This window comes from Janthinobacterium sp. GW821-FHT03C10, from assembly GCF_059420865.1.
On record NZ_JBWKUN010000006.1, the window covers coordinates 315,478 to 430,820 of the forward strand.

Annotated in this window: 101 protein-coding genes and 2 tRNA genes (1 of these 103 running past the window's edge); 43 read left to right on the forward strand and 60 right to left on the reverse strand. The window is 63.2% G+C overall.

Annotated elements, in window-relative coordinates; translation table 11 throughout:
- The first annotated feature begins 236 nt into the window (after positions 1–236).
- From AC07VH_RS21180 to AC07VH_RS21220, 9 genes are all read left to right on the forward strand, one after another.
- Positions 237–313: transfer RNA gene (locus AC07VH_RS21180), tRNA-Met, on the forward strand.
- Positions 314–372: 59 nt separating this feature from the next.
- Positions 373–449 (forward strand) — tRNA-Met (locus AC07VH_RS21185).
- Positions 450–630: 181 nt separating this feature from the next.
- Complete coding sequence (locus tag AC07VH_RS21190) at positions 631–1,158, forward strand: sigma-70 family RNA polymerase sigma factor (RefSeq protein WP_494787897.1); 528 nt, start codon at positions 631–633, stop codon at positions 1,156–1,158.
- Positions 1,155–2,159 (forward strand): FecR family protein, encoded by a 1,005-nt coding sequence (locus tag AC07VH_RS21195; RefSeq protein ID WP_494787898.1) that lies wholly within the window; start codon positions 1,155–1,157, stop codon positions 2,157–2,159. The genes AC07VH_RS21190 and AC07VH_RS21195 overlap by 4 nt, the downstream gene beginning before the upstream one ends.
- Positions 2,160–2,232: 73 nt before the next feature.
- A complete protein-coding gene (locus tag AC07VH_RS21200) occupies positions 2,233–4,707 on the forward strand; it encodes a TonB-dependent siderophore receptor (RefSeq protein WP_494787899.1) in 2,475 nt (824 codons plus the stop codon).
- A gap of 161 nt (positions 4,708–4,868) precedes the next feature.
- Positions 4,869–5,888 carry a LacI family DNA-binding transcriptional regulator gene (locus AC07VH_RS21205; protein ID WP_070310452.1) on the forward strand — a complete coding sequence of 340 codons (1,020 nt, stop codon included), beginning with the start codon at positions 4,869–4,871 and terminating at the stop codon, positions 5,886–5,888.
- Positions 5,889–6,128: 240 nt separating this feature from the next.
- Positions 6,129–7,529 (forward strand): alkaline phosphatase family protein, encoded by a 1,401-nt coding sequence (locus AC07VH_RS21210; protein WP_494787900.1) that lies wholly within the window; start codon positions 6,129–6,131, stop codon positions 7,527–7,529.
- Between the two features lie 78 nt (positions 7,530–7,607).
- Positions 7,608–9,218, forward strand: coding sequence for a histidine-type phosphatase (locus AC07VH_RS21215; RefSeq protein WP_494787901.1), 1,611 nt, complete (start codon positions 7,608–7,610; stop codon positions 9,216–9,218).
- Between the two features lie 96 nt (positions 9,219–9,314).
- Positions 9,315–10,901 carry a histidine-type phosphatase gene (locus AC07VH_RS21220; protein WP_494787902.1) on the forward strand — a complete coding sequence of 529 codons (1,587 nt, stop codon included), beginning with the start codon at positions 9,315–9,317 and terminating at the stop codon, positions 10,899–10,901.
- Positions 10,902–10,931: 30 nt separating this feature from the next.
- Here the strand turns inward: AC07VH_RS21220 and AC07VH_RS21225 are convergent, their stop codons facing one another.
- The 18 genes from AC07VH_RS21225 to AC07VH_RS21310 form a co-directional block, all read right to left on the reverse strand.
- Entirely contained in the window at positions 10,932–12,431 is a 1,500-nt protein-coding gene (locus AC07VH_RS21225) for a CoA-acylating methylmalonate-semialdehyde dehydrogenase (RefSeq protein ID WP_494787903.1), read from the reverse strand.
- Positions 12,432–12,443: 12 nt separating this feature from the next.
- The gene (iolB, locus tag AC07VH_RS21230) at positions 12,444–13,241 is read right to left on the reverse strand and encodes a 5-deoxy-glucuronate isomerase (RefSeq protein ID WP_494787904.1); all 798 of its coding nucleotides are present in this window, start codon (positions 13,239–13,241) and stop codon (positions 12,444–12,446) included.
- Positions 13,238–14,152, reverse strand: coding sequence for a myo-inosose-2 dehydratase (iolE, locus tag AC07VH_RS21235; RefSeq protein WP_494787905.1), 915 nt, complete (start codon positions 14,150–14,152; stop codon positions 13,238–13,240). Before iolE ends, iolB begins: the two co-directional genes overlap by 4 nt.
- Before the next feature lies 1 nt (position 14,153).
- A complete protein-coding gene (gene iolD / locus AC07VH_RS21240; RefSeq protein WP_494803974.1) occupies positions 14,154–15,986 on the reverse strand; it encodes a 3D-(3,5/4)-trihydroxycyclohexane-1,2-dione acylhydrolase (decyclizing) in 1,833 nt (610 codons plus the stop codon).
- Entirely contained in the window at positions 15,983–17,929 is a 1,947-nt protein-coding gene (locus tag AC07VH_RS21245; protein ID WP_494789145.1) for a bifunctional 5-dehydro-2-deoxygluconokinase/5-dehydro-2-deoxyphosphogluconate aldolase, read from the reverse strand. Before AC07VH_RS21245 ends, iolD begins: the two co-directional genes overlap by 4 nt.
- Positions 17,930–17,941: 12 nt before the next feature.
- Complete coding sequence (gene iolG, locus AC07VH_RS21250) at positions 17,942–18,931, reverse strand: inositol 2-dehydrogenase (RefSeq protein WP_494789146.1); 990 nt, start codon at positions 18,929–18,931, stop codon at positions 17,942–17,944.
- Positions 18,932–19,001: 70 nt separating this feature from the next.
- The gene (locus tag AC07VH_RS21255) at positions 19,002–20,096 is read right to left on the reverse strand and encodes a porin (RefSeq protein WP_494789147.1); all 1,095 of its coding nucleotides are present in this window, start codon (positions 20,094–20,096) and stop codon (positions 19,002–19,004) included.
- 113 nt (positions 20,097–20,209) lie between these two features.
- Entirely contained in the window at positions 20,210–21,043 is an 834-nt protein-coding gene (locus AC07VH_RS21260) for an inositol monophosphatase family protein (RefSeq protein WP_489629835.1), read from the reverse strand.
- Complete coding sequence (locus tag AC07VH_RS21265) at positions 21,040–22,125, reverse strand: ABC transporter ATP-binding protein (protein ID WP_494789148.1); 1,086 nt, start codon at positions 22,123–22,125, stop codon at positions 21,040–21,042. The genes AC07VH_RS21260 and AC07VH_RS21265 overlap by 4 nt, the downstream gene beginning before the upstream one ends.
- Positions 22,122–24,296, reverse strand: a complete 2,175-nt coding sequence (locus AC07VH_RS21270; protein WP_494789149.1) for an ABC transporter permease — start codon at positions 24,294–24,296, stop codon at positions 22,122–22,124. The genes AC07VH_RS21265 and AC07VH_RS21270 overlap by 4 nt, the downstream gene beginning before the upstream one ends.
- A 202-nt stretch (positions 24,297–24,498) precedes the next feature.
- Complete coding sequence (locus AC07VH_RS21275) at positions 24,499–25,518, reverse strand: ABC transporter substrate-binding protein (RefSeq protein WP_099410802.1); 1,020 nt, start codon at positions 25,516–25,518, stop codon at positions 24,499–24,501.
- Between the two features lie 247 nt (positions 25,519–25,765).
- Entirely contained in the window at positions 25,766–27,064 is a 1,299-nt protein-coding gene (locus tag AC07VH_RS21280) for an MFS transporter (RefSeq protein WP_230538835.1), read from the reverse strand.
- A 572-nt stretch (positions 27,065–27,636) separates the two neighbouring features.
- Complete coding sequence (locus AC07VH_RS21285; protein ID WP_494789150.1) at positions 27,637–27,957, reverse strand: thioredoxin family protein; 321 nt, start codon at positions 27,955–27,957, stop codon at positions 27,637–27,639.
- 21 nt (positions 27,958–27,978) lie between these two features.
- Positions 27,979–28,674, reverse strand: a complete 696-nt coding sequence (locus AC07VH_RS21290) for a fumarylacetoacetate hydrolase family protein (protein ID WP_494789151.1) — start codon at positions 28,672–28,674, stop codon at positions 27,979–27,981.
- Between the two features lie 90 nt (positions 28,675–28,764).
- Entirely contained in the window at positions 28,765–30,060 is a 1,296-nt protein-coding gene (locus AC07VH_RS21295) for an MFS family transporter (RefSeq protein ID WP_101484721.1), read from the reverse strand.
- Between the two features lie 252 nt (positions 30,061–30,312).
- A complete protein-coding gene (pcaF, locus tag AC07VH_RS21300; protein ID WP_494789152.1) occupies positions 30,313–31,515 on the reverse strand; it encodes a 3-oxoadipyl-CoA thiolase in 1,203 nt (400 codons plus the stop codon).
- 72 nt (positions 31,516–31,587) lie between these two features.
- Positions 31,588–32,229, reverse strand: coding sequence for a 3-oxoacid CoA-transferase subunit B (locus AC07VH_RS21305; protein WP_494789153.1), 642 nt, complete (start codon positions 32,227–32,229; stop codon positions 31,588–31,590).
- A gap of 11 nt (positions 32,230–32,240) precedes the next feature.
- Positions 32,241–32,939 carry a 3-oxoacid CoA-transferase subunit A gene (locus AC07VH_RS21310; RefSeq protein ID WP_494789154.1) on the reverse strand — a complete coding sequence of 233 codons (699 nt, stop codon included), beginning with the start codon at positions 32,937–32,939 and terminating at the stop codon, positions 32,241–32,243.
- A 165-nt stretch (positions 32,940–33,104) separates the two neighbouring features.
- Between AC07VH_RS21310 and AC07VH_RS21315 the strand changes: the two genes are divergently transcribed.
- Complete coding sequence (locus AC07VH_RS21315) at positions 33,105–33,932, forward strand: IclR family transcriptional regulator domain-containing protein (RefSeq protein WP_475416147.1); 828 nt, start codon at positions 33,105–33,107, stop codon at positions 33,930–33,932.
- On the opposite strand, the gene AC07VH_RS21320 is transcribed toward AC07VH_RS21315, so the two are convergent.
- The 4 genes from AC07VH_RS21320 to AC07VH_RS21335 are packed head-to-tail and all read right to left on the reverse strand — an operon-like array spanning position 33,933 to position 36,059.
- A complete protein-coding gene (locus AC07VH_RS21320; protein ID WP_475416146.1) occupies positions 33,933–34,790 on the reverse strand; it encodes a ChaN family lipoprotein in 858 nt (285 codons plus the stop codon).
- A gap of 42 nt (positions 34,791–34,832) precedes the next feature.
- The gene (locus AC07VH_RS21325) at positions 34,833–35,264 is read right to left on the reverse strand and encodes a DUF6691 family protein (RefSeq protein ID WP_494789155.1); all 432 of its coding nucleotides are present in this window, start codon (positions 35,262–35,264) and stop codon (positions 34,833–34,835) included.
- Between the two features lie 8 nt (positions 35,265–35,272).
- Entirely contained in the window at positions 35,273–35,698 is a 426-nt protein-coding gene (locus AC07VH_RS21330) for a YeeE/YedE family protein (RefSeq protein ID WP_475416144.1), read from the reverse strand.
- A gap of 7 nt (positions 35,699–35,705) precedes the next feature.
- Positions 35,706–36,059, reverse strand: coding sequence for an ArsR/SmtB family transcription factor (locus tag AC07VH_RS21335; RefSeq protein ID WP_070310209.1), 354 nt, complete (start codon positions 36,057–36,059; stop codon positions 35,706–35,708).
- 333 nt (positions 36,060–36,392) lie between these two features.
- Between AC07VH_RS21335 and AC07VH_RS21340 the strand changes: the two genes are divergently transcribed.
- Positions 36,393–36,791: a hypothetical protein gene (locus AC07VH_RS21340; protein ID WP_475416143.1), complete on the forward strand. Its 399-nt coding sequence runs from the start codon at positions 36,393–36,395 to the stop codon at positions 36,789–36,791.
- Positions 36,792–36,861: 70 nt separating this feature from the next.
- Here AC07VH_RS21340 and AC07VH_RS21345 read toward each other — a convergent pair whose 3' ends face one another.
- Genes AC07VH_RS21345 through AC07VH_RS21355 form a run of 3 tightly spaced genes read right to left on the reverse strand, consistent with a single transcriptional unit; the run spans position 36,862 to position 39,221 of the window.
- Positions 36,862–37,041, reverse strand: coding sequence for a hypothetical protein (locus tag AC07VH_RS21345; protein WP_494789156.1), 180 nt, complete (start codon positions 37,039–37,041; stop codon positions 36,862–36,864).
- Between the two features lie 22 nt (positions 37,042–37,063).
- A complete protein-coding gene (locus AC07VH_RS21350) occupies positions 37,064–37,642 on the reverse strand; it encodes a DUF1697 domain-containing protein (RefSeq protein ID WP_494789157.1) in 579 nt (192 codons plus the stop codon).
- 13 nt (positions 37,643–37,655) lie between these two features.
- Positions 37,656–39,221, reverse strand: a complete 1,566-nt coding sequence (locus AC07VH_RS21355) for a sensor histidine kinase (RefSeq protein WP_489630767.1) — start codon at positions 39,219–39,221, stop codon at positions 37,656–37,658.
- Positions 39,222–39,428: 207 nt separating this feature from the next.
- On the opposite strand from AC07VH_RS21355, the gene AC07VH_RS21360 reads away from it, so the two are divergent.
- Both AC07VH_RS21360 and AC07VH_RS21365 read left to right on the forward strand, forming a co-directional pair.
- Positions 39,429–39,767 carry a hypothetical protein gene (locus AC07VH_RS21360; RefSeq protein ID WP_475416141.1) on the forward strand — a complete coding sequence of 113 codons (339 nt, stop codon included), beginning with the start codon at positions 39,429–39,431 and terminating at the stop codon, positions 39,765–39,767.
- Entirely contained in the window at positions 39,764–40,609 is an 846-nt protein-coding gene (locus AC07VH_RS21365; protein ID WP_494789158.1) for an HDOD domain-containing protein, read from the forward strand. The genes AC07VH_RS21360 and AC07VH_RS21365 overlap by 4 nt, the downstream gene beginning before the upstream one ends.
- Before the next feature lie 155 nt (positions 40,610–40,764).
- Here the strand turns inward: AC07VH_RS21365 and AC07VH_RS21370 are convergent, their stop codons facing one another.
- A complete protein-coding gene (locus AC07VH_RS21370; RefSeq protein ID WP_034746769.1) occupies positions 40,765–41,091 on the reverse strand; it encodes a hypothetical protein in 327 nt (108 codons plus the stop codon).
- Between the two features lie 689 nt (positions 41,092–41,780).
- On the opposite strand from AC07VH_RS21370, the gene miaB reads away from it, so the two are divergent.
- From miaB to AC07VH_RS21425, 11 genes are all read left to right on the forward strand, one after another.
- A complete protein-coding gene (gene miaB / locus AC07VH_RS21375) occupies positions 41,781–43,148 on the forward strand; it encodes a tRNA (N6-isopentenyl adenosine(37)-C2)-methylthiotransferase MiaB (RefSeq protein WP_494789159.1) in 1,368 nt (455 codons plus the stop codon).
- Complete coding sequence (locus AC07VH_RS21380) at positions 43,145–44,209, forward strand: PhoH family protein (protein ID WP_475416138.1); 1,065 nt, start codon at positions 43,145–43,147, stop codon at positions 44,207–44,209. The genes miaB and AC07VH_RS21380 overlap by 4 nt, the downstream gene beginning before the upstream one ends.
- Positions 44,193–44,663 carry an rRNA maturation RNase YbeY gene (gene ybeY, locus AC07VH_RS21385; RefSeq protein ID WP_475416137.1) on the forward strand — a complete coding sequence of 157 codons (471 nt, stop codon included), beginning with the start codon at positions 44,193–44,195 and terminating at the stop codon, positions 44,661–44,663. The genes AC07VH_RS21380 and ybeY overlap by 17 nt, the downstream gene beginning before the upstream one ends.
- Positions 44,664–44,823: 160 nt before the next feature.
- Positions 44,824–45,249, forward strand: a complete 426-nt coding sequence (locus AC07VH_RS21390; RefSeq protein WP_494789160.1) for a DUF4259 domain-containing protein — start codon at positions 44,824–44,826, stop codon at positions 45,247–45,249.
- A 117-nt stretch (positions 45,250–45,366) separates the two neighbouring features.
- A complete protein-coding gene (locus tag AC07VH_RS21395) occupies positions 45,367–46,245 on the forward strand; it encodes a CorC family transporter (protein ID WP_034746750.1) in 879 nt (292 codons plus the stop codon).
- A gap of 16 nt (positions 46,246–46,261) precedes the next feature.
- On the forward strand, positions 46,262–47,851 hold the full coding sequence (gene lnt, locus AC07VH_RS21400) for an apolipoprotein N-acyltransferase (RefSeq protein WP_494789161.1): 1,590 nt from the start codon (positions 46,262–46,264) through the stop codon (positions 47,849–47,851).
- 146 nt (positions 47,852–47,997) lie between these two features.
- Entirely contained in the window at positions 47,998–48,915 is a 918-nt protein-coding gene (gene glyQ, locus AC07VH_RS21405) for a glycine--tRNA ligase subunit alpha (RefSeq protein ID WP_099376578.1), read from the forward strand.
- 39 nt (positions 48,916–48,954) lie between these two features.
- Positions 48,955–51,057, forward strand: coding sequence for a glycine--tRNA ligase subunit beta (gene glyS / locus AC07VH_RS21410; protein ID WP_494789162.1), 2,103 nt, complete (start codon positions 48,955–48,957; stop codon positions 51,055–51,057).
- The gene (gene gmhB, locus AC07VH_RS21415) at positions 51,057–51,644 is read left to right on the forward strand and encodes a D-glycero-beta-D-manno-heptose 1,7-bisphosphate 7-phosphatase (RefSeq protein WP_494789163.1); all 588 of its coding nucleotides are present in this window, start codon (positions 51,057–51,059) and stop codon (positions 51,642–51,644) included. Before glyS ends, gmhB begins: the two co-directional genes overlap by 1 nt.
- Before the next feature lie 16 nt (positions 51,645–51,660).
- Complete coding sequence (locus tag AC07VH_RS21420) at positions 51,661–52,401, forward strand: lysophospholipid acyltransferase family protein (RefSeq protein WP_034746739.1); 741 nt, start codon at positions 51,661–51,663, stop codon at positions 52,399–52,401.
- Positions 52,402–52,445: 44 nt separating this feature from the next.
- Positions 52,446–53,369: a M48 family metallopeptidase gene (locus AC07VH_RS21425; RefSeq protein WP_489629820.1), complete on the forward strand. Its 924-nt coding sequence runs from the start codon at positions 52,446–52,448 to the stop codon at positions 53,367–53,369.
- A gap of 133 nt (positions 53,370–53,502) precedes the next feature.
- On the opposite strand, the gene waaA is transcribed toward AC07VH_RS21425, so the two are convergent.
- From waaA to AC07VH_RS21445, 4 genes are all read right to left on the reverse strand, one after another.
- A complete protein-coding gene (gene waaA / locus AC07VH_RS21430; RefSeq protein ID WP_494789164.1) occupies positions 53,503–54,777 on the reverse strand; it encodes a lipid IV(A) 3-deoxy-D-manno-octulosonic acid transferase in 1,275 nt (424 codons plus the stop codon).
- Between the two features lie 18 nt (positions 54,778–54,795).
- Complete coding sequence (gene waaC / locus AC07VH_RS21435) at positions 54,796–55,818, reverse strand: lipopolysaccharide heptosyltransferase I (RefSeq protein ID WP_489629819.1); 1,023 nt, start codon at positions 55,816–55,818, stop codon at positions 54,796–54,798.
- 4 nt (positions 55,819–55,822) lie between these two features.
- On the reverse strand, positions 55,823–57,205 hold the full coding sequence (locus AC07VH_RS21440; RefSeq protein WP_475416128.1) for a phosphomannomutase/phosphoglucomutase: 1,383 nt from the start codon (positions 57,203–57,205) through the stop codon (positions 55,823–55,825).
- 115 nt (positions 57,206–57,320) lie between these two features.
- On the reverse strand, positions 57,321–57,629 hold the full coding sequence (locus tag AC07VH_RS21445; protein WP_475416127.1) for an H-NS histone family protein: 309 nt from the start codon (positions 57,627–57,629) through the stop codon (positions 57,321–57,323).
- 409 nt (positions 57,630–58,038) lie between these two features.
- Between AC07VH_RS21445 and AC07VH_RS21450 the strand changes: the two genes are divergently transcribed.
- The 7 genes from AC07VH_RS21450 (at position 58,039) to AC07VH_RS21480 (ending at position 64,463) form a co-directional block, all read left to right on the forward strand.
- The gene (locus AC07VH_RS21450) at positions 58,039–58,878 is read left to right on the forward strand and encodes a symmetrical bis(5'-nucleosyl)-tetraphosphatase (RefSeq protein ID WP_494789165.1); all 840 of its coding nucleotides are present in this window, start codon (positions 58,039–58,041) and stop codon (positions 58,876–58,878) included.
- 87 nt (positions 58,879–58,965) lie between these two features.
- Positions 58,966–59,886 (forward strand): AraC family transcriptional regulator, encoded by a 921-nt coding sequence (locus AC07VH_RS21455; protein ID WP_494789166.1) that lies wholly within the window; start codon positions 58,966–58,968, stop codon positions 59,884–59,886.
- Positions 59,887–60,004: 118 nt separating this feature from the next.
- Complete coding sequence (locus tag AC07VH_RS21460; RefSeq protein ID WP_494789167.1) at positions 60,005–60,559, forward strand: carboxymuconolactone decarboxylase family protein; 555 nt, start codon at positions 60,005–60,007, stop codon at positions 60,557–60,559.
- 1 nt (position 60,560) lies between these two features.
- Positions 60,561–61,643, forward strand: coding sequence for an acyl-CoA dehydrogenase family protein (locus AC07VH_RS21465; protein WP_494789168.1), 1,083 nt, complete (start codon positions 60,561–60,563; stop codon positions 61,641–61,643).
- Complete coding sequence (locus AC07VH_RS21470; RefSeq protein ID WP_494789169.1) at positions 61,640–62,434, forward strand: ABC transporter ATP-binding protein; 795 nt, start codon at positions 61,640–61,642, stop codon at positions 62,432–62,434. Before AC07VH_RS21465 ends, AC07VH_RS21470 begins: the two co-directional genes overlap by 4 nt.
- 17 nt (positions 62,435–62,451) lie before the next feature.
- A complete protein-coding gene (locus AC07VH_RS21475) occupies positions 62,452–63,696 on the forward strand; it encodes an ABC transporter substrate-binding protein (RefSeq protein WP_475416121.1) in 1,245 nt (414 codons plus the stop codon).
- A 2-nt stretch (positions 63,697–63,698) separates the two neighbouring features.
- The gene (locus tag AC07VH_RS21480; protein ID WP_489629814.1) at positions 63,699–64,463 is read left to right on the forward strand and encodes an ABC transporter permease; all 765 of its coding nucleotides are present in this window, start codon (positions 63,699–63,701) and stop codon (positions 64,461–64,463) included.
- On the opposite strand, the gene AC07VH_RS21485 is transcribed toward AC07VH_RS21480, so the two are convergent.
- The 6 genes from AC07VH_RS21485 to AC07VH_RS21510 all read right to left on the reverse strand — a co-directional run bounded on the left by AC07VH_RS21485 (position 64,460) and on the right by AC07VH_RS21510 (position 69,200).
- Positions 64,460–65,206 (reverse strand): lysophospholipid acyltransferase family protein, encoded by a 747-nt coding sequence (locus AC07VH_RS21485; protein ID WP_489629813.1) that lies wholly within the window; start codon positions 65,204–65,206, stop codon positions 64,460–64,462. The two genes, AC07VH_RS21480 and AC07VH_RS21485, sit on opposite strands and share 4 nt — an antisense overlap.
- 148 nt (positions 65,207–65,354) lie before the next feature.
- Positions 65,355–66,656 carry a dihydroorotase gene (locus AC07VH_RS21490; RefSeq protein ID WP_494789170.1) on the reverse strand — a complete coding sequence of 434 codons (1,302 nt, stop codon included), beginning with the start codon at positions 66,654–66,656 and terminating at the stop codon, positions 65,355–65,357.
- A gap of 24 nt (positions 66,657–66,680) precedes the next feature.
- Entirely contained in the window at positions 66,681–67,646 is a 966-nt protein-coding gene (locus AC07VH_RS21495; RefSeq protein ID WP_034746695.1) for an aspartate carbamoyltransferase catalytic subunit, read from the reverse strand.
- Positions 67,639–68,163: a bifunctional pyr operon transcriptional regulator/uracil phosphoribosyltransferase PyrR gene (pyrR, locus tag AC07VH_RS21500; RefSeq protein ID WP_034746692.1), complete on the reverse strand. Its 525-nt coding sequence runs from the start codon at positions 68,161–68,163 to the stop codon at positions 67,639–67,641. Before pyrR ends, AC07VH_RS21495 begins: the two co-directional genes overlap by 8 nt.
- Positions 68,164–68,202: 39 nt before the next feature.
- On the reverse strand, positions 68,203–68,601 hold the full coding sequence (gene ruvX / locus AC07VH_RS21505; protein WP_230492103.1) for a Holliday junction resolvase RuvX: 399 nt from the start codon (positions 68,599–68,601) through the stop codon (positions 68,203–68,205).
- A complete protein-coding gene (locus AC07VH_RS21510) occupies positions 68,598–69,200 on the reverse strand; it encodes a YqgE/AlgH family protein (RefSeq protein ID WP_034746689.1) in 603 nt (200 codons plus the stop codon). The genes ruvX and AC07VH_RS21510 overlap by 4 nt, the downstream gene beginning before the upstream one ends.
- A 386-nt stretch (positions 69,201–69,586) precedes the next feature.
- Between AC07VH_RS21510 and AC07VH_RS21515 the strand changes: the two genes are divergently transcribed.
- Complete coding sequence (locus tag AC07VH_RS21515; RefSeq protein WP_494789171.1) at positions 69,587–71,053, forward strand: cryptochrome/photolyase family protein; 1,467 nt, start codon at positions 69,587–69,589, stop codon at positions 71,051–71,053.
- Between the two features lie 157 nt (positions 71,054–71,210).
- On the opposite strand, the gene AC07VH_RS21520 is transcribed toward AC07VH_RS21515, so the two are convergent.
- From AC07VH_RS21520 to AC07VH_RS21545, 6 genes are all read right to left on the reverse strand, one after another.
- A complete protein-coding gene (locus AC07VH_RS21520; protein ID WP_494789172.1) occupies positions 71,211–76,499 on the reverse strand; it encodes a hybrid sensor histidine kinase/response regulator in 5,289 nt (1,762 codons plus the stop codon).
- 41 nt (positions 76,500–76,540) lie between these two features.
- The gene (locus AC07VH_RS21525; RefSeq protein ID WP_494789173.1) at positions 76,541–78,778 is read right to left on the reverse strand and encodes a methyl-accepting chemotaxis protein; all 2,238 of its coding nucleotides are present in this window, start codon (positions 78,776–78,778) and stop codon (positions 76,541–76,543) included.
- Complete coding sequence (locus AC07VH_RS21530) at positions 78,778–79,383, reverse strand: chemotaxis protein CheW (protein WP_475416114.1); 606 nt, start codon at positions 79,381–79,383, stop codon at positions 78,778–78,780. Before AC07VH_RS21530 ends, AC07VH_RS21525 begins: the two co-directional genes overlap by 1 nt.
- Before the next feature lie 26 nt (positions 79,384–79,409).
- Positions 79,410–79,775, reverse strand: a complete 366-nt coding sequence (locus AC07VH_RS21535; RefSeq protein ID WP_070222135.1) for a response regulator transcription factor — start codon at positions 79,773–79,775, stop codon at positions 79,410–79,412.
- Positions 79,776–79,811: 36 nt separating this feature from the next.
- A complete protein-coding gene (locus AC07VH_RS21540; RefSeq protein ID WP_475416113.1) occupies positions 79,812–80,234 on the reverse strand; it encodes a response regulator in 423 nt (140 codons plus the stop codon).
- Between the two features lie 84 nt (positions 80,235–80,318).
- Positions 80,319–80,471 carry a rubredoxin gene (locus AC07VH_RS21545; protein ID WP_010401308.1) on the reverse strand — a complete coding sequence of 51 codons (153 nt, stop codon included), beginning with the start codon at positions 80,469–80,471 and terminating at the stop codon, positions 80,319–80,321.
- A 96-nt stretch (positions 80,472–80,567) separates the two neighbouring features.
- Here AC07VH_RS21545 and thiD point away from each other — a divergent pair, with 96 nt between their 5' ends.
- Together thiD and hemL are read left to right on the forward strand one after the other, a co-directional pair.
- Positions 80,568–81,425 carry a bifunctional hydroxymethylpyrimidine kinase/phosphomethylpyrimidine kinase gene (gene thiD, locus AC07VH_RS21550; RefSeq protein WP_494789174.1) on the forward strand — a complete coding sequence of 286 codons (858 nt, stop codon included), beginning with the start codon at positions 80,568–80,570 and terminating at the stop codon, positions 81,423–81,425.
- 59 nt (positions 81,426–81,484) lie between these two features.
- The gene (hemL, locus tag AC07VH_RS21555) at positions 81,485–82,774 is read left to right on the forward strand and encodes a glutamate-1-semialdehyde 2,1-aminomutase (protein WP_475416111.1); all 1,290 of its coding nucleotides are present in this window, start codon (positions 81,485–81,487) and stop codon (positions 82,772–82,774) included.
- Between the two features lie 5 nt (positions 82,775–82,779).
- Here the strand turns inward: hemL and AC07VH_RS21560 are convergent, their stop codons facing one another.
- The 9 genes from AC07VH_RS21560 to mpl all read right to left on the reverse strand — a co-directional run bounded on the left by AC07VH_RS21560 (position 82,780) and on the right by mpl (position 92,164).
- Entirely contained in the window at positions 82,780–83,496 is a 717-nt protein-coding gene (locus tag AC07VH_RS21560; protein WP_475416110.1) for an HAD family hydrolase, read from the reverse strand.
- Positions 83,497–83,774: 278 nt separating this feature from the next.
- Positions 83,775–84,740 (reverse strand): magnesium/cobalt transporter CorA, encoded by a 966-nt coding sequence (corA, locus tag AC07VH_RS21565; RefSeq protein WP_034746658.1) that lies wholly within the window; start codon positions 84,738–84,740, stop codon positions 83,775–83,777.
- Positions 84,741–84,961: 221 nt separating this feature from the next.
- Positions 84,962–85,708, reverse strand: coding sequence for a monofunctional biosynthetic peptidoglycan transglycosylase (mtgA, locus tag AC07VH_RS21570; protein ID WP_494789226.1), 747 nt, complete (start codon positions 85,706–85,708; stop codon positions 84,962–84,964).
- Positions 85,690–86,517: a shikimate dehydrogenase gene (gene aroE, locus AC07VH_RS21575; protein ID WP_494789175.1), complete on the reverse strand. Its 828-nt coding sequence runs from the start codon at positions 86,515–86,517 to the stop codon at positions 85,690–85,692. Before aroE ends, mtgA begins: the two co-directional genes overlap by 19 nt.
- 11 nt (positions 86,518–86,528) lie before the next feature.
- The gene (locus AC07VH_RS21580) at positions 86,529–87,386 is read right to left on the reverse strand and encodes an energy transducer TonB family protein (RefSeq protein WP_475416163.1); all 858 of its coding nucleotides are present in this window, start codon (positions 87,384–87,386) and stop codon (positions 86,529–86,531) included.
- A 137-nt stretch (positions 87,387–87,523) separates the two neighbouring features.
- A complete protein-coding gene (locus tag AC07VH_RS21585; RefSeq protein ID WP_494789176.1) occupies positions 87,524–89,593 on the reverse strand; it encodes a ribonuclease catalytic domain-containing protein in 2,070 nt (689 codons plus the stop codon).
- A gap of 2 nt (positions 89,594–89,595) precedes the next feature.
- A complete protein-coding gene (locus AC07VH_RS21590; protein ID WP_489629798.1) occupies positions 89,596–90,210 on the reverse strand; it encodes a chorismate--pyruvate lyase family protein in 615 nt (204 codons plus the stop codon).
- The gene (locus AC07VH_RS21595; protein WP_475416106.1) at positions 90,207–90,791 is read right to left on the reverse strand and encodes a YqiA/YcfP family alpha/beta fold hydrolase; all 585 of its coding nucleotides are present in this window, start codon (positions 90,789–90,791) and stop codon (positions 90,207–90,209) included. Before AC07VH_RS21595 ends, AC07VH_RS21590 begins: the two co-directional genes overlap by 4 nt.
- Positions 90,788–92,164, reverse strand: a complete 1,377-nt coding sequence (gene mpl / locus AC07VH_RS21600) for a UDP-N-acetylmuramate:L-alanyl-gamma-D-glutamyl-meso-diaminopimelate ligase (RefSeq protein ID WP_494789177.1) — start codon at positions 92,162–92,164, stop codon at positions 90,788–90,790. Before mpl ends, AC07VH_RS21595 begins: the two co-directional genes overlap by 4 nt.
- 115 nt (positions 92,165–92,279) lie before the next feature.
- Here mpl and AC07VH_RS21605 point away from each other — a divergent pair, with 115 nt between their 5' ends.
- From AC07VH_RS21605 to AC07VH_RS21640, 8 genes are all read left to right on the forward strand, one after another.
- A complete protein-coding gene (locus AC07VH_RS21605; protein WP_070290494.1) occupies positions 92,280–92,930 on the forward strand; it encodes a hypothetical protein in 651 nt (216 codons plus the stop codon).
- Positions 92,931–92,949: 19 nt separating this feature from the next.
- Positions 92,950–93,504 (forward strand): TlpA family protein disulfide reductase, encoded by a 555-nt coding sequence (locus tag AC07VH_RS21610; RefSeq protein WP_076566358.1) that lies wholly within the window; start codon positions 92,950–92,952, stop codon positions 93,502–93,504.
- Positions 93,505–93,586: 82 nt separating this feature from the next.
- Positions 93,587–94,024: a type II 3-dehydroquinate dehydratase gene (aroQ, locus tag AC07VH_RS21615; RefSeq protein WP_475416103.1), complete on the forward strand. Its 438-nt coding sequence runs from the start codon at positions 93,587–93,589 to the stop codon at positions 94,022–94,024.
- 91 nt (positions 94,025–94,115) lie between these two features.
- Entirely contained in the window at positions 94,116–94,580 is a 465-nt protein-coding gene (gene accB, locus AC07VH_RS21620; RefSeq protein ID WP_046684231.1) for an acetyl-CoA carboxylase biotin carboxyl carrier protein, read from the forward strand.
- Positions 94,581–94,681: 101 nt separating this feature from the next.
- Positions 94,682–96,097 carry an acetyl-CoA carboxylase biotin carboxylase subunit gene (gene accC / locus AC07VH_RS21625; protein WP_131373626.1) on the forward strand — a complete coding sequence of 472 codons (1,416 nt, stop codon included), beginning with the start codon at positions 94,682–94,684 and terminating at the stop codon, positions 96,095–96,097.
- Positions 96,094–97,038: a 50S ribosomal protein L11 methyltransferase gene (prmA, locus tag AC07VH_RS21630; RefSeq protein ID WP_494789178.1), complete on the forward strand. Its 945-nt coding sequence runs from the start codon at positions 96,094–96,096 to the stop codon at positions 97,036–97,038. Before accC ends, prmA begins: the two co-directional genes overlap by 4 nt.
- An 8-nt stretch (positions 97,039–97,046) precedes the next feature.
- Positions 97,047–98,279 (forward strand): DUF3426 domain-containing protein, encoded by a 1,233-nt coding sequence (locus tag AC07VH_RS21635; RefSeq protein WP_475416101.1) that lies wholly within the window; start codon positions 97,047–97,049, stop codon positions 98,277–98,279.
- Positions 98,280–98,290: 11 nt separating this feature from the next.
- Entirely contained in the window at positions 98,291–99,229 is a 939-nt protein-coding gene (locus tag AC07VH_RS21640; RefSeq protein WP_305049310.1) for a carbohydrate kinase family protein, read from the forward strand.
- Between the two features lie 122 nt (positions 99,230–99,351).
- Here AC07VH_RS21640 and AC07VH_RS21645 read toward each other — a convergent pair whose 3' ends face one another.
- Positions 99,352–99,885, reverse strand: coding sequence for a YggT family protein (locus AC07VH_RS21645; protein WP_227742044.1), 534 nt, complete (start codon positions 99,883–99,885; stop codon positions 99,352–99,354).
- Positions 99,886–100,138: 253 nt separating this feature from the next.
- On the opposite strand from AC07VH_RS21645, the gene AC07VH_RS21650 reads away from it, so the two are divergent.
- A complete protein-coding gene (locus AC07VH_RS21650; RefSeq protein WP_494789179.1) occupies positions 100,139–101,146 on the forward strand; it encodes a hypothetical protein in 1,008 nt (335 codons plus the stop codon).
- A 1,124-nt stretch (positions 101,147–102,270) separates the two neighbouring features.
- On the opposite strand, the gene AC07VH_RS21655 is transcribed toward AC07VH_RS21650, so the two are convergent.
- From AC07VH_RS21655 to AC07VH_RS21690, 8 genes are all read right to left on the reverse strand, one after another.
- Entirely contained in the window at positions 102,271–103,125 is an 855-nt protein-coding gene (locus tag AC07VH_RS21655) for an HNH endonuclease (RefSeq protein WP_494789180.1), read from the reverse strand.
- Entirely contained in the window at positions 103,125–104,717 is a 1,593-nt protein-coding gene (locus AC07VH_RS21660; RefSeq protein ID WP_494789181.1) for an AAA family ATPase, read from the reverse strand. Before AC07VH_RS21660 ends, AC07VH_RS21655 begins: the two co-directional genes overlap by 1 nt.
- Positions 104,707–106,308, reverse strand: coding sequence for a restriction endonuclease subunit S (locus AC07VH_RS21665; RefSeq protein WP_494789182.1), 1,602 nt, complete (start codon positions 106,306–106,308; stop codon positions 104,707–104,709). Before AC07VH_RS21665 ends, AC07VH_RS21660 begins: the two co-directional genes overlap by 11 nt.
- Complete coding sequence (locus AC07VH_RS21670) at positions 106,301–107,353, reverse strand: PDDEXK nuclease domain-containing protein (protein ID WP_494789183.1); 1,053 nt, start codon at positions 107,351–107,353, stop codon at positions 106,301–106,303. The genes AC07VH_RS21665 and AC07VH_RS21670 overlap by 8 nt, the downstream gene beginning before the upstream one ends.
- Complete coding sequence (locus tag AC07VH_RS21675; RefSeq protein ID WP_494789184.1) at positions 107,350–108,933, reverse strand: class I SAM-dependent DNA methyltransferase; 1,584 nt, start codon at positions 108,931–108,933, stop codon at positions 107,350–107,352. Before AC07VH_RS21675 ends, AC07VH_RS21670 begins: the two co-directional genes overlap by 4 nt.
- Positions 108,934–108,938: 5 nt before the next feature.
- On the reverse strand, positions 108,939–112,349 hold the full coding sequence (gene hsdR / locus AC07VH_RS21680; RefSeq protein WP_494789185.1) for a type I restriction-modification system endonuclease: 3,411 nt from the start codon (positions 112,347–112,349) through the stop codon (positions 108,939–108,941).
- A 214-nt stretch (positions 112,350–112,563) separates the two neighbouring features.
- The gene (locus tag AC07VH_RS21685) at positions 112,564–113,715 is read right to left on the reverse strand and encodes a ribonucleotide-diphosphate reductase subunit beta (RefSeq protein WP_070218582.1); all 1,152 of its coding nucleotides are present in this window, start codon (positions 113,713–113,715) and stop codon (positions 112,564–112,566) included.
- Between the two features lie 118 nt (positions 113,716–113,833).
- Positions 113,834–115,343 carry the 3' portion of a ribonucleoside-diphosphate reductase subunit alpha gene (locus tag AC07VH_RS21690; protein WP_494789186.1) on the reverse strand. 1,442 nt of this gene lie beyond the right edge of the window, so only the last 1,510 of its 2,952 coding nucleotides appear in the window; the start codon falls outside the window, past its right edge — the gene reads right to left on this strand; its stop codon occupies positions 113,834–113,836.

The window sequence follows — 115,343 nt, forward strand, 5'->3', positions numbered from 1 at the left end:
GACATAAGCGTCGCCACACAACAACTGGCCAAGCGCTAGGCTCGACTTAGGCTGCGCTCGATGCCGGAACGCATCGTCATCGATTGCCTGGGAACTGATCCGGCCTCGGTCATGCTGGCGCAGATCCAGCCCTTGATAAAGTAACCATGTCCGCTGCCCAGGCCAAAAAATCCGCACATTTTTTTGTGCCGGCATTGACAAGGAAATCGGAAGACTGGATAATGCTCGGCTGTTGGGGTGATATAGCTCAGTTGGTTAGAGCACAGCATTCATAATGCTGGGGTCGGTGGTTCAAGTCCACCTATCACCACCAAAGAACATCGATCAGGTTTTCCCTGGTCAAAACCAGCATCCGGTCTGACCGGTCTGTTTGGTGATATAGCTCAGTTGGTTAGAGCACAGCATTCATAATGCTGGGGTCGGTGGTTCAAGTCCACCTATCACCACCAAGAATTTGCAGCATTGATGAACCCGCCCTGCCCCGTGCAGCGGCGGGTTTTTTCATTTCCGGTTACCGCGCATGCGGCCTGCGCGCAACACCCGCCCCCCTCCGCATGCAATCGGGGATTGTGGCGAGACGCCTCTGCCGCTTACAATGAGAATAATTCTCATTTATATTATTCATTCCCCATGTCCGCCATCCAGTCCAGCCTGCAACAGCAAGTGCAGTCGCTCTACAGCGAGCATCATGGCTGGCTGGTGGGCTGGCTGCGCAAGAAACTCAGCTGCCCGCATGGCGCGGCCGACGTGGCGCAAGACACGTTCGTGCGCATCATCGCTTCGCGGGATGCCCTGTTCGCCATGCGCGAACCGCGCGCCTATCTATCCACCACGGCGAAGCGCTTGCTGCTCGACCGCGCGCGCCGGCAGGTACTCGAGCGCAGCTACCTGGCGGAACTGGCCCTGCTGGCCGACAGCCTGCCCGGCGCGCCCTCGCCGGACGAGATCCTGATGGCCGTGCAGGCGCTCGGGCAGATCGCCACGGCGCTGGACGGATTGTCCGCCAGGGCGCGCGACGCCTTCTTGCTGCATTATCTGGAAGAACTGCCGCAGGCCGCCGTCGCCGCGCAGCTGAACGTCTCCACGCGCATGGTGCAAAAATACCTGGTGCAAGCCTTGCTGGCCTGCCGCCACGCCTGCCCGGCCATGGCGGCATGAAGGGCGCGCGCACCGACGCGGCAGCCGAACAGGCCGCGCAGTGGATCGTGCGCCTGAGCGCCGACGACCCGGCCGAGCGCGAACAGGCGCGCTCCGGCTTCGCCGCATGGAAGGCGGCCGATCCGCTGCACGCGAACGCAGCGGCCGGCATGGAAAACCTGCTGCGCCAGTTGCACGCCGTGCGCGAGCCCGCCGGCGGCGACCACCGCCCCGCGCGCGCCGCCCTGGCCGCCATCGCCCCCGATCGTCCCCGCCAGCGCCTGCGCCAGCTGGCCGCCGCCGGCACCGTCGCCATGCTGGCCATCGGCACCGCCATGCTGGCCAGCGAGCGCCCCGCCTACCTGCTGGCCGACCTGCGCAGCCCATCGGGACAATGGCAGTCGCATACCCTGGCCGACGGCAGCCGGATCACCCTGGCCGGCGACAGCGCCGTCAACGTGCGCTTTACTGCGGGCGAGCGGCACCTGGAGCTGGTGCGTGGCGACATCCTCGTCGACGTGGCCAAGGATGCGCAGCGCCCCTTCATCGTCGACAGCAGGCAGGCGGCGATCCGCGCGCTGGGTACGCGCTTTAGCGTGCGCAGGGAGGACGGCGCCACCATCCTGAACATGCTGGAATCGACAGTATCGGCGCAGGTGCCGCAACATCCGGCCGTCGTGGTGCGGGCGGGCCAGCGCGCGCGCATCACGGACGATGGCGTGGGACCGCTAACAACCATCGATGCGGCCAGCGTGCAGCAGGCGTGGCGCGCGCGCCAGCTGGTGGTCGACGACCAGCCATTGGCCGAGGTGCTCGACGAGCTGGCGCGCCACCGTCCCGGCCAGCTGCATTACGACCGCGCGCAGATCGCTGGCATCCGCGTGGCGGCCGTGCTGCCGCTGGACGACACGGACAAGGCGCTGCAGCTGTTGATTGACAATTTCCCGCAACTGCGCATCCGCATGCTGACGCGCTACCTGGTGATGGTCGACGCGCCAAGCACTGGCACCGCAAAAAAATAATTTGCCACGCAGGTTCGTGTTGGCGCATCTCGTGCGTCAAGGCAGCTGAGATCAATCAAAAAAGGCTGTCACCATGTCCGCTCAAGTCGTTGCCGTTTCATCCCCGAACACCCTGCGCACGCATCTGCGCCCCCTGGCCCTGGCGGCCATGCTGCTCGCTGGCGCCGGCATGCACGTCCAGGCCACCGCCCAGGCCGCGCCGGCGGTCGCCAGCTACGCCATCCCCGCCGGTCCGCTGGCGGGCGCCCTGAACCGCTATGCGCAGCAGGCGGGCGTATCCATCGTCATCGACGCCGCCAAGGTGCAGGGGCTGCAGACGGCGGGCCTGCAAGGCAGCTACGCCATCGACGACGGTTTCGCCGTGCTGCTGCGCGGCAGCGGCTACGCCATCGGCAAGACGTCCACCGGCTATGTGCTGGTGGCCGCGCCGGCGTCCGCACCCACGGCGGCGGCCAATGCCGCCTCGGCGGCCGAGCGCACCATGCCCTCGATTACCATCGTCGGCCAGGCCGAACAAGGCGCCACCACGGAAGGCAGCGGCTCCTATACGGCGCGCAGAATCACCCTCGGCAAGGGCGAGCAATCGATGAAGGACATGCCGCAATCGGTCAGCGTGCTGACGCGCCAGCGCCTGGACGACCAGGGCATCACGGACTTGCGCGAAGCCGTCAACAACGTCACCGGCGTGGTCGGCGTGCATGGCGTGGGCCCGGGCGTGGTCATCACGGCGCGCGGCTTCCAGATCGACCAGTGGCAATACGACGGCGTGCCGATCGACCGCAACACCTATGCGCTGGGTAACTGGGGCCAGGAAAACATGGTGATCTACGACCGCATGGAAGTGCTGCGCGGCGCTTCCAGCATGCTCGTTGGCACGGGCAGCCCCGGCGGTTCCGTCAACCTGGTGCGCAAGCGCCCGCTGGCCACACGCGCGATCACGCTGACGGGGCGCGCCGGTTCCTGGGACCACTATGGCGCCCAGGTCGACATCAGCACGCCCCTGAACGCGGCAGGCACCCTGCGTGGACGCGCCATCGTCGATGAAGACGACAGCCACTCCTTCATCGATCAGGTGTGGAGCAAGAACCGCACCCTGTATGCAACGCTCGACTACGACCTGGCGCCCGCCACCACCGTGGGCCTGGCCGCCAGCCACGTCAAGGCCCACGGCCGCCCCACGTTCATCGGCCTGCCCCGCTACGTTGACGGCAGCGCACTGCCGCTGCCGCGCTCCACCTTCACGGGTGCCGACTGGAACCGCAGCCTGGTGGAACAGAGCACCGTCTACCTGGACCTGGAACACCACTTCAATACGCAATGGAGCCTGAAGGCCTCGGCGCTGGGCATGAATGAAAGCACCAGCTCCACGCACCAGCGCACGGCCTTCGCCATCAAACCCGACGGCAGCGGCGCGCGCTATGGCGACTTTTCCACCGATTTCGACAACCGCAAGCGCGGCATCGACGCTTTCGTGCGCGGCAAGTTCGACGGCCTGGGCATCGCGCAGGAAGTCGTCGTCGGCGCCAGCTATGTCAGCATGACGTCGAACGACCGCTATGCGCGCGCGTGGGAAACGGGCGCGGATATCTTCAACATCAAGCACCATCGCCCGTGGCAGGACTTCGACAGCATCGCCGCGCGCGGCGTGAGCAGCTACAGCACCTACGACATGCGCCAGAAAGGGCTGTACGCCACCTGGAACGGCCAGCTGACGGGCAAGCTGAAAGCCCTGCTGGGCGGGCGCTTCAGCTGGTACGACTTCTTGTATGCCACGCCGGACGGCTACCGCGACGCCACCCGCGCCACGGCCAAGTTCACGCCATCGGTAGGGCTGATCTATGCTTTGACGCCGCAATGGTCGGCCTATGCCAGCTATGCGGACGTGTTCCAGCCGCAGACGAACCACGACGTGGCGGGCCGCACCCTCAAGCCGATCACGGGCAGCAGCTACGAGGGCGGCATCAAGGGGGAACTGGTGGATGGCAAGGTCAACACTTCGCTGGCCGTGTTCCGCTATGACCACAAGGACCGCGCCGTCACCGACTACGCTGCCGGTTTCGCCTGCGACGGCTGGTACTGCTCGCGCGCCTCGGGCAAGGTGCGCAGCCAAGGCCTGGAAGCGGAAGTGTCGGGCGAAGTGGCGCGCGGCCTGCAGCTGTCGGCCGGCTATGCCTACACGACGACGACCTACCTCAATGATCCGGACAACAAGGGCCAGGTCTTTTCCACGTGGACGCCGAAGCACATGCTGCGCCTTTGGTCGAGCTATACCCTGCCCGGTGCGTGGGACAAGTTCAGCGTGGGCGCCGGCACCAGCCTGCAAAGCCATACGGTCGATACCGAACGCACGTTCAAGGTTGCCGGTTTCTCGATCTGGAATGCACGCCTGGGCTGGCAAGCCACGCCGCAAGTGGCCCTGTCGGTCAACGTCAACAATCTGTTCGACAAGCGCTACATCATCCCGGCCTACAACACCACCGGGTCGAACAACTATTATGGCGACCCGCGCAACGTGCAGTTCACCCTGAAGTACACGCCGAAGTGGTAGGACGATTGAAAAGCTGAGGGCCGGCACGCCGGCCGCGCCGCGTGACTGATAGTGCCACCGGCATTCAGTTCGCGCCGCGGCCGGGATTTTCGGCTAAGATGATGGCGCGGCGTTGCGCCGCACCGCATCGTGCATCGGCCTCTCAATCATCTACACCGTCAATGGAACAAAAAGACAAGTCCTGGGTCACTTCGGTGGACGTCGCCAAACGGGCCGGCGTCTCGCGCTCCGCCGTCTCGCGCACATTCACGCCCGGCGCCAGCGTGGCGCCCGAAACGCGGGCCCGCGTGATGGAAGCGGCGCAGTCGCTGGGCTACCAGGTCAACATCCTGGCGCGCAGCATGAACCAGGGCCAGAGCAACCTGGTGGGCGTCGTCATCACGGGCTTCACGGACCCATTCCGCGTGGCCCTGCTGGGCGAAGTCACGCGCAGCCTGAGCGAACATGCGCTGGTGCCGCTGCTGATGAATGCGGAAGATCCCGAACGCCTCAGCGAATTGCTGCGCATCCTCCTCAGCTACAAGATTTCCGGCGTCATCATGACGTCCGGCTCGCCGCCGTCCGCCGTGGCGACGGAATACCTGCAGCGGCAAGTGCCGGTGGCCATGATCAACCGCGCGCGCGACCTGAAGGGCGTGGACGTGGTCAACAGCGACAATCGCCATGGCGGCGAACTGGCGGCCAGCACCCTGCTCGACAGCGGCGCCAAACGGCTGGCCTTCGTCAATACGCGCGCCAGCAGTTTCAGCGGCATCGCGCGCGGCAAGGCCTTCCTCGACCACCTGGCGCCGGCCGTGGCGAAGAAGCGCTGCACGGCCGGCGAATACCTGGCCGACGCCATCGGCTACCAGGCGGGCCAGGAAGCGGCCGACGCCCTGCTCGCCTCGGGCAAGCTGCCCGACGGCGTCTTTTGCGCCACCGACCTGATCGCCTGCGGCTTCATCGACGCGGCGCGCAGCAAGTACGGCATCGACGTGCCGGCGCAATTGCAGGTGATCGGCTTCGACGACATTCCCATGGCGGCGCTCGACGCCTACCAGCTGACCACCATCCGCCAGGATGCGGGCGAACTGGCGCGCCGCGCCGTCAAGAGCCTGGTCGAGCGCATGGAAAAATTCGCCATGCCGGGCCGCCTGAAGGAAGTCCCCGTCACCCTGGTGCGGCGCGGCACGACGCGCTAAGCGATTCAATACGGCAGATGGCGCAACGCCGTCTGCCCGCCCCCACCGCCCCGCAGCGCCCGCCGTTCCCCGTTTCCCACACTTTTTCATCCTCCGCCTGTACTTGTTGACATCGAAAAAAATCCGGGTTACTGTTTGCACACGTGTACTGCACACGTGTGCAATTTCTTCAAAAAGCCTGTTCTGGCCACACCACTAAAAAAAGCGCCCCGTCCACGGAGGCGTATCAAGGAGACCGTTATGTTGAACCACGTTCTAAGAATCGCCCTGTTCGGCGCCGGGGCCATCGGCCTGGCGGCCTGCACCACCCCCGCCGGCATGCAGCACAATACGGCTGCCAGTGCCGCCGCCGATCCGAAGCTGGCGAAGATCGGCCAGATCGTCGTCGTGTACATGGAAAACCGCAGCTTCGACCACCTGTTCGGCACCTTCCCCGGCGCCGACGGCATCGCCAATGGCCGCTCGCCGGACACCACCACGCAGACCGGTCCCGACGGCAAGCCGTATGCGATGCTGCCCGCCGTGGCGCTCGACAAGGGCGGCCTGGACCAGCGCTTCAAGGGCGACATCGCCAACGCGCCCTTCCACATGGAGCCGAGCGTGTCGCTGGGCGACAAGACGGCCAGTCCCGTGCACGCGTTCTGGACGCACAAGCGCCAGATCAACGACGGCAAGAATGACCGCTTCGTCGTCGAGGGCAATACGGGCGCCCTGCCGATGGGCTATTTCGACGGCAGCAAGCTCAAACTGTGGGCCCTGGCGCAGCGCTACACCCTGGCCGACCGCTTCTTCCAGTCCGCCTATGGCGGCTCCTTCCTCAACCACATGTGGCTGACCTGCGCCTGCACGCCCGTGTTCCCGAACGCGCCCAAGTCCATCGTCGCCCAGGATGAGCGCGGCACGGGCCACAAGAAGGGCGAGGAAGCGGAAGTGACGCAGGACGGCTACGCCGTCAACACCATGCAGGGTCCGCTGCTGTTCGACCCGACCAAGAAGCAGACCTTTTTACCGCCGCAAACCATGCCCACCATCGGCGACCGCCTGACGGACAAGGGCATCTCGTGGGTCTATTATGCGGACGGCTACGACATCGCCGTCGCCTCGACCAAGTCGGGCAAGAAGGCCGACGACTTCTCGTATCACCACCAGCCGTTCACCTACTTCAAGCGCTTCATCGACAGCCCGCAGCAGCGCGCCACGCACCTGAAGGACCGCTCCGACTTGATCGCCGACGTCCAGGCGGGCAAGCTGCCGCCCGTCTCGTTCTACAAACCCATGGGCAAGAAGAACATGCATCCGGGGATGGATAAATCGAGCGTGGCAGCCGGCGATGACGAGGGCGTGGCCATCATCAGCGCCATCATGGAAGGGCCGCAATGGAAGGACACCGTCATCATCGTCACCACCGATGAAAACGGCGGATTCTGGGACCACGTGGCGCCGCCCAAAGGCGACCGCTTCGGCCCGGCCACGCGCATCCCTGCCCTCGTCATCTCGCCGTTCAGCGAAGGCGGGCATATCGACCATACCGAATATGAAACCGTGTCGATCCTGAAGTTCATCGAGGAGCGCCATGGGCTGGCGCCATTGAGCGAGCGCGATGCGCACGCCAACAGCCTGGCCAAAGCCCTCAAGCTGTAACGCCCCCTCCTGCCTGTCTACCCTGGGTGCGCCGTCCTGCGCGGCGCGCCCGGGCAACTCACATCCAAAGGAAACGCCATGCTGCACGCACGCCATCTTCCCCTGTCCATCCTGATGCTCTCCCTGGCCGCCTGTGGCGGCGGCGAGACAACGCCGCCGGTAACGCCGCCGGTGACGCCCCCTGTGACGCCGCCGCCCGCCACCTACTACCAGACCAAGACGCCGTACACGCCGCAGCAGGACGCGGCCACGTATGAAGCGGCGCCGGCCGGCTACGCGCCCGTGTTCACCGAACTGGTGGCGCGCCACGGCTCGCGCGGCCTGTCGAGCATGAAGTACGACGCCGCCTTCTACAACGTCTGGCAAAGGGCCGCCGCCGACGATGCGCTCACGCCGCTGGGGCAAAAGCTGGGCGCCGACATCCTGAAACTGATGAAGGCCAACGCGCTGCTCGGCTACGGCGTGGACGGCATCACGGCGCCCGGCTACGGCAACCTGTCGCAGACGGGCATCAATGAGCACAAGCAGCTGGCCGTGCGCATGCTGGCGCGCCTGCCCGCCCTGTTCACGCAACTGGGCGCGAACGCCGCCAGCGCGCCGCGCCAGATCGTCACCGTCAGTTCCGGCGTGGACCGCGCCAAGGACAGCGCCGCGTATTTTGCGCAGTCGCTGGCCGCCACGGCACCCAACGTCGCGCCGCTGATTACCCTGCCGCCCGCGCCCGCCGGCTACCCGGCCGGCAAGCCCGTGGCGCAGCCAGCTGGCACCAACCGCTTCCTGCTGTATGCGCACAAGCTGGTGCCCAAGACGGACCTGGTCACCGATGCCCTCGACGGCTACTACCAGACCTACCAGGACAGCCAGGCTTACCAGGCCTACCTGGAAAGCCCGGCTTTCCTGGCCAAGTACTCGGCCATCGACACGGATGCCACGGCGCGCACCCTGGGACGCGAAGTGCTGGAGCGGCTGTTCACCAAGGCCTTCGTCGACAAGATCGACAACGGCACCTACCGCTTCGCCAATACGGGCACCTACAGTTTCACCAGCGACGACGGCAAATTCACCAACACCGTCACGGGCGACGGCGGCACCACCATCAAGGGCCTGGCCGATGCAGCTTCCGTGCTGTACAACCTGTACGCCATCATGGCCGGCATGACGAATGAGGTCAAAGCCGACTTCGTGCAGTACATGCCGTCGGACGCGGCCAAGTACCAGGCCTTCGTGCAGGATTACCAAGATTTCTACAACAAGGGTCCCGGCACCACGGAAAGCGCCGGCGTCACCTGGAACTACGTGCGCGCGCTGCGCGACGACTTCTTCACGGAAGTGGACGCCATCGCGCGCGGCGACCTGTCGCACGGCGCCAAGCTGCGCTTCACGCATGCGGAAGCCATCATCCCGCTGGCCACGGCCATGGGCCTGAAGACCGTCGTCGGCGCGCTGCCGGCGGCGCAGACCTACAGCTATGACAACAGCAGCTGGCGCGGCCTGTACGTGGCACCGATGGCGGCCAACATGCAGTGGGACGTGTACCGCGACGCCAGCGGCAATGTGCTGGTAAAAATGCTGTACAACGAAAAGGAAACGGATTTCCAGGCCGCCTGCGATGGCGCCCGCCATGCGGCCGGCAGCCATTTCTATGTGTATGCAAAGCTGAAGACCTGCTACGGCCACGTGGCGCAGTAAGCGGGAAGCGTGGGCGGGCCGGCTCCCAGCCGTGCCCGCCTGTTTGGCGTTTGATGCTAGGCTTGCGCCCAGGAACTCATCACGTCACGGACCCCCATGCCTCCATCGCCTCCCCTGGCCAGCATCCCGCTGGCCCTGGCCCTCGCCATGTGCGCCGGTCCCACGCTGGCCGCCGAAGGCCATTACCAGACCAAGACGCCGTATGCGCCGCAGCAGGACCCGGCCACCTATGCCGCGCCGCCGGCCGGCTTCCGGCCCATCTTCACGCAGCTGGCGGCGCGCCACGGTTCGCGCGGGCTCACCAGCATGAAGAACGACGCGGCCCTGTATGCGATGTGGCAGCAGGCCGCCGCGCAGGATGCGCTCACGCCCCTGGGCCGCGAACTCGGTCCCGACATCCTGTCCCTGATGCGGGCCAATGCCTTGCTCGGCCATGGCGTGGCCGGCATCGAGCGGCCCGGCTACGGCAATCTGTCGCAGACGGGTATCGACGAGCATCGGCAGCTGGCCGTGCGCATGCTGGCGCGCCTGCCCACCCTGTTCGCGCAGGTGGGCCAGGACGCGGCGACGGCGCCGCGCCAGCTCGTCACCATCCATTCCGGCGTGGACCGCGCGCGCGACAGCGCACGCTTTTTCACGCAGTCGCTGCTCGAGCACGCGCCCGCGCTGACGCCCCTGTTGTACCTGCCGCCCGCGCCGGCGCCGTATCCGCAGGGACGCAAGCCCAGGGTGCAGCCGGTACTGCAGCCCGATGGGGTCAACCGCTTCCTGCTGTACGCGCACAAGCTGGCGCCGCAGACGGACCGCGTCACCGATCCGGCCAACCCGTATTACGCCACCTATGCCGCCAGCCAGGCCTACCAGTATTATGAAAGAACCAAACAGCTGGATGCGCTGATGGGCACTCCGGCCAGGCTGCCTGCGGCGACCGCACATGCGCGCCACGTGCTCGAACGGCTGTTTTCTCCCGCCTTCCTCGACCAGTTTGAAGGCGGCCGCGCCAGCTATGCGGACACGGGCAGCTACACCTTCACCAGCGACGACGGCAAGCTCACGCGCACCATGACGGGCAGCGGCAAGACCGTCATCCGCAGCCTGAATGCGGCCGCGACAAAACTGTATGAGCTGTATGCGATCGCCGCCGGCATGCGGCATGAAGTGCCGGCCGATTTCAGCCGCTACATGCCCGCCGAGGACGCGCGCTACTACGCCTATGTCGCCGACCACGAGGATTTTTACCAGAAGGGACCGGCCACCACGGAAAGCAGCGGCGTGACCTGGCGCTTCGCGCTGGCCTTGCGCGACGATTTTTTCAATGAGGTCGATGCGCTGGCCAGGGGAGATGTGCGCCACGCGGCCAAGCTGCGCTTCACGCACGCCGAGATGATCATTCCGCTCGCTTCGGCCATGGGCTTGCAGCAGGCGCTGGCCCCCTTGCCTGCATCGCTCAGCTACAGTTATGCAGACAATCCATGGCGCGGCCAGAGCGTCTCGCCGCTGGCGGCCAATATGCAATGGGATGTGTACCGCAACGACGCAGGGCAGCTCATCGTGCGCCTGCTGTACAACGAAAAGGAAACGGACTTCCAGGCCGCTTGCGACGGCGCCCGCATCGCGCCGGGCAGCGTCTTCTACGACTATGCCAAACTGAAAACCTGCTACGGACACGTGGCGGCGCGCTGACGCGCTGATACTGCGCGCCGCCAGCGCGCTTTACTTCAAGGTCGGCATGGCAAACTCGGCCCCGGCAGCCGTCGAGGCCGGCCAGCGCTGCGTCACGGCCTTCTGCTTGGTGTAGAAACGCACCGATTCCGGCCCGTGCGCATGGTGGTCGCCGAACAGGCTGCGCTTCCAGCCGCCGAAGCTGTGGAAGGCCATCGGCACGGGGATCGGCACGTTCACGCCGACCATGCCGACCTGCACCCGGTGCGTGTATTCGCGCGCCGTGTTGCCGTCGCGCGTGTAGATGGCCGTGCCGTTGCCGTATTCATGCGCATTGACGAGGTCCAGCGCGGTGGCAAAATCGGGCACGCGCACGATGCACAGCACGGGACCAAAGATTTCTTCCTTGTAGATCGTCATCTCGGGCGTGACGTGGTCGAACAGGCTGCCGCCGAGGAAAAAGCCGCGCTCATGGCCGGGCAGGACGAAGCCGCGCCCATCGGCCACCAGCTTCGCGCCTTCCTTGACGCCCGTGGCGATATAGCCGGCGATCTTGTCCTTGTGCACCTGCGTCACCACGGGGCCCATCTCGGCCGCTAGGTCCATGCCCTGCGTGATCTTTAACGCCGCGATGCGCGGCACCAGCGCTTCCACCAATTGATCCGCCACATTGCCGACCGCCACGACGACGGAAATGGCCATGCAGCGCTCGCCGGCCGAGCCAAACGCGGCGCCCATCAGGGCGTCCACCGTCTGCGGGATATCCGCGTCGGGCATGACGACCATGTGGTTTTTCGCGCCACCCAGCGCCTGCACGCGCTTGCCCTGCGCGCAGCCCGTCGCATAGATATATTCGGCAATCGGCGTGGAACCGACGAAGCTGACGGCGCGCACGTCCGGGTGGTGCAGCAAGCCGTCGACGGCTTCCTTGTCGCCTTGCAGCACATTGAAGACGCCGTCGGGCAAGCCCGCGTCGGTCAGCAGCTGCGCCAAGAGCAGGCTGGCCGACGGGTCGCGTTCCGACGGTTTTAATACGAAGGTATTGCCGCAGGCAATGGCCATCGGGAACATCCACATCGGCACCATCACGGGAAAGTTGAACGGCGTGATGCCGACACACACGCCGAGCGCCTGGCGGATCGACCAGGCATCGATGCCGCCGGCCACCTGCTCCGAATACTCTCCCTTCATCATCTGCGGGATGCCGCAGGCAAACTCCACCACTTCGATGCCGCGCGTCACTTCCCCTTTCGCATCCGTGAAGACCTTGCCGTGCTCGGCCGTGATCAGGGCCGCCAGCTGGTCGGAATGTTCTTCCAGCAACTCTTTAAATTTGAACATGACGCGGGCGCGGCGCAGCGGCGAGGTTTGCGACCAGGCGGGAAACGCCGCATGGGCGGCGGCCACGGCCGCGTTCAGCTCGGCAGGCGTGGCCAGCGCCACCTTGGCCGTCACGGCGCCCGTGGCAGGATTAAACACGTCGCTCGTGCGCTCGGTGCGCGAAGCCATCGGGTTGCCACCAATAAAGTGGCCGATCTGTTGCGTTGTCATCTTGAATCCTTGTTATTTGGTAGGCATCAGCCAGTCGTGGGCCGGGTCGTTTTTAAAGTGCCAGACCCGCTTGGGGCCGGCCATCACGTTCAGGTAATAGCCGTCATAGCCATACGGCACGGTGACGGGGTGATAGCCCCTGGGCACCATCACCACGTCGTGGTTTTCCACGGCCATGGCTTCGTCGATGGAACGGTCATCCGTATAGACGCGCTGGTAGGCAAAGCCCTGCTCCGGATTCAGGCGGTGGTAATAGGTTTCTTCCAGCGAACTTTCGGTTGGAATATTGTCGCTGTCGTGCTTGTGCGGCGGATAGCTCGATGAATGGCCGGACGGCGTGACGACTTCCACCACCAGCAAGCCGTCCGCGGCTTCCGTCTGCGGCAGGATGTCGCACACATAACGCGTGTTGGCGCCCTGGCCGCGCACGGAGCGCGTCATGCTGGCCGGCTCGATCAGGCGCGCCGGACGGTGGGTCGTGGCCGGCGCGCTGCACAGGGCGACCTCGGCGGCGCTCACGGCCGTGATGCTGACCGTGGTTTCCAGCGGCACGTACACGGCATAGGGTGAGACGTCCTCGAAGACGCTGGCGCGCTTGCCGATGGCTTCCCAAGTTTGATCGCCCGCCCGCACCGTGACCGTGCCCGTCAGCACGACGAGGCACAGTTCGCGGCGGCCCGTCTCCAGCGTCAAGACCTCGCCGGCCGCCAGGCGGTGGGCAGCAAAGCCCACGTGCGTCCAGCCGGCGGATGCGGGCGTGACCTCGACGATGGTCTGTCCCTGCCCCGCTTTCACCAGCAGCGGGCTCATGCCGCCTCCCGGCCCAGTCGGGGGATGGCATCGACCAGGCGCGCCAGGTAATCGTGGCCCATCTTCGCGTATGCGTAGCTGGGTGCGACGGCCGGGTCTTGCTCCGCTTCCACCACCAGCCAGCCCTCGTAGCCGTGCAGATACAAGCGCGTCAGGATGGCCGGAAAGTCGATGCAGCCGTCGCCCGGCACGCTGAAAGCGCCATTGATGACGGCCTGCAAAAAACTCCAGTGGCCGTTGCGGGCAAGTTTCACCACATTCGGGCGCACGTCCTTGCAATGCACGTGGCAAATGCGATCGATATGTTTGTTGAGCACCGCCAGCGCATCGCCGCCGGCAAAGGTGATGTGACCCGTGTCGAACAGCAAGCCGACCTCGGGTCCCGTCAGGGCCATCAATTGGTCCACGTCGGCCGGCGTTTCCACATAGGCGCCCATGTGATGGTGATAGGCCAGGCGCACGCCGTGGGCCAGCAAATGGGCGGCAAAGGCCGTCAACTTGTCGGCGTAGTCCTGCCATTGCTGCTGCGACTGGAAACGCGGGCGTTTATACAAGGGACGCGCTTCGCCCTGGATGGCGTCGGCCACTTCGCCGTACACCATGACGGTGGCGCCGCTGTCGGCAAGCAAGCGCAAATGCGATGCGACGGAGGCGATCTCTTCTTCCACAGACCGATGGGCCAGCCGGCCCGAATACCAGCCGGAGACGCAGGCGAGATTGTATTTGCCCAGTACGGCGTTCAGGGCCGGGGCATCTTTCGGAAACTTGTTGCCCAGTTCAAAACCCACGTAGCCGATCTCGGCGCCTTCCTTCAGGGCCGTCGCCAAAGGCGTCTCGCCGCCCAGGCTCGGCAAATCGTCGTTCATCCACGAGATCGGATTGATGCCGATGCGTACATTCCATGTAGTCATTTCAATTCCTTTGTTTCAGGCGATCGTTTTCATAACGGGTACGCGCAGCTTGCACGCCGGGCTGGGTGGAGACCTCGGGCACGGCCACTTCCCACCAGCAGCCGCCCTCCTGCGTCGTGCGCGTGTCGTCCGTGTCGATGCAGATCAGATACGTGCGCGAAGCTGCCCGGGCACGCAGCATGGCCTGTTCCAGTTCGGCAATCGAGCCCACATGTTCGGACAGCGCGCCCAAGGATTGCGCATGCAGGGCGAAGTCGATGCGGGGGGCGCTGTCGGGCAGCATATTGTTGAACGAAGCATTGCCGCAGGCCTGCTGCAGGCGGTTGATGCAACCATAGCCCCGGTTGTCGAGCACGACGATGATGAGTTTTTTGTCCAGCATGACGGAGGTGGCGATTTCCGAATTCATCATCAGATAGCTGCCGTCGCCCACCATGACGATGACTTCCGAGTCAGGCTTGGCCATCTTGACGCCGAGGCCGCCGGCGATTTCATAGCCCATGCACGAATAGCCGTATTCCATGTGATAGCCGCCCGGCGTGCTTGTCCGCCACAGCTTGTGCAGCTCGGCCGGCAGAGTCCCTGCCGCGCAGACGACGATGTCGCGGGTGGTGGAGTCAAGTGAAGAGCGCTGCACGGCGCCGATGACTTCGCCGTCGTACGGTAAGCCGGCCACTTCCCGCTTGCCGGTGATCGCCAGCAAGGTGGCGCGCCAGGCATGCGCTTCCTGCTGCGCCCGCTCCTGCCACTGGCCCGCGCTGTGCCAGCCATCCAGCCGCCGCGACAGTCCCTGCAAGCCAAGCGTCGCGTCCGCCTGTACACCCAGGCCCCGGCGTTTCAGCGCGTCAAAACTGTTGACGTTCAGGCTGAGCAGCTGCGCCTGCGCAAACAGGGAGTTCGATCCTGTCGTGAAATCCTGCAGGCGCGTGCCGACGGCCAGCACCACGTCCGCGTCCGCCGCCAGCGCATTCGCGGCGGGCGAACCGGTGACGCCGATGGCGCCCAGCTGCAAGGGATGGTCCCAGGGCAAGCTGCTCTTGCCGGCCTGGGTTTCCGCCACGGGAATGCCATGCCGTTCGGCAAACGCCTGCAGGGCGGCGCCGGCCTGGCCGTACAGCACGCCGCCGCCGGCGACGATCAGTGGCTGTTTCGCGTTTTTCAATAGCAACGCGGCCTCTTCCAGCTCCTGCTCGACGGGCGGCACGGCGCGGAAACGCACGGTCCTCGGCGCAAAGAATGCTTCCGGGTAGTCATACGCCATCGTCTGCACGTCTTGCGGCAGAGACAAGGTCACGGGGCCGCAAGCGGCCGGGTCCGTCAAGGCGGCAATGGCGCGCGGCAAGGCCGTGAGCAATTGCTCCGGATAGACGATGCGGTCGAAATAGCGTGATAAAGGTTTAAAAGCGTCATTCACCGAAACGCTGCCGTCAGAAGCATCTTCCAGCTGCTGCAATACGGGGTCCGGCGCGCGCGAGACGAACACGTCGCCGGGCAGCAAGAGCACGGGCAAACGGTTGACGTGCGCCAGCGCGGCGGCCGTCAGCAGGTTGGTGGCGCCGGGGCCGATGGAAGTGGTGACGGCCATCATGCGCCGGCGCATGTGCGCTTTCGCGTAGGCGATGGCCGAGTGCGCCATCGCCTGTTCATTGTGGGCGCGGTAGGTGGGGAACACATCCTGGTACTGGTACAGCGCTTCGCCCAGGCCCGCCACGTTGCCGTGGCCAAAGATGGCGAAGGCGCCGCCAAACAAAGGTTCGCCCTGTTCCGTGCGCAGTGCCGACAAGTAGCGCACCAGCGCCTGCGCCATGGTCAGGCGGATCGTGGTGGTCTTCATGCTGCACGCTCCAGGCGATTGCGCGTGCGCTGCCACAGACCAATCAGCTGCTCGAAGTTGGCGCGCACGGCGGCGATCAGGCCCGTATCGTCGAGTTCGCCGGCCAGCCAGCGGCGGCTCGGTTCCTGAAAGATGGTGCGGCCCACCATGAAACCCTTGCAGGTGGTGCTGGCACTGGCTTGTTCGAAACTGGCGGCCAGGGCGGCGATGGGCGCGTTCAGGCCCAGCAAGACGACGCCACGGCAATACGGATCGCGTTCATGCACGAGGGCATCGATGGCTTGCCATTGCTGGGCCGACATGCTTTCCAGCTTCCACCATTCGGGGTAGATGCCGAGGTTGTACAGGCGTTTCACCGCGCGATACACGGTATCGTCGTGCTGGGGCAAGGACTTGGCAGGAATAATTTCCAGCAGCAATTCATGGCCCGTGATTTGCGCGGCATCGTACAAGCCCTTGATTTGCGCTTCCTGTTCCAGCCGGTTTTCCGGCGTATCGTCGGGATGCAGCTGCACCAGGCACTTGATCACGTGTTCCTTCGGCCACTGCGTCAAGCGCGATGCCAGCGAACGGCCCCAGTCGAATTGCAAGGGATTCGAGCCCGGCATCTCGACCGGACGGCCTATCCACCAGCCGCGCCCCGTCGCATCGTTGAGCGCGTCGACGCCATAGCGGTCATCGATCAGCACGCCCGTGCCGCCCTGCAAGCCGCGTGCCGCTTCCGTCTGGCCCACGGCTTGCACGAACAGTTGCTTGAGCTGTGAAATCCGCGCTTCGTCGCTCACGCCCTGCTGGGCCAGCTCAAAGAATTGCGTGCGGTGATCGAACGCGAACACGCACAACTCATTCCATTGTTTGCGCGCCACCGTCGTGCGGTGCAGACGCGCCAGGGTGGCGTCCTGGTCCGGCTGCGTCAGTTTGGCCGCATTGGTCAGGAAATAGTCGAGCTCGACGGGCGACGGCATGGCCGGCGCGCAGCCGTGGCGCGACACGACGAGGGCGCCGCAGCCGTTCGCGTAGCGGCAGCACGCCTCGTAATCCTCGCCGCGCAGCCAGCCCTTCAGGAAGCCCGACAGGAAGGCGTCACCCGCGCCGAGCACGTTCAAGACTTCCACGCGCACGCCCTGATAGTTGAACGCCTCATCGAGACCGGCAGGAATGGCCACCTCGATGACGGCGCAGCCCAGCGGTCCGCGCTTGACCACCAGGGTTGCACCGCTCACCTTGCGCACGGCGCGCAAGCTGGCCATGATGTCGGTGCCGCCGCCGGCGATCATGAATTCCTCTTCCGTGCCGACGATCAGGTCGAACTGCGGCAGGATCGCCTGCAGGTGGCGGGTCACGCCTTCGTTCGAGACGAAACGCGTTTCGCCGTCCGCCTTGCCGGACAAGCCCCACAGCACGGGCCGGTAATCGATGTCGAGCACGGTGCGCACCTTGTTGGCGCGGGCCAGCTGCAATGCCTGCGTGCTGACGGCGTGCATGGCGCTGGTCGAGAAATGCGTGCCGGTGATTAATAAGGCTTTGCTCGATGCAATGAAGGCCGCATCCACCGACGCCAAGTCGATAGCCATGTCGGCGCAATTTTCACGGTAAAAAATCAGCGGAAAGGTGTGCTTGTCCTTGATACCCAGCATCACCAGGGCCGTGAGACGCTCGCGGTCGATGCCGATGTGGCTGACGTCGCAGCCCTCCTTCGCCAAGGTCTCCGTCAAGAAGCGGCCCATGTGGTCGTCGCCCACCTTCGACAGCATGGCCGATTTCAAGCCCAGGCGGGCCGTGCCGAAGGCGATATTCGCCGACGAGCCGCCCAGGTACTTGGCAAAGCTCGTCGCGTCTTCCAGGGTGCTGCCGATCTGCTGCGCGTACAGGTCCACCGCCAGGCGGCCCAGGCAGATCACGTCGAGCGCGCGGCCCTGGGCAAATTCAGTCGTATTCTTCATGGCATTGTTTCCTTATGACAGTTGCACGATGCGCTGCTCGCGCCACGACACGGTGGCCGCTTCGGCCAGTTCCAGGGCTTTCAAGCCATCGTGGACGGTGGTGCGCAGCGCTGCGCCATGGGCAAAGGCGTCGAAAAAGTGCGCCATTTCGCTGGCGTAGGCGGCGCGGTAGCGTTCCAGGAAAAAGTCTTCCGGCTTGTCCACGCTGACGTTCACGGCGCCATAGGCCGTCACTTCCGTCGGCTTGTGGTTGCCCGCCTGCAGCATGCCGGCGCTGCCCAGCACTTCGAAACGCTGGTCGTAGCCGTAGGCGGCGCGGCGCGTCGTGTTGATCTGGCACAAACGTCCCTTCGCCGTGCGGAGGGTGACGGCCGTGCAGTCGAGATCGCCCGCCGCGCCGATGGCCGGATCGACGAGGCAGCTGCCCGTGGCGTGCACGCTGACGGCTTCATCGTCGAGTATCCAGCGGAAGATGTCGAAATCGTGGATCAGCATATCCTTGAAGATGCCGCCCGACACCTGGATGTAGCTGACGGGCGGCGGGCCCGGATCGCGGCTGGTGACGATGAGCATCTCCGGCGTGCCGATCTCGCCCGCTGCGATGCGCTGCTTGACGGCGGCAAACGTGGGGTCGTAGCGGCGCTGGAAGCCGATCATGCACAGCACGCCCGCGTCCTTGACGGCGGCGGCGGCGGCGCGCGCGCGCTCCAAGGTCAGGTCGACGGGCTTTTCGCAAAAGATGGCCTTGCCGGCGGCGGCCGCGCGCACGATCAGGTCCGCATGCGTATCCGTGCTCGACGCGATCAGCACAGCCTTGACTTCCGGGTCGGCCAGCACAGTGTCCACGCTGGCGACGCTGGCGCCATGCAGGGCCGCCACTTCCGCCGCCGCGCCCGCATGCACGTCGACCACGTATTTCAGGCGCACGCCGGGCTGGCGTACCAGATTGCCGGCGTGAATGCGGCCGATGCGCCCGGCGCCGAACAATGCCACTTGAATCATTTCCATCTCCTTGATAGTCGGTATCGCTTGACCCGGAAATGCACACGTGTGCAAATCCGGGCTAAAAAAGTTAAAACAGGTGGATGACGCCCAGCATTACACCGCTGAGCTTGGCACCCTTCTTGGTGGCGGCGAAGGCATTGCCGCCAAACGTGTAGTTGGCGTTCTTGTCGTTATTCGTTTGCGTGTAATAGGCATACACGGTACTGCGCTTGGACAAGTAATACTCGTAGCCCAGGGTCGCCTGCTTGGCGCCGCTGTCGTCGCCGCGTACCAGGGTGGTGGCCTTGATGGTCACGCTGCTGCCGTTGGGCGCGCTGCCCGACACGTCGCCTGCCACGCCGAAACGGCCGATGAAGGCACCGCCGCCCGCCTTGTAGGCGCCCGTGATGGTGAAGTAGTCGCGCTGCAAGTCGCCGCCCGCCACGTCATACACCATGCGGTTCCAGGCCACGCCCACGTCGCCGCCGCCGAAGTTGTAATTGCCCACGGCGCGGTACATCTTTTCGCTGAAGCCGGGACGCAAGTCCTTGTGCTTTTCATAGCCGACGGCGCCTTTGACAGGGCCGTTTGCGTATTGCACGATGCCCGAATAGATGCGGTCGCCGTTCGATGCCTCGTTTTCGCTGGCGCGGTAAATCGTGGCGCTGAATCCCTGTACCACGGGCGTGCGATAGCTGACGGCATTCGCACTGCGGCGGTTGAAGCCTTCGCCGCCCAGCTGCGAAATGTTGGCGTCATCCTGGATGCCTTCGCCCACGAAACGGTTGGTGTAGCCGTTGATCTGGCGGATCGGCGTGGCGAAGCGGCCCAGCGCGATGCGGCCATAGGCGGGGTTTTCCAGCCCGACAAAGGTATCCTTGCTATTGATGGCGCCCGTGCCATCGTCGAGCTTGGCATTGCCTTCGATCTGGAAGAAGGCCGTGTTGCCATTGCCCAAGTCTTCACGTCCACGGAAACCGATCTTCGAGGAATTGTCCGATACGCGCGACACCGACTCGCCATTCGGCGCCGTGGCCGAGCTCGACGTTTCGATGCGGTCGAAGCCCGCGTGGATGCGGCCGTACACGACGACGCTCGATTCGGCCAGCACGCAGCCTGGTGCGACCAGCAACAATACGGCGGCGATCTTGTTCAACTGCATGGTGTTCATCCCGTTTTTCATTTTGTCTCCTGCTTGTTTTTATGGTGGTGGATTACTCATGATGCTCGACAGCGTGTTGCCACTACATGCGTCCCTCGCCGGACGCCTGCCCTCCCTTTCCAATACCTGCTGATTTACTGACAGCGCGGCAAGGCCAGCGCCGCCAGTTGCGGATACAAGCGGGGGCCGCCCACCAGGATGGGGTTGCCCTTTTCCAGGCCGTTATCGGCCAGGAAATCATTGCAGCGCCCGCCTGCCTCGTTGACGAGCACGATGCCCGCCAGGCAATCCCAGGAATTGATGTGCGGCTCGAAATAGCCGATCAGACGCCCGGCCGCCACGTAGGCGATCATCAGCGCGCCGGAACCGTTGCGGATGAACATGCCGCCCTCTTCCAGCACGTCGAGCAGGAAGGGCAAAAAGGTATCGGTGCCCACGCGGTGCGAAAAACCCACACCCAGCACGCCGCCCTGCAGGCTGGCCACGTCGTTGATGCGCAGCCGCGTTTCACCCGCCTTCGCCGTCACATGCGCGCCCTGCCCCAGGCAGGCGTGGAACAGCTCGTCCGCATTCGGGTCGTACACGGCGCCGATGGCGGGCTGGCCGTCGACCAGCACGCCGATCGACACGCACCAGGCCAGCATGCCGTTGACGAAGCAGGCCGTGCCGTCGATGGGATCGATGACCCACACGCAGCGCGCGTCCGACGCCCCGCCGCCCCGCTCCTCGCCCACCACGGCGTCTTCCGGGAAGCGCTCGGCGATCTGCGCGCGCAGGAAATCCTCCACCATGCGGTCGGCGATGCTGACCATGTCCTGCAAGCCCTTTTCCTCGATCACCAGTTCCGTGCGGCGCTGGAACATGCCCAGCGCGATCTCGCCCGCCTGGCCGATGATGTGCCGGGCGTAGGCATAGCGTTCCAGGGTCGCCGCGTCGGCCAGTACCGCTGCCTGTGTCATATCTGTCATGCTTGTCCTCCAATGATGGCTGCGCCATGTTCGTGTACGGTCATGGCGACCGATGTGCCTTGCGTGAAAACCTGGCTCAAGTCGTGCGAGACGGCAAACAGTTCGCCGACGGGCGTCTCGAGCGTGTATTGCATTTCGCGTCCCAGGTAAGTGGCGCGCGCCACGCGCGCCACCATGGCGCTGTCCGGCTGCGCGGGCGACAGCAGGATCGCTTCCGGACGCACGGCGAAACTCGCTTCGCCGCTGCGCTGGCTGCGGCATGGCAGGCGCAGCCGCAGCTTGCCCATGACGCAGACGGCCTTGCCGTCGGCCACCGATTCGATCACGCCATCGACGATGTTCGCGTTGCAGATGAAGTCGGCGACGAACTTGTCGGCCGGCGACTCGAACAGCTCGTGCGGCGTGCCCTTTTGCGCGATCACCTGGCGGTTCATGACGATGATCTGGTCGGAAATGGCCAGCGCCTCTTCCTGGTCATGCGTGACGTACACGGCCGTCAAGCCCAGCTTGACCTGGATGTCGCGGATCTCGTCGCGCACGCGGCGGCGCAGTTTCGTGTCCAGGTTCGACAGCGGCTCGTCCAGCAGCAAGACCTTGGGCTGCAGCACCAGCGAGCGGGCCACGGCCACGCGCTGCTGCTGGCCGCCCGACAACTCGTTCGGGAAGCGCGCGGCAAAATCGGCCAGGCCCACCAGCCGCAGGCTTTCCTGCGCCCGTTCCACGGCGCGCGGCTTGGTCTCGCCCGAGACGGTCAAGCCGTAGCACACGTTGTCGAGCACCGTCATGTGCGGGAACAGCGCATACGACTGGAACACCATGCTGACGTCGCGCTCGGCGGCGGAGGTCAGGGTGACATCCTCGCCGGCCAGCAGGATGCGCCCGGCGCTGACGCGCTCCAGGCCCGCGATCAGGCGCAGGGTGGACGTCTTGCCGCAGCCGCTGGGACCCAGCAGGGTGACCATGGTGCGCGGGGCGATCATGAACGACACATCGTTCACGGCCAGGGCCTTGCCGTAGCGCTTGGTAACACCATCGAATTCCAGCGCGGCAAGCTCTGTTGCTTGGGTAGTAAAGTGGTTCATGCGTAGCTCTTTTCCAGGTTGGGAACGGCGGCCGGCAGCGTTTTTTCGGCGCTGACGCGGCGAAGGCGGCGCTTGCCGACCAGCAAATGGATCAATTGGATGCACAGCAGGATGATGACGATCAGCACCGTGGCATAGGCGATGGCCGTGCCGTAGTTACCGTTCGACACCAGGCCGATGATGTAGGACGTGGCCATGTCGTAATCGGCGCTGACGAGGAAGACAACGGCCGAGATCGACGTGATCGAGCGCACGAAGCCATACACGAGGGCCGAGGCGATGGCCGGGCGCAGCAGCGGCAGGATGACCTTGCGCATGGTGGTCCAGCTGCTGGCGCCCAGGGTGATCGACGCCTCGTCCAGGCTGCCGTCGAGCTGGCGCATGGCGGCGATGCCCGTGCGCAATCCCATCGGCATGTTGCGGAAGACAAAGCACAGGATCAGAATCGTCGCCGTGCCCGTCAACTCGATCGGCGCCGAGTTGAACGCCAGGATGTAGCTGATGCCGATGACGGTGCCGGGAATGGCAAAGCTGAGCATGGTGCCGAACTCGAACGCGCTCTTCAGGGCGAATTGCTGGCGCACCAGCAGCCAGGCCGACAGGATGCCGACAAAGGCCGTCAAGGGCGCGGCGATGGCCGAAATCGTCAGCGTGGTGAACAGCGACGGCCAGGCCTGGCCCGTCCAGTGCCAGCCGGCAGCGCCCGCCGTGATGCCGAAGGCGTCGATGTAATGGCGCAAGGTGAAGGCATTGTCCTGGCCCCAGTTGTTCACGAAGCCGCCCGCCACCACGGTGCCGTAGATCAGGGCCGTGAAGGCGAACCATGGCAGGGCGATGGTCCACAGGGTCGTTTTCAGGCGCGGATTGAGCGAGGCGTGGCCGCCGTGGTCGGCCTTGCCCGTCACCGTCACATACGATTTCTTGCCCAGCCACAGGTTCTGGATGAAGAAGGCGCCCACGGCAAACGTCAGCAGCACGATGGCCAACGTCGCCGCGCGGCCCTGGTCGTTCGAGGCGCCCACCACGGAAAAGAAGATTTCCGTCGACAGCACGTGGAAGTTGCCGCCCAAGACCATAGGGTTGCCGAAGTCGGCCATGCTTTCGATAAAGCACAGCAAAAAGGCATTGGCGATGCCGGGGCGCATCAAGGGCAGCGAGACCTTGACGAAGGTTTGCCAGCTGCTGGCGCCCAGGGTGCCCGACGCTTCTTCCAGCGAGGGGCTGACGCCTTCGACCACACCGATCAATGTCATGAAGGCGATCGGCGCAAAGGCCAGCATCTGCGACAGCCACACGCCCGTCATGCCGTACAGCCAGCGGCTTTGTTCGATGCCAAACAGGTCGCCGACGAGGCCCGTGATGGCGCCGTTGCGGCCGAACAGCAGGATCAGCGCCAGGCCCAGCACGAACGGCGGCGTGACGATCGGCAAGATGGTGATGGCGCGCATCGGGCGTACCCAGCGGCCATTCGTGCGCGTCACCAGCAGGGCAAACACGAGACCGAGGAAGGTGGCCGATACGCCCGTCAGCAGGGCCAGCGCCAGCGTGTTCCAGGCCACGCCGCAGCGGCCGGGACCGGCCACGCAATTGAGGCTCCAGATGCCGGGGTCGGCCAGGCGGCGCGCCAGGGCGGCGGCGCCCGTGCCGCCATCGTCCATGGGCTGGCCGGCGCTGACGAGGATCAGCGCGACGGGGAACAGCACGAACAGGGAAATGAGGCAGATGATGAGGCCGATGGCGCCGGCCACGAAGGCGTCGCCGCGGCACACGCCGCAGGCGGCGGCGCCCGAGGTCAGCAGGAACAGCAGGCACAGCGCCAGCAGCAGCGCGCCGAAACCGAGGCCGGTGCCGGCGGCCAGCGGCCCCCAGCCCAGCCATGCCAGCCACAGCAGGCCCGCGCCGCCGAGGGCGATCTGGCCCAGGCCCAGGGTCTTGCGGTGGGGATTGGCGGCCACCAGCGCGGCGCTGGCGGCGATCAGGGCAAAAAACACGCCCAGCGGCCAGGCGCCGAACGACAGCACGTGCAGCACGGCCGGTGCGCCACGTTCACTGAAGAACTGGCCGTCGCGCAGCCATTCGCCGGCGAACAGTCCCGCTTCCTGCTGCTGCCAGGGCAACAGGCACAACGCTGCCAAAGCGGCCAGCAGCCAGCCGTAAAATATCTTTTTCATGAGTTTCATCCAACTATGAACGTCTGAAATTCTGTTGCGCGATGCGCTCTGTTTCCAGACGTTTTGAACAATTGATATAGGTTTAACGCCTGCCAAAACTGTAGCGAGCGGCAGTGAGTTGCGGCCGAGACGCGCAGCTGTGCGCTAGCACAGTGAGCATCGCAGGCTGCAAATCGCGACGCGCAGTAAGTTTTGGCGCGCGTTAATTGCCGGCAGAATAAATCTGCGTGGTCCAGCGTTGTAATAAGCGCTTGCGCGTGTCCGACGCGCCGTACTTGGCGAAGTCGTAGTTGATGGTCTTGATGTTTTCCAGGCGCGGCGAGGCGGCGGGAATGGTGGCGGCCGCGTTGGACGGGATCTGGAAAGCCAGCGCCTTGACGGCTTCGCTCTGCACGTCGGGACGCAGGGCGAATTCATAGAATTTCTTTGCCTGTTCCATGTTTTTCGCGCCCTTGACGATGCTCATCGAGCCGATCTCGTAGCCCGTGCCTTCGCAGGGCGGCAAGACCTTCACGGGAAAGCCGGCCACGGTGAGTTTCATCAGGTCATGCATGAAGCCGATGGCCACGCCCGCTTCGCCGCGGCCCACGTCCTCGCCCGGCGCCACGCCCGCGTTCGGGTATTTGCTGACGTTCTGGCCCATTTTCGCCAGGAAATCGAAGGCTTCCTCTTCGCCGAACAGCTGCACCACGGTGGCCAGCGCGTTGTAGGCGGCGCCCGAGGAATTCGGGTTGGCCATCTCGATCTCGCCCTTGTAGGCGGGCTTGACGAGGTCTTTCCAGCATTGAGGCGGCGGCAGGTTTTTCTTCTTCAGCACGTTTTCGTTGTAGGCCAGGCCCAGGATGCCGATGTAGATGCCGACGGTGCGGTACTTGGCCGTCTCGGCCTGCTTGAGCGCCCACGGCTGCAGCTTGGGCAAGGTGGGCGACTTGTATTCTTCCGTATAGCCTTCGGCGGCGGCCTGCAGGTGGGGGTCGCCCGTGCCGCCCCACCAGATGTCCGATTTCGGGTTCGACGCTTCGGCGCGGATCTTCGCGTAGGCTTCCCCGGCGCTCTTCCTGATCATCGATACCTTGATCTTGCTTTCCGCCTCGAAGCGGTTCTTCATCAGCTGGCACCATTCCATGTCGGCCGAGCACAGCACGGACAGGCGTTCCTCGGCGGCCATGGCCGTCATCGGCAGGGCCAGGCTTATAGCAATCGCAACATTGCGCATCTTCATCGTCTCACTCCAAGTTCGTTGTCGTTGTGGTACTTCAGACCGCACCGCTATCTTGCGGTGTCACTGTCCCGGGATGTGCTTTGTAAGGCCTTGCACTGCATTGCACACGTGTGCACACCTTAACACCAGCCGATTTTGACTGTCAACAAGAATCTCGGCAGGCGTGCGGCGTGGCGTTTTACCGACAAAAAAAGCCGCCAGCTGGTTGCAGCTGGCGGCTTTCGGGACCGGTGGGGTCAGAGGGGTATTACTGCCAGGCTTCCTTGCCCGCGCGCGGCTTGCCCACCATCAGCAAGGCGCCCAGGGTCAGCACGGCCGCCAGCGACAGGTAATAGCCCACGTATTGCAGACCATAGTTGGTGGCCAGCCAGGTGGCGATGTACGGCGCCAGCGAGGCACCGAGGATGCCCGCCAGGTTGAACGTCAGCGAAGCGCCCGTGTAGCGCACTTCGGGCGGGAACAGCTCGGACAACATCGTGCCCAGCGGTCCGTAGGTCATGCCCATCAGGCCCAGGCCGACAGCCATGAAGACGGTCACTTCCCACGTCACGCCCGAGCCGAACATGGGCGCGAGCACCAGGCCGAAGATGGCGATGGCGACGGAGACCCAGATCAGGGTGGCGCGGCGGCCGCGGCGGTCGGCCAGCACGGCCGAAAACGGAATCGTCAGGGCGAAGAACAGCACGGCAAACAGTTGCACGACGAGGAATTCCTTGCGCGTGAAGCCCAGCTTGGTCGTGCCCCAGCTCAATGCAAACACCGTCATCAGGTAGAACAGCACGAAGGTGGCCAGGGCGATGATGGTGCCCAGGAACAACATGCGGCCATGCTGGCGGAACACGGTGGCCACGGGCAGCTTGACGACTTCGTTCTTGTCGATGACTTTCTGGAAGTCCGGCGTTTCCGTGATCTTCAGGCGCACGTACAGGCCGACGATGACCAGCAGCGCGCTGGCCAGGAACGGGATGCGCCAGCCGTAGCTGAAGAACTGCTCATCGGTCATGGTTTCGCTCAGCAGCAGGAAGATGCCGCCCGACAGGAAGAAGCCGATCGGCGCGCCCAGCTGCGGGAACATGCCGTACCAGGCGCGTTTGCCCGGTGGCGCGTTCTCGGTTGCCAGCAGCACCGCGCCGCCCCACTCGCCGCCCAGGCCCAGGCCCTGGCCGAAACGGCACAGCGCCAGCAGCAGCGGCGCCAGGGTGCCGATGGCCGCATACGTCGGCAGCAAGCCGATGATGACGGTGGAGATACCCATGGTCAGCAAGGCCGCCACGAGAGTGGCCTTGCGGCCGATGCGGTCGCCGAAGTGGCCGAACACGGCCGAACCGATGGGGCGGGCGAAGAAGGCGATGGCGAACGTGGCCAGCGATTGCAGCACGGCGGCCGACGGGTCGCCGGCGGGGAAGAACAATTTCGGGAACACCAGCACGGCGGCGGTGGCGTAGATATAAAAGTCAAAGAACTCGATGGTGGTGCCGATCAGGCTGGCGAACAGCACCGTGCCGGGGGAATTTTTCTTGGGGGGGGTGCTCCGGGGCTTACTCATTTACTGCGCTCCTTGGGGAGGGTGTCTAAAGGCCATTCTCTGGATGTTTTTTCAGGCAGCAGCACAGCACGTTGTCTCCGTGTCGTTCGCATATCATAGCCTTGCGCGCGGGCATTTGCCGCGCATTTGCTATTAAATTTGCAAACAAAAACAACGGTTTTTGTTGCCGTAGCGAACTGCCGGCAACGCGCGCTAACGCGCCGTGATCAGTGCTGATTTAGAGAAACAACGGTCGTGCGCCATCCGGTTACCCGGGGCACGGCAGGAAAGGCGTCAGGGGATGGGCGACGTGTATCAGGCCCGGCGTATCGCCAGGCATTCCGTACCAGACCCGCGCGTCGGCATCGCGGCATCGGTCATTTGTGGTGAGTCCTTGCCTGCGGCCCCTCCGGGTGGAGCGGGCCGGCGATGATCGCGCTGCATCACGCAGGATGCGGTTGATCTTGCTGTAAGCGGCTTATCATACGCGCAGTGCTGCGGTGCGGCAAGAAGTTGTGATGGAGCATGTACGGTGGTGTCGGCTTACGCTGCGCTAAGCCGACCTACGCCGACCTACGCCCACCTATGCTGACCTACGCATCGATCAATGCAAAAGTCTGCTCGATCTCGCGGCTGTCGAGCGGGCGCACGAGGCGCGCCACTTCCTGGCCATCTTTCAGGAAAATCAGGGTCGGCCACAGTTTCACCTTGAATGAGCGCCCCAGCGCGCGGCCGGGGCCGTCTTCCACGCGAATATGCGCTACCCCGGGGTGCTGCGCCAACGCGGCGGCCAGCGGCGCGTCTGTGGCGCGGCAGTGGCCGCACCAGCCCGTGCCGAATTCCAGCAGGGCCGGCCCCGCCAGGGCGTCGATCTCGGCGCGCGTCGGTTGTGCTACGGAATATGTGTCGTGCATTATGCCGCCTTCCTTGTCCGCTCAGACCACTTTCACGCGCAATTCGCCCAGGCCATCGATGGCGCCCACCAACTCGTCGCCGCGCTGCACGGCCGCCACGCCGGCCGGCGTGCCCGTGTAGATCAGGTCGCCCGGCTGCAAGGTGAAATAGGTCGACAGGTCGGCGATGGTTTCGGCCACGTTCCAGATCAGCATATCGATGCTGCTGCTTTGGCGCAGCTCGCCATTCACGTGCAGGGTGATGGCGGCATGCTGGACGTCACCCGCCTGCGCGGCCGGCGTGATGGGGCTGATGGGCGCCGAGTGCTCGAAGGCCTTGCCCGTCTCCCACGGACGGCCCAGTTTTTTCGCTGCGCCCTGCACGTCACGGCGCGTCATGTCCAGGCCGATCGCATAACCCCACACGTGGCTCAGCGCATCGGCCGCGCCGATATCGCTGCCGCCCTTGCCGACGGCCACCACCAGCTCCATCTCGTGCTGGAAATCCTGCGTCTGCGCCGGATACGGCAGCTCGCCCGTCGTGCCGGCTGGCACGGGCAGCACGGCGTCGGCTGGCTTCATGAAGAAAAACGGCGCCTCGCGGCCCGTGTGGCCCATTTCCTTGGCGTGCTCGACATAGTTGCGGCCTACGCAATAGATGCGGTGGACAGGGAAGGTATCGACGCTGCCGCTGACGGGAACGCTGGACTGGATGGCTGCGGGAATGACATACGACATGAAAACTCCTGATCGGCACGATAAAAAGGCGGCGATGAAAAAGGGACACCGCAGTGTCCCCCACGCAGTGCCACCCATTTTACGACAACGTTACTTCAGCAGTCCCGAGCGGCTCGGGTCCGGCATGCGGATGGCAACGATGAAGGAAATCAGGCACATGATGGTGACGTACCAATAGAAATACTCTTCCACGTGCCAGGCCTTGAACTGCAGCGCCACGTATTCGGCCGAGCCGCCGAACATGGCGTTGGCGACCGCGTACGACAGGCCCACGCCCAGTGCGCGCACTTCGACGGGGAACATTTCCGCCTTGATCAGGCCGCTGATCGACGTGTAGAAGCTGATGATGGCCAGCGCGATGATGATCAGGCCGAACGCCGCGTACGGGCTGGAAATATCCTTCAAGGCATGCATGATGGGCAGCACGCACAGGGTGGCCAGGCCGCCGAAGAACAGCATCGAGGTGCGGCGGCCGATACGGTCGGACAAGGCGCCGAACACCGGTTGCAGAATCATGTAGACGAGCAAGGCGCAGGTCATGACGGCGCTGGCCGTCTTGGTATCCATGCCGGCCGTGTTGACCAGGTATTTCTGCATGTAGGTGGTAAAGGTGTAGAACACGAGCGAGCCGCCGGCCGTAAAGCCGAGTACCGTGATGAAGGCGCGCTTATGCTTGAGCAAGCCGCGCAGGCTGCCCGCATCTTTGTCCTTGCGCTCGCTGGCGGTGGTCGTTTCCGTCAGGGATTTACGCAGGTTCAGCGAGACGAGGGCCGCCAGGGCGCCAAAGACGAACGGGATGCGCCAGCCCCAGGCGCGCAGCTCTTCCAAGGTCAGCAGTTGCTGCAAGACCACCAGTACCAGCAAGGCCAGCAGCTGGCCGCCGATCAGGGTCACGTACTGGAACGAGGCGAAGAAGCCGCGCTTGCCCGACTCCGACACTTCACTCATGTAGGTGGCGCTGGTGCCGTATTCGCCGCCCACGGACAGGCCCTGGAACAGGCGCGCCACCAGCAGCAGGAACGGCGCGAAGGCGCCGATGGTGTCATACGTGGGCATGACGGCGATCATCAAGGAGCCGCCGCACATCATCAGCACGGAAATCATCATCGACTGGCGGCGGCCATATTTGTCGGCGATGCGGCCGAACAGCCAGCCGCCCACCGGGCGCATGAGGAAGCCGGCGGCAAAGATGCCGGCCGTCTGCAGCAGCTGCGTGGTGGGGTTACCGGAAGGGAAGAAGGCGTGCGAGAAATACAGCGCGCAGAACGAGTAAATGTAGAAGTCGAACCATTCGACCAGGTTACCGGAAGAAGCGCCAATGATGGCCTTGATGCGCTGCTGGGAAGTCAGCTGCGCAACGTCATGCGGAGTATCGTGGGATGTCATATCAATCTTCTTGTTCGTGTGAAAAAGCCAACGCCTGCCAGGTTGCCCGGGCTGGTTTTGCATCATACGCCCTTGATCAAGGTCAAAAAGCCGCCCGGCATACGGGTTAATACGTATCACCGGCAACTTTTTTTCGCCTGTGGAGGCGTGGAATCAGACCCGTTCCAGCACCAGCGCGATGCCCTGGCCGATGCCGATGCCGCATCTTGTGTGAGTGCACAGTGCATGGTGCTTGCCCGGACGCGCTGCAGGTCAGACCCGTTCCAGTACCAGCGCGATACCCTGGCCTACGCCGATGCACATCGTGCAAAGCGCATAGCGCCCGCCCGTGCGGTGCAGCTGGTTGACGGCCGTCATGGCCAGGCGCGCACCGGACGCGCCCAGCGGGTGACCGAGGGCGATGGCGCCGCCGTTCGGGTTCACGCGCGGATCGTCGTCGCGCAAGCCCAGCTGGCGCAGCACGGCCAGGCCCTGGGCGGCAAACGCTTCGTTCAATTCGATGACGTCGAAATCGGCCAGGGTCAAGCCCGTCATGGCCAGCACTTTCAGGGTGGCGGGCGCGGGGCCGATGCCCATGATGCGCGGCGCCACGCCGGCCGTCGCCATTGCCACCACGCGGGCGCGCGGTGTCAGGCCAAAGCGGGCCGCGTTCGCCTCGTCGGCCAGCAGCAGGGCCGCCGCGCCATCGTTGACGCCGGACGCGTTGCCGGCCGTGATCGTGCCGTCCGCGCGCACGACGGGTTTCAGTTTGGCCAGGGTGTCCAGCGTGGTGGCGCGCGGATGCTCGTCGCGGCTGACAACGACGGGCTCACCCTTCTTCTGCGCAATGCTGACGGGACAGATTTCGCTGTCGAACACGCCCGCCTGCTGCGCCGCCAGGGCTTTTACCTGGCTGGCCAGGGCAAACGCATCCTGGTCCGCGCGGCTGATGCCGAAGTCGCTGGCCACGTTTTCCGCCGTTTCCGGCATCGAATCGACGCCGTACTGCGCCTTCATCAGCGGATTGATGAAGCGCCAGCCGATGGTCGTGTCTTCCATTTTCATGCCGCGCGAAAAGGCGCTGTCGGCCTTGCCCATTACGAAGGGCGCGCGGCTCATGCTTTCCACGCCGCCGGCGATCAGCAAGCCCGCTTCGCCGCTCTTGATGAAGCGCGCGGCGCTGCCGATGGCGTCCAGGCCCGAGCCGCACAATCGGTTCAGGGTGGCGCCCGGCACGCTGTCGGGCAATCCCGCCAGCAAGGCGGCCATGCGCGCCACGTTGCGGTTGTCCTCGCCCGCCTGGTTGGCGCAGCCGTACAGCACGTCCGTGACGGCCGTCCAGTCCACGTTCGGGTTGCGCGCCATCAAGGCGCGGATGGGCACGGCGCCCAAGTCGTCGGCGCGCACGCCGGACAGGCCGCCGCCATAGCGGCCGAAGGGGGTGCGCTGGGCATCGCAGATAAACGCTGCAGTCATATTTTTTTCCTCCAAGAAATATTTATGTAGGTCGGGTTAGTGCGCAAGCACGTAAGCCGACATTGCTGGCTGCTAACGTCCGTCCAGCAGTGAAACCGGCGTCAACGCTTGCAACTGTTCAAAACGCAAGCCATCGGCCAGTTCGATGACCGTGGCACCGTTTGGTCCCAGGTCGAACACGGCCAGGTCGCTGTAGATGCGGCTGACGCACCCGATGCCCGTCAGCGGATAGGTGCAGGCCTGCACCAGCTTGCTTTCACCGCCCTTGGTCAGCAATTCCATCATGACCCAGGTTTTTTTCGCGCCGATGGCCAGGTCCATGGCCCCGCCCACGGCGGGTATGGCGTCGGGTGCGCCCGTGTGCCAGTTGGCCAGGTCGCCCGTGGCGGACACTTGAAACGCGCCCAGCACGCAGATGTCCAGGTGGCCGCCGCGCATCATGGCAAAGCTGTCGGCATGATGGAAATAGCTGCCGCCCGCCAGCAGGGTGACGGGCTGCTTGCCCGCATTGATCAGGTCGTAATCTTCCTCGCCCGGCGCGGGCGCGGGGCCCATGCCGATCACGCCGTTTTCGCTGTGCAGGATGATCTCCGCGCCGGCCGGCAAGTGATTCGCCACCAGGGTCGGCAAGCCGATGCCCAGGTTCACGACGGCACCTTCATGGATGTCGGCCGCCACGCGGGCCGCCATCTGGTCTCGATTCCATTTGTTCATATTGATTTTCCTCAGGCTGCTTTGAAGCCGGCGGGGCCGGTGGCCGTGCGCGGCACTTGCACGAGGCGCTGCACGAACAGGCCCGGCGTGATGACGTGTTCGGGGTCGATGCTGCCCAGCTCAGCAACTTCATGCACGGAAGCAATGCTGACCTTGGCGGCCATGGCCATGATGGGGCCGAAGTTGCGCGCCGTCTTGCGGTAGGTGAGGTTGCCCCAGCGGTCGCCCTGCTCCGCCTTGATCAGCGCGAAGTCGGCGTGGATGGGCGACTCGAACACATACATGCGCCCGTCGATCTCGCGCGTTTCCTTGCTCTTGGCCAAGTCCGTGCCGTAGCCCGTGGGCGTGAAAAAGCCGCCGACGCCGGCGCCAGCGGCGCGGATGCGCTCGGCCAGGTTGCCCTGCGGCACCAGTTCCAGCTCCAGCTTGCCCGCGCGGTACAGGGCGTCGAAGACGTGGGAATCGGCCTGACGGGGGAACGAGCAGATGATCTTGCGCACCTGCCCGTTTTTCAGCAGGGCGGCCAGGCCCGTGTCGCCGTTGCCCGCATTGTTGTTGACGATGACGAGGTCGCGCGCGCCCTGGGCGATCAGGCCGTCGATCAGCTCGGCCGGCTGGCCCGCGCCGCCGAAGCCGCCAATCATGACGGTGGCGCCATCGTGGATATCGGCCAGCGCATCAAGCACGCTGGAACGCAGTTTGTCGATCATTGCGGTCTCCTCCCAATCAAACTCATTAGCCATTTGTTCGCATAACGAACAAATATTCGTATTTAGAACTTATTCGTGAGAATATGCCTGATCGGGGCGCTTGTCAATTTGCCGTTTTCGCCACCGCCATGGCTATAATTGCCACCTTGCCCCATTGGAAATGCCATGACCGCACGCAGCCGCACCTCCCTTGCCACCGAAGAAAGCGTTGATGCCGAGGGCGCGCCGCGTCCCGGCGACAGCTATGTGCAATCGTTCGCGCGGGGCCTGGCCGTGCTGCGCAGCTTTGGCGCGGACGCGCCGCAGCAGACCCTGAGCGAAGTGGCGGAACGGGCGCAGCTGACGCGCGCGGGCGCGCGGCGCATCCTGCACACCCTGCTGCATCTCGGTTACGTGGAAGCGGATGGGCGGCTGTTCCGTTTGACGCCCAAGGTGCTCGACCTCGGTTACGCCTATCTGTCATCCCTGCCCGTATGGACGCAGGCGCAGCCGCTGCTGGAAGAATTGATGCAGACCTTGCGCCAGTCGTGCTCGGCCACCGTGCTCGACGGGGACGACATCGTCTACGTCGTGCGCCTGTCCGCGCACCGCACCATGTCGATCAACCTGGGTATCGGCAGCCGCCTGCCCGCCTACTGCACCTCGATGGGCAGGGTGTTGCTGTCGGGCCTGGCGCCCGAGGTGCTGCGCGAACGGCTGTCGAAGATGGCGCTGCTGAAGATCACGCCGGCGACCAAGGTCGATATCGATGTCTTGATGGAAGAGATTGCGCAAGTGCGGCGCCAGGGCTGGTGCCTGGTGCAGGAAGAGCTGGAACAGGGCTTGATCGCCCTGGCCGCGCCCGTGTTCGACCGGGCCGGCAAGGTGGTGGCGGCGATCAACGTCAGCGGCCAGACGGCGGGGCCATCCGTGGCGCATCTGCTGGAGCACAGCCTGCCGAAACTGCTCGAGACGGCAAACCGGGTCAGCGCCCTGGTGCGGGTGCAGCAGTAGTTACTTGTTAAACTTCGCGCACAGGTCCGCGCGCGGCTGGGCCGGCATCGTTTGCGTCAGGTCGAACGTGCCCTGGTAGCCGGCGGCGCCCTGCTCCAGGTAGCCGATGCTGCGCACATTCAGTTGCGGGTCGGCCAGCTTCAGCCAGCGGGGCACGCCGATATCCTTGCGCACATGCACATTGCCGGCGATCAGCACCACGTCGCGCGGCGCCTGGTCGCGGATCAGCTTGGCCATCCAGATATCGCGCGCCACCTGGGCGTTGACGACACCGGTCATCATCATGTCGGGCAGCATATTGCAGCGGGCCGCCTGCACTTCCCTCTTTTGCCCTTCCAGGATATCGGCCGGCACGGGCGCGGCCAGGTACGTGGCCGCCATGGCGGGCGGCATGGCCCACTGGATGCCGTCGCGCACGATACGCGAGGCATCGGCCGGCGACAGGTTGCCGGCGACCAGGGTCAGCTGGTAACTGATGACGAGGTCCAGCACGGGCCGGTACATGCTCCAGTCCCAGCGCGGCTGTTCCATCACGCGGATGATGCAATCGGGGTCGGCGCATTCACGCGCGGCGCGCGTCAGCAGGGCCTGGTTTTCGCGGTCGAACTGCTCCATGACGATCACGGGACGCCAGCCGGCCGCCAGGCGGCGCTGCAATTCCGCGACGCGCAGGCGCTGACCTTGCGCATTGTCATGCACTTCACCGAGCAGCAGCACTTGCGGATTGGGCAAGGTATCGGCCACAGGCGCGGGAGCGGGCGGCGCTTCCTTCTTCAGCAAGCTGCCGCAGGCGGCCAGCGCCAGCACGCTGCACAGCAGGGCGGCGCGCGCGCCGGCACGGAAAATCATGGTCTTCATGTAAGCGGTATCCAAAGTGGCGATGCGCCAGATTGTACCGTCTCAGGCTGGCGCGGGTGCCTTGCGGCGCTCCAGCACTTCAAAGAGCAGCATGCCGGCCAGCATCGCGATCACAAACAACCACGCCTTCGGCTGGCCCGCCAGCAGCGACACGAGGGCGGGACCGGGACAGAAACCGGCGATGCCCCAGCCCGCGCCAAAGGCCAGGCTGCCCAGCAGCAAGCGCCGGTCGATGCGGCGCGACGCGGGCAATTGCATGGGGTCGCCCAGCAGCGCCGTGCTGCGCCGGCGCGCCAGCCAGAAGGCGGGCAGAGCCACGCCGATGGCGCCGCCCATCACCAGCGCCAGCGACGGGTCCCAGGCACCGGCCAGGTCGAGGAAACCGAGCACCTTGGCCGGGTTGCTCATGCCGGAGACGATCAGGCCCAATCCAAAGATGAGGCCGCTCAACAGGGAAAGGATCAGCTTGCTCATAAGCTTGCTCACAGATGGCGCAACAGATACACGGTGAGGAAACCGGCCGCCATGAAGGCACACGTGGCCGCCAGCGAACGCGGGGACAGGCGCGACAGGCCGCACACGCCGTGGCCGCTGGTGCAGCCGGCGCCATAGCGCACACCCACGCCCACCAGCAAGCCGGCCGCGATCAGGGCCGGCGTACCGGCGTCGATCTGCACGGGCGGCAAGGCTTGCCACAACCGCCACAGCAGGGGCGTGCCGGTCAGGCCGGCAAGAAAGGCGATGCGCCAGCCCAGGTCGCCACTGCGCGGGCGCAGCAAGCCGCCGAGGATGCCGCTGATGCCGGCGATGCGGCCATTGAACAGGATCAATAGCGCCGCCGCCAAGCCGATCAGCATGCCGCCTGCCAGCGAGGCCCATGGCGTGAAGTGTTGCCAGGCTATCGTCATGGCAATCTCAGTCGGCTTCGTCGTTGAACGGGGGGCGCGGCGCGCAAAATTGCGCGTACAGCACTTGCAGCACGGCCAGCACGGGCGCGCTGGCGACGCGGTAATAAATCTGCTTGCCGTCGCGCCGCGTGGCCACCAGCATCTCTTCGCGCAGCACGCCCAGCTGCTGCGACAGGGTCGGCTGGCCGATGCCCACTTTTTGCTCGAGGTCGCTGACGCAATGCTCGCCCTGCGATAGCTGGCACAGCAGCATCAAACGGTCGGCATTGCCCATGGCCTTGAGCAGCGAGCTGGCCTTGTAGGCCGAACCCCGCATGGCGTCGAGGTTGTATTCGGCGTGTTGTGTTGCGACTGTCTCCATCGTGCCCTCCCACAGGCGGTCATATTGAATAGCGTGCGATAAACAATATACTAATCAATATATTGTTTTCCTGCTGGCGATTCGCACAAAAAAACAACAGTGTTTTTGGCGATAGCATACTCATGCAAAGTGTGCGGCAACGATCATGTTTACGCTATCAAAATGACAAATATTCGTAATAAACAGGAAATAAACGTATCAAAATTGTCACGATCTATGCTGTAATGGGAAAACAGCAGAAAAATCAGGATACGCCCCCGTACAGGCGAATCGTCCGTCCATGCGCAAGCCGGTTTCGGCTGCGCCAGGCGGTGAACAACAAGGGAGAGCAAGATGAAAATCTATCAGCCGCTCTGCGTGGCCTTGCTGGCGCTGTCGGCCAGCACAGGGAGCCTGGCGGCAGTCAGCGACACGACGGCCGCCAAGCTGCACGAAGCCGGCGAACGCGTGACGATCGATGAAAGCATCAGCTTGAATAATAATCCCGGCTGGGAAACGCCGGACTTGCCGTATGCACGCCTGCTGGCCAGCAGCAGCGCGACGGCACCGCACTGGAGCAGCGCGCGCCATGTGGCCCTGGCGCCGTCCAGGCCCATGACGGCCGCCCCCGCACAGCAAGCCAGCGTGCCGGCCCCGGTGCCGGAAGCGAGCATGTACTCGATGCTGCTGGTGGGATTGGGCCTGGTGGCCTTGAGCCTGCACGGCGAAAAACAGGAAAAATTCGATAACTGACGGCGCCAGCACTGGCAAGGCGCTGCCGCAAAACATTCCGCCTGGTGCGGAATGTTTTTTGATGGCGCCCTCATTTGTCCAGCAGACGGCAGACCCGTTCGATATTGCCCACCGGAATACCCGACTTCAGGGCGCGCGCGATGCAGCCCGCCTTGTCCGGGCCCGAGGCGGACATGAGCACGAAGGCCGTCACCACCACGCTGATGGCGACGAACACGATCAAGACACCCTTGACGATATCCCAGTTCATGGCGTCTCCATGGAAGGCATCATTACTCCTTGGCCGATATGGCTGCCGCATCCGCTCCATTCAGCAGCGCATGCAATTTCTGCATGGTGGCCCAGTTGCGCGAGGTGACGCCGTCGCCCAGCAGCACGCCCAGCGCCGCCACCACCTTGCTGGCCAGCACGCCATCGGGACACCAGGCATACGCGGCCCAGCGGCCCAGCGCCAGCGCTTCCGGCTGCCACGGCTGCCGCAGGAGGGGCGTCAGGCGCTGGACATCGGCCGGATTGTTCAGCACCAAGGTCAGCAAGCGGGCCGCATCGGCCGCCGGCGCCAGGGTGTTTTGCTCCACCAGCTCGGCGAACTGGCCGGCCGACAGCACCGTCACCCTGGCCGCCACGCCCAGTTTCAGCACCAGCGCTTCCTCGATGCGGGCAGCGGCCTCGGCAGGCGCCACCACGCCGCCGTCATACACGACGTTGCCGCTGTTGAGTACCGTGCGCACCTGCGCAAAACCGAGGTCGCCCAGCAGCTTGCGCAGGTCGGCCATGGCCACGCGCTTGGCGCGGCCCACATTGATCCCGCGCAAAAGCGCCACTTGCTGACTGTTTTCTATCGATGCCATATTGTCTCCTTGCCTATGCCTGGCTGCTGGTGCTTTCCGGCAACGGCGTCACCGTAGGCAGGCGCAGCAGGAACGTCGCGCCCTGCCCCAGGGTGCTGCTGACCGTGATGGTGCCGCCAAACTGCTTGGCAATCAAGTTGAACACGATATTCAAGCCCAGTCCGGTGCCGCCCTGCCCGCGGCGCGTGGTGACAAACGGATCGAACACGCGGTCGAGCATGTCGGGCGCGATGCCGCGGCCGTTGTCGCGCACCTGCATGGCGATCGCGTCGCCGTCGCGGCGCACGCCGATATGGATATTGCCGGCCGTGTCCGCATCGAAGGCGTGCTCGACGCAGTTCAATACCAGGTTGGTCAGCACCTGCGCCAGCGCGCCCGGATAACTGTCGAGCATGATGCCGGGCGGGCAATCGATATCGATGCTGATGCGCGTCTTTTTCAGGGTCGGCTGCAGGCTCGAGATCACTTCGCCGATATAGTCGCGCAATTCGAACAAACGGCGCGCCTCGCTGACCTGGTCGACGGCGATCTGCTTGAAGCTGTGGATCAGATGCGCGGCCCGATAGGCATTGTTCATGATCAGCCGCGCGCTTTCGCCGGCCGTTTCCAGGTAGCGCACGATATCGGTCTTTTTCACGCTGCCGCCAGCCACCGCCGCGCTGATGTCATCGGTGGCTTCCTTCAGCACCGAGGCGCTGGTCAGGGCGATGCCGACCGGCGTATTGATTTCATGCGCCACGCCGGCCACCAGGCTGCCCAGCGAAGCCAGGCGTTCCGATTGCAGCAGGGACTCTTGCGCGCGGCGCAGCTCGTCCATGGCCTGCGCCGTTGCCTGCTGCGAGCGGCGCGCCATGTCTTCCGCCTCGCGGCTGCCTTCGATGATGGACTTGAGCTTGCGCTGCACGGCATTGAAGCCGCGGATCACGTCGCCCAGTTCGTCGCGCCGGTTTTCCGGCAGCTCTTCGACGTCATCGCTGCCGCGCGTGGCCAGGTCGAACAAGCCGTCGCGCAACTGTTTCAGGGGGCCGAAGACGATGCGCAGGCTCAGCGCCAGGGCGCCCACGAGAATGATGTCAAGCAGCAACACTTCCACCACCTTGCGCCGCACTTCACTGCGCAGGGCCGCATCGATCTGCTCGCGGCTGAAATTGACGATGACCTTGCCCACGATCACGGGCTTGCCGCCTGTGGCGGCCGCCACGGCGTCGCGGAACACGAGCGGCGCCTCGACGGGCGTGCCGCCCATGGCCACGTCCGCCTCAAGCGGCACCAGGGTGCCGGAGGCATCGCGCACTTCGCCCGCGAACAGGCCGACCGAGGCGTCATAGACGCGGATGCCGACCAGCTCCGGCGGCAGCATTTCGGCCGCGACAATGCTGTCGACCTTGGATTTATCGAGATCCCACAGGGCGGACGGCAAGCTGGTCTGCAAGCGCGTGAGCACGCCGCTGCGCAGGCGCGCGCTGCCCGATTCGAGTTCCTTGCTCAAGGTATATTGGGTATAGCTGCCGGAAATGCCCAGCACCAGGGTGACGATCACGACAAAAAGCAGGGTCAGCCGGACTTGGATACTCACCATCAATCAACACTCCCCGGGCCAGGCCAGCCGCCGGCCCGCGGCGCGGGCGCAGATACGTCAGCAATGCAAGGGCCTGATTCAAATGTACGGTATGACATGCTTATTGGCAAGATTTACAGCATCCCCACTTTCGATAGGGACTTTGATGCAGGTTGAGACATTGCGGCATGGCAATGGTAATATCCCGCAATCATCTAAGGAGTCGTCATGGCGGTCACGCATCAACATCTACCCCTGGAACAAGTTCGTCCCGGCATGATTTTGTCGGATGTCTTGCTCGATGCGCATGGACAAGTGCTGTTGCCGCAAGGCGCGGTATTGACGGAAAACATGCTGGCCCTGATGCCCCGCCACAACATCGACATGCTGCCGATCCAGGCGCCGCCCCCGTCGCCGGAAGAAATCGCCGCGCAGCAAGCGGCCGACAGCGAACGGCTGGCGTACCTGTTCCGCAAGCACGATCCCGAAGATCCCCTGGACGCGGCCACCACCTTGCTGCGCAGCTATGTCACGGCTTACCGCCTGGGCACGGGAGAGACCGCATGAGCACCCAGCTGACGCTCGACGATATCGTCGCCCACCTCGATGGCTTGCCTTCGCTGCCCGCCGTCGTGATGGAACTGCTCAACAGCATAGACCAGGAAGACGTCGATATTTCCGTGCTGGCCAAAAAAGTGTCGTATGACCAGGCGCTGACGGCAAAAACCTTGCGTCTGGCCAACTCATCCCACTATGGCCTGCAAGTGAAGGCCACCACCATCCAGCAGGCGATCACTTACCTGGGCTTCCAGACCACGCGCAGCCTGATCACGTCGGCCGCCATCACGGGCTGCTTCCCGGAAGGACGCTGCCCAGGTTTCGACGACAAGGCCTTCTGGCGCCATTCGGTGGCGACGGCCGCCTGCGCCAAAGTGCTGGCGCGGCAGCTCCGCTTCAACCAGGATTACGCATTCACGGCCGGCTTGCTGCACAACATCGGCCGCCTGGTGCTGGTCAGCAGCTTTCCCGCGCACTATGCGCAAGTCATCGCGCACCAGGCCGCGCACGATTGCAGCCTGCTCGAAGCGGAGCAGGCCGTGCTGGGCGTGGACCACGTGCAGGCAGGCGTGGCCCTGGCCGAGCACTGGAATTTTTCCGACACCATGCGCCTGGCGCTGGGCAATTACCTGCAGCCGGAAACGCCGGGCGCCGGTTTTCTTGCGGCACTGATCCATGTGGCCAATGCCGTCGTCTGTGCGCTCGACCTGGCGCAGGCGGGCGACGACATGGTGCCGCGCGTCTCGCCGGTGGCCTGGGATGCGCTGGGCCTGGGCAAGGACACGTATCTGCAGCTGTTCCGCGAAACGGAGCTGCGCTACGACGAAATCACCTCGGCACTGCTGAGCTAAGCAAATCCGCAAACGCAAACGGCCCTCGCTGCGAAGCGAAAGCCGTTATGGGTACTGCGATACATCCATGTTACCCGGTCCATGCTGCCCGGTCCACGCCAGCCTGTTGCCGCCAGCAGCTACGCAAGCGGCACAGTCAGCGTACAACCGCCACATCAGTGCGCGTAATTCGATTCTTGCGCATCGCCGCGGTCTTCCGCTTTTGGACGGCCCTGGGCGTCGGACAAACGGTACTTGGTGCGGCGATCGCCCATCAAATCGCGCAGGTCGCGGATGCTCATGCCCGTCACTTCGTGCATGCGGATCAGCAGCGAGGCGCCGACCGGCAAGCGGTGGTGGCGGATCTTGCTGATGACGGGTGGCGCCACTTCAAGCAGACGCGACAGGGCTGCATCGTTCTTCAGCTGCATTTTGCTCAGCAGAATATCCAGCAGGTGGTTCGGGTTGTAACTCTCTTGCGATGCTAATGCATGATGTGCCATGATTTTTCCTCGTCTGGTGAATGTAGAAAATAATGCCGATACGAACTTAAGGCTGGCTTAGAGTGTTTAAATAAACGTCTTTCCATCGGATTCAGCCCTCCCCTCCGCCGCCCCTCCTTATCGCACTGCCTGCACAGGACTTGCACAGCCACGTCCAACCAACGTGCGCAGCTTGCCGCGTGAGTAAAAAGCACTGCAACTCAACGAAATGAATTGCATATAAAACAATATACTAGTCCAAACACGCTGCATCTGCGCCTCGCGCAAACTTCCTGATTGTTAAATATCAATCAAGCTGCTGGTTGGCTTGGCAACGATGCTATTTCAACACATTAGGATGCCAGCGGGCGCACACAAGGCTTTGCAGCAACTTGTTACAAATCAATGGTGTCGTACGGCAATAAATGCTTTTCAGCATCGTCGTTCCAGGTGCCTTGTTCACACCGCAACCTTGTCGGCAAGGTCAGCACGACATGGCCCGTGCCGGCGATTTACGCTAAACTATGGCCTGAACTTGCAGCGAGCCTGCCACCGGGCAGCCAGAGGCGCCCGGCCGGTCATCCACCGCCTCCCGCCCCGGGCGGCGCACAGCGCAAGCCCCCTGCCCAGCTGATTTGCGCCACACTTAGTTGTCCCACTTATTTGTTCCATTTATTTGCCGCTACATTTACCGATAAGCATCCGACTCCATGCAGAAAAAAGTATTCATTAAAACCTTCGGCTGCCAGATGAACGAGTACGACTCGGACAAGATGGCCGACGTGCTGGGCGCCTCCGATGGCCTGGTGCGCACCGACACGCCGGAAGATGCCGATGTGATCCTGCTTAACACCTGCTCCGTGCGCGAAAAGGCGCAGGAAAAGGTGTTTTCCGACCTGGGCCGTCTGCGCGAGCTGAAACTGGCCAAGCCGCACCTCTTGATCGGCGTGGGCGGCTGCGTGGCCTCGCAGGAAGGCGACGCCATCGTCAAGCGCGCGCCATATGTCGACATGGTGTTCGGCCCGCAAACGCTGCACCGCCTGCCGCAAATGATCGAACTGCGCCGCGCCAGCGGCGATGCGCAAGTGGACATCAGCTTCCCGGAAATCGAAAAGTTCGACCACCTGCCGCCGGCCAAGGTGGAAGGTGCGTCGGCGTTCGTTTCCATCATGGAAGGCTGCAGCAAATATTGCAGCTACTGCGTCGTGCCCTACACGCGCGGCGAGGAAGTGTCGCGCCGCTTCGAGGACGTGCTGACGGAAGTGGCGGGCCTGGCCGCCCAGGGCGTCAAGGAAATTACCCTGCTGGGACAGAACGTGAATGCCTACCGGGGCGCGATGGAAGGCGGCGAGATCGCCGACTTCGCCCTGCTGCTCGAATACGTGGCCGACATACCCGGCATCGAGCGCATGCGCTTCGTCACCAGCCACCCGAAGGAATTCACGCAGCGCCTGATCGACGCCTACGCGAAGATCCCGCAGCTGGTCGACCACCTGTACCTGCCGGCGCAGCACGGTTCCGACAAGATCCTAGGCGCCATGAAGCGCGGCTACACGGGCCTCGAATACAAGTCCATCATCCGCCGCATCCGCGCCGTGCGCCCGAACATGGCCATTTCCTCGGACTTCATCGTCGGTTTCCCCGGCGAGACGCAAGCCGACTTCGACGCCATGATGAAGCTGATCGCGGACGTCGGCTTCGACAACAGCTACAGTTTCATCTTCAGCAAGCGCCCCGGCACGCCGGCCGCCAGCCTGGAAGACGACACGCCGCACGAGGTCAAGCTGGCCCGGCTGCAGCAACTGCAGGTGGCCATCGACGCCAACACGCGCAACTACAGCCAGGCCATGGTGGGCACGGTGCAAACCATCCTCGTCGAAGGCCGCTCGAAGAAGGACACGATAGCTCGCGAACTGCAAGGCCGCACGGAAAACAACCGTGTGGTCAATTTCGACGCCGGCCCGGACGCGCTGCAACTGGTCGGCCAGCTGGTCGACGTGCGCATCACCGAAAGCCATTCCTATACCCTGCGCGGCGAACTCGTCGCCAGCGCACCCGCATTGAAAAGAGCCAGTTGAAAACCAAAGCCCCGATACAGCCGCATTACTTCATCCCCGAGCCGCTCGACAACACGCGCCTGGCGCACCTGTGCGGACCGCTCGATGAAAACCTGCGCCAGATTTCCGCCGCCCTCGACGTGACGATCTTCCGCCGCGGCGAGAAATTCATCGTCGGCGGCAGCAATGCCGAACGGGCCGTGGAAATCCTCGAGCAGTTCTACGCCATCGCCAACAAGGTCGTGCCGCTGGAAGAAGTGCAGCTGGCCCTGGTGGAGCAGCGCGCGGGCCTGTCCGCCGCCTCGGAACACCATGCCAACGCGCCCATCAGCACTTTTGTGGAACCGGACATCGCCAGCCCCGTGCTGAAAACGCGGCGCGCCGACCTGCGTGGACGCACGCCGCACCAGATCGCCTATTTGCGCGACATCCTCGAACACGACATCAGCTTCGGCGTGGGTCCGGCCGGCACGGGCAAGACGTATCTGGCCGTCGCCTGCGCCGTCGACGCGCTCGAACGCGACGCCGTCAAGCGCATCATCTTGACGCGCCCCGCCGTCGAAGCGGGCGAACGCCTGGGCTTCCTGCCGGGCGACCTGGCGCAAAAGGTCGATCCGTATCTGCGTCCCCTCTACGATGCGCTGTACGACTTGCTGGGCTTTGACCGCACGCAAAAACTGTTTGAAAAACAGGTGATCGAGATCGCCCCGCTGGCCTACATGCGCGGACGCACCCTGAACCACGCCTTCGTCATCCTCGACGAGGCGCAAAACACCACCGTCGAACAGATGAAGATGTTCTTGACGCGCATCGGCTTTGGCAGCAAGGCCGTGGTGACGGGCGACGTCACGCAAGTCGACCTGCACAAGAGCCAGACAAGCGGCCTGATCGACGCCGTGCACGTGCTCAAGGATGTGCGCGGCATCGGTTTCACGCAATTTAACAGCACCGACGTGGTGCGCCATCCGCTCGTCGCGCGCATCGTCGACGCCTATGAAACGGCGCAGGCGGCCAATGCCGACGCCGCCCAGTTACTTCCCCTATTGAAACCAGCCGCCGCCAAAAATGTCCGAAAAAAATAAACTGTCCTTGTCCGTGCAATACCCGGATACCCGCCTGGAAACCCTGATCACGCGCCCGAAAGTGCGCCGCTGGGTCAAGGCGGCCCTGTTCGCGCCCGCCGAATTCACCATCCGCTTCGTCGACGCGGAAGAGGGCCGCAGCCTGAACCGCGACTACCGCGAAAAGGACTACGCCACCAACGTGCTGACGTTCGCCTACAACGAAGGCGAAGAATTGGCCGAGGACGAGCCGACGCGCGCCGACATCATCCTGTGCACGGACGTGCTGGAGAAGGAAGCGGCGGAGCAGAAAAAAAGCGTGGAAGAGCACACGGCCCATCTGATCGTGCACGGCGTGCTGCATGCGCAGGGCTACGACCACATGGACGACGAGGAAGCGGCCGAGATGGAGGGGCTGGAAACGGAGATCCTCGCCAAGCTCGGCATTACCGACCCGTACGCGGACCCAAAATAAACCGCGCAGATTGGGGCGGTCGGTAGGTCGGGTAGGTCGGGTTAGCCCGCAGGGCGTAAGCCGACAACATCCGTCAACGTAACCGGAGCACCACAGTGTCAGATTACGCTGCGCTAATCTGACCTACGTACAAATAGCGCCAACGCACACACAAGGACACATGATGGGCACCTGGGCCACTGACGCCTTCGGCAACGACTACGCCATGGATTGGGCGCAGGACTTGCACGAATATAAAACACTGGAACTGGTCGAGACGACGCTCGACAACGTGATCGACAGCCAGGAAGCGGAGCTGGCAGCGCCGTTCGCCGCCGAGGCGCTGGCCGCGCTGGAAGTCATCGCGCGCCTCTTGGGCCAGCCCGGCGAGGACGACCCGGCCACGTTGGACGTGGACGAATGGGTGGCCGCCTGCAAGAAGAAGGTCACGCCGCCGCTGCTGGAAAAGGCCCGCCAGGCCTTCGACAAGATCGGCGCGGAAACGTCGGAACTGCGCCAGCTGTGGCAGGACAGCGAGCATTTCGCCGACTGGCAAGCCGACGTGGCAGCCTTGCGCGCGCGCGTGCTAGGCCCGGAAGCGGCGTAAAAGATCGCGCAACGGCGCACTTCAACGTATTAAATTTACATCAAAAGCGGGGAAATCCGGTATTCCCCCGCTTTTGGTGTATCCTATATCCCTTCGCAACAACGGCTCACGCCTCCTATGCCCGAGCACCCTAGTGGCGTCAGAACTGACGTCAAGCCCCACCGGTCACTGTTTGAACGCCTGACCGCACTCATTTCCCCCGAGCCAGAGAACCGTGCAGAATTGCTCGAAGTTCTACACGATGCGCATGAACGCAAGCTGATCGACGCCGACGCCCTGTCGATGATCGAAGGCGTGTTCCAGGTGTCGGATCTCTGTGCGCGCGACATCATGATTCCCCGCTCGCAAATGGATGTCATCGACATCAGCAAGCCGATCGAGGAATGGATGCCGGAAGTCCTGTCCACCGCCCACTCGCGCTTCCCCGCGATCGAAGGCGAGCGCGACAAGGTCATCGGCATCCTGCTGGCGAAAGACTTGCTGCGTTATTACGCAGAAGAAACTTTCGACGTGCGCGACATGCTGCGCCCCGCCATCTTCATCCCCGAATCGAAACGCCTGAATGTGCTGCTGCGCGATTTCCGCGCCAACCACAATCACATGGCCATCGTCGTCGATGAATACAGCGGCGTCGCCGGCCTGATCACCATCGAAGACGTGCTGGAACAGATCGTCGGCGATATCGAGGACGAATACGACTTCGATGAAGCCGAGGACAATATCCTCTCGCTCAAGGAAGGCCAGTTCGGCCCCCGCTGGCGCGTCAAGGCGCTGACCGAGATCGAACAGTTCAACGAGGAAGTGGGCAGCCACCTGGTGGACGACGACGTCGACACCATCGGCGGCCTGGTCTCGAAGTACCTGGGCCGCATGGCGCACAAGGGCGACATCTTCGACCTGGGCAATCTGCGTTTCGAGGTGCTGCGCGCCGACGCGCGCCAGGTGCACGTGCTGCTCGTCGAGCGCCTGCCCAATGTGCCGGAACTGGAACTCTGACATGCGCGTGCTGTAAATGCGTTTCAGACGCGCCGACCCCAACGCCCCCGCCAAACCGCCCCGCAGCACCTGGGCGCGCATGCTGACTGCCGCCGTCGCCGGCGCCGTCGCCGTGCTGGCGTTCGCCCCTTTCGGTTACTGGCCATTGCAGATCCTCAGCCTGGGCGTGCTGTTCTACCAGGTGCTGCGCGCGGCGAACGTCAAGTCCGGCGCGCTGATCGGCTGGGCCTACGGCTTCGGCTGGTGCGCGGCCGGCACGCACTGGCTGTACATCTCCATGCACCGCTATGGCGACATGGCCGCGCCGCTGGCCGCCATCGCCGTGGCCCTGCTGGCCCTCTTGATGGCCATCTACGTGGCCCTGGCCATGAGCGCGGCCGCCTGGCTGCGCCAGCGCTGGGTGCTGTCCCTGCCCGCCATGACCTTGCTGGTGCTGCCTGCCACGTGGACCCTGTTCGAATGGACGCGCGGCTGGCTGTTTACGGGTTTCCCGTGGCTGGCCACGGGCTACGCCCACAATGCCAGCCCGCTGGGCGGCTTCGCCCCCATCGTCGGATCGTACGGCCTGGGCTGGCTGGCGGCGCTGTCCGCCGGCGCCCTGCTGCTGCTAATCCACCCCTTGCATCGCACACGCTGGAGCGCCCTGGGCGGCGTCATCGCCCTGTACGCGGCCGGCGTCGGCTTGCAATACGTGAACTGGACCCACCCGGTCGGGCGCCCCATCACCGTGCGCCTGTTGCAGGGGAACGTGCCGCAGCAGCAGAAATTCGACCCCGGCTTCGTGCTGGGCGCCCTGCAGATGTACCAGAGCGCCATCACCAGCGCGCCGGCCGACCTGATCGCCACGCCGGAAACGGCCGTCACCGTGCTGCCGCACCAGCTGCCGCCAGGCTATCTGGATAGCCTGGCGACGTATGCGCAGCAGACGGGCAGCACGATTTTGGTCGGCATGCCCGTGCTCGACGAGCAGCAGCGCTTCTACAATGCGGCTGTGGGCATCACGCCCAACGGCACGCCGGGACCGTACTACCAGTACCGCAAGCACCATCTGGTGCCGTTCGGCGAATTCGTGCCGCCCGGCCTGCACTGGTTCGTCGCCATGATGGCCATCCCGCTGGGCGACATGGGCCGCGGCGCCGAGGTGCAGGCGCCGCTGCAGGTACGCGACCAGCTGGTACTGCCGAATATCTGCTACGAAGATCTGTTTGGCGAGGAAATCGCCGGCCAGCTGGCCAGCGCCCACCGGCATGGCAAGCAGTCGGCCTCCGTGCTGCTGAATATCTCGAACCTGGCCTGGTTCGGCGACTCGATCGCCATCCCCCAGCATCTGCAGATTTCGCAGATGCGCAGCCTGGAAACGGGCCGCCCCATGCTGCGCTCGACGAACACGGGCGCCACGGCCGTCATCGACGGCAAGGGCGTCGTGCAAAGCCTGCTGCCGCCGGAACAGCAAGCCACCCTGGCGGCCAAGGTGCAGGGCATGGGCGGCATGACGCCATACATTCTGTACGGCAACAAACTGGTGCTGGCCCTGGCCGCGCTGGCCCTGCTGACGGCCTTCCTGCTGTCGCGCGCCGCGCGCCGTGCCCGCGTCGCGCAGCAATAAGCGGCCGATATTGCCCGAAGAGTCACAGTGGGCCCGTAAAAACCGCTAAAATTAGCAAAACCCCGGCCCGGACGCGCTTGTTAGCAGCGTGCGGGCTTCAAGCAAACCTTAACAAAGCGCAGCCTCCCGCGCGGCGAACTCATACGATGCTCACATTTCAACAAATTATCCTGACCTTGCAAACCTATTGGGACAAGCAAGGTTGCGCCCTGCTCCAGCCTTACGACATGGAAGTCGGCGCCGGCACCTTCCACACCGGCACCTTCCTGCGCGCGATCGGCCCGGAACCGTGGCGAGCCGCGTATGTGCAGCCGTCGCGCCGCCCGAAAGATGGCCGCTATGGCGAAAACCCGAACCGCATGCAGCACTACTACCAGTACCAGGTGGTCTTGAAACCGGCGCCGGAAAACATCCTCGACCTGTATCTGGGTTCGCTGGCCGCGCTGGGCCTGGACTTGAAGCAGAATGACGTGCGCTTCGTCGAAGACGACTGGGAAAGCCCGACCCTGGGCGCCTGGGGCCTGGGCTGGGAAGTCTGGCTGAACGGCATGGAAGTGACCCAATTTACCTACTTCCAGCAAGTGGGCGGCCTCGATTGCAAGCCCGTGCTGGGCGAGATCACCTACGGCATCGAACGCCTGGCCATGTATCTGCAGGGCGTGGAAAACGTGTACGACCTGGTGTGGACGGAGTGGGAAGAAAACGGTATTACGAAAAAACTGACCTACGGCGACGTCTTCCACCAGAACGAAGTGGAGCAATCGACCTACAACTTCGAGCACGCGAATACGGACCTGCTGTTCGAACAGTTCGGCAATTACGAAGCGGAAGCGAAGCGCCTGATCGAGCTGCAACTGACCCTGCCCGCCTACGAGAAAATCATGAAGGCCTCGCACAGTTTCAATATGCTGGACGCGCGCGGCGCCATCTCGGTAACGGAACGCGCCGCCTATATCGGCCGCGTGCGCACCCTGTCGCGCCTGGTGGCGCAAGCCTATTACGACTCGCGCGAACGCCTCGGTTTCCCGATGCTGCCCGCCGCAGACCAACCCGCCGCCGCTTGATCGCCTAGCTCATACACCGCCGTACCAGACAAGAACACCATGAACCAAACACTGCTCATCGAACTGCTGACCGAAGAACTGCCGCCGAAAGCGCTGGCCAAACTGGGCGCCGCCTTCACGGCCGGCATCGTCAACGGCCTGAAAGCGCGCGACTTCCTGGAAGCCGACAGCGTCGCCACCAGCTACGCCTCGCCGCGCCGGCTGGCCGTCTCCATCACCAACGTGCGCGAAGTCTCGCCCGATAAATCGATCCGCGAAAAAGTCCTGCCCGTCTCCGTGGCGCTGGACGCGAACGGCAACGGCACGCCGCCGCTGGCCAAGAAACTGGCCGCGCTGGGCTTCCCCGAGCTGACGGTGGCCGAGCTGGAACGCGCCGCCGACGGCAAGGCGGACAGCTTCTTCTACACCTACACGGCGCCCGGCAGCCAGCTCGCCACGGGCGCGCAGGCCGCCTTGACCGAATCCTGCGCCAAGCTGCCGATTCCAAAACTGATGAGCTATCAGCGCCCGGACGGCACCACCGTGCAATTCGTGCGCCCGGCCCACAGCCTGATCGCCCTGCACGGCATCAATATCCTGCCCCTGACCCTGCTGGGCTTGAGCGCCGGCCGCACCACCCTGGGCCACCGTTTCCTCACCGACGGCGAACCGATCACCATCGCGCACGCGGAAAACTATGCGCCGTCGCTGATCCTCAACGCCAGCGTCATCGCCAGCAACGAGGAGCGCAAGGAGCGCATCCGCGCCCAGCTGCTGGACAAGGCCGGCGCCGACCAGGTGCTGATGCCCGAAGCGCTGCTCGACGAAGTCACGGCCCTGGTCGAATGGCCGGTCGTGTATGAGTGCCACTTCGAGGAAGAATTCCTGGCCGTGCCGCAGGAATGCCTGATCCTCACCATGCAGACGAACCAGAAATATTTTGCGCTGACGGACAGCGAAGGCAAGCTGCGCTCGCGCTTCCTGATCGTCTCGAACATCGAAACGGACACGCCCGAGCACATCATCGGCGGCAACGAGCGCGTCGTGCGCCCGCGCCTGTCCGACGCCAAGTTCTTCTTCGAGCAGGACAAGAAGAAGACCCTCGCATCGCGCCTGCCGCTGCTGGCCAACGTCGTCTACCACAACAAGCTGGGCACGCAAGCGGCGCGCACAGAGCGCGTCAAGTCGCTGGCTGGCGCCATCGCCGCCAAATTGAATTACGACGTGGCCCTGGCCGAACGGGGCGCCCTGCTGGCCAAGGCCGATCTGCTGACCGACATGGTGGGCGAATTCCCCGAACTGCAAGGCATCATGGGCACGTACTACGCGCGCCATGACGGCGAACCGGAAGAAGTGGCGCTGGCCGCCTCCGAACACTACCAGCCGCGCTTTGCCGGCGACAGCCTGCCGTCCACCGCCACCGGCACCGCCGTGGCCCTGGCCGACAAGCTCGAAACCCTGGTCGGCATCTGGGCCATCGGCCTGGCGCCCACGGGCGACAAGGACCCGTTCGCGCTGCGCCGCCACGCCCTGGGCGTGCTGCGCATGCTGCTGGAAAAACGCCTGCCCTTGTCGATCCAGGGCTTGCTGGGCGATGCCGCCGCGCAGTTCGCAGCCGTGCCAGGCTTCAAGGACCCGGTCGCGGATGTGACCACCTTCATGCTGGACCGCCTGCGCGGCATCCTGCGCGAGCGCGGTTTCTCGCCGAATGAAATCGAAGCCGTCGTGGCGCAGAATCCCGACCGCCTGGACGACATCGTGCAGCGCCTGGAAGCCGTGCAGGCGTTTGCCGCGCTGCCGGAAAGCGCCTCGCTGGCAGCCGCCAACAAGCGCATCACGAACATCCTGAAAAAGAACGAGGAAGCCGTGAGCCAGGTCGCCGCCGGCGGCGTCAACGTGGCGCTGCTGCAGGACGAGGCGGAGAAAAAACTCGCCGCCGCCGTCTCTCGCGTGCAGCCGGAAGTCGACGCAGCCTTCGCAAAGGGCGATTTCACCAGCACCCTGCAAACCCTGGCGCAGCTGCGCGACGACGTCGACGGCTTCTTCAACGACGTGATGGTAATGGCCGAGGATGTCGCCCTGCGCAACAACCGCCTGGCCTTGCTGTCGTCCTTGCACGGCATGATGAACCGCGTGGCCGACATTTCCAAGCTGGCGGCATAATGGGGACTCCGGCGCTGAAACTGATTATTCTCGACCGCGACGGCGTCATTAATCATGACTCGCCGGACTTCATCAAGTCGCCGGCCGAATGGCTGCCGATTCCCGGCTCGCTCGAAGCGATCGCCCGCCTGAACCAGGCCGGCTATCGCGTCGTCGTCGCCTCGAACCAGTCGGGCATCGCGCGCGAATACTTCGACATGACGGTATTGAACGCGATCCACCAGAAGATGCACACGCTGGCGCAGCAGGTGGGCGCCGATATCGACGCCATCTTCTTTTGCCCGCACGCGGGCGCGGACAATTGCGACTGCCGCAAGCCGAAACCGGGCATGTTCCATGAAATCTCGCAGCGCTACAACACCAGCCTGAAAGGCGTGCCCACCGTCGGCGATTCGCTGCGCGACCTGCAGGCCGGCTTCATCAGCGGCTGCGTGCCCTACCTGGTCTTGACGGGCAAGGGCGAAAAGACCAACGACACGGGTGGCCTGCCGCCTGGCACCCAGGTCTTCCCGGACCTGGGCGCCGTCGTCAGCCACCTGCTCAAGGCGCCAGCGGCACCAGCGCCCACCGTGGCATTCAGTATCTAATCTTCGGAGAACCGCATTGCGTAATATTTCCCTGTTCCTGCGATCCCTGCTGTTCATGATCATCATGATCGTGGCCACCATCGTCTGGGCCTGCGTGTGCTTTTTTGCCGCGCCATTGAGCTACAACAAGCGCTATTGGGTCACCTCGCGCTGGAACGTGTTTATCCTGTGGTGTGCCAAGGTTATTTGCGGCATCCGCTATGAAGTCAAGGGCGCCGAGAACTTCCCCGACGCGCCGGCCATCGTGCTGTCGAAGCACCAGTCGGCATGGGAAACCATCTTCTTGCTGCCTAGCCTGCCCCGTCCGCTGGTATATGTGTTCAAGAAGGAGATCCTGTACATTCCCTTCTTCGGCTGGGCCATGGCGCTGCTGCGCATGATCCCCATCGACCGCAAACAGGGCAAGCATGCGTTCAAGAGCGTGGTCGCGCATGGCAAGCGCCGCCTGGCCGACGGCCAATGGATTATCATGTTCCCTGAAGGCACCCGCATTCCCGTGGGCCAGGCGGGCAAGTACAAGAGCGGCGGCACGCGTCTGGCCATCGCCACGGGCGCCGTGGTGGTGCCGATTGCGCACAATTCAGGCGAGTGCTGGCCCAAGCAGTCATTCCTCAAACGCCCGGGGCTGATCACCGTCTCGATAGGCAAACCGATTTCGCCGGAAGGGCAAACCCCGGACAGCATGATGCAACAGGTGGAAAATTGGATAGAATCAGAAATGCGCGTCATTTCGCCTCACGCCTACAACGCTGGCTAGACGGCATCAGCGCGGTCATCCAGGAGCCGACACTGCGCCAGCAGATGAAGACCATCAAGGTCGGCGACCAGCAACTGGATTTGTTCGCGCATGACGTCTCGACCAGCACGCCCCCGGCGGTGCGCTCCACGGCACCGCCAGCGCCGCCCGTGGCGCCACCGGTAGTGGCGCCCGCGCCGCCCATCGTTCGCCCCGCTCCGCCTCCCCTGCCTTCCCCGCCACGCTCCGCCGATGGCCCGCCGCTGCGCCAGCTGCAGCTGGGCAGCCACCTCGTCGAATTCGCCCTGCGCCGCTCCACGCGCCGTTCCATCGGCTTCATGATCGACGATAACGGCTTGCGCGTGACGGCGCCCAAGCGCGTCACCCTGGCCGAAATCGACAACGCCATCCGCGCCAAGCAAGGCTGGATCGTCTCGAAGCTGCTGGAACGGGGCGAGCGCAAGGTGCAGCGCCAGCAGCGCCCGCCCGTGGCATGGGTCGATGGCGCCGTGCTGCCCTACCTCGGTGGCGAGATCACCTTGCGGCTGCACCAGGCGCCGCGCCACCGCGCCAGCTTCCAGCGCGAGACGAATGAACTGCACGTGTGGGTCACGCCCACGGGCAGCGAGCAGCAATTGAAGGAAAAAGTGAAGGGCTGGTTCCAGCACGAGGCGCGCCAGCTGTTCGAGGCGCGCCTGGACCTGTATGCGGACAAGCTGGGCGTGCGCTACGATTCGCTGTCGCTCTCGTCGGCCGGAACGCGCTGGGGCAGCTGCACCATCGAGCGCAAGATCCGCCTGAACTGGCGCCTGATCCACTTCGCCCTGCCGCTGATCGATTACGTCGTGGCGCACGAACTGTCGCACCTGCTGGAAATGAACCACAGCCCCCGCTTCTGGGCCACCGTGGAATCGATCTATCCCGATTACGACGGCGCCAAGCAGGCGCTCAGGAAACGCTCGCAGGAGCTGCCGGTGTTGTTCGCGTAAACAATATTGTTGGCCGCGACTGTCGGATTACGCGCCCTGCGCTAATCCGACCTACCTTCATCATGGCAGCAGTCGCGTAGTTCGGATTAGCGCGCTAGCGCGTAATCCGACAACATTATTGGCCGCGCCGCCGTCACCGCAACAGCGGTTGAATCGCCGCGATGGTGCGCGGCGTGGCGCCCCGGTGCTGGCTGGCGAACGCCAGCGCCTTTTGCCCCATCGACGATAACCGCGCGGGATCCTGCAGCAGCGCCGACGCCTGCGCCATCAGCGCGTCGGCGTCCGCCACCAGCGCGGCACCGCCAGCGGCAATCGCCTGCTCGGTGACCAGCGCGAAATTGAAGGTGTGCGGGCCGATCAGCACGGGCTTGCCCAGCGCCGCCGGTTCGATCAGGTTTTGCCCGCCCAGCGGCAGCAGGCTGCCGCCGACGAACGCGCAATCGCAGGCCGCGTAATATGCAAACATCTCGCCCATCGAGTCGCCCAGCAGCACCTGCGTGCCCGCCGCAATGGTATCGTCCTGCGCCAGGCCCGACCTGCGCTGCACGGCCAGACCCTGCGCCGCGATCAGTTTTTCCACCTCGTCGAAGCGCTGCGGATGGCGCGGCACGATCAACAGCAGCGCATTTTCCGGCAGGTTGGCGCGGGTAAAGGCATCGAGGATCAGCGGCTCCTCGCCTTCGCGCGTGCTGGCGCACAGCAGCACGGGACGCGCACCGATGGCCGCGCGCAGCGCCGCCCCCGTCGCCAGGGCCGCCCCGGGCACGACGACGTCGAACTTGATGCTGCCCGTGACGACCACGTCCCGCACGCCCAGCTGACGCACGCGATCGGCGTCGTCCTGCGTCTGCGCCGCCACCAGACTGATGCCGCGCGCCGCGTCGGCAATGAGCTTGCCAAGGCGCTGCGCCTTGCCCAGCGAACGCTGCGACAAGCGCGCATTGGCCAGCACCACGGGCACTTTGTAGCGATTGCATTGGTGGATCAGATTCGGCCACACTTCCGTCTCCATCAGGATGCAGATGCGCGGCGTAAAGTGGCGGATGAAACGGGCCGGCATGGCGCCCGTGTCGTACGGCAGATAGCTTTGCACCAGGCGCGCGCCGTGTTTGGCGAACAGCGACTTGCCCGTGGCGCGCCCCGTCGGCGTCATGTGCGTGAGGACGATGCGGCACGCGGGCCAGGCCGCCAGCAGCGCATCGATCAGCGGCTCGGCCGCGCGCGTCTCGCCGACGGAGACGGCGTGCAGCCAGATGGTGTCCGCAGCAGGTGCCGGCTGGCGGCCGTAAAAGCCCAGGCGTTCGGCCCAGTGCTGGCGATAGCCGGGTTCCTGGCGGCCGCGCAGCCACAGCCGCGCCAGCACCAGGGGCAAGGCCAGCCACCAGGCGAGGGTATAAAGAAGTCGCATGATTGTTTGATGTTAAAGTCAGGCGGGAGGATAGTCGGCCAGCAGGCGCCGCGCCGCGGCCAGCACTTCGGGCACGCCGGGCGGCGCGCCCTTGTCGCCCAGGTTGATGATTTTCGGCGACCAGTTGCCTTCCGTTTTCCACAGCGGCGAATCGGCATAGATTTCCACCGTCGGGCGCACAAAGGCGGCCGCGATATGCGTCAGGCCCGTATCGACGCCGATCACCAGCGCCGCGTGGCGCGCCAGCAGGGTGGCGTCGCCCATCGACAATTTTGGCAGCACGCGGGCGTTCGGCAGGCCGTCCGCCAGCTGTTCGGCTTCCGCCTTTTCCTTGGGCGAGCCCCAGGGCAGCAAAATCGGCATGGGCGCGAGCGCGTGGCCCAGGGCGATCCAGTTTTCCGGCGCCCATTTCTTGGCGTCGCGCGCGGTACCGTGGAAATACACGCAGTAAGGAGCCTCGCCCATCCAGTCCGGGCGCGGTTCGCTGCCGGAGACTTCCGGCAAGCCGAAATCGGCCGGCGTGTCGGCCGTGTAGCCGAGCGCTGCGGCGGCCACCAGGCGGCCGCGCGCTACCGCATGCGTGCGCGGGTCGAGCGGAATGCTTTTGGTGTGGAACAGGCGTGAAATGCCTTCGTAGCCGGAGCCTTCGCTGCCATTGGCCAGGCCGACCTTCTGTCCGCCCGGCGCCAGGCGCGCGGCGCCCATGATGATGCCCGTCTTGAGCAAGCCCTGGGTATCGAACACATAATCGTAGCGCGTCTGGCGCAGGCTGCGGAAGAAGGCGGCGATTTCCGCGCGCGTCTCCTTCTTGCCCAGGCTCTTGCGCCAGCGCCGCAGCGCGAACGGGAAGATGGTATCCACGCGCGGGTTCAGGCGCACCAGACTGGTGTAGCCTTCCTCGACCACCCAGTCGATGGTCGCGTTCGGGAAATGGCGGGCGATGTCCGCCACCATCGGCAGGTTATGCAGCACGTCGCCCAGCGAAGATACCCGCACCAGCAGGATTTTCAAGGGCGCCTGTGCGTCAGATTGACCGGCCATGCTGTCAGAACGGCAGGACAGCGTCTGGCTTGGCGGCCAGGATCACGCTCTTGAACTGTCCCTGGATGCGCGCCAGGGCCGCCGGCGTTTCCGCTTCGAAGCGCATGACGATCACCGGCGTGGTGTTCGATGAACGGGCCAGGCCGAAACCGTCCGCGTATTCCACGCGCAGGCCGTCGATGGTGATGATCTGTTCATTGCCGGGGAAGACGGCGTCGCGGCGCAGCATGTCCATCAGCGCGACGTTCTCGCCCTCCTTCAGTTCCAGGTGCAGTTCCGGCGTGCTGTCGGACTGCGGCAGGGAATTCAACAGGGCCGAAGGATCGGCTTCGCGCGTGAGGATTTCCAGCAGGCGCGCGGCCGAATACAGGCCGTCGTCGAAACCGTACCAGCGGTCCTTGAAGAAGATATGGCCGCTCATTTCGCCGCCCAGCGGCGCACCCGTCTCGCGCAGCTTGGCTTTCACCAGCGAGTGGCCCGTCTTGTACATCAGCGGCACGCCGCCATGCTTGCTGATCCACGGCGCCAGGTGGCGCGTGCATTTCACGTCGTACAGGATCTGCGCGCCCGGATGGCGCGTCAGCACGTCGGCGGCGAACAGCATCATCTGGCGGTCAGGGTAGATGATCTGGCCATCCTTGGTGACCACACCCAGGCGGTCGCCGTCGCCGTCGAAGGCGATGCCGATTTCGGCATCCGTCTCAGCCAGGCAGCGGATCAGGTCCTGCAGGTTTTCCGGATGCGCGGGATCCGGATGGTGATTCGGGAAGTTGCCATCGACTTCGCAGAACAGTTCGATGACTTCGCAGCCCATGCCGCGGAACAGGTCGCCCGCGAACGCGCCGGCCACGCCATTGCCGCAGTCGACGGCGATCTTGATCGGGCGCGCCAGCTTGACGTCGCCCAGGATGCGCTCCAGGTAGGCCGTGCGGATATCATGCGTGGCGTAGCTGCCAGGCTTGGCGCTGGCGCTGCCGTCGTGCGCGACGATGCTGTGGTACAGCGCCTGGATCGCTTCGCCGTGGATGGCCTCGCCGGCCAGCACCATCTTGAAGCCGTTGTAGTCGGGCGGATTATGGCTGCCCGTGACCATGATGCCGGAGCGCGTGTCGAGCACATTCGTGCCGAAATAGACCATCGGCGTGGCCACCACGCCCAGGTCGATCACGTCGACGCCTGCCGCTTGCAAGCCCTGCGCCAGCGCCGCCGTCAATTCCGGTCCCGACAGGCGGCCATCGCGGCCGATCACCACCCGCTGCTCGCCCTTGGCCAGGGCGGCCTGGCCAAATGCCTGACCGATCTTGTGGGCCACGCTGGCATCGAGGGTTTTGGCGATGATGCCGCGAATATCGTAGGCCTTGAAGATCGTTCTGGACAATGGAAGCATGGTGTGGGCGGTATCTAAAAGAAGAAATAAGGGTCTAAATAAGGGGGTAAATAAGGTACCAGGCAAGGTGCGGCGCGCGGCTGCCGCCTTGCTGCTGCGCCAAGAGTATACCGAATTATACGCGCAGCAGATCGATCGACTTGCCCGATTCCACCCACTGCCTGACCCACAGCGGCTGGCGGCCACGGCCTGTCCATTGCTCGTTCGCGTTGTCAGGATGGCGGTAACGCACCGCGACTTTGCCCGTGCGCGGGTGCAAGCCATCGAGTATCAGCTGTTTCAGCGGAATGCCCGCCTGCTGCGCGATGGCCATGATCTGTTCGCGCGCCTTGTTCAAGTCTTCGCGCTCGCGGCTGTTCAATTCCTGCTTGACGTTATCTTCCAGTTTGCGCAATTCCAGCATCGTCATTGTCGACAGATCCATTGGTACATCCTTTATATTAATTTAAATAATAAAATCACGTGGAATATACTACATTGCATAAACCTCCGCGCGCCATTGCATAATCGATCGCCAATTGAATCACGGCCATCGGTTTATTTAGCGGCCCAACATTAAGATTAAATGAAGAATATGCAGCAGGCACGCGTGAAAATTGAATAAACATGAATGAAATGGCATTCCCGCATGCCTGAGCGGCGTGCCGGCGGATAATGACCGATATCTGCCAGCGAGAAGTGCCGCCCAATTAAATTCCCATTCAGCATAACCGGCACCCGCATTTTTCCCCGCCGGCCATACGCGCATTCAGGCCGCAGCCAGAAATGCCCCCAACGCCAAAGGGCAGGCATGCTTATAATGCAGGCGCGTAGTTCACTTCACCCCGGCACATATGAAAACTTACTTTATCGGCGATCTGCAAGGCTGCCATGCACAAACCGTCGAATTGATCGAGCGTATCCAGGCGGCGGCGGACGGCCCGTACCGCCTGCTGTTCGCGGGCGACTTGATCAATCGCGGCCCGGCCTCGCTGGCCACCCTGCGCCACGTACGTGCGCTGGCCCGGCAAGGCCTGGCCGACAGCGTCCTGGGCAACCATGACTTGCACTTGCTGGCCGTGGCCAACGGCATCCGGCCCGAGCACGCGTCCGACACCCTCGCGGAAATCCTCGATGCGCCCGACCGCGAGGAGTTGATCGACTGGCTGCGCCGGCGGCCGCTGGCACTGGAACACGACGGCCATGTGCTCGTGCATGCGGGCTTGCTGCCGCAATGGAGCGCGGCCCAGGCCCTGTCCCTGAGCGGGGAAGTATCGGCCATGCTGCGCAGCGACGGCTGGATGGCGTTCCTGCGTACCATGTACGGCAACGAGCCTGCCGCCTGGCGCGACGACCTGCAGGGCGCCGACCGGCTACGCTGCATCGTCAACGCCATGACGCGGCTGCGCTTTTGCACGCCGGACGGCGTGATGGACTTCAAGATGAAGGAAAGCGGCAGCCCGCCGCCAGGCTCCGGCCTGCTGCCGTGGTTCGACGTGCCGGGCCGGCGCAGCGCGGGCGACACCATCGTCTTCGGCCACTGGTCGGCGCTGGGATTGCAGTTGCGGCCACGCCTGATCGGCCTCGATAGCGGCTGCGTGTGGGGCGGAAAACTGTCGGCCGTGTGCCTGGAGGACCGCTCGCTGCTGCAAGTCGACTGCCCCACGTTCCAGCAGCACGGCGGCAAGCGGTAAGCCGCATCGCGCATATGCTTAGTCGAAATCGGTCGTTTGCCGTGCGGCGCGCCGCCCGTATGATGCAGCTTTTGCCATTGCGATCCCATGCATCCTGATACCGACAAGCTGGCGCGCTGGCTGCTCGGCAGCCTGGAACTCGACACCGCCGTCCTGCACGTGGGCCAGTACTGCGGCCGCTGGCGCGCTTCCACGGCGGGGCGGGAACTGGGCAGCTTCCACCTGGTGCTCGATGGCCACTGCTATTTGCACCTCGACGGCGCGGCGCCGATCGCGCTCGGCCCGCGCGACGGCATCTTCCTGCTGCGCGACTTGCCGCACTTTCTCAGTCCCCACAGCGATCCGCTGCAGGCGGTGAGCGCGCAAGCCATGCTGCCGCTGCAAACGCCCACGCAGCAGCCGGCGACGGCGCTGGCCTGCGGCTTCTTTCAATTTCGCGGCGCCCTCTCCGCGCTGATCGTCGACTCGTTTCCGCCGTATCTGCTGATACGCGGCGACGCGCCCGCCTTCAGCGCCGCCGCCGCGCTGTTCGACCTGATCCTGGCGGAGGCCGGCGGCGACCCGGAACAGCCGTCGCCGCTCATCGCGCGCCTGGTTGAACTGCTGTTCTTCTACCTGATCCGCCATGTGGCGCAGGGCGAGCAGGTGGCGGCCGGCCTGCTGTCGTTGCTGCACCAGCCCGCATTTTCCCCGCTGCTCGAACGCATGCTCGACGCCCCCGCCGACGACTGGTCAATCGAGAACATGGCCAAGGCGGCCTGCATGTCGCGCGCCAGCTTCTGCAAGCATTTCGCCAGCGCCAGCGGCCACTCGCCGGCCCAGTTCCTGCTCCTGCTGCGCATGAAGATCGCCGCGCGGCGGCTGCACGACGGCGTCTCCGTCGAACGCGCCGCCGAACTGGTGGGCTACCGCTCGCACGCCGCCTTTACACGGGCCTTCAAGCGGGTCACGGGCGAACAGCCGGGCGCCTACCGGCGCGACCAGCGATTGCGCCAGCTGGCCAGCTGAAATCAAGGATCACACATTCGCAGACGAACGAGCACAAAAGGACGACGCTGACGTCTGTTGCGTGAAGGTCATGGCCGATATAATGCCCGGGTGACTTACTAACTTAGCAAGGTACCCCATGTCCCGTCTGACGCTGCACACTCTCGATACCGCCCCGGCCGACAGCCGTCCCTTCGTGGAAAAGGCCATCGCCAACAATGGCTTCCTGCCCAACCTGATCGGCGTGCTGGCCAATGCCCCGCTGGCCCTGGAAACCTATCTGACCGTCTCCGGCATCAATGCGCGCGCCAGCCTGACCCTGATGGAGCGCGAAGTGGTGCAGATCACGGCCGCGCGCATCCATGGCTGCGATTTCTGCATCGCCGGCCATAGCGCCATCTCGCTGAAAAAAGCGGGCCAGACACCGGACACGGTGCGCGCCCTGCAGCACGGCCAGCCGACGGGCGATACGAAGCTCGACGCCGTCGCCGCCTTCGCCACGGCCGTCATCGCCGCGCGCGGCGCAGTCGCCGACAGCGACTATCAAGCCTTCCTGGCCGCCGGCTACAACGAGCAGCAGGCGCTCGAAGTTGTGCTGGGCATCAGCCTGGCCACCCTGTGCAATTTCTCCAACAGCCTGGCCGGCACGCCCGTCAATCCGCAATTGACGCCCTACCTGCCCGGCGCCGTCTGACATGGCGAACCTCACTCACTGGCTGCACATGCACGCCGACCAGCTCGACCAATCGCCGGAACTGGCTGAAACCGTTTTGCCGGCCCTCGCCGGCGACAAGCTGCTGGCCATCGGCGTGCCGCAGGAACACGGCGGCGCGGGCGGCGACGTGCGCGACGCCATCGAGGCCATCGCCAAGGTGGCCGAGCAATCGGTGACGGCGGCCTTTGTCTTCTGGGGCCAGCGCTGCTTCATCGAATTCCTGCTGCAAAGCGAGAACCGCGCGCTGGCCGAGCGCCGCTTGCCCGGCCTGCTGGCCGGCACGCAGGCAGGCGCCAGCGGTTTGTCGAACGCGATGAAATTCTTGTCCGGCATCGAACAGCTGCAAATCACGGGCGCGCGCCACGGCGACGGCTTGCTGGTCGACGGCGGCCTGGCCTGGGTGACCAACCTGCGCAAGGCGGGCTTTGTCGCGGCGGCCGCCGTGGCGCCCGACGACGGCGCGCCGCCCGTCATCGTCGCCTTCGACAGCGGCACGGCGGGCGTCAAGCGCAGCGACGACCTGGACCTGATCGCCCTGCGCGGCAGCAATACGGCTTCCGTCAAGCTGGCGCAGGTGCACATCCCCGCCGCGGACATCATCAGCGACAACGCGCCGGCCTGGCTACCGCAGGTGCGCCCATCGTTCCTCGGCATGCAGTGCGGCCTGTCGATCGGCCTGGCGCGCGCCAGCCTGGCGCAGGCGGCGCAAATCTCGGCCGGCTCGCGCAACCAGCTCACGCCGCGCATCGAAGCGCTGCAAGCGACCCTCGAAAGCGCCGTCGCTACCCTGCTGGCCGGCGTGCACGATGGCCGCTTCAAGACGCAGGCGCCGGCCATGTTCCGCTTGCGCATACAGCTGGCCGACGTGCTGCAGCAGGCGCTGATGCTGGAACTGCAAGCCATGGGCGGGCGCGCCTACCTGAACGCCGAGCAGCAGGGCTTTGCCCGCCGCTGGCGCGAATCGTCGTTCATCCCCATCGTCACCCCCAGCCTGACGCAGTTGCAATCGGCCTTGCAGCTGTTCGACAGCCAGCAGGCGGCCAAGGCGGGAGTATCGGCATGAGTGTAGCGGATTGGGCCTTGCAGGCGCAGGATCTGAGCTTTTCCTATGCGGGCGCCGCGCCCGTCTTCCAGCACGTCTCGCTGGGCGTGCGCAAGCGCGAGATCGTCTGCCTGCTGGGCGGCAGCGGCTGCGGCAAGTCAAGCCTGCTGCGCGTGCTGGCCGGCTTGCAGCCGCCATCGACGGGCGCCATTCAATTCCTGGACGCGCCCATGCGCGAACCGGATCCGCGCAGCGCCCTCGTCTTCCAGCAGGCGAGCCTTTTGCCCTGGCTGAACGTCACGGGCAACGTGGGCTTCGGCCTGGACTTCAAGCACCAGCCGCAGCTGACGCGCGCGGCGCACCAGGCGCGCGTGGCGCAAGCCATCGAAGCGGTGGGCCTGAAGGGCCGCGAAAAACTGTATCCATCCGCGCTGTCGGGCGGCATGGCGCAGCGCGTGGCGCTGGCCCGCGCGCTGGCGCGCGAACCGGAACTGCTGTTCGCCGACGAACCGTTTTCCGCGCTCGACGCCATCACCCGCGCCGAGATGCAGTCGCTGCTGGTCGACGTGGTGCACCGCTGGCACACGGCCGTGCTGCTGGTCACGCACGATATCGACGAAGCCATCCTCGTCGCCGACCGCATCCTGCTCATGGGCGGCAAGCCGGGCAACATCGTGCGCGAATGGCACGTCGCCATCGACCAGCCGCGCATCGGCCACAGCGCCGAGGTGATCGCCCTCAAGATGGACATTCTCGACGCCCTGCAGGCGCTGCAAAAGCAGGACCAGCAGCCGGCCCTCGCCCCACTATAACCAATCGGAACACTTTCATGTCCCTCCCAGAAAATAACAACCCCCTGCATATCTGCGCCTCGTCCGATTGCGACTGCGGCCTGACGCGGCGCGACTTCCTGCGCATGTCGGCCCTGGCCACGGCCAGCGTCGCCTCGCCGCTGCTGTTCGCCGGCGACGCCATGGCCCAGCAAGGCCCGAAAGGCGACGACCAGCCCGTCAAGATCGGCTACCTGCCCATCACCGACGCCACCCCGCTGCTCGTCGCGCACGCGCGCAAGCTGTTCGAGGCGGAAGGCTTGCAGGCGGAAACGCCGCGCCTGTTCCGCAGCTGGGCGCAGATCATCGAAGCCTTCGTGGCAGGCCAGGTCAACGTCATCCACCTGCTGTCGCCGGCCACCCTGTGGGTGCGCTACGGCGCCAAGTTCCCGGCCAAGGTCGTCGCCTGGAACCACGTCAACGGCTCCGCGCTGACGGTGGCCAACGAGATCAACAAGGTCTCCGACCTGGGCGGACGCACGGTCGCCATCCCGTTCTGGTACTCGATCCACAACATCCTGCTGCAGCAAATCCTGTCCTCGAATGGCCTGACGCCCGTCACGCGCGCGCGCAACGCGGCCATCAAGCCGAATGAAGTCAACCTGATCGTGCTGGCGCCGGCCGAAATGGTCTCGGCCCTGGCCAGCAAGTCGATTGCCGGCTACATCGTGGCAGAACCATTCAATGCGGCGGCGGAAAACGCCGGCATCGGCAAGATCCTGCGCTTCTCGGGCGACGTGTGGAAAAATCATGCGTGCTGCGTCACCTTCCTGTCCGAGCGCGACATCAACACGCGTCCGGAATGGGCGCAAAAGGTCACCAACGCCATCGTCAAGGCGCAGCTGTGGACACGCACGAACCAGGTCGACACGGCCAAGCTGCTGTCGAACGTGGGCGAGCACCGCTACACGCCGCATCCGCTGCAGGTGCTGACCAAGGTGCTGGCCACCACCGATTACGCCGGCTATGAAAAGCAGGGCCTGATCGTGCACAAGAACTGGCAGCAGCGCCGCATCGACTTCCAGCCGTATCCGTTTGCCTCGTACACGGAAGAACTGGTGCGCGCCATCGGCCGCACCAAGGTCGAAGGCGATACGCGCTTCCTGGCCAATCTCGATCCGAAGTTCGCCGCGCGCGACCTGGTCGATGACCGCTTCGTGCGCAAGGCCATCACGGCAGTCGGCGGCCCGGCCGCCTTCGGCTTGCCGGCCAACCTGCTGCGCAGCGAAACCGTGGCGGTCTGACGATGGCAAGCAAGTTGTTGACGAAGTTCGGCCTGCCCCTGGTGGGGCTGGCCTGTGCCTTGCTGTTGTGGTCCGTGGGCGTGACGGCGCTGGAGAAATCCACGCCGATCGCCACCGCCTTTGCGCCCTTGCCCACGGCGCTGGCGTTCAAGGAGATGCTGGGCGGTTCGGATATCTGGCTGCACGTGGTATTGAGCCTGCAAAGGGTGGCCGTTGGCCTGGGACTGGCGATCGTCATCGGCGTGCCGCTGGGCGTGCTGGTGGCCATGTCGAAAAGCTTTTCCGGCGCGGCCATGCCGCTGTTCCAGCTGCTGCGCATGATTTCGCCGCTGTCCTGGATGCCGATCGCCGTGATGGTGCTGGGGGTGGGCGACGCGCCCGTATACTTCCTGCTGGCGTTTGCGGCCGTCTGGTCCATCCTGCTCAATACGGCGGCCGGCGTGGCGCGGCTCGATCCGAACTGGCTGCTGCTGGCGCGCAGCCTGTCGGCCACGCGCAGCGAAATCGTCTTCAAGGTGATTTTGCCGGGCATCACGGCCGATATCCTGACGGGCGTGCGCCTGGCCATCGGCATCATCTGGATCGTGCTGGTGCCGGCGGAAATGCTGGGCGTGTCGGCCGGCCTCGGCTACTTCATCCTCGACACGCGCGACCGCCTCGCGTATTCGGAACTGATGGCCGCCATCGTGCTGATCGGGATGTTAGGTTTTATCCTCGACTACCTGGCCCGCGCCGCGCATGCGCGCTGGCTGCACGTCAAGAACTAGGCCGCCTTTTCCAGCGGCAGCGCAGCGGCCACCGCCGCCTGCGTTGCCGCCGCCAGTTCGCGGCGGTGCGCGTCGGCCGTCGCCACTGGCGCCAGGCAGGTCAGGCGCGCCGTGATCGGCGGGCCGCTCAGGATCGCCACCATGCTTTGCGCAAAGCTCATGTCGCCGATGAAGTCGACGGCGTGGTGCAGCGCCCCCTTGTCATCCACATACACGAGCGCGAACGGCTGCACCGGCACCTGCGCATCGATGGCCGCCTCGAACAGGTTGGCGTGAAACGGCAGGATCTGCCCTTGCGCGGCGGTCGTGCCTTCGGGGAAAAACGCAATGCGTTCGCCCGCCGTCAATTTATCCACCAGACCCTGGAAGATCAGACGCAGGTCGCGCTTGCTGCCGCGCGAAATGAAGATGGTGCCGGCGCGCCCCGCCAGCCAGCCCAGGATCGGCCAGGCGCGGATTTCCGCCTTGGCGACGAAACGGCAGGGGTGGACGGCATTGATGACGAAGATGTCGAGCCACGAGACGTGGTTCGCCACCACCATCGCATGGTCGAGTGCCGGCACGCTGTCTGCCGGCTGCGCCACGTGCACGCCGCAGATGTCGAGCAGCTGCGTCGACCAGCGGCGGATGCGCCGGTTGCGCCCTTCCAGGTCCAGCCAGGGAAAGAGCACGGCGCTCTTGGCCATGCCGCAGCTCAGGTGAATGGCGATGCGCGCGAGGCGGTAGGTAAGCAGAAGTTTCAAATGACACCAAGGTTGGAAGCAAAGCCATGCAGCCGCGTAGGTCGGCTTGGCAGCGTCCGTGAGGCGCTGCGTAAGCCGACAGGAGCCGCCATGGGCTTGTCGGATTACGCGTACCGCTAATCCGACCTACGGCTCCGACACAAAAAATTTAACGCTGAAACGCCACGCGTCCGGCCACGATGGTCGCCTTGACGATGCCGCTCAGCTCATAGCCGAGGAAAGGCGTGTGCTTGCCCTGGCTGGCCAGCGAGGCCGACGACACGGTCCAGCGCGCGGCGGGATCGAAGACGCAGATGTCGGCCGCCTCGCCCACGGCCAGGCTGCCGGCCGGGATGCCGGCGACACGGGCCGCGTCGGACGTGACCTTGGCCACGGCGCGCGCCAGCGGACGCTCGCCCGCTTGCGGCTGGTTCAAGGCGTAGTCGTCGGCCCACTTCAGGGCCAGCGACAGCAGCAGTTCCAGGCCCGTGGCGCCGGGCGACGCTTCGCCGAACGGCAGCAGTTTTTCATCGTCGTCGACGGGCGTGTGGTCCGAGCACATGGCGTCGACCGTGCCATCGAGCAGGCCGGCGCGGATCGCGTCACGGTCGCGTTGGCTGCGGAACGGCGGCGTGACGCGCGCGTTCGGATCGAAGAAGCCGATGTCGGCGTCCGTCAGGTGCACGTGGTGCACGCCCACGTCGCAAGTGACGGGCAAGCCTTCGGCCTTGGCGGCGCGGATCAGTTCCAGGCCCGCCGCCGACGAGATGCGGCACAGGTGCACGCGCGCGCGGCTGGCGCGCATCAATTCAAAGATCGTGTGCAGCGCGATGGTCTCGGACATCACGGGCACGCCGGACAAGCCCAGGCGCGACGCCAGCGGGCCGCTGTGGGCGATGCCGCCACGGCCGATGTGCGGGTCTTGCGGGCGCAGCCAGACGGTGTAGCCGAAGGTGTTCGCATACTGCATGGCGCGCAGCAGCACGGTGGTGTCCTCGATCGGCTCTTCCGCCTGCGCGAAGCCGATGCAGCCCGCTTCCGTCAGTTCCGCCATTTCCGTCAGCGACTGGCCCTTCAAGCCCATGGTCAGCGCGCCCAGCGGGTGCACGTGGGCCTTGTTCTGCGTCTTGGCGCGGTATTTCAGCATTTCCACCAGGCCCGGCTCATCGAGCACGGGATCGGTGTCGGGCGGACACACCAGGCTCGTGACGCCGCCTTGCAGCGCCGCCTGCAGTTCCGATTCCAGGGTCGCCTTGTATTCGTAGCCCGGCTCGCGCAGGCGCGCGGACAGGTCAACCAGGCCGGGGGAAACCACCAGGCCGGCCGCGTCAAAGGTGGTGTCGGCCTTGAAGCCGGCCGGGGCGCTGCCCACGGCCAGCACCTTGCCGTCGGCGATGAACAGGTCTTGCAAGCCATCGATGCCGTTGGCAGGGTCGATCAGGTGGCCGTTCTTGATATGTAGTGTCGTCATGCTCGCTTACTCGTCCTTGGGCTATCAGCCCTGATTACCAGCCAAAATACTCATCACCGCCATGCGCACGGCGATACCGAACGTCACCTGCGGCAGGATCACCGCCTGCGGACCGTCGGCCACGGCCGAATCGATTTCCACGCCGCGGTTCATCGGGCCCGGATGCATGACGATGGCGTCCGGTTTCGCCAGCGCCAGGCGCTCGGGCGTGAGGCCATAGCTCTTGAAGTATTCCTGCGCCGACGGCAGCAGCGCGCCGCTCATGCGTTCATTCTGCAGGCGCAGCATGATGATCACGTCCACGCCTTTCAAGCCTTCATCCATGTTGGTGAAGGTGCGCACGCCCATCTGTTCCAGGCCGCCCGGCAGCAGGGTGTGCGGGCCGATGGCGCGCACTTCCGGCACGCCCAGGGTGGTCAGCGCATGGATGTCGGAACGCGCCACGCGGCTGTGCAGGATGTCGCCCACGATGGCCACCGTCAGGTTGGTGAAATCCTTCTTGTAGTGGCGGATCGTGTACATGTCGAGCAAGCCCTGGGTCGGGTGCGCGTGGCGACCGTCGCCCGCGTTGACCACGTGGACGTGCGGCTGTTTGGTGTCGATCAGGTGCTTGGCAATCAGATAGGGCGCGCCCGACTGCGCGTGGCGCACGACGAACATGTCGGCATGCATGGCCGACAGGTTGTCGATGGTGTCGAGCAGCGATTCGCCCTTGCTGGCCGACGAGGCCTGGATATTCAGGTTGATGACGTCGGCCGACAAACGCTTCGAGGCGATTTCGAAGGTGGTGCGGGTGCGCGTGGAGTTTTCAAAGAACAGGTTGAAAACGCTCTTGCCGCGCATCAGCGGCACCTTCTTCACGTCGCGGTCAGAGATGCCGACGAACGAGGAAGCGGTATCGAGAATGTGGTTGACGATAGACTTCGGCAAGCCTTCGATCGTCAGCAGATGTTGCAGTTCGCCGTGTTTATTCAGTTGCGGATTAAGCATGGTGGGTATCTATGGTGAGCGTGAATTTTCCATCGTCGGCTTGCTTCAGGACCAGGGCCTGGCCCGGCGGCACGGCTGTGAAGGCGGCCACGAAATCGGCGGCCACCGGCAACTGGCGTTCGCCGCGGTCGACCAGGGCCGCCAGCATGATCTTGGCCGGGCGGCCATAATCGAACAATTCGTTGATGGCCGCGCGCGTGGTGCGGCCCGTGTACAGCACGTCGTCGACCAGCAGGATGGTGGCGCCGGCCACGTCAAAGCTGATCTGCGTCGGCTTGACGTCCGCATGCAGGCCCTTCTGGGCGAAGTCGTCGCGGTAGAAGGACACGTCGAGCACGCCCAGGCGGTCAAGCAGGTTCAGGTCGCGCGCCAGGCGCTCGGCCAGCCAGGCGCCGCCCGAATGGATGCCGACGATGGCCACGTTGGGGATGCCCGCCAGGCCGCTCTGCACCTGTTGCAGCAAGACCCCGTACAGGGCCTCGGCGTCGAGTTGGGAAGGATTCGTAGGATGCGGCATAGAGTTCTTGATCATTCAGGGAGGAAGTCTAGGGTCAGATTAATAATTCGCGTCGAAATACTGTTGCAGGATGATGGCGGCGGCGCGGTCGTCGATGACTTCGCCGCGCTTGGCGGCGATGACGGCCGAGGAGTAACGTTCGTCGACCAGTTCCACCGGCAGGTTGAAGCGGCCATGCACCTGGTTGGCGAAACGGCGGCAGCGCGCGCTCATCTCGTGCTCCGTGCCGTCCGGGTGGCTGGGCAAGCCCACCACGATGCGGCTGGCGCCCCACTCCCTGATCAGGCTATCGATGGCGGCAAACTTCGGCTCGTTCGCCGTGGCCGTGATCACGCTGAGCGGCTTGGCCTGGCAAATCATGGTATTGCCGATGGCCACGCCGATGCGTTTCAAGCCGAAATCGAAGGCGAGGATGGTGTCGATGGCGTCACCGCTCATGCGTGGCCAGCCTCGCTGGCCAGCATCAGGGGATCGATGCCCAGCAGCTTGATGGCCGCCACGTAGCGCTGTTCGATGGGGAAATCGAACAGGATGTCGGCCGAGGCGCCCACCGTCAGCCAGCCGTTGCGGCCGATCTCGTCTTCCAGCTGGCCCGGGCTCCAGCCCGAGTAGCCGATCGAGACGAGCATGCGCTCGGGACCATCGCCCTTGGCGACGGCTTCGAGCACGTCGATCGAGGTGGTAAAGGCCACTTCATCGGTCACCGTCAGCGACGAGGAATAGCGCGCGCCCGGCGTATGCAGCACGAAACCGCGGTCGTCCTGCACCGGGCCGCCGAACATGATCGGCTCGTTGATGATGGGCGTGTCGCTGCCGGCCGCCAGTTTCAGGTCGATGCGGTCGAACAGCACTTCCATGGTCATGTCGGTGGGCTTGTTGATGACGACGCCCAGCACGCCGTTTTCATTGTGTTCGCACACGTACACGACCGTGCCGCCGAAGATCGGGTCTTGCATGGCCGGCATCGCAATCAGGAAATGGTTGGCCAGATTCAAGGTGGAGGAACCGGTCGCGGCCGGCTCTCCCACACCCTGCATCAGGCGATGTCCTGGTAGAGTCTGGTCGATTTTACTCTTTTTCATACGCGATGCTCTCTCTGTGGGCTTGCTGGCAAGTCTCGCTTAACCCGCTATCGTACGCCTGGCGCAAGCGGCCGCACATCCTGGGCGGCGCGCACCGTGTTACCAGGCGCTATTCTTGTTATGTTGTAAATTAATGGTCAATTCGCTATGCCTGCAGACGCATGTCAATGCCAATTGTAAAATTGATTGCAAAATCGCTGTCGCACATAAAGCACCATGAACATACCCGGTAGTTTACACTGAATTGCCGCCGCAGCGACGCCAAAGGCACGACGCGAGCGGCCATAAAGCCCTGTTGGCGGCAAAAAATCGCCTATCTTTGACCCTGAACACGCGAAATAATGAGAATCAAGACTTCCCTGGTGTGGTTCCGGCGCGATCTGCGCGCGTTTGACCATGCTGCACTGCATCACGCCCTGCGCCAGAGCCAGGCCGTACATTGCGTCTTCGTCTACGACACCGCCATCCTGGCAACGCTGCCGCGCCGCGACCGGCGGGTCGACTTCATCCATGCCAGCGTGGCCGAGCTGGCCCATGAGCTGCGCCAGCTGGGCGGCGACCTGATCGTGCTGCACGCGGACGCGGCCGAGGCCATCCCGCGCCTGGCCGCCGAATTGAACGCCGACGCCGTTTTTGCCAACCACGACTACGAACCGCAAGCGATCGCCCGCGACGCCACCGTGGCCGCCGCGCTCACGCGCGACGCGCGCCTGTGGTTCAGCTTCAAGGACCAGGTCATCTTTGAGAAGGACGAGGTGCTGACGCTGTCGGCCAAACCGTACACCGTCTACACGCCGTACAAAAATGCCTGGCTGAAGAAAATGCGCGCCGAACCCGGCTGCCTGGCGCCGTTCGCTATCGAACCGCATGCGGCCAGCCTGGCGCCGCCGCGCAATGGGGGGACGCCGGCGCCCCTGCCCACCTTGGGCGAACTGGGGTTCGAAGCGAGCAACCTGGCCGCACTGGCCATTCCCACCGGCATGTCGGGCGCCAGCACGCTGTTCGAGGATTTTTTGCCGCGCGTGGCCCGCTATGACGTGGCGCGCGATTTTCCCGCCCTGAAGGGGCCATCCTACCTGTCCATGCATCTGCGCTTCGGCACCGTGTCGCTGCGCTATCTGGTGCGCACCGTGGTCGACCTGATGGACCGGGGCGGCGGCGGCGATGGGGCGCCCGTGTGGCTGGCCGAACTGATCTGGCGCGATTTCTACGCCATGATTTTGTACCAGAACCCGCACGTGGAAGGCGGCGCCTTCAAACCGGCCTACGACGCCATCGCCTGGGAGACGGGCCCCGACGCCGATGCCGCCTTTGCCGCCTGGTGCGAGGGCCGCACCGGCTATCCGCTGGTCGACGCGGCCATGGCGCAGCTGAACCAGACGGGCTATATGCACAACCGTCTGCGCATGGTCACGGCCTGCTTCCTGATCAAGGATCTGGGCATCGACTGGCGCCGCGGCGAAGCGTATTTCGCGCTGCACCTGAACGACTTCGACCTGGCGTCGAACAACGGCGGCTGGCAGTGGGCGTCCTCGTCCGGCTGCGACGCCCAGCCCTACTTCCGCATCTTCAATCCCATCACGCAGTCGGAAAAATTCGACGCGGGCGGGCGCTTCATCCGCCGCTACCTGCCGCAGCTGAAGGCGCTGGGCGACAAGGAAATCCACGCGCCCTGGCTGGTGCCGCGCATGCTGCTCGAGCAAAAGAACATCATGCTGGGACGCGACTATCCGGAACCCATCGTGCAGCACGACGAGGCGCGCAAGGAGACCCTGGAGCGCTATGCGGTGGTGAAGGTGGCGGGGTAAGCAGGTAATTGATTGGCATTGCGGTGATGTCGGGTTACGCGCTGCGCGCTAACCCGACCTACCCGACATGCGCCATCGTGCAAGAGCGTAGGTCGGATTAGCGGGGCAAGGCCCCGCGTAATCCGACAACATCGTTAGCGCTTGTGAAGACGTCGGGTTACGCCACGCCGTCGGCCAGCAAGCGCCCCACCTCCGCCAGCAATTCCTCTTCCTGGAACGGCTTGCCGAAATACGCATTCACGCCCAGCTCGAATGCATGCGCGCGGTGCTTGTCGGCGCTGCGCGAGGTGATCATGATGACGGGGATGGCGCGCGTCTTGTCGTCGCTGCGCACATTGCGCGTCAAATCAAAACCGTCCATGCGCGGCATTTCCACGTCGACCAGCAGCAGGGCCGGCATGGCAGCCGCTTCCAGCGCATGCAGCTGCTCCAGCGCGTCGAGGCCATCCTTGGCCAGCAGCACCTGGTAGCCTTCGCGCTCGAACAGGCGCTGCATCACGCGGCGCACCGTCAGCGAATCGTCGACCACCATCACGCGCACGGCAGGCGCGGCCAGCGCGCTGGAAGCGGCATGCTGCTCGCTGCTGGCCAGCGCATACTGCGACAGCAGTTCCGGATGATGCTCGAGGTGCTGCGCCAGCGCCACCGGATTGAGGATCAGCACGATGTCGCCCGTGCCCAGCACCGTGGCGCCGGCGATGCCCGGCATGCGCGCCAGTTGCGGGCCCACGTGCTTGACCACGACTTCGCGGTTGCCCACCACGTCATCGACCTGCAAGGCCAGCCTGTCGTTGCCATTCCTGAGCAGCAGCACGGGCGCATGGCGCTGCGTGGCCTGCGCCGCCGGCGTCTCGCCCAGCATGGCCGACAGGTGATGCAGCGCCAGCGACTGCCCGTGCGACTCGATGCGCCCGGCCGCCCGCACCTGCTCCAGCTGTTCGCCTTTCAGGTGCAGCACCTGCTCCACCAGCACCGATGGCAAGGCATACGTCTTGCCGTTCGCCGCCAGCAGCACCACTTGCGTGACGGCCAGGGTCAGCGGCAGGTGGATGGTGAAGCGCATGCCCAGGCCCGCCTGCGTCAGCGTTTCCACGCGCCCGCCCAGGGCCAGCGCTTCGGAGCGCACGATGTCCATGCCAACACCGCGCCCTGCCAGTTCCGTCAGGCTGTCGGCGGTGGAAAAGCCCGGCGTGAAAATCAGTTCGGCCGCCTGCGCGTCGGTCAGCGGCGCATCCGTCGCCACCAGGCCGGCGCCGTGCGCCTTGGCGCGGATGCGTTCCAGGTCCAGTCCCGCGCCATCGTCGGAAAAAGCGATCGCCACTTCATTGCCCTGCTGGCTGACCTGCACCAGCAGCTCGCCCGTCTCGCTCTTGCCAGCAAGCAGGCGCGCATCGCGCGGCTCGACGCCGTGCACGATGGCATTGCGCAGCAGGTGTTCGAAGGGCGCGGCCATGCGTTCGAGCACGCTGCGGTCGATTTCCACGCCGCCGCCGCGGATGTCGAGGTTGACCCGCTTGTCGACTTCCTTGGCGCTTTGCCGCGCCACGCGGAACAGGCGTTCGGCGATGCTGGCAAACGGCACCATGCGGATCTGCATCAGGTCGCGCTGCAGCTCACGCGTCAGGCGCGCCTGCAGCACCAGATCGTCCGTCACCGCATCGACGCTGTGGCTGAGGTTTTCGTGGAACGAAGCCACGTCGTTGACGCTTTCGGCCATCATGCGCGTGAGTTCCTGCAGGCGCGTAAAGCGGTCGAATTCGAGCGGGTCGAATTCGCGCTCGCTGCCGACGGCCATACGCGAGGCGATCTGCGATTCGGCCTGCATTTCCACTTCGCGCAACTGGCGCCGCAGGCGCGCCAGGTTGTCGGAAAACTCGGACAGCGAAGCGCCCAGCACGCCCACTTCATTTTCCATCTTCGAGCGCGTGATCGACACTTCGCCGGCCTGGTTCACCAGGCGGTCGAGGATATCGGCGCGCACGCGCACCAGCGCCGCCTTCGGTTCGGTCACCGGCGTGTCTTCCATGCCCGGCAAGGGCAGCAAGGGCTGCTGCAACTGCTCGAACAGGTGCAGCGCATGGTCGTAGTGGGCCAGCAATTCCTCGAAGGCTTGCGGCGTGGCGGTGCCCGCGTGCAGCATGTTTTCGATATGCGTCTCGATTTCATGCGCATGCTGGCCCAGGCGCATGGCGCCGGCCATGCGCGCGCTGCCCTTGACGGTGTGCAGGGTGCGCAGCAGCATCTGCGCCTGGCCGCTGTCGTGCGGCTGCTGCTGCCAGCTGCGCAGCGCCTCGCCGATCTGCGGCAGCAGGTCGGCGCCCTCTTCCAGGAAGACGGACAACAGATCGAGGTCAAGTTCATCGCTGATGCCGGCGCTCGCCGCCAGCAGCGCGGCCGCATCGGCCGGCATGATGGCGGGCGCCGGCGCTTCCGGCGCCGCATGCTCCAGCGGCGGCGCGTGCTCGAAGCCGGCGTCGAACAGGTCGTCGCTGGCGCCGCTGTCCTGCGCCGGTTGCGGCGCCGGCACTTCGGCGGCCTCCGGCTGCAGCGCGTCGGCGACGATGCTCGCATACGTCGCCTCGAACAGGGTCTCGAGCTGCGGTACAGGGACTTCGGAAAGCGGCGCGGCGGGCTGCGCCGGCGCGCCGACGATGCTGGCGTAAGCGGCCGCAAACAGGGCGTCGAGCCGGTCTTCCCGGCTCTCGCCGGGCGGCGCCGTCAAGGCGCGCCACAGGGTGTTGAGCGCTTCGATCATGTCCGGCTGCGATGGCGCCAGGTCGCCCAGCGCGAACGCCTGCAGCATTTGCCCGATGCGCTGCGTGGCCTGCTCCAGCACGTCGTGCTGGGCTTCCTGCAGGCCGGCCAGCGGCGGCACCACCGTTTCGATCACCGTCTCGAGCGCGTGCGTCAGGTCGCGCAGGGACTGGAAGCCGACCGTGCCGGACGTCCCGGCCAGCGTATGCACGGCTTGCAGCGCCTCCGCGCTGACGGCGCGCTGTTCATGGCGCCACTCGCCGAAGTCGCGCGTCAGCACGCGCAGCAATTCATCCGTCTCGGCCAGGTAGATGTTGTACAAGGGTAGGCTGATGCGCAGTTCGCCCACGTGCTTGAGGTGATCGTCAGGCGCTTCGTGCAGCGCGGGCGCCGTGGCCAAGGGAAGTCCGATCACATTGCCATTGCTGGCCATGGGCGCGGCCGATGCCGGGCGAGGCTTGCGCAGTTCGAACGGTCCGCCTTCGCGCACGCGCTCGGCCGCCGCCAGCAGCATGCCGGCCTCGCGCTCGCGCCCCGCGCCGCCTTCCAGTTCGGCCACCCATTCGCTGAGCTGGTACCAGCCGTAATTGAGCAAGGTAAACAAGTCGTCGCTGACGGGGCGCGCCTCGGCCAGCCAGGTATTCATGACGCGCTCGACGGCGCCGGCCGCTTCGGCAAACTGCGCCAGGCCGATCATGCGGCTGCTGCCTTTCAGCGTATGGAACGAGCGGCGCAGCATGGCCAGGTGGTCGCCGCTGGCGGCCTGCTCGCGCGGCAGGGCCAGCGTGGTGTCGACAAAGGCCAGCACTTCGCGCGCTTCGGCGATGAAGATGTCGAGCATCTGCGCGTCAACGTCGGTCACCGCCGGCGCGGTATCCATGCCGGCAGGCGCGGCGGGTGCCAGCGCCTGGTCGAGCAAGGGCACGGCGCCGGCGGCGGCGACTTTTTCAAATGGCAGGGCGCGGAAGGTGCCGGCGGCCGCATCGAAATGGAAACGCCCGCTGGCCGCCTGTGCGTTACGGCCCAGCATATCGACAAAAAAGCCCAGCGCGCTGACATTTTGCGCGATCTCGTCGAGCGCCGCGGCGTGCGACTCCGCATTGGCGTGCGCATCGGTGTCGCCGCCGGCCAGCTGCCGCACGGCCGCATCGACCTGCAGCACGGCGGCGCGTGCGTCGTCCTGTTCCAGTCCGGCCAGCTGCCGCTGCAACTGCTCCAGCACGGGCGCGACGCCATCGAGTGCCCCCGCCGTCCCCGCACCCGCTGCATCCGCGTAGTAGGCGTTGAGCACCTTTTCCACCTGGCGCAGCCCTGCCTTCATGTCCTCGGCCAGCGCGGCCACGGTCTGGCCCTGCTCAATCTGGCGCGACAGTTCTCCCGCCGTGACGGGCGGCGGCGCTTCGCCGGCCAGCAGCGCCTGCAGGCGCGCGGCGATGGTTTCCGCATTGCCGGCGAAATCGTCGGGCAGGCGGCGCAGCTGCGCCAGGCCCGTGTCGGCAAACAGCAGGGCCATGCCGATTTCATTTTCCAGGGCCGCGCTGCGCCCGCTGGTGACGGCTTGCCGCGCCACGGCCGCGCACTCGCGCAGCAGGCTGGCCAGGGCCGGCTGCTTCAGGGTCTCCACATGTGCCGCCACCTGTTGCAGCGACGCGTCAAACTCCGTGCCCAGGACTGGATCGAGGTCGGCTTGCGCCAGGCGGCCCCAGCTGGCGCGCGCCTGCGCCAGGGCCGTGCGGGCGCCTTGCCAGGCATCCTGGTCGATCTGGCCGTAGCGCCGCGCTTCCACGTCGGCGGGCAGCATGCCGTCCAGGGCGAACGCGGTGCGCAGCTGGCGTGCCTCCGGCGTCGGTTCGCGTGCGGCGGCGATGAAGAACAGGGCGTCGCGCAGCATCGCTTCGGGCAGGCTGGCCGTGCCCTGCGCCAGGCGGCGCAATTGCAGGTTGATCAGGCCGAACAGCTGTTTAACGTTGAGCGTGCCCATGCCCTCGCCGCTGGCCGCCAGCCCCGCGAACGCCTGCATGGCGAACCAGAAGGTGCGCGCCGGCGCTTCCTGCTGCGCGTCGGCCACCAGGGTCAAGGTGGCGTGCAGGTCGCCCGCGTGCTGGCGCCGCGCCGCGTCATCCTGCGCCTTCAGGAAGGGCAGCAGGGATTTTTCAAAGCGTCCGCGCCAGGCAGGATAGTCCGCCACGGGCGGCGTGTCGGCCAGCGCGATGGCCTGCCCTTCCAGCATCGCGGAGGGCGGGAAAAACAGGTCGGCCGGGTGGATGCGCTCGGCGCCCAGCATGGTTTGCAGGTCGCGGTAATAGGGGAACAAGCGCGCCGGCTGCGGCGGCGTGCCGGCCACCAGGTCTTCCAGGTATTCGGTCAATGCCTGATACAGCCCGGCGACGACTTGCGCATGGTCCAGCGTGTATTCGAGGCTGCCGTCGCGAAAGCGCGCCAGCGCCCGTTCCGCGCCGTCCGTCAGCAGGCCGACGCCGGCCACGTCCACCATCATCAGCGCGCCATGCGCCTGGTGCAGGTGCGAGCGCGCGTGCTGCAGGGCCGTGGCGCGTTCCTCGCGCTCGCGGCCGCCCGCCTCGAACAGGGCTGTTTTCGAGCGGCCCAGGGCTTCGCGGATTTCCACCATCACCCACGACAAAGGTTCGCTGTCGAATGGCTTGGACTGCTGTGGACTATCAGGTGTGCTCATGCATGCCTCGGTAAGGAATTCGCCCTGGACTGGCGCGGCGTTCAGGCGGCGACGCGGAAGCGCGACACCGAATTTTTCAGTTCCTGCGCCAGCATCGAGAGTTTATGGATCGATTGCGCCGTTTGCTGCGTGCCATCCTGGGTCTGCTCCGTCACGCTCAGGATATGCTGGATATTCAAGGCCACGCCGCTGGCCGAACCGGCCTGCGTGCCGGTGGCGAACGAGATGCCCTGGATCAGTTCGGCCAGGTGCTTCGACACCTGGCTGATGTCGTTCAAGGCGGCGCCGGCCGCGTCGGACAGGCGCGCGCCCTCGACCACGCCCTGCGTGGACGTTTCCATCGCCCGCGTCGCATCCTGGGTGTCGGCCTGGATGGTGCGCACCAGCGCGCCGATCTGCTTGGCGGCCGCCGCCGAGCGTTCGGCCAGGCGCTGCACCTCCTCGGCGACGACGGAAAAGCCGCGCCCCGCCTCGCCGGCCGATGCGGCCTGGATGGCGGCGTTCAGCGCCAGCACGTTGGTCTGCTCGGTGATGTCGGAAATGAGTTCGGTGATTTCACCGATTTCCTGCGACGATTCGCCCAGGCGCTTGATGCGCTTCGAGGTATCCTGGATCTGCTCGCGGATTTCATGCATGCCCTTGATGGCGTTTTCCACCGCCGTCGAACCCTGCTGCGCCGCCGCCACCGACTGGCGCGCCACATCGGCCGAGACGCTGGCCGACTTCGACACGTCGGTAATCGCATTGGCCATCTTGACCACGGTGGCGCTGACGCCCTGGATTTCGCGCGACTGCTGCTGCGATGCGATCAGCAGCTTGCTGGAGATGCTTTGCGCCTGCGTCGAGGCACGGTTGACCTGTTCGGCCGTCGCCGTCACCCTCCCCACCAGGCCGCGCAATTCCTCGACCGTGTAGTTGACGGAATCGGCGATGGCGCCCGTGATGTCTTCCGACACGGTGGCCTGTACCGTCAGGTCGCCATCGGCGACCTTCTGCAATTCGTTCATCAGGCGCAGGATGGCCGCCTGGTTCTGCTCATTCCTGGCCTTCGCCGCTTCCTCTTTTTCCTGCGACTGGAGGCGCAGGATTTCCGCTTCCTGGCGCCGCCGCTCGGCGTCGCGCGTGCGGTTGACGGAGTCCTGCAGCAGCACGCGGCCGATGCCGGCGGCCGCGATCAGGGTCAGCAACACGCCGCCGACCATCATCCAGAAGGCGACGCCCAGGGTTTCCTGGTTCACGTGGTACATCTGCTGCAGCAGGGTCAAACGCTGGCGCAGGTCTTCGTTCTCGTTGAAGATCAGCTGTTCGGCGCTTTTCGCGGAGCTGAATTTGTCGAGCCGGTCGAGTATCGACGACACCAGCTTCTGGTAAGTGTCGAAACTGGCCTTCAGCGCCACCAGCCGGTCGCGCAATTCGGCGTCGCGCGTGGGCGTCAGTTGCAGCGACACGCTGCCATTCAACAGGCCTTCGACGGCAGTACGGAAATACGTCGTGTCGCGCCCCAGCGAAAACGCCGTTTCCGAGCTGATGCTGCCTGACGACAGGAACTCGCTGGCGCTGCGGCTCATGCGCTGGCTCAGCATCATCAGGCGGCCGATGACGGCCAGATCGCGCGCATTGCCGCCGCGCTGCACCTTCAGCGCCGCGACTTCCTCGGTCTGCGCCAGCAGCGCCGGCGACAGCGCGTTCAATTGCTGCAAGGTCCTGTCGAATTCGCCCAGCTCCGTTTTCAGGCGCAGGATGGTGCTGGCCGCACGGTCGCTGCTGGCCCACTTCTTGCGCGCGTCGGCCACGGCCGCCAGCAGGGCGGAACGCGACTCGCCGATATCGCGCCCGTGATACGTCCCGCCGCGCAGCATCAGGCGGAAATCCTGGTTCAGTTCATTGCGGCTTTCCTCGAGCTGGCGGAAGGCTTCCGGATTGCCTTGCACGGCGTTCGGCGCGGCCTTGCCGATGCGCTGCGAATGCATCAGCGCATCGCTGGCCAGCTGCGTCTGCGCCGAGGCGATATTGCCGCTGCGCGTATTGAGGCCGACGAACAGCAGACTGGCGGCCAGGCTCAGGGCCATCACCGTCGACAGGATGCTCAGCTGCTTTTGCAGCGGAAAATGGCCGATCAGCGGCAGCTTCCAGTCCCCGGCCGGCGCGCTGGCCAGCGACTTGCGCCGCCCCAGCGCGTCGCGCAGGCGCAGCGGCAGGTCGGCCGCAGATGCCGGCTCCCCGGGCGCGTGCTCCGCTTCGGGCATGCCGGCCGCCAGGATGGGAGAATGGGCGCCCATCAGCAAATGTCCTTGTGGAGGGCCGGGCCGCCAAAACCGGCATCGAGGAAGCGTTCCGCTTGCGCCAGCTGCGCCAGGTCCAGGCGCAGCCATTGCTGCCCTTCGCTGTCGCGCAGCGCCTGCGCCGCCCACGACGGCGGGGCATCCGGCAAGGAGACGGGCTGCATCGCGCGCAGCTGGCGCAAGCCCAGCACGCGCTCGACCAGCAATGCGCAATTGAGGCCCAGGCGGGGTGAAAACGTGATGATGCGGCAGTGATTGCCGGGCGCGCAAGCCGGTTCGCCCATGTAGCGGGCCAGGTCGACGACCCCCGTCAGGCGTCCGCGCATGGCCGCCAGGCCCAGGTACCAGTCCTGCGCCAACGGCACGCCCTGGATCTGCACACCGGCGGCAATGACGATTTCACCGAGCTGCGTCAGGTCGAGCAGGCAGGGGCGGCCACCGAGCATCACGCCCAGTTCCTTGCGCGCCGCCAGTGCGCCGCTGCGCGCTGCCTGTATCCGCTCGATCAATTGCAGCTGGTACTGGCGCAAGCGCCCCTGCCGCGCGCCCGCCTCAAAAGATGGCATGGCGGCAGCGGCAGGCGGAAAGGCCGCTGTGGACACGCCGTGACCTGGCATCGTGTGCATGCTCAGGAAAGCGCGGCGATCTTGGCCAGCAGCTCGGCTTCCACCACCGGCTTGACCAGGTAATCGCGCGCGCCCTGGCGCAAGCCCCAGATGCGGTCCGTTTCCTGGCTCTTGCTGGAGCAGATAATCACCGGCACGTCCTGCAGTTCGGGATCGCGCGCGATGGCGCGCGTGATCTGGAAGCCATTCGCACCGGGCATCACCACGTCCATCAGGATCAGGTCGGGCCTGGCCTCTTTGAGTTGCGCCAGCGCGTCGGCGCCGTCCTGCGCCGTGAGGACGGCATAACCGGCACGCACCAGCATCTCGCTCAGGTAGTAGCGTTCTGTCGGCGAGTCATCGACGATCAGAATTGTGTGTATGGCCATCTGCTTCCTTGCTGCGTTGTCAATCAATAAAAACACTTACTCAAAATGCCCAGCCAGGTGCAGCCGCACGGCCTCCAGCAGCGCCTCGCGCGCCAGCGGCTTGGCCAGGCAGGCGCTGGCGCCTGCCATGGCGCCGCGCGCGCGGTCGAACAAGCCTTCCTTCGACGACAGCATCAGCACCGGCGTGGCGCGATACGCCGCGCTGGCCTTGATCAGCGCACAGGTGCGGTAGCCGTCCAGGCGCGGCATCACGATGTCGCACACGATCAGCGCCGGCTGGCAGTCGGCGATCTTGGCCAGGGCCTCGAAGCCGTTTTCCGCCACCACCACGCGGTAACCGGCCTCGCCCAATATCTTTGCGGCCGCGCTGCGTATCGTCGCGCTGTCGTCGATGACGAGTATCGTGGCGCTGGCGCACACGGCACCGGACGGCGCCTCGGGCGGGAAGGGACGCGTCATGTGATTATTCGACAATCTTTCATACCATAGCACAGGCGGCCGCGATACCTACGTGCGGCAGCGGCATCCCGTGGACCTGATTGACTACAGCGCCACCATCTCGAAATCATCCTTGCGCGCACCGCATTCAGGGCAGGTCCAGTTCATCGGAACATCGGCCCAACGCGTGCCCGGAGCGATGTCTTCGTCGGGCAAGCCGGCCGCTTCATCATAAACCCAGCCGCAAATAAGACACATCCACGTTTGGAATTGCTGCGTTGTTTCGTTGCTACTCACGTTCTGCCACCCTTCAATCAAGTAAAATGCTGAATTAGGTATCTTAATCTACCCGCCGTGCAAAACCAAACTTCTCCCCTCATATTAAGCTTCGGCGTGTCCGATCCGGTCGGCGCGATCGGCATCCAGGCCGATCTGGCCACGTTTTCAGCCTTCGGCTGCCATGGCCTGTCGGTCACCACGGGCCTGCTGATCAGCGATACGGCGCGCGTGGAAGACGTGCAGGCGGTCGACCCGGACTGGGTTTCCGACCAGGCGCGCGTGCTGCTGGAAGACATGTCCGTGGCCGCCATCAAGATCGGCGCGCTGGGCAGCGTGGAAAACGTCACGGCCATCGCCGAAATCGTCTCCGACTATCCGAACGTGCCGCTGATCCTCGACCCCTTCATCTCGGCGCTGCCGGAACAGGGCATGGACGACGAAGACATCCTCACGGCCGTGCGCCAGCTGCTGATCCCGCAAACGACACTGCTGGTGCTCTCGCCGGTGGAGCTGGAGCGCCTGGCCGAGACCTGGCGCGACGCCGATCCGGACGACACCCTGCAAAACGACGTCGACTACCTGGTGGCCCTGGGCTGCGAATACGTGCTCGTCACCGGCATGCCGGCCGACGCCAGCAAGTCCGGCACGGGCGAAGGCAAGCTGCGCGCCAATACCCTGTTCGGCGAGGACGGCGTGGTGCGCCACGACGAATGGCAGCACCTGCCGGGCATCTTCAACGGCGCCGGCAGCACCCTGTCTGCGGCGGCCACCGCCCTGCTGGCCCTGGCGGCAAACGAAGACGACGTGCCGCAGGTGGTCGTGGCGGCGCAGGATTTCACGGCCGGCGCGCTGGCCCACGCGCAGCGCCACGGCATGGGCAAGCTGGTGCCGAACCGCCTGTTCCGGCAGCAGCGCCAGCACGGCGCCCAGTAATCCCGTCCACACAAACACAGACGACACAGACAACGATCCACTCTCAAGGCACGATTATCATGACGACGACTTCACAGAACGACATCCTGTTTGCCCGCGCACAAAAAACCACGCCAGGCGGCGTCAACTCGCCCGTGCGCGCCTTCCGCTCCGTCGGCGGCACGCCGCGCTTCATCACGCGCGCCGAAGGCCCGTATTTCTGGGACGCGGACGGCAAGCGCTATATCGACTATATCGGCTCGTGGGGCCCGGCCATCGTCGGCCACGCCCACCCGGAAGTGGTGAAAGCGGTGCAGGATGCGGCCGCGCTGGGCCTGTCGTTCGGCGCGCCGACCGAAGGCGAAGTGCTGATGGCCGAGGAAATCACGCGCCTGGTGCCGTCGATCGAGCAGGTGCGCCTGGTGTCGTCGGGCACGGAAGCGACCATGAGCGCCCTGCGCCTGGCGCGCGGCGCCACGGGACGCGACAAGATCGTCAAGTTCGAAGGCTGCTACCACGGCCACGCCGATTCGCTGCTGGTCAAGGCGGGCAGCGGCCTGCTCACCTTCGGCAATCCGACGTCGGCCGGCGTGCCGGAAGATTTTGTGAAGCACACCCTGGTGCTCGACTATAACAACGTGGAACAGTTGAAGGACGCCTTCGACAGCTTCGGCGCGGAAATCGCCTGCGTCATCGTCGAACCGGTGGCCGGCAACATGAACCTGGTGAAAGCCACGCCGGCATTCCTGCAGGCGATGCGCGAGCTGTGCACGCAGCACGGCGCCCTGCTCATTTTCGATGAAGTCATGTGCGGCTTGCGCGTGGCCCTGGGCGGCGCGCAGGCGCTGTACGGCATCCAGCCCGACCTCACCGCGCTGGGCAAGGTGATCGGCGGCGGCATGCCGGTGGCGGCCTTCGGCGGCAGCGCGGCGCTGATGCACAACATGGCGCCGCTGGGTGCCGTCTACCAGGCCGGCACCTTGTCCGGCAACCCGGTCGCCGTGGCGGCCGGCATGGCCACCCTGAAACTGATCCAGCAGCCGGGCTTCTACGAGCGGCTGGGCGCCACGGCCAAGCGCCTGGCCGAAGGCCTGACCGCTGCCGCCAAGGAGGCGGGCGTGGTCTTCTGCGCCGACTACATCGGCGGCATGTTCGGCATCTATTTCAGCGCAACGCCGCCGACCAGCTACGCGGAAATGATGGCGGGCGACCGCAGCAAGTTCAACGCCTTCTTCCATGCCATGCTGGACGAAGGCGTGTACTTCGCGCCAGCCGCTTTCGAGGCGGGCTTCGTCTCGGCGCAGCACGATGACGCCGTCATCGACGCCACCATCGCCGCCGCGCGCAAGGTGTTTGCCGCTCTCGCCTAAGCGTTTTACACGGTCGCGGTGTCCATCACCGCGGCCACCAGCGCCGGCAAACTGGCCATGTCGTTGAAAACGACATGCGCGCCGGCCGCTTTCAACCTATCTTCCTGGCCGGCGGCGATATGCCCGCCGCCGATGAATCCCAATACCGTCATGCCCGCCGCCACGGCGGCCGTCACGCCCGTGACGCTGTCTTCCAGCACCAGGCACTGGCCTGGCGGCACCCCGAAGGCGGCCGCCGCCGCCAGGTAGACGCCCGGATGCGGCTTGGCATGACCCACCAGGTCCGGCGTAAACACGCGCTTGTCGAACAACGGCGCCATACCGGTCCGTTCGAGCGCCGACAGCACGCGCGCGCTGACGCTGTTCGATGCCACGGCCTTGGGCAGGGGAATGGCGGCCAGCGCCTGCGCCACGCCGGGCACGGCGCGCAATTGCGCGTCGCAAGCCGCATCGACGGCATTGCCGATGGCCATGATCTCGTCGGCCGGCAATTGGGGCAAGCCCAGTTCCTTGTAGATATCCTGCATCAGCGGCACCAGTCGCTGGCCCAGGCGCGGCTCGATCAAGCCTTGCAAGGTGATGCCCTCGGGCAGGTTCGGCAGGCGCGGCCCCAGCAATTCCAGCAGCGCTTGCAGGGCCACGGCTTCGCTGTCGATCAGTACGCCATCGCAGTCGCTGATCAAATGGGTGAAGCGCGGTGGGGTGATGGCGGTATCAGGCATGGACTCTCCAGAAGAACAATGGTGGCGGGAAATGCGGCGGCCAGCCGGCAAGGCTGGCATCGCAACGATCATAGGTGGAACAGGCGGACGCTGCCACGCAGAAAACGCCTGAATGACGATACTTTTCTGCAAGAGGCAGCCAGCGGGGGAAAGACTGGCTCAACACAAGCAACGTAGATACCAATTCAATACCACGCAATACCAGTGATTATCGCCGATTTTTGAAATTGCTGCGCTCGCCTTGAAACCGGGACGCGGGAGCGCCCCGGCGAGACCGCTTACTTCAGCCAGCCGCGGTGGCGGAAGTACAGGAAGGGCGCGATGGCGCTGGTGATCATCAAGCCCCAGGCCCATGGATAGCCGAACGACCATTCCAGCTCCGGCATCAGCTTGAAGTTCATGCCGTACACACTGGCGATCAGGGTGGGCGGCAGGAAGGCCACGCTGGCCACCGAGAAGATCTTGATGATCTTGTTCTGGTTGATGTTGATGAAACCGACGGTGGCATCCATCAGGAAGTTGATCTTATCGAACAGGAAAGACGTGTGGCCGTCCAGCGATTCGATGTCGCGCAAAATCTGGCGCGCTTCCTCGAACTGCTCGGAATTGAGCAAGCGGCCGCGCATCAGGAAACTCACGGCGCGGCGCGTATCCATCATGTTGCGGCGGATACGGCCATTCAAATCTTCCTCGTGGGCAATCGCATTCAGCGCTTCGGCCGCGTGCGCATCGGTAAACTCCTTCTGCAGCACGCGCGTGCTGACTTCTTCCAGGTTCTGGTAGATACCCTCGAGCACGTCGGCCGAATATTCGGCATCGGTGGCGTACAGGTCGAGCAGCACGTCCATGTAGTCGGCAATCGAGCCTGGCCGCGAACGGGCGCGCATGCGCACCAGGCGGAACACGGGCAAGTCGTCCGTATGCATGGAGAACAGGATCTTGCGGGCCAGGATGAAGGCCACGGTGATGACGCGCGACGGGCCGTCGTCTTCTTCGCGCAGGAAATCCGTGCGCAGATGCAAGTCGCCGTTTTCCGCTTCGTAATAGCGGGCCGACGCTTCAATATCCTTGACTTCGTCTTCGCCCGGCAGGGTGACGTTGTAGATGGCCTTGACCCAGGCCCGTTCATCATCGGTGGGGTCGGTCAGGTCGACCCACACCGGTTCGGCATTTTCGAGGTCTGCGCGGCTGTCGATCGGCACCTGGTTGAGCCGGCCATTCTGTAATACAAAGACATTGATCATGCGCGCTCTCAGCCGGATGTGGGGTTATCGTAATGTGCTGGCGCTGGCGCCAAAAATGAAAACAGCGCAAGTGTACCCGCAAAGGCCTTTTCACGACCACCCCCGGCACGGCTTTTTCACGGAAAAAGTGCGGCGCTGCACCAACCGAGCCGATTAAGATGCTGCGCCGCAATAGTGCCAATTCAACAGCTTTAATTTTATACAAAGAAAGCCCGCTGCCATCAAGGCAGTTCCGCCGCCCCCATGCGGCGCAGGATCACGCCCGTGCGCCGGTTCAGATAACCGGTATCGCGGTGACGGTCGTAAAAGCGGGGGTTCGGCAGCATCACGGCCAGTTTCGCCGCCTGCCCGGCGCTCAGGCCCGCCGCGCTGACCTTGTAATAGTGGCGCGCGGCCGCCTCGGCGCCGAAGATGCCCGTGCCAAATTCCACCACGTTCAAATAAATCTCGAAAATGCGCTGCTTCTCCATCAGGCTTTCCAGCATATACGTGATGATCAGTTCCTGGCCCTTGCGCACATAGCTGCGCGAACCGGACAGGAATAGGTTCTTCGCCAGTTGCTGGGTGATGGTGGAACCGCCCGCCACGACTTTCTGCTTCTTGCTGTTCTTTTCATACGCCTTTTGCAAGGCGTCCCAGTCCACGCCCTCGTGCTCGGAAAAATTCGCGTCTTCCGAGGCGATGATGGCTCGTTTCAGGTTGTTCGAGATGCGGTTGTACGGCACCCACGTCTGCTTGATCGTGGCATTCGGATTCTTGTCCTGCAAGACAGACAACTGTTCGCGCATGAAAGCCGTGCTGGACGGATTGTGGTCGACCCACCACCAGATTTGCAGGAAGAAATATAGCTGCACGGCGATAAAGGCCAACACGGGCACGATGAACAGCCATTTGATCCAGCCGTAGCGGCCGCCGCTGCCGCCCTTGCGCGCGCCCTTCTTGCCCGCGCTCACAGGGCACTGCGCAATTGCGCCAGCAAATCCTGCGTCTGCGGCCGCACGCCGCGCCACACGTAGAACGCTTCGGCTGCCTGTTCCACCAGCATGCCCAGGCCATCGCGCACCTGCGCGCCGTATTGCGCGGCAAAGTCCATGAAGACGGTGGGCTGGGCGCCATACATCATGTCCAGCGCCAGGGTGTGGCTGCCGAAGATACCCGGCGGCACGGGCGGCAAGTCGCCCGCCAGACTGGCCGAGGTGGCATTGATGATGATATCGAAGACGCCGTCGGGCTGCGTGAAGCCGCCGGCGCGCAGCTGGCCGGGGTGCGCCAGCGCATCGGCAAACTGCGCCACCAGCGCCTCGGCCGTGGCCACGGTGCGGTTGGCAATGAACATTTCCTGCGGCCCCTGTTCCAGCAGCGGCAGCACGACGCCGCGCGCCGCGCCGCCCGCACCCAGCAGCAGGACGCGCTTGCCGGCGATGGCCACGCCGGCGTTGCGCACGATGTCGGCCACCAGGCCCGCGCCATCGGTATTGTCGCCAAGAATGGTGTCGCCATCGAAACGCAGGGTATTGACGGCGCCGGCCGCTTGCGCGCGCGGCGTCAGCTCGGTGGCCAGCGCGCACGCGTCCAGTTTAAAGGGCACCGTCACGTTCGCGCCCTTGCCGCCCTCGGCGGCAAAGCTGCGGGCCGCCAGCGCGAAGCCGTCCAACGGCGCCAGGCGGCGCTCGTAGACCAACGCTTGTCCTGTCTGCAGGGCAAACGCGGCGTGGATCAGGGGTGACTTGCTATGGGCGATGGGATTGCCGAAGACACAATATTGATCGGGATTCATCTCTTGCTTGTTCAATTGCTGCCGCCAGTCAGGTTAGCTTCCATTTTTTCTTCGCGGGTAAATTTGAAACGGGTGATGACGACCCACAGATCATCCTTATCACTCGACAACATATTCGGTGGGAAACGGCCGAACGGCGCCGCGCGGCGCACGATGGCCAGGGCCGCCGCGTCCAGCGCGGGATTGCCCGAGCTTTTTTCCACGCGGGCGCCGCCCTCTTTCTGGTAGATCGTGCCGTCCTGGAAGATGGGGATGTAGACGACCAGTTCGCCATACATCTTGCGGCCATTCTTTTGCGGGAAATTCAGGGTGCCGATTTCCTCGATGCGCTTTTGCAGGGTCTTGTAATACATGGCATAGCCGACCTCCTGCGTGCTGGGGGTAATGAAGGTCTTGCGCGGACGCTTATTCTGGTCTTCCACGGTCTGGCTGATCTCGGCCGCCATGCGCGCGATGGCCTTGCTGCTTTCCATCAAATCCGAACCGCTGGCCAGGGGATTGGGCTTGTCCTTTTCCGTGACGGGCGCGGCGCTGTAGGGCGTCGGCGTGGCCGCCTGCGTCAGCAATTCCTGCTGCTTCCGCTCCAGTTCGGCAATGCGCCGGGCGCTGGCCTTGACGCTGTCGCCCTCTTCCACCTTGCGCATGTCGGGCAAGGGCGACTTGGCGCGGCCCTTGTCCGCTTGCCCGCCGCCGTCGAGGCTGGCTTGCGCCAGGGCATCGGCCTTCAGCGGCTTGTTTGCATGCTTGGCATTGACCAGTATCACTTCCAGGCCGGGATCGGTGGCCACGGCCCGCTGCGGCGCCGGGGCGACAAAATGCATCGCCAGCAAGGCGCCGTGCGCCAGCAGCGATACCGCCACGGCTATCATCAGGAAACGATTCTCTCGGAAAGACTTCACGCGCAACCCAGTTCGCAACAGGCACACCATACAAGATGGCTGAATTCTACGTCAAAGGGCGACGCGGGAAACAGTTTCAGTCCCGTTTTTCACGCCGCCCCGCCGCCTTACTTGACCTCGGGTTCGCTGACCACGTCTTCGCTGGCCAGTTCCGCCACTTCCGCATCGGCGTCGCTGACCTGGTTCGCCGCTTCCGGCGAAGCTTCCTCCGCGCCGTCGTCGCCCGCGGCTTCCTCGTAATCGAGCTCGGCGTCGGCCGCCGCATCGGGCACGGCGGCGATTTCCAGCAGGCGCGCTTCGATGCTCAGATCGACTTCATCCCAGCGCAAGAGATCCAGCTTGACCTGCGCACCGCGCGCCACCGATGGCATGCCCGGCAGCTTGATGACCAGCGGAATGTCGACCAGGCGCAGGATTTCATCTTTCAGCACGACGGCATCGACCTGGCGCGCGTTTTCCTGGTGCAGCCAGCGCAAGCACCAGTAGCGTTCCATGTTCGACTGGAAATCGCCATACGCGGCATACGCGGCGTCGAAGGCCGAGACGATGGCGAACAGATTCGCATCGCGCGGCTTGAACGGGGCCACCAGGGGCGCCGTCACGCCATGCTCGGCGCAGGCGATGATTTGCCACTGGTTCACCAGGTCCGTGTAGCGGCGCAAGGGCGAGGTGCTCCACGCGTACTGATCCACGCCCAGGCCCTGGTGCGGCGCCGCATGGGTAACCATGCGCACCTGCATCTTTGCCGCCCAGCTATTGCCGCTGCCGCCGCCCTGGCTGCGGTAGATGCCGGGCACGCCATGGTCGTGCAGCATCTTGCCCCAGGTACTGTTGGCAAAAATCATCAGTTCGGCGACGATCTTGTCGAGCGGCGCGCCACGCTTGCGGCGCGCCACGGTGACGATGTCGTTTTCCACATAGAAGTTGAAATCGACGCGGTTATTCTGTTCCGGCTTCAGGCCAAACGCTTCGCGTTTCTTCATGCGGCCCTGTTCCAGCTGCTGCGCCCATTGCCACAGGATGGCGAAATCGGCCTTGTGCGGGTATTCCCCCTCGCCGCTGGCCAGGGTTTCTTCGTTGACCAGGTCGTCGAGCTGGTTATGGCGCAAATTGCTGGCGATCGGCACCAGCTCGGCGCGCGTCTGCGTGCTGACCACGGCCCAGTCGGCTTTCGGGTCCAGGGTGGCGTACAGCGACAGGGCCGGGCACGTCGTGCCTTCCGCCAGGGTAAACGCATTGACGATTTCGTCCGGCAACATGGTGATCTTGTCGCCCGGCATGTAGACGGTCGACATGCGCTGGCGCGCCATCTTGTCGATCACGTCTTCCGGACGGATGCCCAGTCCCGGCGCGGCGATGTGAATCCCCACTTTCACGGTGCCATCGGGCAAAGGCTGCACGGAGAAGGCATCGTCGATCTCGGTCGTGGTCACGTCGTCGATCGAGAAGGCGGCCACGTCGGCCAGCGGCAGCTTGGCCGTCACGGACGGCACGGGCACGTTGGGGAAACCGGCGCCCTTGGGGAAATTTTCGAAGAGGAACTTCGACAGGTGCAAATCTTTCGGCGAAGCAATACCACCGACGGCCAGCATCAGGCGCGGCGGCGTCGTGTGCAATTCCGTGCAGGCCGCTTCCAGCGCCTTGTATTCAATCGTGTTCTTGTCCGGCTTGAACAGCAGTTGCAGCACCATGGGCTGCATCGAGGCGGGCAAGCGGTTCTGTTTCAGCTCTTCCACATAGCCTGCCTGCACCAGCGCCTGCTGCTTTTTCTTTTCGATGCCGGCCAGGGCCGCCTTCAAGGATGCTTCCGGCGCCGCCTTGTAGCGGCCACGGCCCTTCTTGTAGAAATACACGGGCGCCGAATGCAGGGCCAGGATCAGGCCGGCCGCTTCCGGCGGCAAGGGGGCATGGCCGAAATACTCGGCGCCCAGCTCGGCAAAACCGAACTCGTCTTCGCCCGCCACTTCCCACAGGAAATCGAGGTCGATCTCGGCGGCAATGCTCTTGGCCTGTTCCAGCAGCTCGGCCGGGGCCGGCTTTTCATACTGCAGCAGCACATCCTTGACCTTGACCTTGGTGCGCTTGCCGCTGGCCATTTCGACCTGATTGGCCTCACCCGCTTGCGACAGGACCGTGCCGACCTTGAAATCGCCGGATTCTTCAAAAAATAGATTCATTGTTATGCTTTGTTTATTAATGTGTCGGTTGCAACGGTGCGAGCGATGGACGTCAACTCGAGCACCGCCGGCAAAAATACTTCTGTTACCAGCAGCAATCCCTGGTGACGCTGGTACAGGCAGCGGCGGGCAAAAAACAGCGACTTGGCGTCAAAGCGCCGCCCTTCCCCTGCCAGCGCCGCCTGCGCCCGCTGCACCAGCGGATGGCCGGCGCGCAAGCGGGCAAATTCCAGTGCACCGCGGCGCACCATGCGGTCGCCAAACAGGGTCGTGCCCAGCGAACGCTCGCCCAGCGCGGAAAACAAAGGCCAGTCCGTGGCCGTCGCCTGCATGGGCACGACGGTATGGCCAAACACGGCCGGTCTGTTATCACAACGCAACAGCACTTCGCGTTCCCATACCCGGCCCGCGCGGTGCAAACCAATGATGGCGGCCTCATCGCTCAAGCAGCGTGCCGTTTCCTGATGCAAACATTGCACGCGGAATGCCTGGCTATGCGCTTTCAGCTTGGCCGTCAGCGAACCGCCGCCCGTGAGCCAGTGGCGCAAGGCCGGCGGCGCATTGACGGCGTTGACATGCGCATGCCATTGCGCCTGCCGCAGCGAACCCGGCCTCACCTGGCCGCATCCGTCGGGATGCCGCAAAATGCCAGCACGGGTGCCAGGTATGCGGCAAATTCGCTGATGCCATGGTCGCTGCCGTCGATGACGCACTGCCGCGCCCCCTGATAATGCGCCACCATGTCGCGGTAGTCGAGCACTTCATCACCGGTGGCGGCGATCAGGAAGTAACGTTGTGGTTCAGTAATTTTCTCTACAGCAAACGTTCCCAGCTCGGCGATGTATTCGCGCTTGAACTCGAATGGCTTGTCAGAATGAAACTCTGTCGTCACGCCCACATGCTGTTCCAGGTCGATCAGGGGCACGATGGCAGGATTGAGCAGGACGGCGCGGCAACCGAGCCGCTCGGCCAGCCAGGTGGCGTAATAGCCGCCCAGCGAGGAGCCGATGATGGTCAGCTCGGCCGGCGCCACATCCTTGACCAGCGACAGCGCCAGTTCGATGGCCAGCTTGGGCGAGGCCGGCAATTGCGGGCATAGCCACTCATCTGCGCGGCGCAGCGCCTGCATCTGCGCGGCCAGCAGGCGCGACTTCATCGACAGGGGCGACGAGCGGAATCCATGCAGGTACAGAATCATCGGCCCAGCGCCTCCAGCAATTTCTGGTGCACGCCGCCAAAGCCGCCGTTGCTCATGACGACGATCTGGTCGCCGGGACGGGCGCTGGCGGCCACGGCCGCCACGAGGGTATCGATGTCTTCATAGGCGCTGGCAATCTTGCCCAGCGGCGCCAGCGCGTCGCCCAGACTCCAGCCCAGCGCGGCATGGCTGCCGTAACCAAACACCAGGTCGGCATCCTTGAGGCTGCCCGGCAGCGCATCTTTCATGGCGCCCAGCTTCATGGTGTTCGAACGCGGCTCCAGCACGGCCAGGATGCGGCCGCTGCTGCCAATCTTTTGGCGCAAGCCGCCCACGGTGGTGGCAATGGCCGTCGGATGGTGCGCGAAATCGTCGTACACAGTAATGTTGTTGACCACGCCGCGCACTTCCATGCGCCGCTTGACGCTCTCGAAGCTGGCCAGCGAAGCGCACGCCTGGGCAATGGGCACGCCCACGTGGCGCGCGGCGGCGATGGCGGCCAGCGCATTGCTGCGGTTGTGCTTGCCCGTGAGCGCCCAGGCCACATGGCCTTCCTGCTGGCCATTGAAATACACGTCGAAGCTGCCATCGGCCTGCTCTTGCAGTTGCCAGTGGGCATCGTGGCCGAAACTTTCCTGTTCGCTCCAGCAACCGCGCGCCAGCACGCGCTGCAGCGACGCTTCGTCGCCGTTGAACACGAGGCGGCCGATGCCGGGCACGGTACGCACCAGGTGGTGGAATTGCGTCTCGATCGCGTGCAGATCGGGGAAGATGTCGGCGTGATCGTATTCCAGGTTATTCATGACGGCCGTCTTCGCGTGGTAATGCACGAATTTACTGCGCTTGTCGAAGAAGGCCGTATCGTATTCGTCGGCTTCGATGACGAAGAAGTCCGACTCGGCGCTCTTGCCGTCGATCTTGCCGCTGAGGCGGGCGGAAATGCCAAAGTTCATCGGCACGCCGCCGATCAAAAAGCCCGGCGCGTAGCCCGCGTCTTCGAGTATCCAGGCCAGCATGGCAGAGGTGGTCGTCTTGCCATGCGTGCCGGCCACGGCCAGCACCCACCGATTGCGCAGGATATGTTCGCCGATCCACTGCGGGCCGGACACGTACGGCAGGCTGCGGTTGAGGATTTCTTCCACCAGCGGGTTGCCGCGCGAGACCACATTGCCAATCACATACAAATCCGGGTTCAGCTTGGTCTGTTCCGGATCGAACCCCTGGATCAGTTCGATTCCCTGCGATTCCAGCTGGGTGCTCATCGGCGGATAGACGTTGGCATCGCAACCGGTGACTTTATGGCCGGCTTCCTTGGCCAGGACAGCCAGGCCGCCCATGAAGGTACCGCAAATGCCGAGAATATGAATATGCATGTGATCAGTGCGAAAGGTGCACGCTTAAGTAAGTAAGACGGTGAGATAAAAAACAGCAAGTGCAGGATTTTACCTGACGCCATGACTTTTTCCGCTTCGGAGTATCATCTCGCTCATGACGAACGATGCATTTGACGATAGCGCGCAGTTGCGCCTGGAAATCGCCGCCGCTGCCGCGCGCCTCGTGGCGCAGGATGGCGCCGACTATGGCAGCGCCAAGCGCAAGGCGGCGCGGCAAGTCCTGGGCGACGCGCCGAACCGGCCCACGAATCGGCCTAATATACTGCCTGACAACGACATGATCGAGGAGCAGGTGCGGCAATACAATGCCCTGTTCCTGGCCGACAGCCAGCCGGCGCGCCTGTTCCAGCTGCGCACGATCGCGCTGCAGGTCATGGAAGCGTTGCAACAATTTCATCCCCTGCTCAGCGGCCCCGTGCTCAACGGCACGGCCGGCCCCCATGACGAGATCTATTTGCAGCTGTTTGCCGAGAGCGCCAAGGAAATCCACATCTTCCTGCTGAATAAAAATGTCGTGCTCGACATGTCGGAAAGCCCGCATTTCAAGGGAGCGCGTTATGATGCGGTCGAGACAGCCAGTTTCTTGTGGAAAAATGAAGGCGTGCACGCGGCCATGTATGAGCTCGACGATATGCGCGGCGCGCTGAAAGCCAAGGCCGACGGCAAGGTGCTGCGCACCGATATCGCCGGGCTGCGCAGCCTGCTGGCCGCCAGCCTCGCCGATGGCGTGCCGGCTGCCGACTAACATTGATATAGATAAAGTTATGACAAAAAAGAATTGGATCGCCTGCGCCATCGTCGCGCTGATGTTTGGCGGCATGGGCGCCTACGTCGGTTTGAGCAAGGAAAAAGCGAAGGCAGCGGGACCGCTGACGACCACCATTGCGCCAGGCGCGACGGGCCCCGTCAACGAGCTGTATGCGCTGTCCTTGCCGGACGCGGCGGGCGCCACGCAAGCCTTGTCGCAATGGAAAGGCAAGAATTTGCTGGTCAATTTCTGGGCCCCGTGGTGCCCGCCTTGCGTGGAAGAAATGCCGGAGTTATCCGAAGTACAAGGCCACTATGCGGCGAAAAACCTGCAGGTCATCGGCATCGGCATCGATTCGGCCAGCAATATTGCCACTTTTGCCAGCAAGGTCAAGATCGCCTATCCCGTGTATGTCTCCGGCATGAGCGGTACCGACCTGTCGCGTCATTTTGGCAATGCCACGGGCGGTTTGCCCTTTACGGTGCTGATCGGCGCCGATGGCGAAGTCAAAAAGACCTATCTGGGCCGCTTGAAATTTGATCAGTTGCGCGCCGATCTGGATAAATTGTAAATTCGGAGCGTGCTTTTTTCTCTTGCCAATGCGTATCTTTGGCGGCAAAATGCGGAACTTTCGCTAAAACGGTCTTCCATACATGGCAAAAAACCTCCTTCTGCTCAACGGTCCCAACCTGAATTTGCTGGGAACGCGCGAGCCTGAGGTCTACGGCGCCAGCACCTTGGCCGATATCGAACAGGCAGCAATGGCGCAAGCCATGGCGGCCGGTGCCAGCCTGGTCTGCTTTCAAAGCAACCACGAAGGCGCGCTGATCGACCGCATCCATGCCGCGCGAGCGGAAGGGATCGATGCCATCGTCATCAATCCGGGCGGCCTGACCCATACCAGCGTTGCCTTGCGCGATGCGCTGGCCGGGGTCGCCATCCCGTTCGTGGAAGTCCATATCTCGAATATTTATCAACGCGAAACGTTTCGACATCACTCATTTCTCAGCGCGATCGCGCAGGGGACGATCTGCGGGCTAGGTATCGATGGATATCGGTTTGCCATCGACTTTGCGCTTAAAAAACGTTAATCTACGCGATCTGCACGCATTTAGCGCGGCGATAGGTTCTTGGACATCACCGCATCACTCATAAAACAAACTACATTCCTAGGGGTTTTACATGGATCTACGAAAACTCAAGACCTTGATCGACCTGGTCGCCGAATCGGATATCGCAGAGCTGGAAGTTACCGAAGGCGAAAGCAAGGTTCGCATCGTCAAATCGTCGGCCATGCCGCAAAACCAGATGGTCATGATGCAGCCGCAAGGCATGCAAGCCCAATACCAGCCCGCCGCGCCAGCCGCTGCTCCTGCTGCGGCAGCTGCCGTCGTGGTGGCCGCCGAGCCAACGGGCTATGTGGTCAAGTCGCCGATGGTCGGCACCTTCTACCGCTCCTCCGCGCCTGGCAGCGCCGCCTATGTTGAAGTGGGCTCGACCGTCAAGGAAGGTGATACCCTGTGCATCATCGAAGCGATGAAGCTGCTGAATGAAATCGACTCCGATAAAGCCGGTGTCGTGACCCAGATCCTGGTCGAAAACGGCCAACCGGTCGAATTCGGTCAACCCTTGTTTGTGATCGGCTAAAACCCAGTCCACACGGCCGGCAACGGCCGTTTGCAGTTTTAGCCCCTCACACTTGTTGTTTCGCCGGCTCGCCGGCTCTCACAGACATACGCGAACCTACCATGTTTGAAAAAATCCTGATTGCCAACCGTGGTGAAATTGCCCTCCGTATTCAGCGCGCCTGCCGCGAAATGGGCATTAAAACGGTTGTAGTCCACTCCGAAGCCGACAAGGACGCGAAATACGTCAAGCTGGCCGACGAATCCGTTTGTATCGGCCCGGCACAGTCGGCCCTGAGCTACCTGAACATGCCCGCCATTATCAGCGCCGCTGAAGTGACGGATGCGCAAGCGATTCACCCAGGCTATGGCTTCCTGTCGGAAAATGCCGACTTTGCCGAACGCGTCGAGAAATCGGGCTTCGTCTTCATCGGCCCCCGCTCCGAATCGATCCGCTTGATGGGCGATAAAGTATCGGCCAAGCAAACCATGATCAAGGCTGGCGTACCGTGCGTGCCCGGCTCCGAAGGCGCCTTGCCGGACGATCCGAAAGCGATCGTGCAAATTGCCCGCAAGATCGGCTACCCGGTCATCATCAAGGCCGCCGGCGGCGGTGGCGGACGCGGCATGCGCGTGGTGCACACGGAAGCGGCCCTGATCAACGCTGTGGCGATGACCAAGACGGAAGCGGGCACCGCTTTCGGCAACCCTGAAGTGTACATGGAGAAGTACCTGGAAAATCCGCGCCACGTGGAAATCCAGATCCTCGCCGACGAACACAAGAACGCCGTCTGGCTGGGCGAGCGCGACTGCTCCATGCAGCGCCGCCACCAGAAAGTGATCGAAGAAGCGCCAGCGCCGGGCATCCCGCGCAAACTGATCGAGAAAATCGGCGACCGTTGCGCCGAAGCGTGCCGCAAGATCGGCTACCGCGGCGCCGGCACGTTTGAATTCCTGTACGAAAACGGCGAGTTCTATTTCATTGAAATGAATACCCGCGTGCAGGTGGAGCATCCCGTCACCGAGATGATCACCGGCATCGACATCGTGCAAGAACAGATCCGCATCGCCGCCGGCGAAAAACTGCGTTATCGCCAGCGCGACGTCATGCTGTCGGGCCACGCCGTCGAGTGCCGCATCAATGCGGAAGACCCGTTCAAGTTCACGCCATCGCCGGGCAAGATCGTGTCGTGGCATGCACCGGGCGGCCCCGGCATCCGCGTCGATTCGCACGCCTACGCCGGCTACTACGTGCCGCCGCACTACGACTCGATGATCGGCAAAGTGATCGCTTACGGCGCCACGCGCGAGCAAGCGATCCGCCGCATGCAGATCGCCCTGTCCGAAATGGTGGTCGAAGGCATCAACACGAATATCGCCCTGCACCGCGAACTGATGATCGACGCGCGCTTCATCGAAGGCGGCACCAACATTCACTATCTGGAACAGAAGCTGGCCGACATGCCGGACCTGGGCAAGAACCTGAATAGCGGCAGCCCCAGCATCGCCAAGAAATCCGAAATCAAGGCGGGCGCATGAGCTGGACGGAAATCGTCATCGAAATCGCCCGTGACAACGCCGAGGCCATGTCCGACGCGCTGATGGAAGCGGGCGCCCTGTCGGTCTCGGTGGAAGACGCCGATGAAGGCACGGATGCCGAGCAGCCGCTGTTTGGCGAGCCAGGCATGGAACCGAAGGAAGCGGCGTGGGAACGCAGCCGCGTGGTGGCGCTGACGGACGTCGACGCCGACCAGGCCGCCATCGTGGCCGCTGCCGCGCAAGCGGTCGGCATGACGGACGCGCCCGCCTTTACCGTGCGCCCCGTGGAAGAGCAGGACTGGGTGCGTTTGACCCAGTCGCAATTCGCGCCGATTCACATCGGCAAGAATATCTGGGTCGTGCCCAGCTGGCACGAGGCACCGGATCCTGACGGCCTGATCCTGGAACTGGACCCGGGCCTGGCCTTCGGCACGGGCAGCCACCCGACCACGCGTTTGTGCATGGAATGGCTGGAAGCCCATCCGGCCCCAGGCAAGACCGTGCTCGACTACGGTTGCGGTTCCGGCATCCTGGCCATGGTGGCCAAGAAACTCGGCGCGCAAACGGTGGCTGGCGTCGATATCGACCCGCAAGCGATCGAATCGGCGCGCGACAATGCCGAACGCAACCAGTGCGACATTGAATATTTCCTGCCAGATACGTTTGCCACGTCGGCACACGCCACGGCCAAGTTTGACATCGTCGTCGCGAATATCCTGTCGAGTCCATTGAAACTGATGGCGCCGATGCTGTCCGGCCGCGTCGCCAACGGCGGCGCCCTGATCCTGTCCGGCGTGCTGGCACGCCAGGCGGAAGAAGTGGCCGCTGCCTACGCCCCCTTCATCCAGCTGGGTGTGTGGGCCGAGCAAGACGGCTGGGTGGCCCTGCATGGCCGCCTGGGTGCAACGCAAGCGCCTGCGCCCCGCGCGGAAGGTGCATAAGCACAGCAATGGCACTCGCCACCAAATGCCCCCATTGCAACACGATATTTCGGGTCGCTGCTGACCAGTTGAAGTTACGTGGGGGCATCGTGCGCTGTGGCACGTGCAGGGAAGTGTTTGACGGCAATGCCGCGCTGGTCGATCCGGCCGCGGCATCGCCGTTTTTAACATCCGCCCCAGCCACGGTCGTCCCACTGTCGTCCACGTTCCCCCACGACAACAGCCTGCCGTCCGCCACGGACGACGAACCCATTTATTCCCTCGACTTCGACACCTCGTTCGACCCGTTCGGCATCTTGCCGGAAACGGCGCAGCTCAAGGATGACGACGGCGAGCACATCGAGCTGGACCTCGACGTCAGCCTGCCTGCCGAGGTAGCAGCCGACGCGCCTGCCGACGCGCCGCTCGACCTGCCTGAAGAAACACCGGCAGAGCCGCCAGAAGCGCCGCTGCCCCAGCCGATGGCACCCTTCAAGCGCCGCCAGGTCGATGACGTGCCCGCCTTCGCCACGTATCTGCGCGACAGCCGCCGCGAGCCGAGCCTGGAAGCCGAGGCCGCGCCGGTGCTGCCTGCGGCCGAAAAAGTCAGCCTGGACAAACCCGTGCCCGCGCGCAAGGAACCGACGCTGGCCGACCATTCCTTCACGCCGCTGCCCGCCGCCCCCGTTGTACCGGCGCCAGCCGAAGAGCAGGAAGCACCGCTCCTGCCGCCGGCCGACGACGAACCGGCTTTCGTCACCCAGGGCCGGCGCCGCGAACAGAGCGGCAAAGCCCTGCGCGTGGCCATGGCCGCCGGCTCGGTGGTGCTGCTGCTTTTGTTATTCCTGCAAGTAATGACCACCTTCCGCAATCCGCTGGCGGCGCAGTTTCCGCAGTGGAAGCCGACCCTGGTCGCGCTGTGCAAGCTCAGCGGCTGCCAGGTCGACTTGCCGGCGCAGATCGAGGCGCTGGCCATCGAGCAGGGCGAATTGCAAACCCTCAAGGAACAGACGTTTTCCTACGTCTCGCTGCTGCGCAACCAGAGCCGCAGCGTGCAAGCCTGGCCCAGCATCGAACTGATCCTCAACGACGCCAACGACAAGCCCGTCTTGCGCCGCGTGATCGCGCCGCGCGACTACCTGCCAGCCGCTATCGACGTGAGCAAGGGATTTGCGCCGCGCTCGGAACAAACCATCAAATTGTATTTTGCCTTAGACCAGCTCACGGCGTCTGGCTACCATATCGCCATCTTTTACCCCTAACAGACACTATCATGACCAAAACATCGCTGATCTGTGGCTCGCTTGCCACCGACACCATCATGCAATTCCCCGGCCGCTTCGGCGAATCCCTGCTGGCCGACCAGCTGCACAAGGTGAACGTCTCCTTCCTCGTGCCCACCATGCGCACGGAGTTCGGCGGCTGCTCGGGCAACATCGCCTACAGCCTGAAAATGCTGGGCGGCGACCCGCGCATCGTCGGCGTCATGGGGCAAGATAGCGCCGCCTACCTGGAACGCCTGCAAAAGCTGGGCATTTCCACCGCCAACATCCTGATCAAGGCCGACAGCTACAACGCGCAATGCTTCGTCACGGCCGATGCGGACAATAACCAGATCAATGCCTTCCACCCGGGCGCCATGTCGTTTGCGCATGAAAACCCGATCGCCAATGCGGGCCCGGCCAAGGTCGCCATCATCTCGCCGGACGGCGACCAGGGCATGCTCAAGCACGCCGCCGACCTGGCCGAACTGGGCATCCCCTTCATGTTCGACCCTGGCCAGCAGTTGCCACGCTTCAATGGCGAACAGTTGATCGACTTCATCAACAAGGCTACGTATGTATCGGCCAACGATTATGAGATGGAAATGTTGATGGAACGCACGGGCTTGACCCTGCCGGACATCGCTAGCCGCCTGGAAGCGCTGATCATCACGCGTGGCGAGAAGGGCTCGGAGATCTATACGGACGGCAAGCGCATCGACATTCCTGTCGTGACCGCCAAGGAAGTACTGGACCCGACCGGCTGCGGCGACGCCTACCGTGCCGGCTTGCTGTTCGGCATCACCAACGACCTGGGCTGGGAAACCAGCGGCCGCCTGGCCAGTCTGCTGGGCGCCATCAAGATCGCCACCCAGGGTGCGCAAAACCATGTGTTTACGCCGGAGAGCATCGCCGACCAGTTCGAAGCGGCGTTCGGTTACCGCTATTAATATGTAGGTCGCAGGTCGGATTGGCGCGGTAAAACCGCGCGTAATCCGACAACATCGCTGGCATGGCAAGTGGGGATGTCGGCTTACGCTACGCTAAGCCGACCTACGCCCTCACATCACCATCATCGCAGCACAATAATCATTCCCACCAGCACTTGCGCGATCTGCAGCAGGATCAGCGCCACCAGCAGCGACAAGTCCAGACTGCCCACCAGCGGCACCACCTTGCGGATCGGACGCAGCAGCGGCTCGTTCAGGGCCCGTACGAACGGCGCCAGCGGCGCATGCGGGTTGACCCAGCTGAAGATGGCTTCGATGATCAGCAAGGCCATGAAACCGTAGAGTATCCATTGCAGGAAGCGTTGCAGCGACTTGAGCAGCACCACTTCGACGGGAGCGCCGGAAATAAACAGCACCGAGCTGGCCAGCAGCACGATCAGGAAGGCGCCGATCAGGCTGGCCCAGTCATACCCGCCCACGCCCGGCACCACGCGGCGCAGGGGGCGTACCAGCCAGTCGGACAATTGAAACGTGAATTGCGCCACCGACGAGGGCGGCCGCACGCGCACCGCCTGCATCCAGAAGCGCAGCAGCAACACGCCGCCCAGCAAGGTGGCGATGGTATCAACGATCAATGTAAGGATAACGATCAGCACGACTAATTCTCCAAAAAAAAACCGCTGTGTGATTGAGTCACACAGCGGCGTGTTGCCTCATCCAGGCACCCGTATCGTTGGAATTACGATGGGCGGGTGCTGGTTGGGAATGGCCAGGCTGCAGCCGGTGCCAACACGGTTTTTGCTACAGGTGCGATAGGTGCCGATGGCTTGGCGACAGGAGCTGCCTTCTTCGGTGCGGCCTTTTTAGGCGCGGCCTTCTTGGCGGCTGGCTTGGCGGCCACGGCGGCTGGTGCCGCTGGAGCTGCTGCCGGCGCTGCCGCAGGTGCGGCTGCCACGACTGGCGCTGCGGCTGGCTTGGCGGCTGGCTTGGCGGCAGGTTTCGCTGCTGCTTTCGCTGCCGGCTTCGCTGCTACCTTGGCCGCTGGCTTCGCTGCTGGCTTGGCTGCTGGCTTCGCCGCTGCTTTGGCCGCTGGCTTGGCTGCAGGTTTCGCTGCTGCTTTTGCCGCAGGCTTGGCTGCAGGTTTCGCTGCGGCCTTGGCCGCTGGCTTGGCTGCAGGCTTGGCTGCAGCTTTTGCTGCTGGCTTCGCTGCTACCTTGGCTGCTGGCTTGGCTGCCGCTTTTGCTGCTGGCTTCGCTGCTGCCTTGGCCGCTGGCTTCGCCGCAGCTTTTGCTGCTGGCTTGGCTGCTGCTTTGGCCGCTGGCTTGGCTGCCGCTTTGGCTGCTGGCTTCGCTGCTGCCTTGGCGACGACTTTTTTCGCTGCTGGCTTGGCTGCCGCTTTGGCGGCCGGTTTCGCTGCTGCCTTGGCTGCAGGTTTCGCTGCGGCTTTTTTCACTGCTGGCTTGGCTGCTGCCTTGGCCGCTGGCTTGGCTGCTGCCTTGGCCGCTGGCTTGGCTGCAGCTTTTGCTGCTGGCTTCGCTGCTGCCTTGGCGACGACTTTTTTCGCTGCTGGCTTGGCTGCTGCCTTGGCGGCCGGTTTCGCTGCCACCTTGGCTGCAGGTTTCGCTGCGGCTTTTTTCACTACTGGTTTGGCTGCTGCCTTGGCGGCCGGTTTTGCTGCGGCTTTTGCTGCTGGCTTGGCGGCCGGTTTGGCTGCGGCTTTTTTCGCGACAGGCTTGGCTGCCGGTTTCGCTGCGGCTTTCGCTGCTGGCTTGGCTGCCGGTTTTGCTGCTGCCTTGGCCGCAGGTTTCGCTGCGGCTTTCGCTACTGGCTTGGCAGCCACTTTTGCTGCAGGCTTGGCTGCGGCTTTGGCAGCCGGTTTTGCTGCTGGTTTCGCTGCGGCTTTGGCAGCTGGTTTAGCGGCAACCGTCTTCGCTGCAGCTGCCGGCTTCTTCGCGGCAGGAGCAGCCTTGGCGGCTGGTTTCTTTACTTCTGATTTCTTAGCGGCTGTTGCCATTTGTCTCTCCTTCATCTGAGATGAGAAATTTAAGCTACAAGATTTAAACCCGTCCGACCCACCACAGGGATAGGCCAGGCGAATTATTCATCGGCACAAACGGTCGTTTGCGCTAATGAATTCGGCACCAGCTGAACTGCTGCAACTCCTCACGTTTGCAGCACTTCAGCCATCGTCGGTGCCACCCTGCTTTATCTCGCAGCTGGTGGCAAAGTCTGAATTCGGTCATTCGTTTTCGATGCCGTGCGTTTTTTCGCTCCTCGCATCGCGCTCGCCACAACACCGATGCGTCAAATAAAAAACCGCCATGCCTGAAAAAATTCGGGCACGGCGGCAGACGAAAACGGTGTGGTTTTGTGCATATCCGTGTAAATCTGTATCCCTGTTTTGCGAGGTTTTTTCGCTACCGCGCTGGTTAAAAAACCCCGCATTCTAACGCTCGCATTTGCAATCTCATAAAGTACACGAAAACCTTGTCAATGCGCAACCGGCACGACACGTTTTCGCCCGCTTTTTTGCACGATACGCGTGCTATCGCACAATCGCGCGGCAAATGCCGCCGCCAGCAAGTCCGGAAACGATATTTTTGTGTGCGATGCGACGGCTACGTGCATTTCAGAAAACGCGATACAACGTCACAACAAGATCAAAAAATCAGGCTCTTTTCTTTAACAACGGTGGCAATTCATGCAGTGGATTAACTACACCCTTTACAGCTCTTTTTCGCATCACGACGCTGCCGAGAAACAGCCGATTTTTCGCCCTCCCGTGCTCCGAAACTGGCACCAAAAAGTTAGACGATCCTGGTGCTGGACTGACTGCGTTGGCAACATCATCTAATCATGTTAGATCGCGACGGGTGAGCAGCAGTACCCTGTCTTGTGATGATAGCGGGCCGTTTGTCGGCAGCAAAAATCAGAAAGCATCCCAAGACCTTACATCCACGCCGGATAGGCTAGAGATCATGTATAACACATCGACCTGCCATCAATAAATCTGACGAAAAAATTGCGTGTATCAAGCCCAATTAGTCCTGCAATGCCAAAGGCAACAGTTCATCCCGCACGACCAATTGTTTCAGCCCATGGGCGATCAAGCAGCATCTCATCGCTGCGGCAAATTCACTGGATGCCTTCGACATTGCCACCAACTCTTCCCGTGCCTCCTTCAGCATATCGACTTCGAGCTGTGTACGATCACCTTTTGCTATTTTGTCGATCCTCTTGTACCGCTTAATAGTGCGATTACAATTTCTCCATGCTGATCGTCGCTGAGCATTTAGCTGACTTTGCTGCAGTCCCAAATACTGAATCGCCAAATTTACGTTGGACTTCGCACCTTCCTCCAAGTCAGGATCTGGCAATATGGAACCATCATCATTGAACCAAAGCTTGCACAAGTCTTCTGGCTCAACGGGATCCAGTAGCAAGGGAGTCTCTCCTGCCGTATCTCTAGCCACCAAGGTTGCGCGCCTGCTCGGATCGGCCAATGGAAACCAGTCGCTCTTGCCGACAGTCTCCTCCGAATACTCTCTATTAGCCGTATTGCAAAGCATGCCTGAGAGCCGAAAGTTATCCAGATCGAAGGCAAGCCATGAGTAGCCATCTGCAAATATTTTGGCTGCCTGTTTGGCGCGGCCATGTGGCCGAAAGTGGTCTACCTGGTAGCGGGCAACGCTATCTTTGGCCTCCGAATACCAGCACTTCCCATTAGACATCGCGAGCAAATATTCTCGAACGGCCGTCCAAGCTGAAGAATTTTTTTCGATATAAGCTTTGCGGGCAGCTAAATTGTCGATAGCGTCCAGTTCTTCAGTTGCCTTCTGCAGTGCCGCTTTGATCGCGTCAGGCACTTGAGTCCAGTCTCGATGAATATAGATCATTATTTTTTCAGCAGTTGTGCGATGACTTCGCGGGTGGCATCATCGCGCTGGCGCAGTTGTTCTGGCGTGCGCGCGGTATCATCGGCCAATTCCACGTCGTCTAATTTACGTAGAAACTGGCGATACAGCTCATCGCGCTCCTCATACATGAATCCAAGCTCACGTAACTGTTCGTTGATCGCGTCCAGCGCTTCGGTCTGCGCCACGTCTAATTCGGCAAGACGAGCCAAGCGATTGCGGGCGTCGATCAGCTCCTGTGTCGGCTGATCCAGCGTAGATGGCATACCGAAAATATCGGTCAGCACGCCGCTAACGCCCAATCCTTTTGGATCGACGAAAGGCGCTTCCACCATCACAGCGCCGGAAGACTGGTCGCTATACATCACGCGTACTTCATTGCGGGTCAACCCTGAAATCGTCAGCGGGTTGTGCGAGGTCAGAATGATGTGGCACTTGTCCGCATCGGCGGCGATGCCTGTCCAGTCTTCGATCAGTTTAAGATAGCTGTGCTGCCAATGCGGGTTAAGGTGAGTATCCGGTTCGTCCAATAAGAACAAAGCGCGCTTGCCGCGTGAAACGCGGATCAGGCCCAGCACCATCAGCAGCTGACGTTCACCATCCGACAGATCCGCAAAACCGACATCGCCACTTGCATCGTTGTTGCGGGTCACCCAGATCAACATCTCGCGGATCAAGTCCGAAATGTCCATCGCCTCCAGCGCATAAAACATCTCCCGTTCGCTTTTGAATGCGCTCGAGAAGCGCTTCAAGTGCTCCAGTGACGGAAGAAAAGTCGCATATTGCGATTCGGTTTGCTGCTTGTCGCGATAATCGTCTATCGCGTTTCCTTCCAGTGCAAGAGGATGAAAAGCCACCTCTTGGAACTTCCGCGCCGTACGTCCCGCAGGTCCGCCAGCACCCCAGAAATTGCGCGAGCTATATTGATCGCCTTTTTTGCCGCGCGCGAACCAAGGTTCCCGAAAATGGGCCAGCATCGAATGAAAACTGATGATACCCAGCTTGGCCGACAGTTCTCCTGTTACCTTGGGATCGGGGAAGGCAAACAGAGCCATCAGGGCCAACACGCCGTGAATCGGGCGGCAATAGAATAGTCGACGCGCATCTTGCGCTTGATTGAACTCGGTAAGACTATCCTCCAGCTTGATCGCGTCGTAATAGCGCCGCTGGTGACTGTCGAAAAGCACCTCAAGACGCCGGCTGCCACCCGAATAATACCCAAACACCAGATCGGGAAACCATTCAACCTTGCGCTTCTCGAACTCGCTGCGCTTGATATCTTGACCATTCACACGGATGGCCGGCTCGCCAGGCACATTACTCAATGTAACGCGCGGCGGTTCAGCAATGGTTTTCCCTGGCGGTTGAATACGGTAATCCACCCGGTAACGAAAGCGCGGTTCGTTGCGGCGCATGTCCACCCAGCGAAAGATCTGGGTAATGGCCTCGATCAGGTTGGATTTACCAGCACCATTCTGACCAATGAGCACTGTGGTGAGCTTGCCCTCATCAAAGTCGACCTCCAGTTGCTTCAGGTTCTTGAAACCATCGATATAGATCTTATCAAGTCGCATGGCCTTGCTCCAGCAAGATCGTGGAATCATTCACATAGCCTTGCGCCACTTCCCATGCCAATTGCTTGTAAAAGTCCGCCACAGGCAATTCAGCCATCTTGAACAATGTTTCAGCGGTCACCGGCGCCCCCAATCGGCGCAAATGCCCGGCTAGATAGGGTTGGTCTTTGACATCATCGTCTTGGCGGCTTTTGGTCATGGCGGCAGTTTCTTTAGGTACACGCGGTGCGCGGGATACTCGCGGCTTGCGCGTCTTGGGTTCAGCGTTGGCACGCTCGGCGGCTATGCGCGCCAGTAATACCTCGGCAGGTTCGTCGTTCGGATCTTGCGGAACCAGTTCGCCACGGAAGGCTTTGGCAAGCATCAGTGGAACCAAGCGCTGAGCATGTACTCTAACATTAGTCAATTGAGCTTCAATATAGTTTGCCTTATCAAACAAGGCTTTTACCCGGTTGATGATCGCATCCTGCTCTTCGAGCGAGGGAAGAGACAAAGGCAATGATCGCAATTCCTCTGCATTCAGGTTATTGACTCCACTAGTTGATTTAGCGGTTCGCTCAATCAGTTGGCGCTGCGCAGGAGCGGATAGCCATAATTGAATAAACTCTGGACGTGCTTTAGTTTGATCAACTCGGAGCCTTATGAGGTATCCCGCGAAAAGCAATCCGACCTCGCTGGCTGTTACCAAACCGATTTTACCAACAAGTTCAACGCTACCATTAGAACGAATGACAAGCAGATCACCTTCCTTTAAAGATAGCTTTTTAATTTCTACATCTTCAAAGTCAGCTCGTTTGAGATCAGATATATCGATTCTGCCATGTTGAGCAATGTTTGGTATGCGTAAAACTCCCTTACCTTTGGACTCGTAGTCGCACTTTTTAGAAGTACCATAACGTAAGTCTTCAGCAATTTCTCCAATAACGGTCTTGGTCCAATTGCCATTGGTAAGCTCAAAGGTATCATCAATCAAGCCCCCCTCTGTTGCCGCGCGCAATACTGCCTGCCGAAACCGTTTTAGCAAGGAGGGAATCGTACTCAGACGGTCATTGCAGGTTTGAGAGCGAGCCAACAAAATGTCAAGTTGCTTAGTGATGCGGGTTTGCTCCGCAGCTGGAGCGACAGGTATAGCCGTTTCAACAATAGAACCTCGACTCAATTCTATTTGATTCGTTGTGCCGTCGCACATCTCTTCAATCTTGTCTTGTACTGCTGAACTCCTGATCCAGTTAAAAAGATATCGAGACTCGATTCCTAAAACAGGCCGAACAATTGTTACATGCGAGTCCACAACTTTTGGGGGAGTGCAATCAATTTCATTGACAAGATAAGCCCGCCCAACCGTACCCGTTCCCGTACTGTTCCATAACACATCACCAGCCTTAATGAATCTGACATCCTCCCATGCCGAAAAATGATCGGGGTGAATGAACTTCAGATTTTTTAATTCGAGTTGATTCCAACGGATACATTTTTGGTTAATGACAGGTAAATCGCTTCTATCTGTGTATTTAGGTGATTTTCCGCGCTGAACATACTCAGCAAGCTCACCAATCGTTGACCATACCCACGAACTTGGAAGTTCACGCATCGCTATCTCCCACCCTCAACAACCCACGTCGCGCCAACCGCTCCCGTGCCTCAGCCAACGCTGCATGCAACTGGCGCTCTAGCTCCGCCTTCAGCGGCAGCTCGGTCCAGTATTCGGCCACAGTAATACCATCTTTATGCATTTGTAATAGTTCCACTTGTTCGCGGCTCGATTCGGCGCATAGGATCAAGCCTATCGGCGCTTCTTCGCCCGCTTGGCGTTCATGCTTGTCCAGCCATTTAAGATACAGCTCCATTTGCCCCTTGTGGGCGGCCTTGAAACGGCCCAGTTTGAGTTCGATCGCTACCAAACGGCGTAGGCGGCGATGGAAGAAGAGTAAATCCAGGTAAAAATCCTCGCCGTCAATCACCATGCGCTTTTGCCTTTCAACAAAGGCGAAACCACGCCCCAATTCCAGGATGAACGCTTCCAACTGGCGCAGAATGGCGCTTTCCAAGTCGGCTTCATCGTAACCCTGACTCAGGCCCAAGAAATCGAGAAAATAAGGATCCTTGAAAATCAAGGCGGGAGCCACTGCACCGGATGGCAACGCCGCCGGTACCCCCGCACTGGCGATTTCGCGGCGCTCATAGGCTTTGCGTTCGATTTGCCGGCGCAGTTCCCGCACGCTCCAGTGTTCCAGCACGCTTTGCTGCGCGTAGAAGGAACGAATTTCCTCGTCCTTGACTGGCAGCAGCTGCAAAAAATGGGTCCAGCTCAATTGGCGCATCAGTGATGCGACATTTTCCAGATCGGGAAAGGCTTGAGAAAATTGCACCATGCGCCGAAGATTCTTGATCTCGAAACCGCGTCCGAATTCATCGGCCAGCCTCTGCCCCAGGCGTGTCATCAGTTGAGTACCATACCGGGCGCGCTCGCCGCCCAGCACTTCCGTGGCCAGCCGATGGCCTACCGTCCAGTACAAATGGCTCAATTCGGCATTCACGGTACTCGACAAACGCTGCCGGCTGGCTTCAATCAACCCACGCAATTCGGCATGCAGCGATTCCAGATTGGCCACCAGCGCGACTTCAGCCGTGCTCATTCGGCTACCCCGGAGACATCATCCTCATCCGGCAGAAGATCATCCAGCGGCAGGTCGGGATCTTCGCCCAGCTCTTCCAGCAAGGCGCGTAATTCGCCGATAGCGCCATTCAGTTCCCGCAGGGCCAGCCGCGCCACTACCGCAGGTTCATCGCGCTGATCCAATGCGCTGCCGCCACTGTCATCCTTGAGCCAGCTGATATCGAGGTTATCGCCACGCTGTGCAATCTGTTCGCGCGTGAACTTGCGCCAGCGACCGCTCTCTCCCGTATCCACGCGCTGGGCCAGCGCAGCAGGCCCGCCAAACGGATCGTCACCAAAGACGTCTTCGAACTTTTCACGGGGTACGCTGGCAGGCGCATCGGCCGCAGTACGGAAATAATCGCGGGTGAAGGGCGTACGCTTGCCAAACTGGGGCATATTGGCGCGCATGTCATATACCCAGACTTCTTTGGTATTGCCTTTGTCCTGCTCTCCCTTGGTGAAAAACAGCACGTTGGTCTTCACGCCCTGGGCATAAAAGATGCCGGTTGGCAGACGCAGGACGGTATGCAGATTACATTTTTCCATCAGGTCGCGGCGAATATCGGTACCAATATTACTTTCGAAAAGTACATTATCCGGCAGCACCACCGCAGCGCGGCCACCTGGGCGCAAGTCTCTGTAAATATGCTGCAGGAAAGCGAATTGTTTATTACTGGAAATATACGTCAGGTCTGTCCGGGTCGGCAAACCGCCGCCCTTTTTCGTACCAAAGGGCGGATTCGACAGGCTCAGGGTCGCATGCGGCAGCTTCTTGTGGTCATCACTCAATGTGTCACCATAAATGACGCCACCTTCGATACCGTGCAACAGCATGTTCATCAAGGCGAGCCGATGCGTATCCTGCACCAGTTCCATGCCATGGAAAGTCACGTTGCGATAGCGGCGTTGGGCCGCTTCGTCGAGGCTGTCCAGGTCATTTTCCCGGCGCAGGTAGTTGTTGGCCGCGATCAGGAAGCCGCATGTGCCGGCGGCCGGATCCTGGATGGTGTCGCTCAGTTGCGGCTTCATCACGGTGACGATGCTGTCGATCAAGTGCCGGGGCGTGAAGTACTGGCCGGCGCCGCTCTTTTTCTCGGTGGCGTTACGCTCCAGCAACTCCTCATAGAGATCGCCAAGGTCGTCACGCTGCACGCTATACCAGTCGAGCGCATCAATGTCACTGACCAGCTTGCTCAGCGTTGTCGGCTTGGTGATGAAGGTATTCGCATTGGCATAAATTTCCTGCACAGCGCCACGGCCATGCAGGCCGTAGCTCAGCAGCATCTCCTTGTACAGGTCGAGACGCTCGGCGGCCGAAGCGCTCAGCAAGTCGTCCCAGCGGGTGCCAGGCTGTTCCACAGGTAGCTCGCCTTTTTTGGGCCTTATCCATACCTGGAGCCGATCTTCCTGGCTGGTCTCTTTCATCATTTTAAGGAACAGCAGGAAGGTGAGTTCGCTGAGGTATTGGTGGTAGGTGACGCCATCGTCGCGCAGCACATGGCAGAGCGACCAAAGCTTGGCGCCGATATCGTGGGTTACTTGGGAATTGGTAGACATAAAAATCAGGCTTGTGCAGGCCGGGCGGGAGGCGCCCAGAGCGCATCGTTAAAGGCGTCCAACACGGGTTGGAGTTGGCCGTTGAAAAGTTTATCGAGGCGAATAAAACCACCGCCCTCGCGTTTAAATAGCAAATCGGGGTCGTCAATCGCCTCACGGTCGACTAGCAGATTCGCCTTCGTTTGTGCGGCAATGCGCTTGAGCCAATCGCGCTGCGGATTGGTCCAGGGCTTGCCACCAGGTGTATTGGCCAGCATGGCTTGCAACGCATGATCCACCCGTTCGCCGTAGGGTAGTAGCGCATCGCCCAGTGCGGCTTGCCGGATGTAGCCGACAATACGCGCCGCGATGTCCTGGTTGCTCAGTTCACGCCAGGCTGTCGCCAGACGCGCCTCGCTGAAACCTGCCTGATCCAGCGCCAAGGTGAGTTCCTTGAGTTGTTTGCGGGTGAGCTCGCGTGGCTTGGTCAGCACGGCCATCAACGCAGGAAGCTGGTTGCTATTGCTTGTGATGAAGGTCTTGAACGCTTCCAGGTAATCCTCGGGCTTGCTCGCATTGCCATAGCCGCGCTCCACGCGCAGGAATGCATCCGGGTGTTCAGAAACATAGATACCTTGGCGGTTACCCGTCAGCTTGCGGTCCAGTATTTCACCAAGATCGGGGTTGTGCGTGAACCACTGCGCCACCTCGGTCAAACTCAAATTCTTGAGCTTTTGAATAAACGCATCGGGATTCATGCCGGCCTTGATCTCGAAGTCTTGCACCGCCTGGCCATGCAAGTGCCGTTTCTTGACTTGTAACTTGGCCAGAAACTGCTCACGCACCAGTTCGCGTGCAGCGTCGTCAACAACCGTGGTCAGTTCACGCTCCAGTTGGGCGAACGTGATTTTGGGGTTGACGACAACAGGCCGCATCGCGGTCATGTCACCGACAGACTCGAAAAGACGTACAGCGTCGTAAACACGGAAGTTGTCCTTGGCTTCGCCATCGAAGTCGCACAAGCGCGTCGCGCGGCCGAGCATCTGATCAAACAGAATTCGGCTATTCACCTGCCGCAGGAAGACGAGATTGCAAATTTCGGGCACATCAATACCTGTCGTGAGCAGATCCACCGTCACGGCGATATTCGGCAGCCGTTCATTCTTGAAGCGGCGGATCAGCTCCAGCGGTTTGTCCGCATTGCCGGTGATCTTGAGCACGGCATCATCCTCAACGCTGCCATACAGCTGTTCGAAGGCGGCCTTCAATACATCAACCATCAGATCAGCATGTTCGCTGCTGACGCAAAAGATCAGGGTCTTGCGCCGTCCGCTCGGGTCCAACTCTTGCGCCAAATAACTAGACACTGCCTCGTTGAAAGGACGGGTGATGACCTTGCGGTTAAAGTCATCAACCTTGAGTTTGATTTCATCTGGGGCTTTGAACAAGTCGATCTGACTACGCTCTACATTGTAGACCTGGACCTCTTCACCAACTTTCCAGACGATGCCTTTATCGGTCAATTCGGTATGAATCTGAATCGGCGGCTCGTAGTCTACCAGGAAGCCATCCACCACGGCTTCGCGGTAGCTGTAACTATACACGGGCTGACCAAAAATCTCGCTGGTATGCAAGGCTGGCGTTGCGGTCAGTCCAATCTTGACGGCATCGAAGTAGTCCAATACTCGCCGGTACTTCGAGATATAGTCATCGAAGCCGCGAAAACTAAGCTCTGTAGTGGACATCTCCCGATCCAGCGTATAACCACGATGGCATTCATCAATCACGATGCAATCGTATTGATCAACTGTTGGCGGGGCGATGCCATCGGCTGGGAACAAGACACGCCGCATCATGCCCTGAATAGTGGCAATGTGGACGCAAGTGTCGGCATCCGGCGCCTGCACCTCCAGCTCTTTAATACCAAAGGTGTCGGCAAAGGTTTGCAGACGCTCCATCCGGGTGTCTTTGAAAGCATTGGCGGCCTGCTCGCCCAACGCCGAACGGTCAACCAGAAATAGAATCCGATGGAAGCGCTGAGCACTGAGCAAACGGTAAATGAGAGCGATACACGTCTTGGTTTTTCCGGTTCCCGTAGCCATGGCCAACAGAATTTCTCTTTGACCTTTAGCAATGCTTGCTTCGGTCGCACTTATCGCGGCTTGCTGATAATGCCGCAATGAGAAACCATAATCGAAAGGCGTATTCGCTAATTCCGCATGGGCACGGACTTTATCTTGACGCAACAAGTTTTGCAGCCCATCAGGGCTATACCAGCCGTCGAGCGCATGGCTGCGGTTATCCGCTTGACGCAAATCGCAGAACCAAATACCGCTCTTGGTCGACAATTGACGCAAATAGGGCCGGCCATTAGTGGCAAAAACGAAGGGGATACGGAACTCTCCTTGCTCGCCCCAATTCTGGATGTGTAATTGGGTTTCTGTGCTGGGCGAAAAAGTACGACTGTAGCGCTTGCTTTGTTGCAGATCTGCGGATACATCCTTGATCGAGCGCTTGGCCTCCACTATTGCCATCGGAAGCAGTCCATGAAAAAGCACATAATCGGCCGAGTAACCGTCGCAAGGCCACTCCGCGATCGCTAAATTACGCCCGCGCTGGGGACGGGTACCCTTGCTAAAACGTAGGCTCTCCGAATCAACCTCCCAGCCGGCCAGACGCAACTGGTCGTCAATGATGCGGCGCGTCTCGGCTTCATCCAGCTGCAAAAGCCCAGCAGCATTGGTCGCAGAAACCAAGAGTTTATTGAGCGTTCCTTGAGGCGCCGCCAACGCATCCGCTTGCAAGCTGGAGAGCTGTTCTGCGAGTTTTGCTTTTGCCTGTTCTGCTTCGACAGCAAGCTGCTCCCATATCGCTCGCTCCTCGCTCAAGGCCGAGAGCTGTGTTTGAACCGAATGGAGAGCGTTGACCGCTTGATGTTGTTGAGTCTGGTATTGGGAAACAGCCTGGCGAAGCAATGCCAACTCGTGCCGCAACTCATCGCTTTCGTTAGTCGGCGGTGACGGAGGGACAAACGGACCCGAACGGTAATCCGCCTGTCGAAAAGTTCGGTGGAACCACAAACAAAGTTGCCAACTCAACTTCAGAGTCGACAAGGCTGTAGCATAATTGCCATGCAAGGCGTGATTGGCGGAATTACCATTGATACGAACTTGATCGAAAATCTGTTTGATTTCTCGTGGCAGGAAACCCTCGGCATGAAGACGCCGAATCAATTCGTACTGCGTTTCTTCCTGTGAAACATACAGGCCAGATCTAGCCGCGAGCGACTGAGCCAACAACTCTGCCAACTGACGCAACTTGAGAAGGCATGTATTGGGATCTTCGGCGAAATAACGTTCAGCCAAAGCACCAAGGCGCCAGAGTTGCTCCTCATAGGAGCGCAACATCTCAAAATTCGAGTCAGGTGACTGCTTCAATGTTCCGATCTCCTTTAGTTCCGCCAACTACTCGCCGATGTGGAGCAGTCTCCAAGTATGCCGTCCAAACCGAAGACTGCAAGATGTTTTATCTGAACCTACTGGTTAAAAATACAATAGCAATAAGACGTTCCAATGGCAAGGGGCCTCACATACGCAAGGCCCCTTCTCTTCCAATCATCATTCAGATTAGCGCTTGATACTACTTATCCGCTTACTCCCAGTTCAGCGCACCACCCGTTTGATACTCGGTCACGCGGGTCTCGAAGAAGTTGCGTTCCTTCTTCATGTCGATCATCTCGCTCATCCACGGGAATGGATTTTCTTCCTGGGCGAACAGCGGCTCGATGCCGATCTGCTGCGCGCGGCGGTTGGCGATGAAGCGCAAATAGCCCTTGAACATCGGCGCGTTCAGACCCAGCACGCCGCGCGGCATGGTGTCTTCCGCGTACGCGTATTCCAGTTCCACGGCCTTCATGAACAGATCCTTGATCTCTTCGCGGAAGGCGGCCGTCCACAACTGCGGATTTTCCATCTTGATCGTGTTGATCAAGTCGATGCCGAAGTTGCAGTGCATCGATTCGTCGCGCAGGATGTACTGGTACTGCTCGGCCGCGCCCATCATCTTGTTCTGGCGGCCCAGCGCCAGGATCTGCGTGAAGCCGACATAGAAGAACAGGCCTTCCATCAGGCAGGCAAACACGATCAGGGATTTCAGCAGCTTCTGGTCGTTTTCCACCGTGCCGGTGACGAAGGCCGGGTCGGTCAGGGTGTTGATGAACGGGATCAGGAATTCATCCTTGTCGCGGATCGACTTGACTTCGTTGTAGGCGTTGAATATCTCGCCTTCGTCCAGACCCAGCGATTCGACGATGTACTGGTAGGCGTGCGTGTGGATCGCTTCCTCGAACGCCTGGCGCAGCAGGTACTGGCGGCACTCGGGCGCCGTGATGTGGCGGTAGGTACCCAGCACGATGTTGTTGGCGGCCAGCGAGTCGGCCGTGACGAAGAAGCCCAGGTTGCGCTTGACCAGGCGGCGCTCGTCGTCCGTCAGGCCGTTCGGGTTTTTCCACAGCTCGATATCGCGCTGCATGTTCACTTCCTGCGGCATCCAGTGGTTGGCGCAGCCGGCCAGGTATTTGTCCCACGCCCACTTGTACTTGAACGGCACCAGCTGGTTGACGTCCGTCTTGCCGTTGATGATGCGCTTGTCGTCGGCATTCACGCGGCGCGCCACTTGCTCGGCGTTCGCTTCGGACGGCTCGGCGCCGGCCGGCAGGTTCAAATCGGTATTTCCCAACGGCGCTTGCTGCGCCGGACGCGGCACAGCTGCCGACGTGGTTTCATCATCCCAAGACAACGACATATTCTTCTTCCTTTCCATGCCGGCGAGCCGGCGATCCGCAACAGGCCCGTTGAATCGGACAATGCGGACATTGACAACATTGAATCAGCCCAGAAGTTCTGGGCTGACAACTAAAATCTTACTGGCAGGCTTCGCACTCTTCGAAACCGTCATCACCGGGACGCAGATAGCAGGCTTCGCCATCGGCGTCGTCCGCCGCCGCTGCCACTACCGGCGCCACGGTCACTGCTGCTGCCGCCACAACGGCTGCCTGGGCGCTCTGTGCGCTGGCCGACATGCCGCCGTCGACTGCCACGGCGTTCAGCGCGCCCGTCTTGGAAGTCGATTTCTCCATGTGGGTGGCGGCGATGGTACGCAGGTAGTAGGTGGTTTTCAGGCCACGCAGCCATGCCAGCTTGTAGGTCTCGTCGAGCTTCTTGCCCGAAGCGCCAGCCATGTAGATGTTCAGCGACTGGGCCTGGTCGATCCACTTCTGGCGACGCGAAGCCGCTTCCACCAGCCAGCTTGGCGACACTTCAAAGGCGGTGGCGTAGATGTCGCGCAGGTCTTGCGGGATGCGGTCGATCTTCACCAGACTGCCGTCGAAGTACTTCAGGTCGGAGATCATGACTTCATCCCACAGGTCGCGCGCCTTCAGGTCGCGCACCAGGTAGCCGTTGATCTCGGTGAATTCGCCCGACAGGTTCGATTTCACGTACAGGTTCTGGAACGTCGGCTCGATACAGGCCGAGACGCCGATGATGTTCGAAATCGTCGCCGTCGGGGCGATCGCCACGCAGTTCGAGTTGCGCATGCCGAACTTGGCGATGCGCTCGCGCACCGGCGTCCAGTCCATGGCCGACGAGGAATCGACTTCCAGGTAACCGCCGCGCTCTTCGGCCAGCAGTTTCACCGAGTCTTGCGGCAGGATGCCGCGGTCCCACAGCGAACCTGCGTACGATTCATAGCGGCCGCGCTCTTCGGCCAGTTCCGTCGACGCCAGGTAGGCGTAGTAGCAGACGGCTTCCATCGAGGTGTCGGCGAAGCTGACAGCCGCGTCCGAGGCGAACGGCACGCGCATCATGTGCAGGCAGTCCTGGAAGCCCATGATGCCCATGCCGACCGGACGATGGCGCATGTTCGAGTTGCGCGCCTTGTCGACGGCGTAGTAATTGATGTCGATGACGTTGTCGAGCATGCGCATGGCGGTGCGGATGGTCTTGGCCAGCTTGACGTGATCGAGCTTGCCTTCCTTCATGTGCGCCGGCATGTTGACGGAACCGAGGTTGCAGACGGCGATTTCGTCAGGGCCCGTGTTCAGCGTGATTTCCGTGCACAGGTTCGAGCTGTGGACGACGCCGACGTGCGACTGCGGGCTGCGGATGTTGCAAGGATCCTTGAACGTGATCCATGGGTGGCCCGTTTCAAACAGCATCGACAGCATCTTGCGCCACAGGTCCAGCGCCGCGATCTTCTTGAAGACGCGGATTTCGCCGGCGGCGGCCTTGGCTTCGTAGCCCAGGTAAGCCTGTTCAAAAGCCTTGCCGACCTTGTCGTGCAGGTCAGGCGTGTCCGACGGCGAGAACAGGGTCCAATCGCCTTTTTCCATGACGCGCTTCATGAACATGTCGGGAATCCAGTTCGCCGTG

Excerpts from the sequence above, each read along its gene's own strand:
- AC07VH_RS21355 (WP_489630767.1), bottom strand. The coding sequence starts at position 39,221 with ATGGTGAGTATCCAAGTCCGGCTGACCCTGCTTTTTGTCGTGATCGTC.
- AC07VH_RS21595 (WP_475416106.1), bottom strand. The coding sequence starts at position 90,791 with ATGATTCTGTACCTGCATGGATTCCGCTCGTCGCCCCTGTCGATGAAG.
- miaB (WP_494789159.1), top strand. The coding sequence starts at position 41,781 with ATGCAGAAAAAAGTATTCATTAAAACCTTCGGCTGCCAGATGAACGAG.
- lnt (WP_494789161.1), top strand. The coding sequence starts at position 46,262 with ATGCGTTTCAGACGCGCCGACCCCAACGCCCCCGCCAAACCGCCCCGC.
- AC07VH_RS21610 (WP_076566358.1), top strand. The coding sequence starts at position 92,950 with ATGACAAAAAAGAATTGGATCGCCTGCGCCATCGTCGCGCTGATGTTT.
- AC07VH_RS21580 (WP_475416163.1), bottom strand. The coding sequence starts at position 87,386 with ATGATAGCCGTGGCGGTATCGCTGCTGGCGCACGGCGCCTTGCTGGCG.
- AC07VH_RS21350 (WP_494789157.1), bottom strand. The coding sequence starts at position 37,642 with ATGGCATCGATAGAAAACAGTCAGCAAGTGGCGCTTTTGCGCGGGATC.
- AC07VH_RS21210 (WP_494787900.1), top strand. The coding sequence starts at position 6,129 with ATGTTGAACCACGTTCTAAGAATCGCCCTGTTCGGCGCCGGGGCCATC.
- AC07VH_RS21635 (WP_475416101.1), top strand. The coding sequence starts at position 97,047 with ATGGCACTCGCCACCAAATGCCCCCATTGCAACACGATATTTCGGGTC.
- iolG (WP_494789146.1), bottom strand. The coding sequence starts at position 18,931 with ATGATTCAAGTGGCATTGTTCGGCGCCGGGCGCATCGGCCGCATTCAC.
- AC07VH_RS21460 (WP_494789167.1), top strand. The coding sequence starts at position 60,005 with ATGTCCCGTCTGACGCTGCACACTCTCGATACCGCCCCGGCCGACAGC.
- waaA (WP_494789164.1), bottom strand. The coding sequence starts at position 54,777 with ATGCGACTTCTTTATACCCTCGCCTGGTGGCTGGCCTTGCCCCTGGTG.
- AC07VH_RS21540 (WP_475416113.1), bottom strand. The coding sequence starts at position 80,234 with ATGACGCGTCCCTTCCCGCCCGAGGCGCCGTCCGGTGCCGTGTGCGCC.
- AC07VH_RS21685 (WP_070218582.1), bottom strand. The coding sequence starts at position 113,715 with ATGTCGTTGTCTTGGGATGATGAAACCACGTCGGCAGCTGTGCCGCGT.
- prmA (WP_494789178.1), top strand. The coding sequence starts at position 96,094 with ATGAGCTGGACGGAAATCGTCATCGAAATCGCCCGTGACAACGCCGAG.
- AC07VH_RS21440 (WP_475416128.1), bottom strand. The coding sequence starts at position 57,205 with ATGCTTCCATTGTCCAGAACGATCTTCAAGGCCTACGATATTCGCGGC.
- AC07VH_RS21265 (WP_494789148.1), bottom strand. The coding sequence starts at position 22,125 with ATGAACCACTTTACTACCCAAGCAACAGAGCTTGCCGCGCTGGAATTC.
- AC07VH_RS21200 (WP_494787899.1), top strand. The coding sequence starts at position 2,233 with ATGTCCGCTCAAGTCGTTGCCGTTTCATCCCCGAACACCCTGCGCACG.
- accC (WP_131373626.1), top strand. The coding sequence starts at position 94,682 with ATGTTTGAAAAAATCCTGATTGCCAACCGTGGTGAAATTGCCCTCCGT.
- AC07VH_RS21455 (WP_494789166.1), top strand. The coding sequence starts at position 58,966 with ATGCATCCTGATACCGACAAGCTGGCGCGCTGGCTGCTCGGCAGCCTG.
- iolE (WP_494787905.1), bottom strand. The coding sequence starts at position 14,152 with ATGACTACATGGAATGTACGCATCGGCATCAATCCGATCTCGTGGATG.
- AC07VH_RS21490 (WP_494789170.1), bottom strand. The coding sequence starts at position 66,656 with ATGACGACACTACATATCAAGAACGGCCACCTGATCGACCCTGCCAAC.
- gmhB (WP_494789163.1), top strand. The coding sequence starts at position 51,057 with ATGGGGACTCCGGCGCTGAAACTGATTATTCTCGACCGCGACGGCGTC.
- AC07VH_RS21390 (WP_494789160.1), top strand. The coding sequence starts at position 44,824 with ATGATGGGCACCTGGGCCACTGACGCCTTCGGCAACGACTACGCCATG.
- AC07VH_RS21465 (WP_494789168.1), top strand. The coding sequence starts at position 60,561 with ATGGCGAACCTCACTCACTGGCTGCACATGCACGCCGACCAGCTCGAC.
- AC07VH_RS21290 (WP_494789151.1), bottom strand. The coding sequence starts at position 28,674 with ATGTCGTATGTCATTCCCGCAGCCATCCAGTCCAGCGTTCCCGTCAGC.
- pyrR (WP_034746692.1), bottom strand. The coding sequence starts at position 68,163 with ATGCCGCATCCTACGAATCCTTCCCAACTCGACGCCGAGGCCCTGTAC.
- AC07VH_RS21525 (WP_494789173.1), bottom strand. The coding sequence starts at position 78,778 with ATGGGCGCCCATTCTCCCATCCTGGCGGCCGGCATGCCCGAAGCGGAG.
- AC07VH_RS21480 (WP_489629814.1), top strand. The coding sequence starts at position 63,699 with ATGGCAAGCAAGTTGTTGACGAAGTTCGGCCTGCCCCTGGTGGGGCTG.
- AC07VH_RS21345 (WP_494789156.1), bottom strand. The coding sequence starts at position 37,041 with ATGAACTGGGATATCGTCAAGGGTGTCTTGATCGTGTTCGTCGCCATC.
- AC07VH_RS21285 (WP_494789150.1), bottom strand. The coding sequence starts at position 27,957 with ATGCACGACACATATTCCGTAGCACAACCGACGCGCGCCGAGATCGAC.
- accB (WP_046684231.1), top strand. The coding sequence starts at position 94,116 with ATGGATCTACGAAAACTCAAGACCTTGATCGACCTGGTCGCCGAATCG.
- AC07VH_RS21445 (WP_475416127.1), bottom strand. The coding sequence starts at position 57,629 with ATGGATCTGTCGACAATGACGATGCTGGAATTGCGCAAACTGGAAGAT.
- glyS (WP_494789162.1), top strand. The coding sequence starts at position 48,955 with ATGAACCAAACACTGCTCATCGAACTGCTGACCGAAGAACTGCCGCCG.
- hemL (WP_475416111.1), top strand. The coding sequence starts at position 81,485 with ATGACGACGACTTCACAGAACGACATCCTGTTTGCCCGCGCACAAAAA.
- mpl (WP_494789177.1), bottom strand. The coding sequence starts at position 92,164 with ATGCATATTCATATTCTCGGCATTTGCGGTACCTTCATGGGCGGCCTG.
- AC07VH_RS21190 (WP_494787897.1), top strand. The coding sequence starts at position 631 with ATGTCCGCCATCCAGTCCAGCCTGCAACAGCAAGTGCAGTCGCTCTAC.
- AC07VH_RS21270 (WP_494789149.1), bottom strand. The coding sequence starts at position 24,296 with ATGAAAAAGATATTTTACGGCTGGCTGCTGGCCGCTTTGGCAGCGTTG.
- AC07VH_RS21260 (WP_489629835.1), bottom strand. The coding sequence starts at position 21,043 with ATGACAGATATGACACAGGCAGCGGTACTGGCCGACGCGGCGACCCTG.
- AC07VH_RS21640 (WP_305049310.1), top strand. The coding sequence starts at position 98,291 with ATGACCAAAACATCGCTGATCTGTGGCTCGCTTGCCACCGACACCATC.
- AC07VH_RS21330 (WP_475416144.1), bottom strand. The coding sequence starts at position 35,698 with ATGACGATAGCCTGGCAACACTTCACGCCATGGGCCTCGCTGGCAGGC.
- AC07VH_RS21655 (WP_494789180.1), bottom strand. The coding sequence starts at position 103,125 with ATGATCTATATTCATCGAGACTGGACTCAAGTGCCTGACGCGATCAAA.
- AC07VH_RS21310 (WP_494789154.1), bottom strand. The coding sequence starts at position 32,939 with ATGATCGACAAACTGCGTTCCAGCGTGCTTGATGCGCTGGCCGATATC.
- AC07VH_RS21450 (WP_494789165.1), top strand. The coding sequence starts at position 58,039 with ATGAAAACTTACTTTATCGGCGATCTGCAAGGCTGCCATGCACAAACC.
- AC07VH_RS21535 (WP_070222135.1), bottom strand. The coding sequence starts at position 79,775 with ATGGCCATACACACAATTCTGATCGTCGATGACTCGCCGACAGAACGC.
- corA (WP_034746658.1), bottom strand. The coding sequence starts at position 84,740 with ATGATCAATGTCTTTGTATTACAGAATGGCCGGCTCAACCAGGTGCCG.
- AC07VH_RS21515 (WP_494789171.1), top strand. The coding sequence starts at position 69,587 with ATGAGAATCAAGACTTCCCTGGTGTGGTTCCGGCGCGATCTGCGCGCG.
- AC07VH_RS21560 (WP_475416110.1), bottom strand. The coding sequence starts at position 83,496 with ATGCCTGATACCGCCATCACCCCACCGCGCTTCACCCATTTGATCAGC.
- AC07VH_RS21320 (WP_475416146.1), bottom strand. The coding sequence starts at position 34,790 with ATGAAGACCATGATTTTCCGTGCCGGCGCGCGCGCCGCCCTGCTGTGC.
- AC07VH_RS21340 (WP_475416143.1), top strand. The coding sequence starts at position 36,393 with ATGAAAATCTATCAGCCGCTCTGCGTGGCCTTGCTGGCGCTGTCGGCC.
- AC07VH_RS21275 (WP_099410802.1), bottom strand. The coding sequence starts at position 25,518 with ATGAAGATGCGCAATGTTGCGATTGCTATAAGCCTGGCCCTGCCGATG.
- pcaF (WP_494789152.1), bottom strand. The coding sequence starts at position 31,515 with ATGACTGCAGCGTTTATCTGCGATGCCCAGCGCACCCCCTTCGGCCGC.
- AC07VH_RS21245 (WP_494789145.1), bottom strand. The coding sequence starts at position 17,929 with ATGAAGAATACGACTGAATTTGCCCAGGGCCGCGCGCTCGACGTGATC.
- AC07VH_RS21280 (WP_230538835.1), bottom strand. The coding sequence starts at position 27,064 with ATGAGTAAGCCCCGGAGCACCCCCCCCAAGAAAAATTCCCCCGGCACG.
- ruvX (WP_230492103.1), bottom strand. The coding sequence starts at position 68,601 with ATGAGCGGTGACGCCATCGACACCATCCTCGCCTTCGATTTCGGCTTG.
- AC07VH_RS21215 (WP_494787901.1), top strand. The coding sequence starts at position 7,608 with ATGCTGCACGCACGCCATCTTCCCCTGTCCATCCTGATGCTCTCCCTG.
- AC07VH_RS21360 (WP_475416141.1), top strand. The coding sequence starts at position 39,429 with ATGGCGGTCACGCATCAACATCTACCCCTGGAACAAGTTCGTCCCGGC.
- AC07VH_RS21395 (WP_034746750.1), top strand. The coding sequence starts at position 45,367 with ATGCCCGAGCACCCTAGTGGCGTCAGAACTGACGTCAAGCCCCACCGG.
- AC07VH_RS21295 (WP_101484721.1), bottom strand. The coding sequence starts at position 30,060 with ATGACATCCCACGATACTCCGCATGACGTTGCGCAGCTGACTTCCCAG.
- AC07VH_RS21475 (WP_475416121.1), top strand. The coding sequence starts at position 62,452 with ATGTCCCTCCCAGAAAATAACAACCCCCTGCATATCTGCGCCTCGTCC.
- AC07VH_RS21255 (WP_494789147.1), bottom strand. The coding sequence starts at position 20,096 with ATGAAAAACGGGATGAACACCATGCAGTTGAACAAGATCGCCGCCGTA.
- AC07VH_RS21470 (WP_494789169.1), top strand. The coding sequence starts at position 61,640 with ATGAGTGTAGCGGATTGGGCCTTGCAGGCGCAGGATCTGAGCTTTTCC.
- AC07VH_RS21305 (WP_494789153.1), bottom strand. The coding sequence starts at position 32,229 with ATGAACAAATGGAATCGAGACCAGATGGCGGCCCGCGTGGCGGCCGAC.
- AC07VH_RS21670 (WP_494789183.1), bottom strand. The coding sequence starts at position 107,353 with ATGAGCACGGCTGAAGTCGCGCTGGTGGCCAATCTGGAATCGCTGCAT.
- AC07VH_RS21335 (WP_070310209.1), bottom strand. The coding sequence starts at position 36,059 with ATGGAGACAGTCGCAACACAACACGCCGAATACAACCTCGACGCCATG.
- iolD (WP_494803974.1), bottom strand. The coding sequence starts at position 15,986 with ATGAAGACCACCACGATCCGCCTGACCATGGCGCAGGCGCTGGTGCGC.
- AC07VH_RS21205 (WP_070310452.1), top strand. The coding sequence starts at position 4,869 with ATGGAACAAAAAGACAAGTCCTGGGTCACTTCGGTGGACGTCGCCAAA.
- AC07VH_RS21520 (WP_494789172.1), bottom strand. The coding sequence starts at position 76,499 with ATGAGCACACCTGATAGTCCACAGCAGTCCAAGCCATTCGACAGCGAA.
- ybeY (WP_475416137.1), top strand. The coding sequence starts at position 44,193 with ATGTCCGAAAAAAATAAACTGTCCTTGTCCGTGCAATACCCGGATACC.
- AC07VH_RS21660 (WP_494789181.1), bottom strand. The coding sequence starts at position 104,717 with ATGCGACTTGATAAGATCTATATCGATGGTTTCAAGAACCTGAAGCAA.
- AC07VH_RS21665 (WP_494789182.1), bottom strand. The coding sequence starts at position 106,308 with ATGCGTGAACTTCCAAGTTCGTGGGTATGGTCAACGATTGGTGAGCTT.
- AC07VH_RS21365 (WP_494789158.1), top strand. The coding sequence starts at position 39,764 with ATGAGCACCCAGCTGACGCTCGACGATATCGTCGCCCACCTCGATGGC.
- glyQ (WP_099376578.1), top strand. The coding sequence starts at position 47,998 with ATGCTCACATTTCAACAAATTATCCTGACCTTGCAAACCTATTGGGAC.
- AC07VH_RS21425 (WP_489629820.1), top strand. The coding sequence starts at position 52,446 with ATGAAGACCATCAAGGTCGGCGACCAGCAACTGGATTTGTTCGCGCAT.
- AC07VH_RS21510 (WP_034746689.1), bottom strand. The coding sequence starts at position 69,200 with ATGCAGGGTGTGGGAGAGCCGGCCGCGACCGGTTCCTCCACCTTGAAT.
- AC07VH_RS21495 (WP_034746695.1), bottom strand. The coding sequence starts at position 67,646 with ATGCTTAATCCGCAACTGAATAAACACGGCGAACTGCAACATCTGCTG.
- AC07VH_RS21370 (WP_034746769.1), bottom strand. The coding sequence starts at position 41,091 with ATGGCACATCATGCATTAGCATCGCAAGAGAGTTACAACCCGAACCAC.
- aroE (WP_494789175.1), bottom strand. The coding sequence starts at position 86,517 with ATGAATCCCGATCAATATTGTGTCTTCGGCAATCCCATCGCCCATAGC.
- AC07VH_RS21315 (WP_475416147.1), top strand. The coding sequence starts at position 33,105 with ATGACCGCACGCAGCCGCACCTCCCTTGCCACCGAAGAAAGCGTTGAT.
- aroQ (WP_475416103.1), top strand. The coding sequence starts at position 93,587 with ATGGCAAAAAACCTCCTTCTGCTCAACGGTCCCAACCTGAATTTGCTG.
- AC07VH_RS21675 (WP_494789184.1), bottom strand. The coding sequence starts at position 108,933 with ATGTCTACCAATTCCCAAGTAACCCACGATATCGGCGCCAAGCTTTGG.
- AC07VH_RS21325 (WP_494789155.1), bottom strand. The coding sequence starts at position 35,264 with ATGAGCAAGCTGATCCTTTCCCTGTTGAGCGGCCTCATCTTTGGATTG.
- AC07VH_RS21585 (WP_494789176.1), bottom strand. The coding sequence starts at position 89,593 with ATGAATCTATTTTTTGAAGAATCCGGCGATTTCAAGGTCGGCACGGTC.
- AC07VH_RS21195 (WP_494787898.1), top strand. The coding sequence starts at position 1,155 with ATGAAGGGCGCGCGCACCGACGCGGCAGCCGAACAGGCCGCGCAGTGG.
- AC07VH_RS21225 (WP_494787903.1), bottom strand. The coding sequence starts at position 12,431 with ATGACAACGCAACAGATCGGCCACTTTATTGGTGGCAACCCGATGGCT.
- AC07VH_RS21545 (WP_010401308.1), bottom strand. The coding sequence starts at position 80,471 with ATGTGTCTTATTTGCGGCTGGGTTTATGATGAAGCGGCCGGCTTGCCC.
- waaC (WP_489629819.1), bottom strand. The coding sequence starts at position 55,818 with ATGGCCGGTCAATCTGACGCACAGGCGCCCTTGAAAATCCTGCTGGTG.
- AC07VH_RS21605 (WP_070290494.1), top strand. The coding sequence starts at position 92,280 with ATGACGAACGATGCATTTGACGATAGCGCGCAGTTGCGCCTGGAAATC.
- AC07VH_RS21220 (WP_494787902.1), top strand. The coding sequence starts at position 9,315 with ATGCCTCCATCGCCTCCCCTGGCCAGCATCCCGCTGGCCCTGGCCCTC.
- iolB (WP_494787904.1), bottom strand. The coding sequence starts at position 13,241 with ATGAGCCCGCTGCTGGTGAAAGCGGGGCAGGGACAGACCATCGTCGAG.